At 68.7% G+C, this 112,322-nt stretch carries 109 protein-coding genes and 4 tRNA genes (1 of these 113 running past the window's edge); 36 read left to right on the top strand and 77 right to left on the bottom strand.

Annotated features, from left to right (window positions below):
• The 3 genes from ABTW65_RS20265 to ABTW65_RS20255 form a co-directional block, all read right to left on the bottom strand.
• On the bottom strand, positions 1-205 hold the 5' end (the start) of the coding sequence (locus ABTW65_RS20265) for a glycerophosphodiester phosphodiesterase family protein (protein WP_350663368.1). It extends 863 nt beyond the left edge of the window; only the first 205 of its 1,068 coding nucleotides appear in the window; it begins with the start codon at positions 203-205; its stop codon lies beyond the left edge, outside the window.
• A 30-nt stretch (positions 206-235) separates the two neighbouring features.
• A complete protein-coding gene (locus ABTW65_RS20260; RefSeq protein ID WP_350663366.1) occupies positions 236-697 on the bottom strand; it encodes a DUF4232 domain-containing protein in 462 nt (153 codons plus the stop codon).
• Positions 698-1,001: 304 nt separating this feature from the next.
• Positions 1,002-1,388 carry a winged helix-turn-helix transcriptional regulator gene (locus tag ABTW65_RS20255; RefSeq protein WP_350663364.1) on the bottom strand — a complete coding sequence of 129 codons (387 nt, stop codon included), beginning with the start codon at positions 1,386-1,388 and terminating at the stop codon, positions 1,002-1,004.
• Positions 1,389-1,496: 108 nt separating this feature from the next.
• Between ABTW65_RS20255 and ABTW65_RS20250 the strand changes: the two genes are divergently transcribed.
• Positions 1,497-2,378 (top strand): alcohol dehydrogenase catalytic domain-containing protein, encoded by an 882-nt coding sequence (locus ABTW65_RS20250; RefSeq protein WP_350663362.1) that lies wholly within the window; start codon positions 1,497-1,499, stop codon positions 2,376-2,378.
• Positions 2,379-2,447: 69 nt separating this feature from the next.
• Here the strand turns inward: ABTW65_RS20250 and ABTW65_RS20245 are convergent, their stop codons facing one another.
• From ABTW65_RS20245 to rplJ, 15 genes are all read right to left on the bottom strand, one after another.
• Positions 2,448-6,323, bottom strand: a complete 3,876-nt coding sequence (locus ABTW65_RS20245; protein ID WP_350663359.1) for a DNA-directed RNA polymerase subunit beta' — start codon at positions 6,321-6,323, stop codon at positions 2,448-2,450.
• 89 nt (positions 6,324-6,412) lie between these two features.
• Positions 6,413-9,883 (bottom strand): DNA-directed RNA polymerase subunit beta, encoded by a 3,471-nt coding sequence (gene rpoB, locus ABTW65_RS20240; RefSeq protein WP_350663358.1) that lies wholly within the window; start codon positions 9,881-9,883, stop codon positions 6,413-6,415.
• Positions 9,884-10,232: 349 nt separating this feature from the next.
• On the bottom strand, positions 10,233-11,156 hold the full coding sequence (locus ABTW65_RS20235; protein ID WP_350663356.1) for a J domain-containing protein: 924 nt from the start codon (positions 11,154-11,156) through the stop codon (positions 10,233-10,235).
• Between the two features lie 8 nt (positions 11,157-11,164).
• On the bottom strand, positions 11,165-11,797 hold the full coding sequence (locus ABTW65_RS20230) for a hypothetical protein (protein WP_350663354.1): 633 nt from the start codon (positions 11,795-11,797) through the stop codon (positions 11,165-11,167).
• Positions 11,798-11,933: 136 nt separating this feature from the next.
• Positions 11,934-13,172, bottom strand: a complete 1,239-nt coding sequence (locus ABTW65_RS20225) for an MCE family protein (RefSeq protein WP_350663352.1) — start codon at positions 13,170-13,172, stop codon at positions 11,934-11,936.
• Positions 13,173-13,198: 26 nt separating this feature from the next.
• Entirely contained in the window at positions 13,199-14,662 is a 1,464-nt protein-coding gene (locus tag ABTW65_RS20220) for an MCE family protein (RefSeq protein WP_350663350.1), read from the bottom strand.
• Positions 14,663-14,700: 38 nt separating this feature from the next.
• Entirely contained in the window at positions 14,701-15,840 is a 1,140-nt protein-coding gene (locus ABTW65_RS20215; protein ID WP_350663348.1) for an MCE family protein, read from the bottom strand.
• Entirely contained in the window at positions 15,837-16,811 is a 975-nt protein-coding gene (locus ABTW65_RS20210) for an MCE family protein (RefSeq protein WP_350663346.1), read from the bottom strand. The genes ABTW65_RS20215 and ABTW65_RS20210 overlap by 4 nt, the downstream gene beginning before the upstream one ends.
• Entirely contained in the window at positions 16,808-17,860 is a 1,053-nt protein-coding gene (locus ABTW65_RS20205) for an MCE family protein (protein WP_350663343.1), read from the bottom strand. The genes ABTW65_RS20210 and ABTW65_RS20205 overlap by 4 nt, the downstream gene beginning before the upstream one ends.
• Positions 17,857-19,218, bottom strand: a complete 1,362-nt coding sequence (locus ABTW65_RS20200) for an MCE family protein (protein WP_350663341.1) — start codon at positions 19,216-19,218, stop codon at positions 17,857-17,859. The genes ABTW65_RS20205 and ABTW65_RS20200 overlap by 4 nt, the downstream gene beginning before the upstream one ends.
• The gene (locus ABTW65_RS20195) at positions 19,215-20,042 is read right to left on the bottom strand and encodes an MlaE family ABC transporter permease (protein ID WP_350663339.1); all 828 of its coding nucleotides are present in this window, start codon (positions 20,040-20,042) and stop codon (positions 19,215-19,217) included. The genes ABTW65_RS20200 and ABTW65_RS20195 overlap by 4 nt, the downstream gene beginning before the upstream one ends.
• Positions 20,043-20,054: 12 nt before the next feature.
• On the bottom strand, positions 20,055-20,840 hold the full coding sequence (locus tag ABTW65_RS20190; RefSeq protein WP_160025586.1) for an MlaE family ABC transporter permease: 786 nt from the start codon (positions 20,838-20,840) through the stop codon (positions 20,055-20,057).
• Positions 20,840-21,823: an ABC transporter ATP-binding protein gene (locus ABTW65_RS20185; protein WP_350663337.1), complete on the bottom strand. Its 984-nt coding sequence runs from the start codon at positions 21,821-21,823 to the stop codon at positions 20,840-20,842. Before ABTW65_RS20185 ends, ABTW65_RS20190 begins: the two co-directional genes overlap by 1 nt.
• Before the next feature lie 394 nt (positions 21,824-22,217).
• Positions 22,218-22,604 carry a 50S ribosomal protein L7/L12 gene (gene rplL, locus ABTW65_RS20180; RefSeq protein WP_141802532.1) on the bottom strand — a complete coding sequence of 129 codons (387 nt, stop codon included), beginning with the start codon at positions 22,602-22,604 and terminating at the stop codon, positions 22,218-22,220.
• A gap of 94 nt (positions 22,605-22,698) precedes the next feature.
• Positions 22,699-23,280: a 50S ribosomal protein L10 gene (gene rplJ / locus ABTW65_RS20175; RefSeq protein WP_350663335.1), complete on the bottom strand. Its 582-nt coding sequence runs from the start codon at positions 23,278-23,280 to the stop codon at positions 22,699-22,701.
• 243 nt (positions 23,281-23,523) lie between these two features.
• Between rplJ and ABTW65_RS20170 the strand changes: the two genes are divergently transcribed.
• Together ABTW65_RS20170 and ABTW65_RS20165 are read left to right on the top strand one after the other, a co-directional pair.
• Entirely contained in the window at positions 23,524-24,513 is a 990-nt protein-coding gene (locus ABTW65_RS20170; RefSeq protein WP_350663333.1) for an aldo/keto reductase, read from the top strand.
• Positions 24,514-24,664: 151 nt separating this feature from the next.
• A complete protein-coding gene (locus tag ABTW65_RS20165; protein WP_350663331.1) occupies positions 24,665-25,918 on the top strand; it encodes an MFS transporter in 1,254 nt (417 codons plus the stop codon).
• Here ABTW65_RS20165 and ABTW65_RS20160 read toward each other — a convergent pair.
• The 3 genes from ABTW65_RS20160 to ABTW65_RS20150 are packed head-to-tail and all read right to left on the bottom strand — an operon-like array spanning position 25,863 to position 28,031.
• Positions 25,863-26,573 carry a maleylpyruvate isomerase family mycothiol-dependent enzyme gene (locus tag ABTW65_RS20160; protein ID WP_350663329.1) on the bottom strand — a complete coding sequence of 237 codons (711 nt, stop codon included), beginning with the start codon at positions 26,571-26,573 and terminating at the stop codon, positions 25,863-25,865. The genes ABTW65_RS20165 and ABTW65_RS20160 overlap by 56 nt on opposite strands.
• Before the next feature lie 33 nt (positions 26,574-26,606).
• Complete coding sequence (locus ABTW65_RS20155; RefSeq protein WP_350663327.1) at positions 26,607-27,482, bottom strand: phosphotransferase family protein; 876 nt, start codon at positions 27,480-27,482, stop codon at positions 26,607-26,609.
• Between the two features lie 9 nt (positions 27,483-27,491).
• Positions 27,492-28,031: a CGNR zinc finger domain-containing protein gene (locus ABTW65_RS20150; protein ID WP_350663325.1), complete on the bottom strand. Its 540-nt coding sequence runs from the start codon at positions 28,029-28,031 to the stop codon at positions 27,492-27,494.
• A gap of 64 nt (positions 28,032-28,095) precedes the next feature.
• Between ABTW65_RS20150 and ABTW65_RS20145 the strand changes: the two genes are divergently transcribed.
• Positions 28,096-29,277 (top strand): MFS transporter, encoded by a 1,182-nt coding sequence (locus tag ABTW65_RS20145; protein ID WP_350663323.1) that lies wholly within the window; start codon positions 28,096-28,098, stop codon positions 29,275-29,277.
• A gap of 11 nt (positions 29,278-29,288) precedes the next feature.
• Here the strand turns inward: ABTW65_RS20145 and ABTW65_RS20140 are convergent, their stop codons facing one another.
• The 6 genes from ABTW65_RS20140 to rplK form a co-directional block, all read right to left on the bottom strand.
• Positions 29,289-30,056, bottom strand: a complete 768-nt coding sequence (locus ABTW65_RS20140) for an amino acid ABC transporter ATP-binding protein (protein WP_350663322.1) — start codon at positions 30,054-30,056, stop codon at positions 29,289-29,291.
• Complete coding sequence (locus ABTW65_RS20135) at positions 30,056-30,835, bottom strand: amino acid ABC transporter permease (RefSeq protein WP_350663320.1); 780 nt, start codon at positions 30,833-30,835, stop codon at positions 30,056-30,058. The genes ABTW65_RS20140 and ABTW65_RS20135 overlap by 1 nt, the downstream gene beginning before the upstream one ends.
• 29 nt (positions 30,836-30,864) lie before the next feature.
• The gene (locus tag ABTW65_RS20130) at positions 30,865-31,656 is read right to left on the bottom strand and encodes a transporter substrate-binding domain-containing protein (RefSeq protein WP_350663318.1); all 792 of its coding nucleotides are present in this window, start codon (positions 31,654-31,656) and stop codon (positions 30,865-30,867) included.
• Positions 31,657-31,735: 79 nt separating this feature from the next.
• Entirely contained in the window at positions 31,736-33,301 is a 1,566-nt protein-coding gene (locus ABTW65_RS20125; RefSeq protein WP_350663315.1) for a carboxylesterase/lipase family protein, read from the bottom strand.
• Between the two features lie 152 nt (positions 33,302-33,453).
• On the bottom strand, positions 33,454-34,170 hold the full coding sequence (rplA, locus tag ABTW65_RS20120; protein ID WP_350663313.1) for a 50S ribosomal protein L1: 717 nt from the start codon (positions 34,168-34,170) through the stop codon (positions 33,454-33,456).
• A 61-nt stretch (positions 34,171-34,231) separates the two neighbouring features.
• Complete coding sequence (gene rplK, locus ABTW65_RS20115; RefSeq protein ID WP_141802520.1) at positions 34,232-34,660, bottom strand: 50S ribosomal protein L11; 429 nt, start codon at positions 34,658-34,660, stop codon at positions 34,232-34,234.
• Between the two features lie 233 nt (positions 34,661-34,893).
• On the opposite strand from rplK, the gene ABTW65_RS20110 reads away from it, so the two are divergent.
• Positions 34,894-36,066: a lytic transglycosylase domain-containing protein gene (locus ABTW65_RS20110; protein WP_350663311.1), complete on the top strand. Its 1,173-nt coding sequence runs from the start codon at positions 34,894-34,896 to the stop codon at positions 36,064-36,066.
• 58 nt (positions 36,067-36,124) lie between these two features.
• Here ABTW65_RS20110 and ABTW65_RS20105 read toward each other — a convergent pair whose 3' ends face one another.
• The 5 genes from ABTW65_RS20105 to ABTW65_RS20085 all read right to left on the bottom strand — a co-directional run bounded on the left by ABTW65_RS20105 (position 36,125) and on the right by ABTW65_RS20085 (position 39,287).
• Positions 36,125-37,285 (bottom strand): beta propeller repeat protein, encoded by a 1,161-nt coding sequence (locus ABTW65_RS20105; RefSeq protein WP_350663309.1) that lies wholly within the window; start codon positions 37,283-37,285, stop codon positions 36,125-36,127.
• The gene (locus ABTW65_RS20100; RefSeq protein ID WP_350663306.1) at positions 37,282-37,791 is read right to left on the bottom strand and encodes a SigE family RNA polymerase sigma factor; all 510 of its coding nucleotides are present in this window, start codon (positions 37,789-37,791) and stop codon (positions 37,282-37,284) included. Before ABTW65_RS20100 ends, ABTW65_RS20105 begins: the two co-directional genes overlap by 4 nt.
• 262 nt (positions 37,792-38,053) lie before the next feature.
• Positions 38,054-38,860, bottom strand: coding sequence for a transcription termination/antitermination protein NusG (gene nusG / locus ABTW65_RS20095; protein ID WP_350663304.1), 807 nt, complete (start codon positions 38,858-38,860; stop codon positions 38,054-38,056).
• 62 nt (positions 38,861-38,922) lie between these two features.
• Positions 38,923-39,198, bottom strand: coding sequence for a preprotein translocase subunit SecE (secE, locus tag ABTW65_RS20090; RefSeq protein WP_350663303.1), 276 nt, complete (start codon positions 39,196-39,198; stop codon positions 38,923-38,925).
• Positions 39,199-39,214: 16 nt separating this feature from the next.
• Positions 39,215-39,287 (bottom strand) — tRNA-Trp (locus tag ABTW65_RS20085).
• 128 nt (positions 39,288-39,415) lie between these two features.
• On the opposite strand from ABTW65_RS20085, the gene ABTW65_RS20080 reads away from it, so the two are divergent.
• The 5 genes from ABTW65_RS20080 to rlmC are packed head-to-tail and all read left to right on the top strand — an operon-like array spanning position 39,416 to position 43,959.
• Positions 39,416-40,699 (top strand): aspartate aminotransferase type Ic, encoded by a 1,284-nt coding sequence (locus tag ABTW65_RS20080; RefSeq protein ID WP_350663301.1) that lies wholly within the window; start codon positions 39,416-39,418, stop codon positions 40,697-40,699.
• Positions 40,696-41,745, top strand: coding sequence for an adenosine deaminase (locus tag ABTW65_RS20075; protein WP_350663299.1), 1,050 nt, complete (start codon positions 40,696-40,698; stop codon positions 41,743-41,745). Before ABTW65_RS20080 ends, ABTW65_RS20075 begins: the two co-directional genes overlap by 4 nt.
• A gap of 15 nt (positions 41,746-41,760) precedes the next feature.
• Positions 41,761-42,438: a DUF4190 domain-containing protein gene (locus ABTW65_RS20070; protein ID WP_350663296.1), complete on the top strand. Its 678-nt coding sequence runs from the start codon at positions 41,761-41,763 to the stop codon at positions 42,436-42,438.
• Positions 42,439-42,441: 3 nt separating this feature from the next.
• Positions 42,442-42,843 carry a DUF4190 domain-containing protein gene (locus tag ABTW65_RS20065; protein ID WP_350663294.1) on the top strand — a complete coding sequence of 134 codons (402 nt, stop codon included), beginning with the start codon at positions 42,442-42,444 and terminating at the stop codon, positions 42,841-42,843.
• A 3-nt stretch (positions 42,844-42,846) separates the two neighbouring features.
• A complete protein-coding gene (rlmC, locus tag ABTW65_RS20060) occupies positions 42,847-43,959 on the top strand; it encodes a 23S rRNA (uracil(747)-C(5))-methyltransferase RlmC (protein WP_350663292.1) in 1,113 nt (370 codons plus the stop codon).
• On the opposite strand, the gene ABTW65_RS20055 is transcribed toward rlmC, so the two are convergent.
• Complete coding sequence (locus ABTW65_RS20055) at positions 43,956-44,315, bottom strand: DUF6223 family protein (protein ID WP_350663290.1); 360 nt, start codon at positions 44,313-44,315, stop codon at positions 43,956-43,958. The two genes, rlmC and ABTW65_RS20055, sit on opposite strands and share 4 nt — an antisense overlap.
• A gap of 172 nt (positions 44,316-44,487) precedes the next feature.
• On the opposite strand from ABTW65_RS20055, the gene ABTW65_RS20050 reads away from it, so the two are divergent.
• Entirely contained in the window at positions 44,488-45,597 is a 1,110-nt protein-coding gene (locus ABTW65_RS20050; RefSeq protein ID WP_350663288.1) for a sensor histidine kinase, read from the top strand.
• Positions 45,594-46,265, top strand: coding sequence for a response regulator (locus ABTW65_RS20045; protein WP_350663286.1), 672 nt, complete (start codon positions 45,594-45,596; stop codon positions 46,263-46,265). The genes ABTW65_RS20050 and ABTW65_RS20045 overlap by 4 nt, the downstream gene beginning before the upstream one ends.
• Here ABTW65_RS20045 and ABTW65_RS20040 read toward each other — a convergent pair.
• From ABTW65_RS20040 to ABTW65_RS19990, 11 genes are all read right to left on the bottom strand, one after another.
• Positions 46,243-47,259, bottom strand: a complete 1,017-nt coding sequence (locus ABTW65_RS20040) for a UDP-N-acetylmuramate dehydrogenase (RefSeq protein WP_350663284.1) — start codon at positions 47,257-47,259, stop codon at positions 46,243-46,245. The genes ABTW65_RS20045 and ABTW65_RS20040 overlap by 23 nt on opposite strands.
• Positions 47,252-47,650: a MaoC/PaaZ C-terminal domain-containing protein gene (locus ABTW65_RS20035; protein ID WP_350663282.1), complete on the bottom strand. Its 399-nt coding sequence runs from the start codon at positions 47,648-47,650 to the stop codon at positions 47,252-47,254. Before ABTW65_RS20035 ends, ABTW65_RS20040 begins: the two co-directional genes overlap by 8 nt.
• On the bottom strand, positions 47,650-48,057 hold the full coding sequence (locus ABTW65_RS20030; protein WP_350663280.1) for an FAS1-like dehydratase domain-containing protein: 408 nt from the start codon (positions 48,055-48,057) through the stop codon (positions 47,650-47,652). The genes ABTW65_RS20035 and ABTW65_RS20030 overlap by 1 nt, the downstream gene beginning before the upstream one ends.
• A gap of 229 nt (positions 48,058-48,286) precedes the next feature.
• Complete coding sequence (rpmG, locus tag ABTW65_RS20025) at positions 48,287-48,457, bottom strand: 50S ribosomal protein L33 (protein WP_091042824.1); 171 nt, start codon at positions 48,455-48,457, stop codon at positions 48,287-48,289.
• Positions 48,458-48,503: 46 nt separating this feature from the next.
• Positions 48,504-48,577, bottom strand: a tRNA-Met gene (locus ABTW65_RS20020).
• 68 nt (positions 48,578-48,645) lie between these two features.
• A tRNA-Thr gene (locus ABTW65_RS20015) sits at positions 48,646-48,718 on the bottom strand.
• Positions 48,719-48,792: 74 nt separating this feature from the next.
• Positions 48,793-50,223: an amidase gene (locus ABTW65_RS20010; RefSeq protein WP_350663277.1), complete on the bottom strand. Its 1,431-nt coding sequence runs from the start codon at positions 50,221-50,223 to the stop codon at positions 48,793-48,795.
• 27 nt (positions 50,224-50,250) lie between these two features.
• On the bottom strand, positions 50,251-50,928 hold the full coding sequence (locus ABTW65_RS20005) for an LrgB family protein (protein WP_350663274.1): 678 nt from the start codon (positions 50,926-50,928) through the stop codon (positions 50,251-50,253).
• Complete coding sequence (locus tag ABTW65_RS20000) at positions 50,925-51,314, bottom strand: CidA/LrgA family protein (protein ID WP_350663272.1); 390 nt, start codon at positions 51,312-51,314, stop codon at positions 50,925-50,927. The genes ABTW65_RS20005 and ABTW65_RS20000 overlap by 4 nt, the downstream gene beginning before the upstream one ends.
• Positions 51,311-52,243, bottom strand: coding sequence for an ROK family protein (locus ABTW65_RS19995; protein WP_350663270.1), 933 nt, complete (start codon positions 52,241-52,243; stop codon positions 51,311-51,313). Before ABTW65_RS19995 ends, ABTW65_RS20000 begins: the two co-directional genes overlap by 4 nt.
• A 32-nt stretch (positions 52,244-52,275) precedes the next feature.
• Positions 52,276-53,307, bottom strand: a complete 1,032-nt coding sequence (locus ABTW65_RS19990; protein WP_350663269.1) for a pirin family protein — start codon at positions 53,305-53,307, stop codon at positions 52,276-52,278.
• Positions 53,308-53,398: 91 nt separating this feature from the next.
• Between ABTW65_RS19990 and ABTW65_RS19985 the strand changes: the two genes are divergently transcribed.
• Positions 53,399-54,583, top strand: coding sequence for a glycosyltransferase (locus ABTW65_RS19985; protein WP_350663267.1), 1,185 nt, complete (start codon positions 53,399-53,401; stop codon positions 54,581-54,583).
• 174 nt (positions 54,584-54,757) lie between these two features.
• Positions 54,758-55,000, top strand: coding sequence for a hypothetical protein (locus tag ABTW65_RS19980; RefSeq protein ID WP_160025614.1), 243 nt, complete (start codon positions 54,758-54,760; stop codon positions 54,998-55,000).
• Here the strand turns inward: ABTW65_RS19980 and ABTW65_RS19975 are convergent.
• Both ABTW65_RS19975 and ABTW65_RS19970 read right to left on the bottom strand, forming a co-directional pair.
• A complete protein-coding gene (locus ABTW65_RS19975) occupies positions 54,997-55,884 on the bottom strand; it encodes a DMT family transporter (protein ID WP_350663265.1) in 888 nt (295 codons plus the stop codon). The genes ABTW65_RS19980 and ABTW65_RS19975 overlap by 4 nt on opposite strands.
• Positions 55,885-55,964: 80 nt before the next feature.
• Positions 55,965-57,668, bottom strand: a complete 1,704-nt coding sequence (locus ABTW65_RS19970; RefSeq protein WP_350663263.1) for a hypothetical protein — start codon at positions 57,666-57,668, stop codon at positions 55,965-55,967.
• Between the two features lie 297 nt (positions 57,669-57,965).
• Here ABTW65_RS19970 and ABTW65_RS19965 point away from each other — a divergent pair, with 297 nt between their 5' ends.
• Positions 57,966-58,514, top strand: a complete 549-nt coding sequence (locus tag ABTW65_RS19965) for a type III effector (protein WP_350663261.1) — start codon at positions 57,966-57,968, stop codon at positions 58,512-58,514.
• A 334-nt stretch (positions 58,515-58,848) separates the two neighbouring features.
• Entirely contained in the window at positions 58,849-59,415 is a 567-nt protein-coding gene (locus ABTW65_RS19960) for a type III effector (protein WP_350663258.1), read from the top strand.
• A gap of 116 nt (positions 59,416-59,531) precedes the next feature.
• On the opposite strand, the gene ABTW65_RS19955 is transcribed toward ABTW65_RS19960, so the two are convergent.
• A complete protein-coding gene (locus ABTW65_RS19955; protein ID WP_350663256.1) occupies positions 59,532-60,698 on the bottom strand; it encodes a Fic family protein in 1,167 nt (388 codons plus the stop codon).
• 111 nt (positions 60,699-60,809) lie between these two features.
• Between ABTW65_RS19955 and ABTW65_RS19950 the strand changes: the two genes are divergently transcribed.
• Together ABTW65_RS19950 and ABTW65_RS19945 are read left to right on the top strand one after the other, a co-directional pair.
• The gene (locus ABTW65_RS19950; RefSeq protein ID WP_350663254.1) at positions 60,810-61,760 is read left to right on the top strand and encodes a metallophosphoesterase; all 951 of its coding nucleotides are present in this window, start codon (positions 60,810-60,812) and stop codon (positions 61,758-61,760) included.
• Between the two features lie 96 nt (positions 61,761-61,856).
• Complete coding sequence (locus tag ABTW65_RS19945; RefSeq protein ID WP_350663252.1) at positions 61,857-63,104, top strand: serine hydrolase domain-containing protein; 1,248 nt, start codon at positions 61,857-61,859, stop codon at positions 63,102-63,104.
• Between the two features lie 22 nt (positions 63,105-63,126).
• Here ABTW65_RS19945 and ABTW65_RS19940 read toward each other — a convergent pair whose 3' ends face one another.
• Both ABTW65_RS19940 and ABTW65_RS19935 read right to left on the bottom strand, forming a co-directional pair.
• Positions 63,127-63,762 (bottom strand): response regulator, encoded by a 636-nt coding sequence (locus ABTW65_RS19940; RefSeq protein WP_350663251.1) that lies wholly within the window; start codon positions 63,760-63,762, stop codon positions 63,127-63,129.
• Positions 63,755-64,987: a sensor histidine kinase gene (locus ABTW65_RS19935; protein WP_350663249.1), complete on the bottom strand. Its 1,233-nt coding sequence runs from the start codon at positions 64,985-64,987 to the stop codon at positions 63,755-63,757. The genes ABTW65_RS19940 and ABTW65_RS19935 overlap by 8 nt, the downstream gene beginning before the upstream one ends.
• Before the next feature lie 176 nt (positions 64,988-65,163).
• Here ABTW65_RS19935 and ABTW65_RS19930 point away from each other — a divergent pair, with 176 nt between their 5' ends.
• Both ABTW65_RS19930 and ABTW65_RS19925 read left to right on the top strand, forming a co-directional pair.
• Entirely contained in the window at positions 65,164-66,159 is a 996-nt protein-coding gene (locus ABTW65_RS19930) for an SMP-30/gluconolactonase/LRE family protein (RefSeq protein ID WP_350663247.1), read from the top strand.
• Positions 66,156-67,454: an ankyrin repeat domain-containing protein gene (locus tag ABTW65_RS19925; RefSeq protein WP_350663245.1), complete on the top strand. Its 1,299-nt coding sequence runs from the start codon at positions 66,156-66,158 to the stop codon at positions 67,452-67,454. Before ABTW65_RS19930 ends, ABTW65_RS19925 begins: the two co-directional genes overlap by 4 nt.
• A 12-nt stretch (positions 67,455-67,466) precedes the next feature.
• Here ABTW65_RS19925 and ABTW65_RS19920 read toward each other — a convergent pair whose 3' ends face one another.
• A complete protein-coding gene (locus tag ABTW65_RS19920; RefSeq protein WP_350663243.1) occupies positions 67,467-68,261 on the bottom strand; it encodes a MerR family transcriptional regulator in 795 nt (264 codons plus the stop codon).
• Positions 68,262-68,339: 78 nt separating this feature from the next.
• Between ABTW65_RS19920 and ABTW65_RS19915 the strand changes: the two genes are divergently transcribed.
• Positions 68,340-68,702: a nuclear transport factor 2 family protein gene (locus ABTW65_RS19915; protein ID WP_350663241.1), complete on the top strand. Its 363-nt coding sequence runs from the start codon at positions 68,340-68,342 to the stop codon at positions 68,700-68,702.
• Between the two features lie 36 nt (positions 68,703-68,738).
• Positions 68,739-69,524, top strand: a complete 786-nt coding sequence (locus ABTW65_RS19910; protein ID WP_350663239.1) for an SDR family oxidoreductase — start codon at positions 68,739-68,741, stop codon at positions 69,522-69,524.
• 2 nt (positions 69,525-69,526) lie between these two features.
• Here the strand turns inward: ABTW65_RS19910 and ABTW65_RS19905 are convergent, their stop codons facing one another.
• From ABTW65_RS19905 to ABTW65_RS19860, 10 genes are all read right to left on the bottom strand, one after another.
• Positions 69,527-70,798 carry a class I SAM-dependent methyltransferase gene (locus ABTW65_RS19905; RefSeq protein ID WP_350663237.1) on the bottom strand — a complete coding sequence of 424 codons (1,272 nt, stop codon included), beginning with the start codon at positions 70,796-70,798 and terminating at the stop codon, positions 69,527-69,529.
• Positions 70,795-72,798 (bottom strand): FAD-dependent oxidoreductase, encoded by a 2,004-nt coding sequence (locus ABTW65_RS19900; RefSeq protein ID WP_350663235.1) that lies wholly within the window; start codon positions 72,796-72,798, stop codon positions 70,795-70,797. Before ABTW65_RS19900 ends, ABTW65_RS19905 begins: the two co-directional genes overlap by 4 nt.
• 87 nt (positions 72,799-72,885) lie before the next feature.
• The gene (locus ABTW65_RS19895) at positions 72,886-73,620 is read right to left on the bottom strand and encodes an SDR family oxidoreductase (RefSeq protein WP_350663233.1); all 735 of its coding nucleotides are present in this window, start codon (positions 73,618-73,620) and stop codon (positions 72,886-72,888) included.
• Positions 73,620-74,468, bottom strand: coding sequence for a bifunctional allantoicase/(S)-ureidoglycine aminohydrolase (locus ABTW65_RS19890; RefSeq protein WP_350663231.1), 849 nt, complete (start codon positions 74,466-74,468; stop codon positions 73,620-73,622). The genes ABTW65_RS19895 and ABTW65_RS19890 overlap by 1 nt, the downstream gene beginning before the upstream one ends.
• Positions 74,465-75,823, bottom strand: a complete 1,359-nt coding sequence (gene allB / locus ABTW65_RS19885) for an allantoinase AllB (protein ID WP_350663229.1) — start codon at positions 75,821-75,823, stop codon at positions 74,465-74,467. The genes ABTW65_RS19890 and allB overlap by 4 nt, the downstream gene beginning before the upstream one ends.
• The gene (locus tag ABTW65_RS19880; RefSeq protein WP_350663227.1) at positions 75,820-76,692 is read right to left on the bottom strand and encodes a fumarylacetoacetate hydrolase family protein; all 873 of its coding nucleotides are present in this window, start codon (positions 76,690-76,692) and stop codon (positions 75,820-75,822) included. Before ABTW65_RS19880 ends, allB begins: the two co-directional genes overlap by 4 nt.
• Before the next feature lie 118 nt (positions 76,693-76,810).
• A complete protein-coding gene (locus ABTW65_RS19875) occupies positions 76,811-77,941 on the bottom strand; it encodes a glycerate kinase (RefSeq protein WP_350663225.1) in 1,131 nt (376 codons plus the stop codon).
• Positions 77,942-77,948: 7 nt separating this feature from the next.
• Entirely contained in the window at positions 77,949-79,724 is a 1,776-nt protein-coding gene (gcl, locus tag ABTW65_RS19870; RefSeq protein WP_350663224.1) for a glyoxylate carboligase, read from the bottom strand.
• A 1-nt stretch (position 79,725) separates the two neighbouring features.
• On the bottom strand, positions 79,726-80,634 hold the full coding sequence (locus ABTW65_RS19865) for a 2-hydroxy-3-oxopropionate reductase (RefSeq protein WP_350663222.1): 909 nt from the start codon (positions 80,632-80,634) through the stop codon (positions 79,726-79,728).
• A 22-nt stretch (positions 80,635-80,656) separates the two neighbouring features.
• Positions 80,657-81,478, bottom strand: a complete 822-nt coding sequence (locus ABTW65_RS19860) for a hydroxypyruvate isomerase family protein (protein WP_350663220.1) — start codon at positions 81,476-81,478, stop codon at positions 80,657-80,659.
• Between the two features lie 199 nt (positions 81,479-81,677).
• On the opposite strand from ABTW65_RS19860, the gene ABTW65_RS19855 reads away from it, so the two are divergent.
• The 6 genes from ABTW65_RS19855 to ABTW65_RS19830 all read left to right on the top strand — a co-directional run bounded on the left by ABTW65_RS19855 (position 81,678) and on the right by ABTW65_RS19830 (position 91,365).
• The gene (locus tag ABTW65_RS19855) at positions 81,678-83,210 is read left to right on the top strand and encodes a PucR family transcriptional regulator (RefSeq protein ID WP_350663218.1); all 1,533 of its coding nucleotides are present in this window, start codon (positions 81,678-81,680) and stop codon (positions 83,208-83,210) included.
• 207 nt (positions 83,211-83,417) lie between these two features.
• Positions 83,418-85,373 (top strand): 2-oxo-4-hydroxy-4-carboxy-5-ureidoimidazoline decarboxylase, encoded by a 1,956-nt coding sequence (gene uraD, locus ABTW65_RS19850; RefSeq protein WP_350663216.1) that lies wholly within the window; start codon positions 83,418-83,420, stop codon positions 85,371-85,373.
• A complete protein-coding gene (locus tag ABTW65_RS19845; RefSeq protein WP_350663214.1) occupies positions 85,370-86,827 on the top strand; it encodes a xanthine dehydrogenase small subunit in 1,458 nt (485 codons plus the stop codon). Before uraD (ABTW65_RS19850) ends, ABTW65_RS19845 begins: the two co-directional genes overlap by 4 nt.
• Positions 86,824-89,211, top strand: a complete 2,388-nt coding sequence (gene xdhB, locus ABTW65_RS19840) for a xanthine dehydrogenase molybdopterin binding subunit (protein WP_350663213.1) — start codon at positions 86,824-86,826, stop codon at positions 89,209-89,211. The genes ABTW65_RS19845 and xdhB overlap by 4 nt, the downstream gene beginning before the upstream one ends.
• 1 nt (position 89,212) lies before the next feature.
• The gene (gene xdhC / locus ABTW65_RS19835; protein ID WP_350663211.1) at positions 89,213-90,040 is read left to right on the top strand and encodes a xanthine dehydrogenase accessory protein XdhC; all 828 of its coding nucleotides are present in this window, start codon (positions 89,213-89,215) and stop codon (positions 90,038-90,040) included.
• Between the two features lie 8 nt (positions 90,041-90,048).
• A complete protein-coding gene (locus ABTW65_RS19830; RefSeq protein ID WP_350663210.1) occupies positions 90,049-91,365 on the top strand; it encodes a guanine deaminase in 1,317 nt (438 codons plus the stop codon).
• 226 nt (positions 91,366-91,591) lie between these two features.
• On the opposite strand, the gene ABTW65_RS19825 is transcribed toward ABTW65_RS19830, so the two are convergent.
• From ABTW65_RS19825 to aceB, 7 genes are all read right to left on the bottom strand, one after another.
• Positions 91,592-93,004: a nucleobase:cation symporter-2 family protein gene (locus tag ABTW65_RS19825; protein ID WP_350663208.1), complete on the bottom strand. Its 1,413-nt coding sequence runs from the start codon at positions 93,002-93,004 to the stop codon at positions 91,592-91,594.
• An 8-nt stretch (positions 93,005-93,012) separates the two neighbouring features.
• The gene (gene pucL, locus ABTW65_RS19820) at positions 93,013-93,918 is read right to left on the bottom strand and encodes a factor-independent urate hydroxylase (RefSeq protein WP_350663206.1); all 906 of its coding nucleotides are present in this window, start codon (positions 93,916-93,918) and stop codon (positions 93,013-93,015) included.
• Between the two features lies 1 nt (position 93,919).
• The gene (uraH, locus tag ABTW65_RS19815; RefSeq protein ID WP_350663203.1) at positions 93,920-94,252 is read right to left on the bottom strand and encodes a hydroxyisourate hydrolase; all 333 of its coding nucleotides are present in this window, start codon (positions 94,250-94,252) and stop codon (positions 93,920-93,922) included.
• Positions 94,249-94,755 (bottom strand): 2-oxo-4-hydroxy-4-carboxy-5-ureidoimidazoline decarboxylase, encoded by a 507-nt coding sequence (uraD, locus tag ABTW65_RS19810; protein ID WP_350663202.1) that lies wholly within the window; start codon positions 94,753-94,755, stop codon positions 94,249-94,251. Before uraD (ABTW65_RS19810) ends, uraH begins: the two co-directional genes overlap by 4 nt.
• A 100-nt stretch (positions 94,756-94,855) precedes the next feature.
• Positions 94,856-95,323: a helix-turn-helix domain-containing protein gene (locus ABTW65_RS19805; RefSeq protein ID WP_350663200.1), complete on the bottom strand. Its 468-nt coding sequence runs from the start codon at positions 95,321-95,323 to the stop codon at positions 94,856-94,858.
• Between the two features lie 41 nt (positions 95,324-95,364).
• Entirely contained in the window at positions 95,365-96,621 is a 1,257-nt protein-coding gene (locus ABTW65_RS19800; protein ID WP_350663198.1) for a DUF6986 family protein, read from the bottom strand.
• The gene (gene aceB, locus ABTW65_RS19795; RefSeq protein ID WP_350663196.1) at positions 96,618-98,207 is read right to left on the bottom strand and encodes a malate synthase A; all 1,590 of its coding nucleotides are present in this window, start codon (positions 98,205-98,207) and stop codon (positions 96,618-96,620) included. Before aceB ends, ABTW65_RS19800 begins: the two co-directional genes overlap by 4 nt.
• A gap of 164 nt (positions 98,208-98,371) precedes the next feature.
• On the opposite strand from aceB, the gene ABTW65_RS19790 reads away from it, so the two are divergent.
• On the top strand, positions 98,372-99,139 hold the full coding sequence (locus ABTW65_RS19790) for an IclR family transcriptional regulator (RefSeq protein ID WP_160025653.1): 768 nt from the start codon (positions 98,372-98,374) through the stop codon (positions 99,137-99,139).
• A gap of 13 nt (positions 99,140-99,152) precedes the next feature.
• Here ABTW65_RS19790 and ABTW65_RS19785 read toward each other — a convergent pair whose 3' ends face one another.
• Positions 99,153-99,527, bottom strand: a complete 375-nt coding sequence (locus tag ABTW65_RS19785) for a VOC family protein (RefSeq protein WP_350663194.1) — start codon at positions 99,525-99,527, stop codon at positions 99,153-99,155.
• Between the two features lie 120 nt (positions 99,528-99,647).
• Here ABTW65_RS19785 and ABTW65_RS19780 point away from each other — a divergent pair, with 120 nt between their 5' ends.
• The 3 genes from ABTW65_RS19780 to ABTW65_RS19770 all read left to right on the top strand — a co-directional run bounded on the left by ABTW65_RS19780 (position 99,648) and on the right by ABTW65_RS19770 (position 102,329).
• Positions 99,648-100,412 carry a carbonic anhydrase family protein gene (locus ABTW65_RS19780; RefSeq protein WP_350663192.1) on the top strand — a complete coding sequence of 255 codons (765 nt, stop codon included), beginning with the start codon at positions 99,648-99,650 and terminating at the stop codon, positions 100,410-100,412.
• 110 nt (positions 100,413-100,522) lie between these two features.
• Positions 100,523-101,518, top strand: coding sequence for a type IV toxin-antitoxin system AbiEi family antitoxin (locus tag ABTW65_RS19775; protein WP_350663189.1), 996 nt, complete (start codon positions 100,523-100,525; stop codon positions 101,516-101,518).
• Entirely contained in the window at positions 101,493-102,329 is an 837-nt protein-coding gene (locus ABTW65_RS19770; protein ID WP_350663187.1) for a hypothetical protein, read from the top strand. Before ABTW65_RS19775 ends, ABTW65_RS19770 begins: the two co-directional genes overlap by 26 nt.
• A 51-nt stretch (positions 102,330-102,380) precedes the next feature.
• On the opposite strand, the gene ABTW65_RS19765 is transcribed toward ABTW65_RS19770, so the two are convergent.
• The 3 genes from ABTW65_RS19765 to ABTW65_RS19755 are packed head-to-tail and all read right to left on the bottom strand — an operon-like array spanning position 102,381 to position 103,996.
• On the bottom strand, positions 102,381-102,794 hold the full coding sequence (locus ABTW65_RS19765; RefSeq protein WP_350663185.1) for a TIGR03618 family F420-dependent PPOX class oxidoreductase: 414 nt from the start codon (positions 102,792-102,794) through the stop codon (positions 102,381-102,383).
• Between the two features lie 50 nt (positions 102,795-102,844).
• Entirely contained in the window at positions 102,845-103,174 is a 330-nt protein-coding gene (locus ABTW65_RS19760) for a nucleoside triphosphate pyrophosphohydrolase family protein (RefSeq protein WP_350663183.1), read from the bottom strand.
• A 39-nt stretch (positions 103,175-103,213) separates the two neighbouring features.
• On the bottom strand, positions 103,214-103,996 hold the full coding sequence (locus ABTW65_RS19755; protein WP_350663181.1) for an MBL fold metallo-hydrolase: 783 nt from the start codon (positions 103,994-103,996) through the stop codon (positions 103,214-103,216).
• 460 nt (positions 103,997-104,456) lie between these two features.
• Between ABTW65_RS19755 and ABTW65_RS19750 the strand changes: the two genes are divergently transcribed.
• Positions 104,457-105,998 (top strand): hypothetical protein, encoded by a 1,542-nt coding sequence (locus ABTW65_RS19750; RefSeq protein ID WP_350663179.1) that lies wholly within the window; start codon positions 104,457-104,459, stop codon positions 105,996-105,998.
• Positions 105,999-106,249: 251 nt separating this feature from the next.
• On the opposite strand, the gene ABTW65_RS19745 is transcribed toward ABTW65_RS19750, so the two are convergent.
• Positions 106,250-106,331 (bottom strand) — tRNA-Tyr (locus tag ABTW65_RS19745).
• A 136-nt stretch (positions 106,332-106,467) separates the two neighbouring features.
• On the opposite strand from ABTW65_RS19745, the gene ABTW65_RS19740 reads away from it, so the two are divergent.
• Genes ABTW65_RS19740 through ABTW65_RS19730 form a run of 3 tightly spaced genes read left to right on the top strand, consistent with a single transcriptional unit; the run spans position 106,468 to position 107,956 of the window.
• On the top strand, positions 106,468-106,959 hold the full coding sequence (locus ABTW65_RS19740) for a YajQ family cyclic di-GMP-binding protein (protein WP_141802451.1): 492 nt from the start codon (positions 106,468-106,470) through the stop codon (positions 106,957-106,959).
• A gap of 4 nt (positions 106,960-106,963) precedes the next feature.
• The gene (locus tag ABTW65_RS19735; protein WP_350663178.1) at positions 106,964-107,458 is read left to right on the top strand and encodes an SRPBCC family protein; all 495 of its coding nucleotides are present in this window, start codon (positions 106,964-106,966) and stop codon (positions 107,456-107,458) included.
• Between the two features lie 39 nt (positions 107,459-107,497).
• Positions 107,498-107,956 (top strand): RrF2 family transcriptional regulator, encoded by a 459-nt coding sequence (locus ABTW65_RS19730; protein ID WP_091044275.1) that lies wholly within the window; start codon positions 107,498-107,500, stop codon positions 107,954-107,956.
• Between the two features lie 72 nt (positions 107,957-108,028).
• Here the strand turns inward: ABTW65_RS19730 and ABTW65_RS19725 are convergent, their stop codons facing one another.
• The 5 genes from ABTW65_RS19725 to ABTW65_RS19705 all read right to left on the bottom strand — a co-directional run.
• Positions 108,029-109,030 carry a sulfate/molybdate ABC transporter ATP-binding protein gene (locus ABTW65_RS19725; RefSeq protein WP_350663175.1) on the bottom strand — a complete coding sequence of 334 codons (1,002 nt, stop codon included), beginning with the start codon at positions 109,028-109,030 and terminating at the stop codon, positions 108,029-108,031.
• Between the two features lie 16 nt (positions 109,031-109,046).
• Positions 109,047-109,889 (bottom strand): sulfate ABC transporter permease, encoded by an 843-nt coding sequence (locus ABTW65_RS19720; RefSeq protein ID WP_350663173.1) that lies wholly within the window; start codon positions 109,887-109,889, stop codon positions 109,047-109,049.
• Complete coding sequence (gene cysT / locus ABTW65_RS19715; RefSeq protein ID WP_350663171.1) at positions 109,882-110,733, bottom strand: sulfate ABC transporter permease subunit CysT; 852 nt, start codon at positions 110,731-110,733, stop codon at positions 109,882-109,884. Before cysT ends, ABTW65_RS19720 begins: the two co-directional genes overlap by 8 nt.
• A gap of 7 nt (positions 110,734-110,740) precedes the next feature.
• Entirely contained in the window at positions 110,741-111,817 is a 1,077-nt protein-coding gene (locus tag ABTW65_RS19710; RefSeq protein WP_350663169.1) for a sulfate ABC transporter substrate-binding protein, read from the bottom strand.
• 176 nt (positions 111,818-111,993) lie between these two features.
• The coding region (locus ABTW65_RS19705; protein ID WP_502890620.1) for an ACP S-malonyltransferase at positions 111,994-112,322 on the bottom strand (329 nt) is incomplete at its 5' end.

Here is a 112,322-nt window from a genome sequence, read left to right as displayed (position 1 = left end):
TCTGCACATCGAGCTCGAGGGTGCTCACGCCCAGCTGGAGCGCCCGCTCGAAGGCCGGCAGCGTGTTCTCGACCGTCAGCGCGATGCCGCCGCGGTGCGCCTGGAGGTCGAACGTACGCGGATCGTTGCCGGCGTGAGCCGGGGTGATGGCGGAGCTCGCCAGGAGCGCCGCGGACACGAGGAGGCCTGCTCGGACACGTCTCATGCCCGACAGGATCCCGCGGGCGGATGGCCGCTAGTGGAACGCGTGATGAGACAGGAGCGACACGTTCTTGTCCGCACACCCGGTCGTCTCGTGACGGACGAACTGCGAGTCGTAGGAGTCCGGCACGTAGACCCGGAACCCGTCCACCTTGGCCGGCTTGCAGGCCGAGGCCGGATAGTTCTCGGCCGTCGACTCGGCGACCTCGCTCACCGCCACCTGCCCCGGCTTCATGATGACCTTGCGCCACTTGCCCTCACGCGCCGCCGGCGCGCCGATCTGGGTGCCATCGCCACCCCCGACGTACGACAGCCCGCCGAAACCACCAAGAGCACAGGCTTGATCGGAGACGTTGGTCAGCGTGATCTCGCCGAACCGCGATCCCGCGCCCGCGTCGGTCGCGCGATAGCCGGCCTTCAGATCGGCATTGGTGCACTTCGGCGTCTCCGCATCCGTCGGCGCAGGGTCAGAGGGAGCAGAGGACTCAGTCCTCACCGGCGAACCCCCCGTGGCCGCCGGTGAGGACTGAGTCGGGGACGATGGTGCGCTGCCTGACTGGGTGGGATCCGCGGTCCCGGAGGCAGATGGTGACGAGTCGACCGCCCCGTCCTTCGTCGACCCACAACCTCCCGCCGCGAGCACGCCGAGGATCCCGACTCCGACCACCATCAGTCGTAGGTGCCGCATCTCCGCTCCTCGAGTAGCAGATGTCAGCCAGATGACCCAGCCAGTTGACTCTTCGTCCCAATCCTGAGACGCGCGGACCGTTCGCTTCGTTGCGTCGGATCTCGAGAAAATCTCAGACCCTGCTGTCGTACGCCGTCCTGGCCGCGTCCACCTCCGGCATGTGCTCCTCGGCCCAGGCCTTGAGGTGGCCGATGACCGGCAGCAGCGTCTGCCCGAGCGGAGTGAGCTCATAGTCGGTCCGCATCGGCACCGACGGCGTCACCGTGCGGGTCAGCAGACCGTCGCGCTCCATCCTCCGCAGCGACTGGGTCAGCATCTTCTGGCTCACCCCCTCGATCTGCGAGGCCAGTTCTGAATACCTCAGCGGTCCACGCAGACCGATCGCCACGATCGCCAGGCTCACCCACTTGTCACCGATCGTGTCCAGGAGCCGCCGGCTCGGACACAGCGCCGAGAATGCGTCGAATCCGCTCGGCCGCTCGGCCGTTGTCGTCCCCATGGCGAACCTCCAGGTGCCTACACCACTTCAAAGTGCCTTCTTCCCAAAGGAGAGTAGGGCACCGAAAGTAGTACATGCAACCAATCGACCACAAAAAGGACGAACACCATGTACGCACTCATCTCCCGCGCTGGCGACCCGACCCCGCGCCTCGAGGAGCTCCCGGCGCAGCAGCTCGGCGGTGACGACATCCGGGTAGAGGTGGCCGCCGCCGGCTTCACCCTCTTCGACGCCTTCGTCGCCAGCGACCACGCAGCCATCGGCCTCCCCGATGTGATCGGCCTCGGCTTCGACTTCAGTGGCGTGGTCACCGAGGTCGGCGAGGCGGTCTCCGGATTCGCCGTCGGCGACCGCGTCGCCGGCCTCCACGGCGACCCGGCCGCAGGCGCCCGTGCCCACGCGACCGAGATCGTGCTCGCCGCCGCCGACGCGGCGGCCGTACCCGACGGCCTCACTCTCGAGGCGGCGGCCGCGGCTCCGCTCAACGCGCTCACCGCCCGCCAAGCCCTCGACCTCCTCGGCCCCGAACGCGGCAGCCTCCTCGTCACCGGTGCCGCCGGCGGCGTCGGCCTGTGGGCGCTGGGGCTGGCGAAAGCCGACGGTTGGACGGTCGACGCCCTGGTACGCCCCGGCACCGAGCACCTCGCCACCGGCGCCGACCGCGCCGTCACCGAGATCGAGCCGCACGCGCACGACGCCGTCCTCGACCTGGCGGCGCTCAACGAGCCGGCCCGGGCAGGCGTACGCGACGGCGGCCGCTACATCAGCGTCAAGCCCGGCCGGGCACCGGCGCCCGAGCGCGGCATCGAGGTGTCGACCGCGCTGAACCATCCCGACGGGGCGGTGCTCGCCGACCTCCTCCGGTTCGCCGCCGACGGCTCGGTGCCGACCCGGATCGCCGCGACCCGCCCGCTGAGCAAGGCCGCCGAGGCCTACCAGGAGGCCCTAGCGGCGCCGGGCTCGGACGGACGCTGGCTCCTCGTGCCTTGACAGAGCCCTGGCAAAAGGGCGAAGGCCCCGCCTCCCGAGGGAGGCGGGGCCTTCTAGACCACTCGATGATCAGCTCTGGTACGAACCGAAGTCGAAGTCGTCCAGCGCGACGGCCTGGCCGCCGGTGTTGCCGAACTCGTAGTCGTAGTTGTCGTAACCGGTCACGGAGTACGCCGCGGCGCGAGCCTCATCGGTCGGCTCGACCTTGATGTTCCGGTAGCGCTCCAGGCCGGTGCCGGCCGGGATGAGCTTACCGATGATGACGTTCTCCTTCAGACCGCGCAGCGAGTCCGAGCGGCCGTTGATGGCAGCGTCGGTGAGGACGCGGGTGGTCTCCTGGAAGGAGGCCGCCGACAGCCAGGACTCGGTGGCCAGCGAGGCCTTGGTGATGCCCATCAGCTCCGGACGACCCGAGGCCGGCTTGCCGCCCTCGGAGACCACGCGCCGGTTCTCCGACTCGAAGTCGATGCGGTCGGCCAGGTCGGACGGCAGCAGGTTGGTGTCACCCGACTCGAGCACCGTGATCCGGCGCAGCATCTGCCGCACGATGATCTCGATGTGCTTGTCGTGGATGGACACACCCTGCGACCGGTAGACCTGCTGAACCTCGTCGACGAGGTGCTGCTGGGTCTTGCGGACACCGAGGATACGGAGGACCTCCTTGGGGTCCGGCGTACCGATGGTCAGCGGCGCGCCGACCTCGATGTGGTCGCCGTCGCCGACGCGCAGACGCGAGCGGCGCGACACCACGTACTCCTTGACCTCGGAACCGTCGTCCGGGGTGACCAGGACCTTGCGGGCCTTGTCGGTCTCCTCGATCTCGATGCGACCGGCGACCTCGGAGATCGGCGTGACACCCTTCGGCGTACGCGCCTCGAAGAGCTCGACGACACGCGGCAGACCCTGCGTGATGTCGTCGGCCGAGGCCACACCACCGGTGTGGAACGTACGCATGGTCAGCTGGGTGCCGGGCTCACCGATGGACTGGGCGGCGATGATGCCGACCGCCTCACCGATGTCGACGAGCTTGCCGGTGGCCAGCGAGCGGCCGTAGCACTTGGCACACGTACCCGTGCGGGCCTCACAGGTGAGGACCGAACGGACCTTGACCTCGGTGATGCCGGCGCGAACCAGCTCCTCGATCTTGACGTCGCCCAGGTCCTCGCCGGCGACGGCGAGAACCTCGCCGGTCGACGGGTGCTCGATGTCGACAGCAGCCGTGCGAGCGTACGCAGCGGTCTCGGCGTTGTCGTCCTTGACGACGACGCCGGCCGCCTCGACTCCGATGACCTTGGGCAGACCACGCTCGGTGCCACAGTCGTCCTCACGGATGATGACGTCCTGCGAAACGTCCACCAGACGACGGGTCAGGTAACCCGAGTCGGCGGTACGCAGCGCGGTGTCGGCCAGACCCTTACGAGCACCGTGGGTGGAGATGAAGTACTCCAGGACGGAGAGACCCTCGCGGAAGTTCGACTTGATCGGCCGCGGGATGATCTCGCCCTTCGGGTTCGCCACCAGGCCTCGCATGGCGCCGACCTGGCGGATCTGGTTGAAGTTACCCGAAGCACCCGAGGTGACCTGCATGAAGATCGGGTTCTTCTTGTCGAACGCCGCCTCCATGGCAGCACCGACGACCTTGGCAGCCTCGGTCCAGATCTCGACGAGCTCCTGACGGCGCTCCTCGTCGGTAACCAGACCACGCTCGAACTGCTTCTGCACCTTGGCAGCCTGCGCCTCGAACGTCTCCAGGATCTCGGCCTTGTTCGGCGGCGTGGTGACGTCGTCGATGGAGACCGTGACACCCGAACGGGTGGCCCAGTGGAAGCCGTTGTCCTTGAGCGCGTCCAGCGACGCCGCGACCTCGACCTTGGTGTAGCGCTCGGCCAGGTCGTTGATGATCGCGCCGAGCTGCTTCTTACCGACCTCGTAGTTCACGAAGGGGTAGTCGGCGGGGAGGGTGTCGTTGAAGATCACCCGGCCCAGCGTGGTCTCGAGCACGAGCGGGTTGCCTTCGGTCCAGCCCTCCGGCACGTCGTAGCCGATCGGCGGGACGATGTCGTCGAGGCGGATCTTGACCTTCGACTGCAGCGTGATCTCGAGGTGGTCGAAGGCCATGATGGCCTCGGCCGGGGACGAGAACGCACGGCCCTCGCCGGTCTCACCCTCGCGGTCGGAGGTGATGAAGTAGAGACCGATGATCATGTCCTGGGTCGGCATGGTGACCGGACGACCGTCGGACGGCTTGAGGATGTTGTTGGTCGAGAGCATCAGGATGCGAGCCTCGGCCTGGGCCTCTGCCGACAGCGGCAGGTGGACAGCCATCTGGTCACCGTCGAAGTCCGCGTTGAACGCGGTGCAGACGAGCGGGTGCAGCTGGATGGCCTTACCCTCGATCAGTTGCGGCTCGAAGGCCTGGATGCCGAGGCGGTGCAGGGTGGGCGCACGGTTCAGCAGAACCGGGTGCTCGGTGATGACCTCTTCGAGGACGTCCCACACGACCGGGCGAGCACGCTCGACCATCCGCTTGGCGGACTTGATGTTCTGAGCGTGGCTCAGGTCCACCAGGCGCTTCATCACGAACGGCTTGAACAGCTCCAGGGCCATCTGCTTCGGCAGACCGCACTGGTGCAGCTTGAGCTGCGGACCCGACACGATGACCGAACGGCCGGAGTAGTCGACGCGCTTACCGAGCAGGTTCTGACGGAAGCGACCCTGCTTGCCCTTGAGCATGTCGGAGAGCGACTTCAGCGGGCGGTTGCCCGGCCCGGTGACCGGGCGGCCACGACGACCGTTGTCGAACAGTGAGTCGACGGCCTCCTGCAGCATCCGCTTCTCGTTGTTCACGATGATCTCGGGGGCACCGAGGTCAAGGAGACGCTTGAGGCGGTTGTTGCGGTTGATCACACGACGGTAGAGGTCGTTGAGGTCGGAGGTCGCGAAGCGGCCACCGTCGAGCTGCACCATCGGGCGCAGGTCCGGCGGGATGACCGGGACGGCGTCGAGCACCATGCCGGTCGGCTTGTTGCCGGTCTTGCGGAAGGCGTCGACGACCTTGAGGCGCTTGAGCGCGCGGACCTTGCGCTGACCCTTGCCGGTGGCGATGGTCTCGCGCAGGTTCTCGACCTCGGCCTCGATGTCGAAGTTCTCGAGGCGCTTCTGGATCGCCGTGGCGCCCATGTGGCCCTCGAAGTACTTCCCGAACCAGGTCTTCATCTCGCGGTAGAGCAGCTCGTCGCCCATGAGGTCCTGGACCTTCAGGTTCTTGAAGGTGTCCCAGACCTCGTCGAGACGGTTGACCTCACGCTCGGTGCGGTCGCGCAGCTGCTTCATCTCGCGCTCGGCGCCGTCCTTGACCTTGCGCTTGGCGTCGGACTTGGCGCCCTCGGCCTCGAGCGCGGCCAGGTCGGTCTCGAGCTTCTTGGCGCGGTCGTTGATCGCCACGTCGAGCCGGCCGGTCAGCATCTTGCGCTGCTGGTCGACCTTGGCCTCGAGCGAGGACAGGTCGCGGTGACGCGAGTCCTCGTCGACCGAGGTGATCATGTACGCAGCGAAGTAGATGACCTTCTCCAGGTCCTTCGGAGCGAGGTCGAGCAGGTAGCCCAGCCGCGACGGAACGCCCTTGAAGTACCAGATGTGGGTCACCGGGGCGGCGAGCTCGATGTGGCCCATCCGCTCGCGGCGTACCTTCGAGCGGGTGACCTCGACGCCACAGCGCTCACAGATGATGCCCTTGAAGCGCACGCGCTTGTACTTGCCGCAGTAGCACTCCCAGTCCCGGGTGGGACCGAAGATCTTTTCGCAGAAGAGGCCGTCACGCTCGGGCTTGAGCGTGCGGTAGTTGATGGTCTCAGGCTTCTTGACCTCGCCGTGGCTCCACGCGCGGATCTCGTCCGCGGTGGCCAGGCCGATCTTGAGCTGATCGAAGAAGTTGACGTCGAGCACGGTGGCTTCCAGTTCCTTCGTTAGTTCTTGGAAAGTTCAAAGGGGACTGAGGGAGGGGAGGTACGCCCGGGGGGCGTACCTCCCGCTCGTCAGACTTCCTCTACGGAAGAGGGCTCGCGACGGGAGAGGTCGATGCCGAGCTCCTCGGCGGCGCGGAAGACGTCTTCCTCCGCGTCACGAAGCTCGATCGCCGAACCGTCCTGGCTCAGCACCTCGACGTTCAGGCACAGCGACTGCATCTCCTTGACGAGAACCTTGAACGACTCCGGGATACCCGAGTCGGGGATGTTCTCGCCCTTGACGATCGCCTCGTACACCTTCACGCGGCCGGGCACGTCGTCCGACTTGATGGTCAGGAGCTCCTGCAGGGCGTAGGCGGCGCCGTACGCCTCCATCGCCCAGACCTCCATCTCACCGAAGCGCTGGCCACCGAACTGGGCCTTACCGCCGAGCGGCTGCTGAGTGATCATCGAGTACGGACCGGTCGAACGCGCGTGGATCTTGTCGTCGACCAGGTGGTGCAGCTTCAGGATGTACATGTAGCCCACGGCCACCGGCTCCGGGAACGGCTCGCCGGAGCGACCGTCGAAGAGGCGGGCCTTGCCGTCGGTGCCGACCACACGCCGCCCGTCCCGGTTGGGGAGGGTCGCGCTGAGCAGGCCGGTGATCTCGTCCTCACGCGCACCGTCGAAGACCGGGGTGGCCACCTTGGTGCCCGGGTCGGCCTTGTCGGCGTGGATCTTGATGAGGCGCTGCTTCCAGGCGCTGTCCTCGGGGTCCTCGGAGAGGTTGAGGTCCCAGCCCTGCTTGGCGAGCCAGCCGAGGTGGAGCTCCAGGACCTGTCCGATGTTCATACGACGCGGAACACCGAGCGGGTTGAGCAGAACGTCGACCGGGGTGCCGTCCTCCATGAACGGCATGTCCTCGACCGGCAGGATCTTCGCGATGACGCCCTTGTTGCCGTGACGGCCGGCGAGCTTGTCACCCACGGAGATCTTGCGCTTCTGCGCCACGTAGACCCGAACCAGCTGGTTCACGCCCGGGGGCAGCTCGTCGCCCTCCTCACGGTCGAAGACGCGGACACCGATGACGGTGCCCTCCTCGCCGTGCGGAACCTTCATCGAGGTGTCGCGGACCTCGCGCGCCTTCTCACCGAAGATCGCGCGGAGCAGGCGCTCCTCCGGGGTCAGCTCGGTCTCGCCCTTCGGGGTGACCTTGCCGACCAGGATGTCACCGGTGGTGACCTCGGCGCCGATGCGGATGATGCCGCGCTCGTCGAGGTCGGCCAGCATCTCCTCGGAGACGTTCGGGATGTCCCGGGTGATCTCCTCCGGACCCAGCTTGGTGTCGCGGGCGTCGACCTCGTGCTCCTCGATGTGGATCGAGGTGAGGTAGTCCTGCTGCACCAGACGCTGGGAGAGGATGATCGCGTCCTCGTAGTTGTGGCCCTGCCACGACTGGAAGGCGACCAGGAGGTTGGCACCCAGCGCCATCTCGGCACCCTGGGTCGCCGGACCGTCGGCCAGCGGGGAGCCGACCTCGACCCGGGCGCCCTCGTCGACCAGCGGCTGCTGGTTGACGCAGTTGCCCTGGTTGGAGCGCTCGAACTTCGCGAGCTTGTACGACGTGTAGGTGCCGTCGTCGTTGAGGGTCTCGATCAGGTCGGAGGAGACCTCCTTGACCACACCGGCCTTCTTCGCGACGAGCACATCACCGGCGTCGACAGCCGCGCGGTACTCGATGCCCGTGCCGACCAGCGGCGAGTCGCTGCGGACCAGCGGCACCGCCTGACGCTGCATGTTGGCGCCCATGAGCGCACGGTTGGCGTCGTCGTGCTCGAGGAACGGGATCAGCGCGGTCGCGACCGACACCATCTGGCGCGGCGAGACGTCGATGTAGTCGACCTCGTCGGCCAGGAGCTCGGAGACCTCACCGTCGCGCTGGCGGACCAGCACGCGCTCGGTCGCGAACTTCATGTTCTCGTCGACAGCCGCGTTGGCCTGCGCGATGACGTAGCGGTCCTCGTCGTCGGCGGTCAGGTAGTCGATCTTGTCGGTGACGACACCGTTCTCCACCTTGCGGTAGGGCGTCTCGACGAAACCGAACGGGTTGATCCGGCCGAAGGAGGCCAGCGAACCGATCAGACCGATGTTGGGACCTTCAGGGGTCTCGATCGGACACATCCGGCCGTAGTGCGACGGGTGGACGTCTCGGACCTCCATGCCGGCGCGGTCACGGGAGAGACCACCCGGACCGAGAGCCGACAGACGCCGCTTGTGCGTCAGGCCCGCGAGCGGGTTGTTCTGGTCCATGAACTGCGACAGCTGCGAGGTGCCGAAGAACTCCTTCAGCGCAGCGACCACGGGACGGATGTTGATCAGGGACTGCGGCGTGATCGCCTCGACGTCCTGGGTCGTCATCCGCTCGCGCACCACGCGCTCCATACGAGCAAGGCCCGTACGCAGCTGGTTCTGGATCAGCTCGCCGACCGTACGCATCCGGCGGTTGCCGAAGTGGTCGATGTCGTCAGCAGCGATGTCGATCGTGCCCTGCGGCATGTCGAGCTGCGCACGCCCGTCGTGCAGCGCCACGACGTACTTGATCGTCGCGACGATGTCGTCGACGGTCAGGGTCTGCTGGTCGAAGGCCTCGGTCAGACCGAGCTTCTTGTTGACCTTGTAGCGACCGACCTTGGCGGTGTCGTAGCGCTTCGGGTTGAAGTAGTAGTTGTTCAGCAGCGTCTGCGCGGCCTCACGCGTCGGGGGCTCGCCCGGGCGCAGCTTGCGGTAGATGTCGAGCAGCGCGTCGTCCTGAGCGGTGGTGCTGTCCTTCTCGAGGGTCAGCATCATCGACTCGTACTCGCCGAACTCCTCGCGGATCTGCTCGTTGGTCCAGCCGAGGGCCTTGAGCAGCACGGTGACGTTCTGCTTGCGCTTGCGGTCGAGGCGGACGCCGACCAGGTCGCGCTTGTCGATCTCGAACTCGAGCCAGGCGCCGCGGCTCGGGATCAGCTTGGCGGTGTAGATGTCCTTGTCGGACGTCTTGTCGGCGGTGCGCTCGAAGTAGACGCCCGGGGACCGGACGAGCTGCGAGACGACAACACGCTCGGTGCCGTTGATGACGAAGGTGCCCTGTTCGGTCATGAGCGGGAAGTCGCCCATGAAGACCGTCTGGCCCTTGATCTCACCGGTGTCGTTGTTGGTGAACTCCGCCGAGACATAGAGAGGCGCGGAGTAGGTGAAGTCCTTCTCCTTGCACTCCTCGACGGTGTACTTGGGGTCGTAGAAGACAGGGCTCTCGAACGAGAGGGACATCGTCTCCGAGAAGTCCTCGATCGGGGAGATCTCCTCAAAGATCTCCTGTAGACCGGACTTGTGAGACACGTCCTCGCCCGCTGCTTCGCGGGCGGCGACCTGCTCCTGCCAGCGCTCGTTACCGATCAGCCAGTCGAAGCTGTCGGTCTGGAGGGCGAGGAGCTTGGGAAGCTCGAGAGGCTCTGAGATCTTAGCGAAAGAGATGCGGCGAGGGGTGGAGTCACCCGACGAGGTGCGCGCGGCCAAGAGGAATCCTTCGACAAGGTTCGCAGGTGGATTCGCGCTGCCGACCACCGAACAGCCACCGGGCAGGCTGAGGGGCATATGAAGGCATGCGCAAAGCGCCATAGTACGGCACAAAAGCGCACTTCACAACACCGGGCCCAATTAAAAGTCCGGCGTACCTTCATTCACACCTGCGGCGCTCGAACCTCGGCGTTGTCGGTGCAGTGCCATTGTCGAGCATCGCGGATGATCATGCGCCCCATCGGCACCCCGGGTCAAGCATCCGCGCCAATCGGTCCGACCCACGGAAAAGTTATTCCAATCACTTGACAGGTAGCGCAAAAGCCTGGAAGGCCAGGTCAGCTCGGGCCTAGTCCTGGCTCGGCTGCGTCTCGACCTTGTCCACCAGCCACTCGTCGCCGACCTTGGCCATCGTGAGCATCGCGTACTCCTGGTAGCCGATCGGGGTGCTCCGCTGGGCGTTGGTGACCTGGCGGTCGACCAGCACGAGGATCTGCACGGTGTCCTCGGCGACCCGGATGACGCCGGCGTCGACCGGGGCGAGCGTCTTCACCACGGTCTTCGTCTCGGGGACGTTGTCAACGAGCACCGCGAAGAGCCGGTCGTAGTCCTCCCGGTAGTCCTTCGTCATCACGTCGTGAGCCTTGCTCTTCGACTCGTCCATCTTGCTGTAGTCGTAGGAGAGCAGCGGGACGGCTGCCTTCTTCGCAGCCTCGAGCGCCTCGCCGCCCTGCTCCTCGACGAGGAGCTTGTGGTTGCGGGTGATCTGCTTGCCCACAGCGCCCTCGACGGTGCTGGTCGTGACGTTGTTGTTGGAGACGGTGGCGACCTTCTCCTGCCCGAAGAAAACCACACCAGCAGCGACGACCGCGGCCAGGGCGAGGGCGCCGGCGGCGATCAGCGCCCACGTCGGCAGCAGCGGGAGCGTACGGCCGGCGGCCGGGCTCTCCTCGGCTTCGGGTTCCTCGTCGGCAGGCTCGTCGTCGTCAGACGCGACGACTGCTGCCTCGTCCTCGACGTCAGCGGTCTCGTCGTCGGCCTCAGCGTCCTCGTCCTCGTCCTCGACCGCAGCCTCCTCGAGAGCGGCCAGCTCCGCGTCGTACGCAGCCCGCTTCTTCTCGTCCAGCAGGACCGCGGCGGCTTCGTTGAGGGTGCGGAAGCGGCGGTCGGTGGGGTCCAGGTCGGCGATCGCGGACTTCCACGCCGCGCGGATGTCGTCGGTGGCGGCATCGGGCTCGACGTCGAGCAGGTCGTACCAGGTCGGACTAGTCATCGTGGAACTCATGGTGTCACCCCTTCGCTGCGATCCGTTGTAGGAGCTTCCTCGGCGGGGTACCAGTCGTCGACCAGCCACTTCCCGTTCTGCTTCACCAGCTCCACCTCCGTCCGCGAGAGCTGGCGGGCGGCCTCGACGCGCTCCTCGGAGCCCTCGGCCTTCGGGTAGCTGATCGCGAGCTCGGCGACGACGAGCACGGTCGCGCTGTCCTCGTCGAGGCCGGCGACGCCCGTGCTGTGCACGCTCGTGGTGCGACCGACGCCCTGCTGGACGACGGTGGCCTCGGCGAAGGCGACGTTGCCCAGGAAGCTCTTCTCGAACTTCGGGGTCAGCAGCTCCCCCACCCGCTCGCGGTACTTCGGCATCGTCTTCTTGTCGCTGCCGACGTCCTCGGGACCGTAGGTGTTGACCCGGCCGACGAACTTGTCAGCGGCCGACATCACCTGCTCGCGCTGGCTCACCACCGACTCATCGGCGCCGCGGGTCAGCTGCCAGCCGACGTAGCCGACGGCAGCCAGGATCACGGCGATCAGCAGGGCCAGGACGCCCCAGCGGAGCAGTGCGCCCCGCCTGGCGGTCGCCTGGTCGTTCTCTGAGCCGGTCTCCGTATCGGGGCCGGGGTCGGTCGTGGTGCTCAAAACGGATCACTCTCTGTGGTCAGCGGCTCCAGGAGCCATTTCCAAGCATCAACACCGTACGCCGCGGGCGAATCGGTCGATGCGGCAGCGCTCCGGGCCCCGACCCCGGTCGGCTGCTTGGTGGTCAGGGGTCCGGCTACTCGGTCTCCATCGGCTGCAGGTAGAGCCACTTCCAGGCGTCGTCGCCGTAGGCGGACGGAGCGGCGGTCGACACGGTGATGTCCTCGGCCTCGCCCCAGGTGAGCTCGCCGGTGTCCGGGTCGAAGCTGGCGATCGAGTCGGTGCCACCGACGGCGGCACGCGGAACCTGGCTGGAGCCGCGCGGGTTCGACTTGCTCGGGGCCTCGGTGCAGGAGACCTCGGTGTTGAACGGACGGCTCTGCAGGTCCAGCGGGCTGCGCTTCTTCGTGCTCTCGTAGCCCTGCTTGCACGGCGCCTGGCTGGTCAGGGCCAACCCGAAGTGGGCCTGCGCCAGGCCGGGGTGGCCGACGTCGACGACCGCGAAGCTGCCCTCGACGACGACCGGGAAGATGGAGAGCAGGTGCTTGACGCCGGGCAGGTTCTTCCGGACGACCTTGCCGGTCACCAGCACCTCGTTGAGGAGCTCGCCGATCTCCACGCCGTTCTGCTCCAGGAACTGGCGCAGCTCGACCGAGCTGGCCGAGCCGCTCTCGATCAGCCTGATCAGGTCCTTGTTGGAGCCGGCCAGGGTGCCGGTGAACAGCTCCAGGTCGGTCGCGAACGACTTGATCGCCGAGCTGCTGTCCAGCTGGCCCTGGAGGACGGTGTTGCTGTCCCGGATCAGCTGGGTGGTGAGGGCGAAGTTCTGGTCGGCGGTCTCCACGAAGGCGGTGCCGGTGTCGATGATGGTCTGCAGGTCCTGACCGGTGCCGGCGAAGCCCTTGCCGAGCTCGTCGATGGTCGTCGTGAGCGCCTTCTGGTCAACCGAGTTCACCGTCGTGGTGACGTCCTCGAGGAGCTTCTCGGTCGGCAGCGGCGTGGTCGTCGCGGCGCGAGCGATCTCGGAGCCGTCCTCGAGGTAGGGCCCGCCCTTCGACTGCGGCTGCAGCTCGACGTACTGCTCACCGACGGCGGAGCGGTTGCCGACCACGGCGAGGCTGTCGGCCGGGATCTTCTCCTGCCAGTCCTTGTCGATCTTCAGGGTCACGTCGACACCGCTGCGGTTGAGCACCAGCTCACCGACCTGGCCGATCTTGACGCCTCGGTAGTCGACCTCGGCATCCTCGTAGATGCCGCCGGACTGCTCGAAGTGGGCCATCACGACGTAGTGGTCCTTGACGAACAGCGACCCCAGACGGGCGTAGCGCGCGCCGACGAAGCTGACCCCGACGAGGGTGATCAGCAAGAAGATCATCAGTTGCATCTTCGTACGGCGGGTGATCATGAGACGCCCTCCTGGTGAGTGTTGCTTGAGGTGCTCAGCGCCGGGATCATCAGCGAGGTCAGCCCGGGGTCGAGCTCCTTGCTCAGCTCGTCGTACGTCACCGCATGCGTCCCTGGCGTCGCGCCAGCACGACAGAACAGGATCAGCACGCACCCGGAGCCGTCGTCGGTGGTGCTCCCGCCGTTGGACGAGGGCGCCCCGATCCCGAGCAGACCGTCGAGGGTCTTCCCGATCGAACCCAGCACGCCCGTCACACACGCCTGGGGCGCCGAGGAGGACTGCCCCGTCAGCACCTCCTGGCAGGTGTCGATGGCGCTGGCCAGGCCGCCGTCCTTGCAGACGTTCGTGAGGTTGTTGAGCCAGTCGAGAGCCGTCTCCTCGTCGGGATACGTCTTCAGCTTTCGGTTGATCTCCTCGAGACCCCAGCAGACGGTGTCGCCGACCCGCGGCGCGTTCTGGAGCAGCGTGTCGAGGTTGAGGTCGACGGTGACGTCGAGGTTGACGAAGTCACCCATGTGCAGATTGCGCGCGGCCTGCGGCGAACCACCGACCGCCGCGTCGACGAACGGGTAGGTCAGGATCGTGTTCATCGCCCTGACGAAGTCGTCACCGGAGTCGGCCAGGTTCGACAGGAGCGGCCTGAGATCCTTGATGATCCCGATCGTGTTGTCCTTGGACGCCCGGATGACGCGTACGCCGGTGTCTCCGAGCCGCTCCAGGGCCTTGAGCATCTTGACCAGGTCGGCGCGCTGCTTGTCGAGGCTGGAGAGCGCCGAGGGCAGCTCGTCGAGGGCGGCGTCGATGGAACCCATCTGCGCGTTGGTGGCCTTCGCCAGCGCATCGAGCGCCTCGATGGCCGCGACGATCTTCTCCTTGTTGTTGTCGAGGTCGCGCGCCAGCTTCTCCACCTGGTGGAGTACGGAGCGGGCGGAGTCCTCGCGGCCGGCGAGCGCCTTGTTGAGCTCGGTCGAGATCGTCTTCAGCTGGGCGACGCCACCACCGTTGAGCAGCAGGCTCAGCGCACTGAAGACTTCTTCGATCTCCGGGTTGCGGCCGGTCTGCGACAGCGGGATCGTCGAGCCATCGGTGAGCTTGGCCGAATCGGGCTCGGCCGGCCGCTCCAGCGAGACGAACTTCTCTCCCAGCAGGGAGGTCTGCTGGATCGACGCGCGGGCGTTGCTCGGAAGGCTGACATCCTTCTTCAGCAGCATCTCGACCGTGGCGACGCCGTCGTCGAGCCAGATCTTGTTGATCTTGCCGACGTCGATGTCCTCGAGCTTGACGGTCGACTGGGGCACCAGGTCGAGAGTGTCCTGGAACTGCGCCGTGACAGATATCGCGTCGTCACCGGCGTCCACCCCGCCCGGGAGCGGCAGGTCGTAGACGGAGAAGGTGCCGCAGCCGGTCAGCATCAGGGCGCCGGCGATCACGCCGACGAACGCCTGGAGGGCGCGCTTCATCGTGGTCGGCTTATTTGGCTTCGGGCTCCGCTTCAGCATTACTTCACCTCCACGAGGCCGCCGAGCGACATGTCATAGGGCACCCCGTAGGACGAACCGGTGCCGAGACCGATCGCCGCGGAGCGGTTCAGCCCCGGCATCTGCCGGATCTGCGAGCAGATCTCGGCGCTGCTGCCGTTGGTCGCCTGGTCCACGAGGCTGCACAGGAACGAAGCAGGGTTCTCGATGATCTCGTCGAGGATCATGGTGATGTTGGCATTGGTGTCGAGCGTGGCGGTCTCCGGGTTGTAGGCCAGGCCCAGGTTGTTGAGCGCCAGCGGAGCGGTCCGGAGGCTCTCGTCGAGAGCCTTGCGCTGCTTCACCAGGACCTTGCCGATCCGGTTGAGGCCCTGGATGTCCTCGCGCAGGATCGACTTGTTGTCCCGGACGAACTGGGTCACCTTGCTCAGCGCGATCGAGAGGTTCTTCATCGACGCGGCGAGCTCTTCGCGCTCGCCCTCGAGCATAGAAGAGACCTCGGCGAGCGCCTGGGCGAAGTCGCGTACGGTCTTGTCGTTCTCGGCGAGCGTGCCGATGAAGCCTTCGAGCTGCTCGGCGGAGTCGAAGAACTGCTCGTCGCGGTTGTCGAGCACCTTGGTCAGCTTGCCGAGGTCGCCGATGGTCGAGTTGATCTTGTCGCCCTGGCCGCCGAGGTTCTTCGCGGTCTGCTGCAGCAGGTCGGTGAGGGCGCCGTTCTTGTTGGCGCCGTCGGGACCGATCGCGACCACGAGGTCGTCGACGCTGGAGTAGATCTGGTCGAGCTCGACCGGGACCGAGGTCTTGTCGGTGCTCAACACCGCACCGTCGGCCAGCTTCTTGCCGCCGTCGTAGGCGGGCGTGACCTGGACGTAGCGGTCGCCGACGATCGACGGCGAGATGATCACGGCCTTGGCGTCCGCGGGCAGGTCGACGTCGCTCTTGTATTCCAGGGTGACCTTCACGTCGGTGCCGTTCGGCTCGACCGCGGTCACCTTACCGACGGCGACGCCGAGCACGCGCAGGTCGCTTCCCTCGTAGAGCGAGACCGTGCGCGGGAAGTGCGCCACGAGCGTCTTCTCACCGGTGTCGCGGACCAGGGCCCAAGCCCCGACTCCGAGGATGAGAGCACCGATGATGATCGGAACGATCAGCTTGTTCACGGGGTCCTCCCAGTGAGAGCCGGGACGGGAGGCATGTTCTGGATGTAGGTGTCCCACCAGGGACCGTTGCCCAGGGTGTTGTTGAAGACCTTGTAGAAGGGCGCCATCAGCCGCAGCGACTTCTCGAGGTTCTCCTCGTTCTTCGTGAAGACGTCGAGGATCACGTCGAGGCTCTCCAGCGCCGGCTTGAGGTCGGCACGGCTGTCGTCGACCAGCTGGGAGAGCTCCTTGGAGAGCTGCTGGGTCGAGATGAGCAGGTTGTGGACCGCCTCGCGCCGCTCGACCAGCGCCGCGAAGAGCTGGTTGGCGTCGTTCATCAGCGTGATCAGGTCCTCGTCGCGCTCGTCGAGCACCTTCGTCACCCGGTCGAGCTGGGTGAGCAGCGACTCGATGCGCTCGTCCTTGGCTGCCAGATTGCGGGAGAGGTCGGAGACGCCGGTGAGCGCGGCCTGGAACTCCTCCGGCGTCGACCGGGTCAGGTCGGCGAGCGTGGTGAGCGCCGCGGCGAGCTGGTCCTTGTCGATGTTGGCGGAGGTGTCGGCCAGGCCCTCGAAGGCCTCGACCACGTCGTAGGGAGACTCCGTGCGGTCCACCGGGATGGTGGCTCCCGCCTTCATCTGGCCCTCTCCGGCCGGCTGCAGCTCGAGGAACATGTCGCCGAGCAGCGTCTTCACGCGCACGCCGGCTCCGGAGTTCTCCCCGAAGTTGACCTTCTCGCGGATCTTGAAGCCGACCTTGACCTGGTTGCCGTCGAGCTCGATCGAGTTGACCTTGCCGACCCGAACACCGGCCACTCGGACCTCGTCACCGGTCTTCAGGCCACCGGCCTCGGAGAAGTTGGCGTAGTAGGTGGTGCCACCACCGATCAGCGGCAGGCTGTCGGCCTTGAACGCCATCACCATCAGCATGAGGAGGACGGCGATCGAGACGATGCCGATCTTGACTGGGTTACGTTCGCGGAAGGGAATCATCCGAGGTTGCACCTCGCTTGACCGGGCTCGTAGAGCGGAATCTCGAGGTCCTTGCCCTCAGGGTCGCGGATCGTGCCCCGCAGACCGCACAGGTAGAAGTTGAACCAACCGCCGTAGCTGGCCGTCGCGCCGATCTTGTCCAGCTTGATCGGCTGGAGCTCGAGGGCGTCGTCGAGCTGGCGCTTGTCCTTGGCCACCTCGTCGGAGAACCTCCGGGCCTGGCGCAGGTCCTCCAGGAGCGGGTCCTTCGCCTCGTGCACCAGGCCGGCGGTCTCCACGGAGAGCGCCGAGATCTGGTCCAGGGAGCCGAGGATCGCCTCGCGGTCGTTGTTGAGACCGCCGACGAAGTCACGGAAGGTCACGATCAGGCTGGAAAGCTCCTTCTCGCGATCACCCACGTGCTCGAGCACCTCGGTGAGGTTGTCGATCAGGGCGTTGATGACCTGGTCCTTCTCGGCCAGTGTCGAGGTCAGCGAGGCCGTGTGGGAGAGCAGGCTCTCCAGCGTGCCGCCCTCGCCCTGGAAGACCTGGACGATCTCGTACGACAGGGTGTTGACGTCGTTGGGCGACAGCGCCTGGAAGAGCGGCTTGAACCCGTTGAAGAGCACCGTCAGGTCGAGCGCCGGGTGGGTCCGCCCGACCGGGATGGTCTGACCCTCCTGCATCGCGGAGGCGTCGCCGACCAGCTGGTTGGTCAGCGCGAGGTAGCGCTGGCCGATCAGGTTGCGGTACTTGATCGTCGCCTCGGTCGTGGTCGCGATCTGCTGCGCGCTGTCGACCGTGAAGGTGACCACCGCGCTGCGCGCGTCGTCCGAGATCTCGATGCCCTTGACCGAGCCGACCTTGACGCCGGAGATGCGTACGTCGTCGCCCTTGTTCACACCGGTGACGTCGGTGAAGACCGCCTTGTATTCATCGGTCTGACCGAACGTGACGTTGCCGATGGTGATGGCGAGCAGGGCGGTGGCCAGCGTCGTGACGATCACGAAGATGACCAGCTTCCAGAAGTCCTGGAAGGTCTTGGCGTCGAAGAGCTTCACTGCGCTCATTCGTAGCTCACCTCCGCTCCACGCGCGGCCGGACCGAGCATCAGCGCACCGAGGTCGGGGACCTCGTCGGCGCTCATGCCCATGCCCGGGGCGAACAGCTCGTTGATCACATCGGCCTCGGCCGACGTACCGACATAGGACAGGGCCGAGTAATCGGTCGTGCCTGTGGCGGAGCGCATGACGCCCTTTCCGGTGGGCTCGTCGACGCCGTCGTTCTTGTTGGGGAATGGCGCGAACGGCTTCTTCTGGCTCCAGGACGCGTTCGGCATCTCACCGCAGTAGGGCCCGCTGTCCTCGCCGTAGCGCGGCTTGTCCTTGGTCGAGTACGGACGCGACTGGTGCGGCAGCGTCTCCAGCGTGATGTGGACGGTGTTGTTGCGGAACACTTCGGTGAACTCGTCGGTCAGGATGTCCATGCCGCCGATGAGGCAGGGAAGCATCGGGGCGTAACGGGCCAGCGCCTGGGTGACCGGCCGGCCGACCTCGCCGACCTGGATCAGCGTGTCGCCGTTGTCGTCGAGGAACTGGTCGGCCGTGTTGGAGAACGCGGTGACGTCGGTCAGCATCTTCTTGAGCTCCACCTCGCGGTCCTCGAGCGTGGTCGCGGTGACGATGGTGTTGCGCAGGATCTGACCGATCTCCGGGAGCACGGCCTGGTAGGTGCCGGAGACCTCGGTGGCGAGCTCGAGGTCCTCGATCAGCGCCGGGATCTCGGGGTTCAGCCGCTTCAGGTAGGAGTCGAGGGTGTCGAGCGACTCCCCCAGCTTGTCGCCGCGACCCTCGAGTGCGGTGGCGAGCGCGTTGAGCGTGTTGTTGAGGTCGGCCGGCTGGATCGTCCGCAGCAGCGGGTAGAGGTCACGCAGCACGGCCTGGACCTCGGTGGCCATCTTGGTCTTCTCGATGACGGCACCGGCCTTGATCGGCTCGGTGAAGTCGGTGTTGGGCGGGACCAGCGAGACGTACTTCTGGCCGAAGAGGGTCTTGGGGAGGATCGCGCCGGTTACGTCCGGGTGGACCTTGCTGATCTCCTCGGGGAACAGCCCCAGGGTCAGCTCGGCGCCCTCGTCGGTCGCCTTCATCTCGAGGACCTCGCCCACGATCAGGCCACGGACCTTGACGTCGGCACGGTCGGGGAGCTGCAGACCGATGCGGTCGGCCTTGAGCGTGATCTCCTCGAAGTTCCCGAACTTGTTGGTGAACTGCGCCCAGGTCAGCCCGAGCGCGGCCAGGACCAGCGCGATGAAGACGATCCCGAGGATCTTGCCCTTCTGCCTGCCCCAGGCCAGCGCCGCAGCGCTCCTCTTGTGGGGCGTCGGCAGATGGTGCTGGGTCTCGTCAGGTGCGAGTGTCTGAGTCATCCCGCCAACCTCACTGTCGTCGTGCTGCCCCAGATCGCCATCGAGAGCATCAGGTCGAGCACGGAGACGGCGACGATGCTCGTACGCACCGCCTTGCCGACCGCGACGCCGACCCCTGCGGGACCGCCGGAGGCGTTGTAGCCGTGGTAGCAGTGGATCAGGATCACCACGACCGCGAAGATCAGCACCTTGCCGAAGGACCACAGCACGTCGATGGGCGGCAGGAACGTGTTGAAGTAGTGGTCGTACGTGCCAGCGCTCTGGCCGTAGAAGAGGATCACCGTGAACCGGGTGGCGACGTAGGAGGAGAGCAGGCCGACCACGTAGAGCGGCACGATCGCGATCAGGCCGCCGATCATCCGGGTGGTGACGAGGAACGGCAGCGACGGGATCGCCATGACCTCGAGGGCATCCACCTCTTCGGAGATGCGCATCGCGCCGAGCTGGGCCGTGAAGCCGCACCCGACCGTCGCCGCGAGCGCGATGCCCGCAACCAGCGGCGCGATCTCACGGGTGTTGAAGTAGGCCGACACGAAGCCGGAGAACGCCGAGGTGCCGAGCTGGTCGAGCGCGGTGTAGCCCGAGAGGCCGACTTGGGCGCCGGTGAAGAAGGTCATCGCCAGGATCACGCCGACGGTGCCGCCGATGACGGCCAGCGCCCCCGACCCGAGGGTGACCTCGGCGAGGATCCGGAGGATCTCCTTCTTGTAGCGCCTCAGTGTGCGCGGAAACCACGAGATCGCGCGCAGGTAGAAGCCGAGCTCGTCACCGAGGTGGTCGAGGCTCTTGGCAGGCTTCTCGTAGATCGCCTTGATGTTCGCCATCCGTCTCGCCTCCTATCCGGACTTGCTCGGGATGATCTGCAGGAAGATCGCAGACATCACGAAGTTGACGATGAACAGCAGCAGGAACGTGATGACGACCGACTGGTTGACGGCGTCGCCGACGCCCTTCGGGCCACCGCCGGCGTTCATGCCCATGTACGAAGCCACGATCGCCGCGATCAGACCGAACACCAGCGCCTTCGCGAGGCCCTGCCACAGGTCGGCCATCTGCGCGAGCGCGGTGAAGCTGGCCAGGTAGGCACCCGGGGTGCCGCCCTGGATGATGACGTTGAAGACGTACCCGCCCATGACGCCGACGATCGAGACCAAGCCGTTGAGGAAGACCGCGATCATCATGCAGGCGAGAACACGCGGGACCACCAGCCGCTGGATCGGGTCGATGCCCAGAACCATCATCGCGTCGAGCTCTTCGCGGATCTTCCGAGCGCCCAGGTCGGCGGCGATCGCCGAGCCACCGGCACCGGCGACCAGCAGCGCGGTCGCGATCGGGGCAGCCTGCTGGACGACCGCGAGGACCGCGGCCGAGCCGACGAAGGACTGCGCACCGAACTGAGCCACCAAGCCACCCACCTGCAGCGCGATGACCGCGCCGAAGGGGATCGCGACCAGCGCGGTCGGGACGATCGTCACCGACGCGATGAACCACGCCTGCTGGATGAACTCTCGGAACTGGAAGGGGCGCCGAAACACGGCTCGCCCCACGTCCAGACCGAACGCGAAGAGTGAGCCAGCGGTCCCGATCGGTTTCAGGACCCTGGCGGCGGTCAGGGATGACATCAGTAAGGAGCCTCTGTGGGGTCTGCTTTCACGCCGCCGGGGGCCATTGCCGCGTCTGCCCGGAAGGAGCCCGGGGGCGGGGTGACACCGTTCTCGCGGCACCAGGCGCCCGGCGGCCGCTGGTACTTGCGCGGGATGCCGTTGGACGGCTCGAGCTGCATCGGGATCGGCGGCAGCGGCGGCAGACCCATGTCCTTCTCCGCGGCCAGCTCGTCGGCGTCCTTCTCCTCGGACATGCCGATCGGGCCGATCGTCTGGGCGTTGAGGAACTGCCGCACCACGGGCTCCTCGGAGCTCAGCAGCATCTCGCGGGGCCCGTACATGGCCAGGTGCTTGTGGTAAAGCAGGCCAATGTTGTCCGGGACCGTACGCGTCGAGTTGATGTCGTGGGTCACGATCAGGAACGTCGCGTCGATCTGCGCGTTCAGGTCGATGAAGAGCTGGTTGATGAACGCCGTACGCACCGGGTCCAGACCCGAGTCGGGCTCGTCGATCAGCAGGATCTCGGGGTCGAGGACCAGCGCACGCGCCAGGCCGGCACGCTTGCGCATACCACCGGAGATCTCGCCGGGAAGCTTGTTCTCGGCACCGATGAGACCGACCAGGTCCATCTTCTCCATGACGATGTTGCGGATCTCGGACTCGCTCTTTTTCGTGTGCTCACGAAGCGGGAACGCGACATTGTCGAAGAGATCCATCGAACCGAACATGGCGCCGTCCTGGAACAGCACGCCGAACAGCTTGCGAACCTCGTAGAGGTCACGCTCCGAGCAGCTGGCGATGTCGACACCCTCGATGACCACAGAGCCCGTGTCGGGCTTGATCAGACCGATCAAGGTCTTGAGGAGCACCGACTTACCCGTGCCGGACGGACCCAGCATCACGCTGATCTCGCCCGCAGGCAGCGTCAGCGTGACATCCTTCCAGATGAGCTGCTTACCAAAGCTCTTGGTCAGCCCTTCGATCTTTACGTCTACACCCATCCGGGCCGGCTCCCTTCCTGTTCGCGGGGTTCTCCCTCAAGTCCCCCACTGCCCGACTAACGGCAGAGTGTGACGGAGGTTACGCACTTCCTGCGACACGCGTCACACTTTTGTAAACCATGGCGGCCTGCGAACGATGACGGTGATCACCACCCGAGACGAACTCCCCCAGCCAACACGTCGACGGTCGGATTGCGACCCTTCGCGCTCGGTGTGTGTTCAAGATAACGAAACAAACCGCGAGAGGCTACTCAGGAGTAGCAACCCGCGGTTTGAACGATCGCAGCGTTACGCTGCGATCTGACCGATCTGTTGCGGAACTGTGTCCGCGATGTGGAAAGCCCGGGCCCGGCGGAATCCGCCGAACCCGGGCTCAAGGGCCGAAGCCCTCAGATCACTTGACGGTGACCGTGGCGCCGGCGGCCTCGAGGGCCTCCTTCGCCTTGTCAGCGGTCTCCTTGTTGGCGGCCTCGAGGACAGCCTTGGGGGCGCCCTCGACGAGCTCCTTGGCCTCCTTCAGACCGAGGGAGGTCAGAGCGCGCACCTCCTTGATGACGTTGATCTTCTTGTCGCCAGCGGCCTCGAGGATGACGTCGAACTCGTCCTTGGCCTCCTCAGCGGCAGCGGCGGGGGCGCCCGGGGCGCCAGCGGCGGCAACGGCGACCGGAGCGGCAGCGGTGACACCGAAGGTGTCCTCGAAGGCCTTGACGAACTCGGAGAGCTCGATGAGGGTGAGCTCCTTGAAAGCGTCGAGCAGCTCGTCGGTGGAGAGCTTCGCCATGATGGCAGTTCCTTTCGTGGTGGCCCTGTGCGTTTTTCTGTGAGTACGCAGCGGGGCCGGGGTTACAGGTGGTGGTTAGTTACGACCGGGGCGATCACGCCTCGGCCGGAGCCTCCTCGGCGGCAGCCGGCTCAGCGGCACCACCTGCGAGGATCGAGGGGTCCTCCGCGGCCTTGGCCTCGAGAGCGGCAGCGAGCTGCGCGGTCTTCGAGGGCAGAGCGTTGAAGGCGTACAGAGCCTGCGAAAGCGACGCGGTCATCGCGCCGGCAAGCTTGGCGAGCAGGACGTCGCGCGACTCGAGGTCGGCAAGCTTGCCAACCTCAGCAGCGTCGATGGCCTTGCCGTCCAGGTACCCGCCCTTGATGACAAGGTTGGGGTTGGCCTTGGCAAAGTCACGCAGGCCCTTGGCCGCCTCGACGACGTCACCCTTGATGAAGGCGATCGCGGTCGGGCCGGTCAGCAGGTCGTCGAAACCTTCGATGCCGCTCTGCTTGGCGGCGATCTTGGTCAGCGTGTTCTTGACCACGCCATAGTTGGCGTTCTCACCGAGCGAGCGGCGAAGAGTCTTCAGCTCGCCGACGGTGAGACCACGGTACTCGGTGAGCAGGGCACCGCTAGAGGCGCTGAACTTCTCAGCGATCTCCGCGACAGCAGCCTGCCTTTCAGCCCGCGCCATGGGTCTCCTTCTTCCGGGAATCGATTCCACCGGTGAGGGCCCTGCATGACAAACGCCCCGAGCGCAGGCTCAGGGCGTGACGTAAGTTCTCGTCTTGCTCTTCACCTACGCTGGCCGTCCGCATCCTGCGGAACCTTCGATCGAGTGCATGCGCACCTGACAACCGGCGGTCTCTGGTTTCAGACAACAATTATGCGTACGCCGCGGGGTGCGGCCAAATCGGCGGGCAGTACGTTTGCCCGCATGGAGAGCCACACCTTCGGAAGGATCGGTCGCTCGGCGTCGGTCATCGGTCTCGGCACCTGGCAGCTCGGTGCCGACTGGGGCGAGGTCAGCGAGTCGGATGCGCTGGCGGTGCTCGAGGCCGCGGTGGGCGACGGGGTGACCTTCCTCGACACCGCCGACGTCTACGGGGACGGCCGGAGCGAGGAGGTGATCGGGCGGTTCCTGCGGTCGCACGAAGGGATCTTCGTCGCGACGAAGATGGGGCGCCGGGTCGACCAGGTGCCCTCGAACTACACGCTCGCCGCCTTCCGCGAGTGGCTGGACCGCTCGCGCACCAACCTCGGCGTCGACACGATCGACCTGGTGCAGTTGCACTGCCCGCCGTCGGAGACGATCGAGTCCTCGGCGACCTACGACGCGCTGGACACCCTGGTCTCGGAGGGGGTGATCGCTGCGTACGGCGTGAGCGTGGAGACGTGCGACCAGGCTCTGGCCGCGATCGCGAGGCCAAACGTGGCCTCCATCCAGATCATCCTGAACGCGTTCCGGCTCAAGCCTCTGGACCGCGTGCTTCCGGCTGCCGCGGAGGCAGGTGTCGGGATCATCGCGCGGGTGCCGTTGGCCTCCGGACTGCTGTCGGGTCGCTACTCGGAGTCGACGACGTTCGCTGCCGACGACCACCGCACCTACAACCGCCACGGCGAGGCCTTCGACGTCGGCGAGACCTTCTCCGGCGTCGACTTCGCCACCGGGGTCAAGGCCGCGCAGGAGTTCTCCGCTCTGGTCTCCGAGCACGGTCCCGAGGGCGCCACGCCCGCGCAGGTCGCGCTCGCCTGGGTCGCGCAGCAGCCCGGCGTCACCACCGTCATCCCCGGCGCCCGCAACACCTCCCAGGCCCACGCCAACTCCGCCGCCGGCTCGCTGCCGACACTCTCCGAGGCGCTGCTCTCCGGCGTACGTCGGATCTATGACACCCACTTCCGCGAGGCCGTCCACTCTCGCTGGTGACGATCCTCCGCCGAGGCGTCGCTCGCGTCGGCCGAGTGGGCACCGCGTTGCCGTCTCGGCCGACCTGAATGACGTCTCGGCCGACGGGGCTGACGTCTCGCCGGGTGAAAAAAATAGTGAGCATCGGTAATGAATCGGGCAGAGTAAAGGGGTGACGACGGAGACGACGACCGAGGAGTTCCGGTTCCGAGACATCGCGCTGGTGGCGTACGCGCCCTCGATCGTCAGCTCCATGGGGCACGGGGCGGTGATGCCGGTGCTGGCGCTTCGGGCCTCCGACCTGGGCGCGGACGCATCGATGGCTGCGTTCGTGGTCGCGCTGCTGGGGATCGGGTCGCTGGCCACCTCGTTGCCCGCGGGGTCGCTGGTGGCGCGGATCGGCGAGCGGCGGACGCTGATGGGCGCCGGGGCGCTCGACGCGGTCGCGATGACCGTGGCGTTCCTCAGCAGCTCGGTCGCGGTGCTCGCCATCGCCGTGTTCGTAAGCGGGATGAGCTGGACGGCGTTCCTGATCGCGCGGCAGGGCTTCCTCATCGACGCGACCCCGCTCTCCCACCGGGCCCGGGCGATGTCGCTGCTGGGCGGGTCGTTCCGGCTCGGCGTCTTCGTCGGGCCGCTGCTCGGCGCCGGGCTCATCCACCTCTTCGGTCTCCCCGCGGTCTTCCTGTTCGCGGCAGCGATGTCGCTGTGCTCGGCGGTGATCGGCGGCTGGATGCCCGAGCTCGGCCGAACCCGCTCGCGTGAGCAGGGGCATCTGAGCGTACGCAGCGTGCTGTGGACCCATCGCCGGACCTTCGCCACGCTCGGGGTGGCGGTGGTGATCATCGGGATCTCGCGGTCCGTACGCACCGGCCTGCTCCCGCTCTGGGCCGACCACATCCACCTCGAGGCCTCGGTCGTGTCCCTGCTCTTCGCCGGGGCCGCGCTGGTCGACATCGCCCTCACCCTCCCGGGCGGCTGGCTGCTCGACCACCGCGGGCGTCAGGTCGTGGCGATCCCGGTGGTGCTCGCCGTCGGCCTCGGCTGCCTGTTGCTCCCCCTCACCCACGACGCGCTCAGCCTGGGCGCGGTGATGGCGCTGATCGCCATCGGCAACGGCCTCGGCTCTGGGATCGTGATGACGCTCGGCGCCGATGCCGCACCTGACGACGGACGCGCTCAGTTCCTAGGCGGCTGGCGGCTGTGCGGCGACCTCGGCGGCACCGGCGGACCGCTCCTGGTCTCCGCGCTGGCTGCGGTCTTCTCGATCGCCGCCGCTCCGGTCGCGCTCGGTCTCTTCTCGCTCGCCGGAGCGGTCTGGGTCGGCTACTGGACCGGCCACGCCGACCGTGCCCGACTTCAAGGCTTAGCTAGGGAACGAGAGCGCGTGAGAGTGCCTCGGCCAGGGCGGCTTCGTCACCGGTGACGGTCAGGTCGGCGGACCGTGGCGTCGTACGACCCCAGAGGAGCAGCGCCAGGTCACGAGCGGATCCGGTCACGGACACCTTCTGCACCGCGTTCGGAGCCCCGATCGCCCAGGTCTGGTCGATGTCGGTCGCGGTCAGCTCGATGCGGGTGACGACCTTGCGCGTGCGCTTCAGCGCGATCTGACGCGGGTACATCACGGTCAGCACCTCGTCGACCGTCTCGGCCCAGAGCTCCGGGGTCGCCTCGGGTGCGGCGAGCCCGAGCGCGCACCGGATGTCCCAGAGGTGGACCAGGGTCTCATGCACCTGACGCCGGAACCAGAACACGACCGGCCCGCGGCCGTCCTCGGTCAGCCCGTTGAGGATCCGGCCGGTCGCCTCCGGCCCCAGCGCCGAGAGCGTCTCGCGCAGCTCGGCGGCCTGCGCCTCATAGGCCGCGACCAGGTCCAACGGAACCGGCAGCGACTCTTCGTCCTCGTCGCGCGCCATCGCCGCGGCCCAGTGGTGCACCCCGGCCAGATGATCGGCCAGGTCTCCGATCGACCAGTCGTCGCAGGACGGAACCGGCACGTCCGGATCGGCCTGCTTCAGCGCGGCCGCGAACTCGGCCTGCAGCTCAGCGAGAGTCACGTAGTAGTCGTCAGGCGTTGGCACGTCGCAGACACTATCGACCGCGAGGGGTCGGCCTCAGCAGTATCTCGTCATGACCGCAGCCAGCCGCCCTTCCAGGCGCACCAGGTCGGCGGGGTCGGTGATGAACGACGTCTTGCCGGGCGGCGGGAGGAAGCCGACGACGTCCATCACGTCGAAGTACGGCTGCGGCGGACGGCCGGTCTTCGCGGCGTACGCATCGGCGAACCGGTCCGCGACCTCGGTCCCGTGAATGATCGCGAGATTGGTCGCGCAGTGGGCCACATCCAGCCAGGCCGGCCCGATCGACGTCTCGACCCAGTCGACGACACCGCTGACCTCGCCGCGATTCCACAGCACGTTGCGCGGCTGGAAGTCACGGTGGATGAAGCAGGGATCGTACGCCGGTGGTTCGCTGCGCAGCAGCGCAAAGGCGTCCTCCCACAGTCTTGCGTCCACGGCCCACACCGGGACGACGAACTTCGCCTCCCACGCCCACGACTGGTAGCTGCGTACGTCGATCGTCGGCTCGACCGCGTGAATGCTCGCCAGCAGCTCAGCGAGCCGCAGGAGCGAGGCGTCGTCGCTCCGCTGCGGCTCGATCGCCCCCGGAAGCAGCGTCATCAGGTGTGCCGGGTGTCCGCACCGCTCACCCGTGGCGTCGACCGCGAGCGACCGCGGCGCAGGAACCTCGGTGGACGCGAGCATCCGCTGGATCTCGCTCTCCCGGGTGGTGAGCGGCTCACCGTGCGTACGCCACGGCTCGTTGGTCATCAGCCGGAGCACGACCGCCTCGTGCAGCCTCGGGGTGATCGCCAGCATGGTCGACGTCCAGCCGCCAGAGAGGCGTCGCACCTCACCGACCTGTTCCCCCAGCACTTCCTCGACCCACTCGAGCGCGGCAGAGCAGTCAACAGCGGGATCGCTTCGCATGCGGCACATCTACTTCTGGCGGGCGCGGTGCGCGGCGGCCTTGACCCGGCTCTGGCAGCGGGTGGAGCAGAAGCGGCGGCCGGCGTTCTTGGAGGTGTCCACGAAGACGCGGTCGCACGGGTCGGCCTGGCAGACACCGAGGCGGCCGGCCAGGTCCGAGCCGATCGCCAGCGCGAGGCCGGCGGCGATGCCCGCACCCCAGCCGATGACGAGGCCGGGGTCGCGGCCGTGGAAGTGCAGCGTCCAGCCTCCTCCTCGAGCCCGGTCGAGCTGCGGGACCGAGCCCATCTCGCGCATGAGGGCATTGACCGCCGAGGCGGCTGTGTCGAGGTCGCCGCCGGCCGCTGCCTCGAACACGACTCGCAGCGACTCGGCGAGCGCGACCATCCCGTCGGCGTCGCCTTCCTCGACCTGGGGCTGGTAGTCGGGACGGGCCAGCAGCTCGCTGACGACCTGTGCTCGCCGGCCGGAGGGAGGCGGCTGCACTGGACGGGTGCCGTCATGCCCTGGGGTCAGGGCGTTGACGAGCTTGCAGGCCTGCTCGGTCACCGTATGCACGTGACTGTCGAAATGTATTTGACCAGTCACGAGTTCGGGTCCTACCGTCTCCTCCATGACCGTCATTCAACCATTGACCAGTCACCGAGGCACGCGGTGGCCGCGATCCCTCGTCGTGCTGGTCATCGCCCGAGCGGTCAACCGGTTGGGTTCGTTCGCCATGGCCTTCATGGCGGTCGCCCTGGTCGAGGTGCACGGCGCCTCCCTCGCCACGGCCGGCGCTGTCGTGACGGCCTTCGGGATCGCCACCATCCCCTCGCGGCTCCTCGGCGGCTGGATGGCCGACACGGTGGGCCGCCGGCCGACCATCGTCGTGGGACTCGTCGCGTGCGCGGTGGCCCAGCTGGTCATCGCCACATCTGCCGGGATCGCCGGCGCGCTGATCGGCGCGACGCTGCTCGGGTTGGCGTACGAGATCTACGAGCCCGCCTCCCAGGCGCTGATCGCGGAGTCGGTGGAGATGGAGCGGCGGCCACAGGCGTACGGGCTCTATGGCGCCGCGATGGCCGTCGCCGGTGTGGCGGCAGGTGCCCTGGCCGCACTCGTGGGCGGTATCGACCTGCGCCTGCTCTTCGTCGCCGACGCGGTCACCTGTCTGTGCGCTGCGGTTCTCGTCCTCGCACTCGTCCGCGACACCACGGCTCGGAGTCGCCGCCGGCAGCGGTCCGGTCCGAGCCCGTGGCATGACCGCCGGCTCCTGACGATGCTCGCGCTCGGCACCGGGTTCGCCACCGCATGGATCCTGAGCACGATCGCTCTCCCCCTCACCGTCTCCGCCCGCGGGCACGACGCCGCGGCCACCGGCTGGCTGCTCGTGGTCGCCGCGCTGACCACGATCGCCGGGCAGCGCCTGCTCCGCGGCGCCGCCGCTCGGCCCTTCACGCTCATCCGCGCGGGCCTGGTCCTGATGGCCGTCGGCTTCGCCGTCATCGCGTACGCAGCACCGCTGCCGCTCCTCGCGGTCGGCTCAGCGATCGTGGCCCTCGGCGAGCTGCTTCTCCTGGGCCCACCGATCGCGCTCGTGGCCGGCCTAGCGGCGACCGACGGCTCGCGGGCGGGCTACCTGGCGGCGTACGGGACCTGCTGGGGGATCGCGCAGACGATCGGGCCGATGCTTGCGACGAGCCTGCTGTCGCACGGAGTTCCGACGGTCTGGCTCGTCGGCGCGGGCCTCTGCCTCGGCCTTGCAGCCACCACCGCCAACTGCGGCCGGATGCTCACCGAGGTACCTCGGTGAGCATCCGCGCCTCAGAGCACCCGGGCGAGGAACGCCTGGGTGCGTTCGTGTTGGGGGTTGCCGAGGACATCGGCGGGGATGCCCTCCTCGACGATCACGCCACCGTCCATGAAGACGACCTTGTCGGCGACCTCGCGGGCGAAGCTCATCTCGTGGGTCACCACCATCATGGTCATGCCCTCGGCAGCCAGGTCCTTCATGACCGCCAGAACGTCCCCGACGAGCTCGGGGTCCAGCGCGGAGGTCGGCTCGTCGAAGAGCATCATGTCGGGGTTCATCGACAGCGCCCGCGCGATGGCGACGCGCTGCTGCTGGCCACCGGAGAGGTGAGCCGGGTAGGCGTCGGCCTTGTCCGAGAGCCCGACCTTCTCCAGGTTGGCCCGAGCGATCTTGGTGGCCTCGGCCCGGCCCCGCTTGAGCACCTTCTCCTGGGCGACCGTCAGGTTGCGCAGAGCGGTCATGTGCGGGAACAGGTTGAACTGCTGGAAGACCATCCCGATCCGCGCTCGCAGCGCGTCCACGTCGGCGTCCGGATCGGTGATCTCATCACCGTCGACCAGGATCGTGCCGCTGGTCGGCTCCTCGAGGAGGTTCACGCAGCGCAGCAGCGTCGACTTCCCGGAGCCCGAGGGCCCGATCACGCAGACGACCTCTCCGCGCGCGATGTGGAAGTCGATGCCCTTGAGCACCTCGTTGTCACCGAAGTACTTGTGCAGGTTCTGTACGTCGATCACTGCCGCGCTGCGGTCGGCAGCCGGTGTCGTCTCGGTCTGGGTCATCAGCGGGCCTTCCCGGACTTGGCTTCCATGCGGCGTACGACGATCGAGAGCGGCACCGTGATCAGCAGGTAGCACAGCGCGATCGTGACCATCGGGGTCAGGTTGGCGAAGGCGTTCATGTTCTCCCGGCCGAACGCGGTCAGCTCGTACTCGTCCAGGGACAGACCGAGGATGTAGACCAGCGAGGAGTCCTTGGTGAGCAGGATCAGCTCGTTGGTCAACGGCGGCAGGATGATGCGGAACGCCTGCGGGATCACGATCGTGACCATCGCGCGCGTGTGGGTCATCCCCAGCGTGCGGGCCGCTTCGTACTGCCCCTTCGGCACCGCCTGGATGCCCGCGCGGATCGTCTCGGCCATGTAGGCGCCGCCGACCAGACCGAGCGCCAGCGTCACCGTGACGATGTTGCCGAGGTTCAGACCGAAGGCGATTGGCAAGCCGAGGCCGAGCACCAGGAAGACGACCAACGCCGGCAACCCGCGGAAGAGCTCGATGATGCCGGTGGAGATCCACCGGTACGGACCCACGCTGGAGAGCCGCATCAGCGCCAAGACCAGACCCAGCGCCAGCCCGAAGGCGAAGCCACAGGCGGTGTAGATGATCGTGTTCTTGAGCGCGATCAGGATGACATCGGGAAACAGCTGCGAGGCGATGTCGATGTCAAGGAACGCGCGCCTGATCTCAACCCAGTCGGCGATCAGGGCAAGGACCACGACCAGCAGCACCAAGATGGCGTACTGGATGTAACGGACGAGCGCCGCGCGTTTGCGCGGCGACATCCGTTTCTTGGGAACTACGGCCGCGCTACTCACTGCGCGGCAGCCTCCCCGAACCACTTGTTGTAGACCTTGTCATAGGCGGCCTTGTCGTTGATGCCCTTGTTGAGCACCTCGAGCAGCTTGTCGTTGCCGCCCTTCTTGACCGTGAAGCCGTACGCCTCACCAGTCTGGAACTCGCTGGTGATCTCCATGTCGGTGTTGTCCTTGACGAAGTCGTAGAGCAGACCGTTGTCGTTGACGCCGGCGTCTGCCTTGCCGGACTTGACCGCCTGCATCATCAGCGCGGAGTCCTCGAGCGTGATGATCTTGGTGTCCTCGGGGGCGTTCTCCTTGACGTAGTCGGCGCCGGTGGTCGCCTCCTGGACCGCGATGGTCTTGCCGCCGAGGTCGTCGAGCGACGCGTAGCCCGCGCCCTTCTTGGTCATCAGGGCCTGGGTCGCCTCGAAGTAGGGCTCGGTGAAGTCCATGACCTTCTCGCGCTCCTCGGTGATCGTCATCGCGCCGGCGGCGACGTCACACTTGCCGGAGTTGAGGGCCTCACCGGAGACGATGGTCTCCCAGCCGATGTTGACGACCTCGGTCTCGAGCTCCTCGGCATCGGCCGCGATCTTGAGCACGTCGATGTCGAAGCCGACGACCTCGCCGCCCTCGTTGAACTCGAACGGCTTGTAGGGAAGGTGCGTGCAGATGGTCAGGGTGTCGGCCTTGACCAGCTTCGCACCCGACGGGGAGGTGCCACCCTCGTCGCCGCCACCGCAGGCGGCGAGCGCCAGGCCGAGGACGGGAACGGTCAGGGCAGCAGCGAGCTTCCGCAGATTCATGCGTGGCACTCTACGTGTCTTTGGACACCGATGGCCCGCTGCCCCTTGAGGTGGCGGGCCATCGTTGTGAGATCGTGCATCAACCGAGAACGGTGGCCCAGAACTCACAGTTGCTCGTCGCGGCCGTGTCCACCGGGTGAACCCCGGCCTCGCCAGGAGCCAGCTGAAGTACGTCGCCAGAGTCCCGGAAGGTCGGCCAACGAGGCGCAGCGGGTGCGACCGGGCGACCGTGATGGGCGAACGAGGTCCAGTAGGCGACCATCGTGTCCGACAGCTTCTGTTGTCCTTCGTCGAGCTCACCGAGGAGCCCCGGGAACAGGAACGTCAGCTCGGTGGCGTGTTCCGCGCCCTCCTCGTAGCCGGGCATGTCGATCAGCGGCGGTGCGCCCCGGTCGGCGAACTGATAGGCGAAGACCGACACCCCGGCGGCCTCGAGCTTCGCGAACGCCTCCTGATGGGCACAGGTGGAGAGTGCACCCGCCGAGTCGGTACGGATCGCGGCCAGGGCGTGCCGCGGCTCGTCGTAGGCGCTCGCCGGGTAGAGCCCGAGGACGGCATCCGCGGCGGGGCCGTAGGTGCTGCGTACGACCTGCTCGTACTTCGCCACCGTGATCGACTGCGGATATTCGAGCCCGACGTAGAGCCGCATTTCGTCCAGGGTCGAGCCGTGCATCACCGGCACCCGGTTGAACCTTCCGGAGTCGATGGCATCGGGGTAGGTCCGCGGCAGCACCCGCGGGTCGCCGACGACCGGTCCGGCGTTGAGCCCGGCGGCACCGAAGGCCTCGATCAACTTCTTCACGGGGGTGGCCCGCAGGCAGGCGGCCACATCAGCCGCGTCGCCGCAGCCCACCGCGGCGGCGAGCCGCTGACCCTCGGCATCGGCACCCGCATCGCTGCGAGCTCCGGCCGCACAGCTCCCGCTCTGCGGGATCGCCTTGTGGAACAGTCCAGCGGCGGCAGGCGAGGCGATCTGGGCGCAGGTGTCGATCGACCCGGCCGACTCACCGAAGATCGTCACGTTGCCCCGGTTGCCACCGAAGGCGGCGGCGTTGCGCTGCACCCAGCGCAGCGCAGCCTGCTGGTCGAGCAGGCCGTAGTTGCCGGACTCGTACGCCCCATCCAACCCGGGATGCGCCAGCCAGCCGATCGCGCCGAGGCGGTAGTTGACCGTCACGACCACCACGTCACCCTCGACGGCGAGCTTGCTCGCGTCGTAACCGGAGCTGGAGCCGGTGGTGTTTCCGCCGCCGTGGAACCACACCATCACTGGCAGCTTCCGCTTCGCCGGGCGGTCCGGGGCGAACACGTTGAGGAACAGGCAGTCCTCCTCATAGGTCGTCGCACCTCCGTACGCCGGGGCCTGCTGCGCACACTGGCTACCCGGTTCGGTGGCGTCCCGCACCCCGGTCCACGAAGCGGCCGGCGCCGGGGCGCGCCAGCGGAGCCGGCCGACCGGCGGGGCGGCGTACGGGATTCCCTGGAAGGTCCGGAAACCGCCGTGGGCAACACCGCGGACCGCTCCCTTGTCGGTCCGTACCACCGGTTCGGACGGTTCGGGCGGATCTGCCGCGGCGGCGGTGACGCCCGCCGTCGCTGCCAGGACTAGGGCAAGGACCGGGACGAGAGCACGAAGTCTGAGCACCGATTTTCCTTTCGTCGACCGTCCGAACCTAGGGCCCCGACGCGGTCCACGGGCAGTGACGGAAGGACCGAAACAGGCCGTACGCAGCGCCCAAATGCGACGAGCGCCGCTGCCCGAAACCGGGCAGCGGCGCTCGTGTGGTCGGTCGAGGCTCAGGCCTCGTCCTCACCCGCCACGTTCTTGACGCGGTTGGGGTCGACCTGGACACCGGGGCCCATGGTGGTCGAGAGGGTGACCTTCTTCAGGTAGCGGCCCTTGGAGGAGGACGGCTTCAGACGAAGCACCTCCTCGAGAGCAGCGGCGTAGTTCTCAGCGAGCTGAGCCTCGGAGAAGGAGGCCTTGCCGATGATGAAGTGAAGGTTGGCGTGACGGTCGACCCGGAAGTCGATCTTGCCGCCCTTGATGTCGGACACGGCCTTGCCGGGGTCCGGGGTGACGGTGCCGGTCTTCGGGTTCGGCATGAGGCCACGCGGGCCGAGCACGCGGCCGAGGCGGCCGACCTTGCCCATCATGTCGGGGGTCGCGACGACGGCGTCGAAGTCGAGCCAGCCACCGGAGACCTTCTCGATGAGGTCATCGCCACCGACGACGTCCGCGCCGGCCTCGCGAGCGGCCTCGGCCTTGTCCGGAGCAGCGGCGAAGACGATGACGCGCATCGTCTTACCGGTGCCGTGGGGCAGGCTGACGGTGCCGCGCACCATCTGGTCGGCCTTGCGGGGGTCGACGCCGAGACGCATGACGACGTCAACGGTCTCGTCGAACTTCTTCTTGCTGGAGGTCTTGGCGATCTTGATCGCGGCCAGCGGGGCGTAGAGCTCGTTCTTGTCGAACGTCTCTTCCGCCGCGCGGTAGGTCTTGCTGCGCTGCATGGTGATTCCTTCGGTAGTTAAGAGGAGATGTGGTTAGCGAGCCAGCGCGGCTCTCCCACGGTCAGTCGGTGGTGACGCCCATGGAGCGGGCGGTGCCCTCGACGATCTTCATCGCGGCGTCGATGTCCTCCGCGTTGAGGTCGGGCAGCTTGGTGGTCGCGATCTCGCGCACCTGGTCCTTGGTCAGCTTGCCGACCTTGTCCTTGTGCGGGACGGACGAGCCCTTCTTGAGGCCGGCGGCCTTCTTGATCAGCTCAGCGGCCGGCGGGGTCTTGGTGATGAAGGTGAAGCTGCGGTCCTCGTAGATGGTGATCTCGACGGGGATCACGTTGCCGCGCATGGCTTCGGTCTGGGCGTTGTACGCCTTGCAGAACTCCATGATGTTGACGCCGTGCGGACCGAGCGCGGTACCGACGGGCGGGGCCGGAGTCGCGGCACCGGCCTGAAGCTGCACCTTGACGAGCGCTGCGATCTTCTTCTTCGGAGGCATTCTTGAGATCTCTTCCTTCTCGTGGTCATGACGAAGCCGCTTGTACGTTTCGGCCTCTGCCACCTGCGGTGTTGCTCTCGCAACTGGTCAATTGTCCGTGATCCGTCCGGGTTCACGAAATCAGCGAGGGCGGCCCACTCAGTGGGACCCCCTGAGTGACGGCCACCACTGCCCTTGGCATACTCCCCCGGGGATTTACAAAGGGAGCTGAATTGTTCAATCGACGTCTGTCCATGTTCGCCGCACTCGTGCCGCTGGCCGCGCTCTCGGCCGCGTGGACCGCAACCGCCACCGGCGCCGGGTTCGACCCTGTCGAACCGGTGACGCTGCCCGGCGGCGAGACCCTGGTGACGTCGGTGATCGATCAGCCCGCGAGCGTCACCAAGCCCGCGCCTGCGCAAGGGGCTCGCAAGGGCGCGCGTACCGGCACGATCGCCGTTGCGATGGCACAGGGAAGCGACATCCCGATGTCGGCGCTGGCCGCCTATCAGCGTGCGGCCGCCGTCGTCACCACCGCCGACCGGGGCTGTGCCCTCGACTGGACGCTGCTCGCCGCCGTCGGAATGGTCGAGTCCGACCACGGGCGCCTGAAGAGCAGCCGGCTCGACGACTCGGGCAAGGCCACGCCTCCGATCTACGGTCCCGCACTGACCGCTCCTGCCGGCGACCCCGCACCCGACACCGACGCCGGTGCTGTCGACAAGCTCACCAGCGGCGACCGGGCCGTCGGGCCGATGCAGTTCATCCCCTCCACCTGGCCTTTGGTCGCCGTCGATGGAGACGGCGACGGCGTACGCAACCCGCAGGACATCGACGACGCCGCTCTCGCTGCCGCCGTCTACCTCTGCTCCGGCGACGAGGACGTCTCCACCGATAAGGGGAAGAAGGCCGCGCTCACCCGCTACAACCGCAGCGAGGCGTACGTCTCCACCGTCCTGAAGATCGCCAAGGGCTACTCCGACAGCCCCTACGGCGGCGACGACATCGAGCTCGCCGCCGCGCCCGCGCACGCCGAGCCGAACCCCGGCCGCCCGGGGCAGAACGCCTCGAAGAGGGCCGACAAGAAGCCCGCGAAGAAGAAGCCCGGCACCACCGCGCCGAAGCCGAGCTCCGGCACCCGGCCCTCGAACGAGCCGAGCCCGACCCCCTCGACGGCCCCCAGCCCCAGCCCCACCCCGTCCGACGACGGCAGCTGGGCCTCGATCTCCGAGCGCCGCGGCATCTGTGCCGCCGAGCTGTCCTCCCGCTTCCCCGACCTCGCCGACGGCTGGGACACCAACCGAGCCGTGGACTCGTGCAGCATCAGGCTGGTCGGCAAGACCGTCACCCAGGCCAACGCCGTCGTTCCCGGAGTCGTCACTGACATCACCGGGTACGTCGAGTGGTTGATCAAGACGCTGCCGTGATCGCGTCACCAATAACTGCTCCCCATATCCATCAGCTCGAGGACCTGGGCACGGGCTGCTACTGCTGAACTGACGGCTCCCACGTGCGGCCGCCGTCGGTGGAGGCCAGCACGTCCCCACCTGGGGCGAGATAGAGCGTGTCTCCGACCCGGGCGGCGTCCCAGACCGTTGCATCCTTGCTGAGACCGGTTTCGATCTGCTGTGCGCCGGTCTCGGTGAGCAGGGTCTCGCGCTCGCCACGCAGCAGGATCGCGTCGTCGGTGAGGGCCACCCGATCATTCAGGTGACCCTGCGAGCCGCCGAACTCCTGCCACGTGATCAGGTCGGTCGATCGGTACACGGTCGTAGCGGCCTCGCCTGCTTGGCAGAGCGAGAAGATCGCGGTCCGGGCAGGGATCAGTCGGGTCTCGCCACTGCACGGGAACGGCAGCTCGGACCAAGTCCGGCCGCCGTCGTGGGTGACCCGCGGCACCGAGGTCACGTTGCCCTCATCCTCGGCCTTCGGCGTGACAACGAGCGCGTCGCCGACCTGGATCAGATCCTGGGCAGCGCCGATCTCGTCGTATGACACCGATTCGAAGCGGTCGCCGTCGAACCGCCACATCGTGCCGGTCGTCGCATCGACCGCCCACACCGGCCACACCGGGTCGCCGGTGGCGGCCAGCAGGTAGCTGTGGTCGCCCGGGTCCTCACTCCTCATGACGGCCTGCTCCCAGGTCCCGCCGCCGTCATCGGTGGTCCAGATTCTCCCGCCGGGCGCCGCGGCCCAGCCGCTCCGGCCGTCGGGTGCCATGGCGAGCCGTTCGACGTACTCCTCGGTGAAATCGTGTAGCCGCTCCCAGGTCTCACCGTCGTATCGCCACAACACGCTGCATCCACAGTCCTCCTCGTTGGACGTCACGAACACCCGGTCCAGAGCGGCCTCGATGGTGAGGGCGTGCGTCGGACGCACCGGGTCGCCTGTCGCCGAGGAGGACTCCGTCGGTGACGGGGCCGGTGGTGCCGGTTCGGGTGCGGAGTCGTCGCGAGTGCTGAGCAGCGAGCCGCCGACGGCGACCCCGGCGACCAGCACGGCAGCCGCGCTGATCACCCCCGCAGTCCGGCGGACCCGGCGTCGCTGCGCCCCGCGTCGTACCTTTGCCAGCATCTGTTGAGCCGGCTGTTCCGCGGCGATGTCGCGGTCGATCGCGTGGCGGACCTGGTCTTCAAACTGAGTCATCGCTCTTCCTCCCGGTCGGCGAAGGCGGCTTGTTGCGCGCGGAGCGTGGTCATCGCCCGGTGGGCCTGGCTCTTGACCGTGCCCACCGAGCAGCCCAGCACCTCCGCAACCTGTGCCTCCGTGAGATCTTCGTAGTAGCGCAGCGCGATCACGGCACGCTGCCTCGGTGGCAGCCGTTTGACCGCCGCCAGCAACTCGTGGTCGGCCGGCCGATCGGTGCCGACCGGCTCGCGCAGCTCCGCGAGCGGCCGTTCCCGGTGCAGCTTGCGCCACACCGACACGCTGCGGTTGGCCATGGTGCGCCGTACGAACGCCTCGGGGTCATGCACTTTCGACCAGTTCAAGAGGGTTCGCTCCAGCGCGTCCTGGACTAGGTCGGCCCCACGCTGGTCGTCGCCGGCCAGGACCCGCCCGAGCTTGAGCAGATGCGACAGCCGGGCGGTCACGAACTCGGTGAACGCTGCATCGTCTCGCACGCTCGCGCCGGACGCCCGGGGTCGGGTCATCGCGCCCCCACCGGGTATATGACTTCGCTCCATGACTTGGTGACGCACCAGCCACGCCGATGGTTGTACGAGGCGAGAATCGCGAGGGCGAGCATGTGTCGCGAAATCGCGGAACGCCCGGGCGTTGTGCCCGGGCGTTCGGCGTACTGAGGCTTCTCAGGTGGGTCTCGACCCGCTTCGCGGGTTCGCTTCGCTCACCCGCTGCGCTCGCTCGACCTCTTCGCGTTGCGACCCTGCTCGCTTCGCTCGCAGGGTCGCAGGCTCAGACCTTTTCGATCTGGTTGAACGAAAGCTCCACGGGAGTCTCGCGGCCGAAGATCTCGACGAGCGCCTTGACGCGCTGGGACTCGGCGTTGAGCTCGGTGATGGTCGCGTGGAGGGTGGCGAAGGGGCCGTCGACGACGGTGACCGAGTCGCCCTCGGCGAAGTCGACGACCTCGACGGGCTTCTTGGCGGTGCCGGTGGCGCCGGAGCTGGCGGACGCGGCGTCACCGGCGGCGGCAGCCTCGGCCTCGGCCTGGGCGACGACGGCGGGGGCGAGCATGTTCTCGACCTCGGTCATCGACAGCGGCACCGGCTGGTGGCTGTGACCGACGAAACCGGTGACCGACGGGGTGTGGCGTACGGCCGCCCAGGACTCGTCGGTGAGGTCCATCCGGACCAGCACGTAACCCGGGAGAACGGTGCGCTTGACCATCTTGCGCTGGCCGTTCTTGATCTCCGGGACCTCTTCGGTGGGGACCACGATCTCGTGGATGTAGTCCTCCATGTTGAGGGAGACGATGCGGTTCTCCAGGTTGGACTTCACCCGATTCTCCATGCCGGAGTAGGTGTGGATCACGAACCAGTCGCCCGGCTTGGCCCACAGCTCACGGCGGAACGCCTCGAGCGGGTCGTCGTCAGCGGCCTCGGGGGTCTCGCCCTCGACGATCTCGTCGAAGGACGACTCGGCCTCGCCGGCGTCGCCGGACTCGTCAGCCTCGTCGAACTCGGCCTCTGCAGGCACGTCGGAGGCGGCCTCGGCCGTCTCGAGGACCTCGGTCTCCTCGGTGTAGTCCTGCTCAGACACGTCCTGCTCCAAACCGTTGATTGTGTGTATCGGGTGTGTTCCGCGGGCCGGGGCCCACGCGATCACGCGTCGCGGCCGCCGAACACCCAGAACATCAACTTGCCGAACCCGAGGTCAAGGCCCGCGGTGATCGCCATCATGACCAGGACGAAGACCAGGACCACGATGAAGTACGTCGTGAGCTGCTGCTGCGTCGGCCAGACGACCTTGCGGAGCTCGGCCACGACCTGACGGTAGAACGTCGGGAGACTGGTGCGCTTCTCCGTCTTCTTGTCGTTCGGAGTCGGGACTGCCTTGCTGTCCGTCACGCCGCCACCTTCTCTCGAAAACGTTTCCATCGCTGGTCCGGCTTTGCAGGGCACGAGGGACTTGAACCCCCAACCTTCGGTTTTGGAGACCGATGCTCTGCCAGTTGAGCTAGTGCCCTACGGAGGTCTGCATCAGAGACGCGGTTGAGGGCGCAACTGACCATGTGGGAAGACCACCAGCGGTGAGTCTACGCACTCGGGTTAACGCGTTCCAAACTGGGCCCTCATGACCCATAGGATTGCGGGCATGACCTCAGATCCCCGTCCCCTCGCCGAGCTCTCGCGCGAGGAACTCGAAGCGTTCGCAACGGAGCAGCGCACGGCGTACGACAACTTGGTGGCCAAGGGCCTGAAGCTGGACCTGACCCGGGGGAAGCCCTCCGCGGACCAGCTCAACCTCTCCGACGGCCTGCTCCATCTCCCCAAGACGACGACCGCCCCGGACGGCACCGACACCCGCAACTACGGCGGCCTGGCGGGCGGCATCGAGATCCGCGAGATCTACGCCGAGCTGCTCGGCCTGGACACCGATCAGCTCATCGCCGGCGGCAACTCGAGCCTCACGATGATGCGCGACACGCTGATGTACCTGTGGCTTCACGGTGCCGTCGACAGCGAGCGCCCGTGGGGGCAGGAGGAGACGGTCAAGTTCGTCTGCCCGGTGCCGGGCTACGACCGTCACTTCACGCTCCTGGAGTGGTTCGGGATCGAGATGGTGACCGTGCCGATGCACGCCGACGGTCCCGACGCCGGCGCCATCGCCGCCCTGGTCAAGGACGACCCCACGATCAAGGGCATGTGGCTGGTCCCGACCTACGCCAACCCGACCGGTGACACCACCTCCCAGGAGATCGCCGAGCGGCTCACCTCGATGCCGACCGCGGCCCCCGACTTCAAGATCTTCTGGGACAACGCCTACGCGCTGCACCACCTGACTCCGGCCGAGACCAAGACCGCCGATGTCGTCTCGCTGGCCAACGCGGCCGGCAACCCCCACCGTCCGCTGGTCTTCGCCTCGACCTCCAAGGTCACCTATGCGGGTGCGGGCGTCGGCTTCTTCGGCGGGTCGAAGGAGAACGTCGCCTGGTGGCTCCACCACCTCGGCCACGGCGCGATCGGCCCCGACAAGGTCAACCACCTGCGGCACGCGGAGTTCTTCGGCTCGGCGGCCGGCGTACGCGAGCACATGGCCGAGCACCGCGAGCTGCTCGCGCCGCGGTTCGCGGCCGTCGAGGATGCGCTCACCGCTGAGCTCGGTGCGCTCGGCGTGGCGACCTGGACCAAGCCCGCCGGCGGCTACTTCGTCAGCCTCGACGTGCTCCCGGGCACCGCGACCCGGGTGATCGAGCTGGCCAAGGGTGCCGGCGTCGCGCTGACCCCGGCCGGCTCGGCGTTCCCCGGCAAGGTCGACCCGGAGGACACCAACATCCGGCTGGCGCCGTCGTTCCCGCCGTTGGAGCAGGTCAGCGGTGCCATGGAGGTCGTCACGGTGTGCGTGAAGCTGGCCGCTGCGGAGAAGCTGCTCGCGTGACCGAGGACCGACGCGACCTACGTACGCTCCCGAAGGCGCATCTGCACCTGCACTTCACGGGTGCGATGCGCCACGAGACCCTGCTCGAGCTGGCCACCCGCGACGGGATCCGGCTGCCCGACCAGCTGGTCTCGGAGTGGCCGCCGGCGCTGAGCGCGGCCGACGAGAAGGGCTGGTTCAGGTTCCAGCGCCTCTACGACGTGGCGCGCTCGGTGCTGCGCACCGAGGCGGACATCCGGCGCCTCGTCATGGAGGTCGCCGAGGACGACGTACGCGACGGCGGCAGGTGGCTCGAGATCCAGGTCGACCCGTCGGGCTATGCGGCGAAGTTCGGCGGGATCACGGCCTTCACCGACCTGGTGCTCTCGGCCGTCCGCGACGCGGAGCGGGCGACTGGGCTCGGGATCGCGGTGATCATCGCCTCCAACCGCACCCGGCACCCGATGGACGCGCGCACGCTGGCGCGCCTGGCCGGACAGTACGTCGACCAGGGTGTGGTCGGCTTCGGGCTCTCCAACGACGAGCGGCGTGGGCGGACCGAGGAGTTCGACCACGCCTTCCAGATCGCCGAGCGGGCCGGCCTGCGGCTGATGCCGCACGGCGGTGAGCTGCGCGGGCCCGAGCACATCCGCACCGTGCTGAGGTCGCTGCACGCGACCCGGCTGGGTCACGGCGTACGCGCTGCGGAGGATCCGGCGCTGCTCGAGGAGATCGTGCGGGCGGGCGTCGCGCTGGAGGTCTGCCCGACCTCCAACGTGTCGCTCGGGGTCTACTCCGACCTGACCTCGGTGCCGCTTCCGCAGCTGCTCGACGCGGGCGCGACCGTGGCGCTGGGGGCCGACGACCCGCTGCTGTTCGGGTCCCGGCTGGCGGCGCAGTACGCCACCATGCGGGCCGCTCACGAGCTGTCCGACGAGACCCTCGCCGACCTGGCGCGGATGTCGATCAACGCCTCGACCGCACCCGAGTCGACCAAGAAGGGTCTGCTCGCCGAGATCGACGATTGGCTCAACACGCCCTCGCAACCCACGGATCCGGCAAGTTAAGACAGAATGTCGGCCATGACGAACCCGTCCGACGATCAGTCCGACCCCAACAAGCCGGCCGACGCCTCCACCCCGCCTCCGCCGACCCCGTCCGAGCCGGCCGACTCCGACGCGACCCAGGTGGCGACTCCGCCTGCGTCGACGCCGCCTGCGCCCACCCAGCCGATGTACGGCCAGACCTATGGTGAGCAGCCGTCGAACCCCTACGGCGGGGCGACGTTCGACCAGAAGCCGCCGGTTCCGCCGGCTCCGGCCGCGGGCTACGGCACACCTCCGCCTGCCTACGGCGGTCAGCCGAACTACGGTGGTCAGCCGGGCTACGGCCAGGCGCCCTACGGTGCTCCGGCTGCGTACGCCGGTCCGGTCGGTACCCCGGACTCTGGGGCGACCACGGCGATGGTCCTCGGCATCGTCGGGCTGGTGGGGTCGTTCCTCTGTGGTCTCCCCATCGTCCTCTCGCCGTTCGCGCTGTTCATGGGTCTCTCCGCCAAGAAGCGGATCGACGCGTCGGCCGGTGCCCTGACCGGCCGCGGCAACGCGCAGGCGGGCTTCATCCTCGGCATCATCGGCACCGTCCTGCTGGCGCTGAGCATCCTTCTGATCGTCGTCGTCATCATCATCGGAGTCAGCGGCGGGTTCGACGACCCGTCGGGCTACGACAGCGGCTACGAGACCTACGACAGCGAGTTCTGAGAGATGACGGACACGCCACCGCCCTACCAGCCCGCACCGGCGCCCTACGGCTTCCCGCAGGCCCCTCCGCATCCCGAGGCCAACTCGGCGATGGTCCTCGGGATCGTCGGGCTCTGCCTCTCGGTCATGTGCGGCGGGATCGGCGTCTTCGTCGCGCCGTTCGGATGGGTCAAGGGCAAGCGGGTGATGGCCGAGATCGACGCCAACCCGGCTGCCTACGGCGGTCGCGGCAACGCTCAGGCCGGTTTCATCACCGGCCTCATCGGGACGATCTTCGGGGCGCTCTACATGCTCTTCTGGATCGCCTACATCATCTTCATCATCGTGATGATCGTTGTCGCCTCCAACGAGACCGACAGCACGACGTTCGACAGCATCAACGCGATGCTGAGCAGCCGAATCTGACGGATGGACTGCGGCTACTTCACCTCCGGCGCCTGCCGCTCCTGCCGCTGGCTGGAGATGGCGTACGCCGACCAGCTCGCGCAGAAGCAGGAGCGGGTCGCCGCGGCTCTCGGTGACGTACGTTGGGAGAAACCGGTCTCCAGCCCGGAGGCCGGTTTCCGCAACAAGGCGAAGATGGTCGTCGCCGGCTCGGTGGAGGCGCCGACGCTGGGGATCCTGTCGCACGACGGTCTCGGGGTGGACCTGCTCGCCTGCGGGCTGCACACCCCGGGGCTGCAGGCCGCGCTGCCCGTCCTGTCCCGGTTCGTCACGACCGCGCGGCTGACCCCCTACTCGGTGCCGGAGCGGCGCGGCGAGCTCAAGCACGTGATCGTCACCGAGGCGCCCAGCGGGGAGCTGATGGTCCGCTGGGTACTGCGGTCCACCGAGGCGCTGGCCCGGCTGCGCAAGCACCTTCCGGCGCTGCTGGATGACCTCCCGATCGGCGTCGCCTCGGTCAACATCCAGCCGGAGCACAAGGCCGTCATCGAGGGCCCCGAGGAGATCTTCCTGACCGCCCGCGAGGCGCTCACGATGGAGGTCAACGGGATTGGCCTGCGGCTGCGTCCCCACTCGTTCTTCCAGACCAACACCGATGTCGCGGCCGCGCTCTACCGCCACGCCCGCGACCTGGTCTCCGCGGCGTCGCCGAGATCGGTGTGGGACCTCTACTGCGGCGTCGGCGGCTTCGGGCTGCACGTCGCCGCCCTCGGGCGGGAGGTGCTCGGCGTCGAGTCCAGCGAGCAGGCCATCGAAGCCGCCGCCTCGACCGCCGCTGAGCTGGGGCTGCCGGGCACCAGCTGGGTGGCCGGGGATGCGGCGGCGTACGCCCTCTCCGCCGGCTCCGCGCCCGACCTGGTCATCGTCAACCCGCCGCGGCGCGGGATCGGCTCCTCGCTCGCCGGGTGGCTGGAGCAGTCGGGGGTCGAGCACGTCGTCTACTCCTCGTGCAACGTCGACACCCTCGCCCGCGACCTGCGCGACATGCCCTCGATGCGACCGGTGTCGGCGCGACTGCTCGACATGTTCCCGAACACCGACCACCACGAGGTTCTTCTCCTCCTCGAGCGGAGCTAGGCCGCTTGGCGAGCCCGCCTCAGCGCGAGAGCGCCGAGGACGAGGCCGGCGAGGCCGAGGACGATCGCCATGCCGCCGCCGACCACACCGTTGCCGGTGCCGGGTCCGCCGTCGGCCACGAACAGGTTGACGACGCCAACGACCAGGGCGATCGCGCCACAGCCGAGCGCCACGACGGCGCCGTTGCGGCCACGGTTGCCGATGCCGCGTACGGCACGGGCCAGCGCCGCTGCGCCGGCCACCGCTCCGGCCAGGCCGACGAACGCGGCGAGCGTCGCCCACAGTCGGCCGGTGGTGAGTGTGTAGGCGCCGACGTCAGGGTCGGCGGCGCTGATGAGCACGTCATTGAGAGACATTGGGGACTCCTTGGTTCGAGTTCGATCTGATGACTCGATCGTCCTGCCGGCGCACGTTGGAGTCGTCCTGCCTGCGTGGACTCTTCGGGGCCGTCGCTACTGCGTTCGTGGTAGCCGGAAGTCCTACGCCAGAGGGACTCGCGGGCGGCGTTGCCGGGCATATCCTGCTCGCATGGCCAGGCAGCGGATCACGGTCGGGGACTGGGTCATCGCCGCTGGTGTGGCCGTGGCCCAGCTGGCTGCTGCGCTGAGCGGCGATCGACCCGGCTCCGGCTACGAGCTCCTCGGCTACGCCGCGCTGGTCGCGAGCGGTCTGGTCCTGGTCCTCCGGCGCCGGGCGCCGGTGGTCGTGCTGGTCGCCTGCGGCGCGTGCGGGCTGGCCTTCCAGGCGCTCGGGTTCGACGTCGCGGTGATCGCGTTCCTGGTCGCCGTCTACGCAGCGGTGCGGGAGGGGCACCGGCTGGTCACCGTGCTGGCCGCTGTGGTGATGCAGAGCGGGCTGTTCCTGGTGGCGTACGCCTCCGTGGGTGACCTCGGCGCCGCCTCCGAGCAGGCGCGTGGAGCCCTGGAGATCGCCTGGCTGATCGCGGCGGGCGCCGCCGGCGAGGCGCTCCGGCAGGCCGAGCGGCGCGCCGACGAGGCCGAGCGCACCCGGGAGGCCGCGGCCCAGCGCCGGGCCGACGACGAGCGTCTGCACATCGCCCGCGAGCTGCACGACTCGCTCACCCACCAGATCTCGGTCATCAAGGTCCAGTCCGAGGCCGCGGTCCACGTGGCCCAACGGCGTGGCGAAGAGGTCCCCGAGTCGCTGCTGGCGATCCGGGAGGCCGGGCGCGAGGCGGCCCGCGAGCTGCGGGCGACGCTGACGGCGCTGCGTGACGACGATCCGAACCCGCCGCGGGGGCTCGAGGACGTACGCGACCTCGTGGGATCCGCCGGGTCCACCGGCCTGGACGTCACCCTGACCGTCGACGGGCAGCCCGGCACGGTGCCGGTCGCAGTGGGCCGGACGGCCTACCGGATCGTCCAGGAGGCGTTGACCAATGTGACCCGCCACGCCGCGGCCACCACCGCGTCGGTCCACATCGACCACCGGCCCGACTCTCTCGGGATCCGGGTCGAGGACAACGGCACCGGCGCACCGGCGACGACCGTGCCGGGCATCGGGCTGCTCGGGATGCGGGAGCGGGTCTCCGCCCTCGGAGGTCAGCTGCGGGCACAGCCCCGCGAGGAGGGCGGTTTCATGGTCGAGGCGCGGCTGCCGGTGGAGCGTACGTCGTGATCCGGGTGCTCCTGGTCGACGACCAGCCACTCATCCGCAGCGGCTTCCGGGCCCTCCTCGACATCGAGGACGACATCGAGGTGGTCGCCGAGGCGGCCGACGGCGTCGAGGCGGTCGCTCTCGCGCGCAAGCATCTGCCGGACGTGGCGATGGTCGACATCCAGATGCCTGTGGCCGACGGTCTCGAGGCGACCCGGCGGATCGCCGCCGACCCGGCGCTGGCTGGCGTACACGTCGTGATCCTTACTAACTACGGCATGGACGAGTACGTCCTCGAAGCCCTGCGCGCCGGGGCTGCCGGGTTCCTCGTCAAGGACGTCCAGCCGGAGGACTTCGTGCACGCGGTGCGGGTCGCGGCGCGAGGCGATGCCCTGCTCGCGCCGTCGGTCACCCGCGCGCTGATCGACCACTACGTCAGCCAGCCCTCCCCTGCCGACGCTCCCGTCGGGCTCACCGAGCTCACCAACCGGGAGCGCGAGGCGGTCGCCCTGGTCGCCCGCGGCATGACCAACGACCAGGTCGCCGAGGCCATGGTGATCAGCGTGCTGACCGCCAAGACCCACATCAACCGGGCGATGACCAAGCTGCACGCGCGCGACCGCGCACAGCTCGTCGTCGTCGCGTACGAGTCGGGGTTGGTCGCTCCTAGAGCGCCACGCCGAGCATGACGGGCTCGTTGACGAGCACGATCCCGTACGCCGCCTCGACCCCGTCGCGTACCTCTCTCGCCAGGGCGAGCAGGTCCTCGGTCGTGCCCTCGCCGCGGTTGGTGAGAGCGAGGGTGTGCTTCGTGGAGAGGGACACGCATCGGTTCCCGTGGCCCTTCTTGAACCCGGCGTGGTCGATGAGCCAGGCGGCGGAGGTCTTCACCGTGCCGTCGGGCTGCGGGTAGGCCGGAGCGCCCTCGGGCACGTCCTCGGGGGCGACCACGGGGTTGGTGAAGAAGGAGCCCGCCGACCAGGTGTCGTGGTCGGCCTCGTCGATGACCATGCCCTTGCTGCGGCGCAGGGACAGGACGGCCTCACGGATCTGCTTGGACGGCACCCGGGTGCCCTGCTCGACACCGAGGGCGCCGGCGAGCTGCGCGTACGCGATCGGGGAGCCGGTCTCCCCGTCGGTGCCGAGCCGGAAGGTGACCTCGAGGACCACGTAGCGGCCGAGCTCCGCCTTGAACCGCGACCAGCGGTAGCCGAACCCGCACTCCTCGGCGGTGAAGCTCTGCACCTCGCGAAGCTCGCGGTCGAACACCTTGACCGAGGTGATGGTCTGGGAGACGTCCTGGCCGTACGCCCCGACGTTCTGGATGGGAGTCGCGCCGACGCTGCCGGGGATGCCGGAGAGCGCCTCGACGCCGCTCCAGCCCTTGTCGACGGCGGTCGTCACGAAGTCGTCCCAGGTCTCGCCGGCAGCCACCGTGACGCGTACGCCACCCTCGACCGTCTCCGCCGCGACACCGGTGGTCGCCAGCTTGATGACGGTGCCGGGGAAGCCGGCGTCGGCGACGACCAGGTTGCTGCCGCCGCCGAGGACGAGCAAGTCCTTCCGGGCCGCATCGGCCGCGGTCACGGCCTCGATGATCTCGGCATCGGTGGTCGCGGTGACGAACTCCGCCGCCGGGCCGCCGAGATGGAAGGTGGTGTGGCGAGATAGAAGCTCAGACACGTACGGAGACCTTCGGCATGCCGAGGACCTTCTGGTCGCCGGAGAGGACGGTCAGGGCGATCGTCGCCAGCCCGTCCTCGACCGACTTCACGGTGCCGCTGATGGTCACCGAGGTGCCCTCGTCGTCATCGGGCACGACGACCGGGTTGGTGAACTTGGCGCCGAAGTCGACGACCTCGGCGCCGTCGGTCCACTCCGAGACCGCGCGAGCGACCAGAGCCATGGTGAACATGCCGTGGGCGATCACGCCGGGGAGGCCGACGGCGGTGGCGATCCGGTCGGACCAGTGGATCGGGTTGAAGTCGCCGCTCGCACCGGCGTAGCGCACCAGCGACGCCCGGGTCACGGGGTAGGTCTTCGCGGCCAGCTCGGCGCCTGCTTCGAGTGCCATCACGCGACCTCCGCCGCTCGGTGGACCAGGGTGGCCGAGGTGGTGCACACGACCGCCCCGGAGTCGTCGGTGATCTCCGAGACCGTACCGATGATGTCGTTGCCGCCGATCTGTCGCAGCGAGGCGACGCTCAGGGTCGCGACCAGCACGTCCCCCGGCGCGATCGGCCGGTCGTACGAGAACTTCTGCTCACCGTGCACGATCCGCGACAGCTCGACCTGGACGTCGTCCAGGAAGGCGTTCATCGCGTCGAAGGCGAGCACGATCGGGAACGTCGCCGGAACCGGGTCCCCGCTCTCCCAACTCACACCGGCAGCGGCAGCGAACTCCCGCACCTTCTCGTCGGTGACCCGATAGGGCCTGGTCGGAGGAAACGCGCGCCCTACGAGCGACCCATCAACTGCCATGCGGGCAACTCTAGTGGCCAGCCGAGAAGTCACCCACGTCGGCCGAAGCGTCAGGCGCGCTGGCCGAGTTGGCAGGCCAGTGCCAACTCGGCCGACCGGAGCGACTACTCGGCCGACGGGGCTGACGTCTCGGCAAATGACGAACGCCCCGCCTCCCGGCCATCTGGAATTCAGTGGCGGGGGCGGGGCGTTCGGAGCGCCGATCAGCGTGGCGCTCTACTGAGAGGATTCAGCGGGTCTCGCGGTGCGCGGTGTGCTTGCGGCAACGCGGGCAGTACTTGTTGAGCTCGATACGGTCGGGGTCGTTCCGACGGTTCTTCTTGGAGATGTAGTTCCGCTCCTTGCACTCGGTGCAAGCGAGGGTGATCTTCGGGCGAACGTCGCTGCTCTTGCTGGCCACAGGAGTTTCCTTACGGTGCTGATCGAGGTGATGCGGTCTTTGGCGGTAGCGGGGGCGGGGATCGAACCCGCGACCTCACGATTATGAGTCGTGCGCTCTAACCGCCTGAGCTACCCCGCCTCAACAGGAATCAGGCCCGCAGTATTCCTACTGCGGGACCTTCAACCCAAGAATCCTAATGGACTCAGAGCCCCTTTACGGAATCGAACCGTAGACCTTCTCCTTACCATGGAGACGCTCTGCCGACTGAGCTAAAGGGGCGTTGCGTGAGAGAACATTACGGTAGGGGCGCCATGCTCAACAAATCGACACGGCCCTTCCCTCCGCCCACCGCATCATCGCAGGTCAGCGGGGTCCTCGGCACCTCGATCGGGCTCCCAGATGCGCTCGAAACCCATCGCCTCCTCGAGCTCGTATGACAGCTCGAGGAGCATTCGCTCCCGCCCCGGCGCCGCCCCGAACATCATCCCCTGGGGAAGCCCGGCGAGGGTCTGCTGAACCGGCAGCGACACCGCCGGCCCGCCGGTGACGTTCTGCCACGGCGTGAACGCGACCCAGTCCATCAGCCCCTTCATGACCAGCTCGTAGATCTGGCTCGGCGCCAGCCGGCCGATCTCCGGGGTCTCGTGGGCGACCGTGGGCGTCAGGACGACGTCGTACGCCGCATGGAACCCCTCCGCGATCGCCTGCGCCTTGCGCAGCCGGACGATGGCGGCGGGGACGTACTTGGCGTTCTTGATCGTGTGCTGAGCCAGGCCGACCGTGAGGTTGTCGAGCCGGCTGCGGTCCCAGGTCTTGCCACGGAGCGGGCCGGCGTTGACCAGGGCGACCGCCAACGTCCCCCAGTAGAGGACGAAGTCGTCGGCGAACGTCTCGGGCACCGGCGGCGGCACCGCCTCGACGGTGTGTCCGAGCTCCTCCAGCACGGCCGCGGTCTTCAGCGTCAGCTCGGCGACCTCGGGGCTGGCGTCGCGACCGAGCGCGCCGGTGAAGACGGCGCAGCGCAGCCGCTTCGACCCGGGGCCGGTGACGTCCCCGATCGGCGGCAGCGAGGTGTGGTGCGCCTTCTCCGCCTCCCGGAAGAAGGCCGCGGTGTCGCGTACCGAGCGGGTCAGCACACCGTCGGTGACGATCTTGAGCGGCAGCAGGCCGTAGAGCGGGTCCTGGGGCAGCCGGTCACGGGTCGGCTTGAGCCCGACCAGCCCGCAGGCTCCGGCCGGGATCCGGATCGAGCCGCCGCCGTCGTTGCCGTGGGCGATCGGTACGGCCCCGGCGGCCACCAGCGCACCCGAACCCGCCGAGGACGCGCCGGCCACCCGGCCGGTGTCCCACGGGTTGCGCACCGCGCCGAGCCGAGCGTGCTCGGCGGTGCCCGAGAACCCGAACTCCGATAGCTGGGTCTTCCCCAGCGACAGCAGTCCGAGCTTGAAGAGCAGCTTGGTCATCTCGCCGTTGCGTGAGGCCGGCGGCATGACGTACGAATCGGTGCCGTTCCTGGTGGGCACGCCGGCGACGTCGGTGTTGTCCTTGATCAGGGTGGGGACGCCGGCGAAGAAGCCGGCCCGGGGAGCGCGTGCCTGGATCCGGGCCCGGTCGAAGGTGCGGTAGGCCATCGCGCCGAGCGTGGCGTCGACCGCCTCGATCCGGGCGATGGACGCCTCGACCGCCTCGAGAGTGCTGAAGTCACCGCGCCGCAGGGCCTCGGCGACCCCGACCGCGTCGAGAGTGCCGAGTACGTCGTCGGTGAAGGCGTGCACACGGACCATGAGACCAACGTTAGGCCGCGGGGAGGCTCAGAGGAGGAAGTACGCCACCAGCGGAACCAGGAGACATGTCACAACCGCGGTGAGCCCCATCGCCAGTCCGGAGAAGGCGCCCTCGACCCGGCTCTCCTCGAGCATCCGGGCGGTGCCGATGCCGTGGGAGACCGCGCCGACGGCGATGCCGCGGGCTCGCGGGTCTCGGATACGGAGCAGGGTGAGGACCCGCGGGGCGACCATCGCGGCGAAGGTGCCGATCACGATCGCGAAGCACGCCGACAGCTCCGGATAGCCGCCCAGCCGCTCGGCCAGCGCGATCGTCACCGGAGCGGTGACGGCCTTCGTGGCCATCGTCCGCTCCAGCACGTCGCCGCCACCGAGCCAGCGCACCAGCAGGATGCCGCTGACCATCGACACGACCGCGCCGGCGGTCAGCGCGACCAGGACGGGCACGACCATCCCCTTGAGCCGAGCGACCTGGTGATAGAGCGGGATTGCCAGCGCCACGGTCGCCGGGCCGAGCAGAAAGCTGATCAGCGTGGTGGCGTCGGCGTAGTCGTCGTAGGTCGTGCCGCTGACCGCGAGCAGGGTGCCGACGATGACGATCGCCACCGCCACCGGCTGGGCGAGCGGCGAATGGGTCCTCTTGCGCAGCCACCGCCCGAGCTCGTACGCCGCCACCGTCACGAACAGCCACAGGATGACGCTCACTCGATCTCCTCCCCCGGCGCGCCTTCGGTGCCCGCGACCTCGGGTACGCGGCGCAGGAACAGGCTGAGCACCCAGCCGACGGTGGCCAGACCGAGGAACCAGGAGCCGAGCAGGGCGACGACGATCGGCACCGCCGCGTCGCGAATGACCGCGAGGTAGGCGATCACACCGACACCGGCCGGGATGAAGAAGAGCTGCAGGTGGGACAGGAAGTAGTCGCCGACCTGGATGACCGGGTCGTCCTCGCCGTCACGGCGCCGCAGGACCAGGACGACGAAGAGCAGCAGCATCCCGACGACGGGTCCGGGCAGCGGGATCCCGGTCAGCTCGACGATCGCGGTTCCGGCCAGCTGGCATCCGAGCAGCCAGAGCAGGCCGCCGATCACGGGGTCAAAGACTCGATCGCCATCGCGGCGCAGCCGACCAGTCCCGAGGAGTCACCGTGGAGCTGGGCCATGAAGGTGAGCTCGCGGGTGGCGATCGGGTTGGAGCGGGCGTAGACGCTCTCGCGCACCCCGGCGGTGTAGAGATCGAAGGCACCGGCCATGTCGCCGCCGATGACGACGACCTCCGGGTTGAGCAGGTTGACGGCCGTGGCGACGACCTCGCCGAGCTGTCGTCCGCCCTCGCGCAGCAGCCCGCGCGCGACGGCGTCGCCGGCGAGCGCGGCGGCCACCAGGTCGCGTACGTGGCCGGCGGGGACGCCGGAGTCGGTCAGCCGCTGGGCGAGCGCCCAGCCGGACGCGACCGTCTCCAGGCAGCCGGTCGAGCCACAGCGGCAGGGCCGGTCGCCGGCCGCGTCGATGCGGGTGTGGCCGATCTCGCCGGCCGCCCCGAGGGCACCGGTGACGACCTTGCCGTCGACGATGATGCCCATGCCGAGACCGGTCGAGGCCTTGACGACCAGGGCGTTGCGTACGGGATGGTCGGAGTTGAAGAGCTCCGAGCGCGCCAGGGCGTGGGCGTCGTGGGCGAGGATCAGCGGCGCGTCGGTCAGCGCGGTGAAGTAGGGGGCCAGCTGGACGCCGTCCCAGCCGCCCATCGCCGGGGTGTCGATGCTCATCCCGAGATCGGGGTTGACCACCCCGGGCAGGCTCATCCCTATCGCCAGCACCGGCAGGTCGATCGAGGTCACCATCTTGGTCATCCGCTCGACGACCTCGGGCATCAGCACCTCGGCGGAGATGCCGACCTCGTGGTCACGGGTGTCGCCGGCCAGCTCGCGCCCGGCGAGGTCGAAGACCGCCGCCTGGCTACGGCTGCGGCCCACCGCCACAGCCAGCACGACCCCTGGGTCTGAGGATTCGTCACTCACGACTGCAGTCTAAGCACGAGCACTGACGCGACCTAAGACCGCGAGCGGAGCCGGGCGTTGGGAAGCGGGGGTGCCGGGATCGGGGGCTGGTGGTTGCCCTCGACCACACCGAAACGGCCCTCGGCAAGGTCCTGGGAGTCCTCGACCAACTCGCCGCCGCCGCGGGTGACCTGGCTCTGCCACTCCTCGCGGTAGCCGACGACCTCCTCGTGGGTGCGCCCGACGAAGTTCCACCACATGATGATCGACTCACCGAACGGCGTACCGCCGAGGAGGAGAAGCCGGGTCCAGGCCTCACCGGCCTGCAGGATCAGCGTGGTGGCGCCCGGAGGGGCGTAGGCGAGCGAGTCCTTCTCCACGTCGGCCGAGGCCGGGCCGGACGCACCCAGGCCGGTCATCGACACCTCGCCGGTGTCCACGAGTACGCCGTGCTCGAACCGCTCGTCGACCGGGATCTCGAGCCGGGTGCCGGGCTCGAGCAGGATCTCGGCACCGAGGATCTCGGAGTGGGTCCGCACCGGCGAGGTGACGCCGAGGAGCGATCCCATGAAGACCCGCACGGTCGCTCCGTCGCGCTCGATCGGCGTGGGCGCATGGTTCTGGAAGGCCGGCTCGACGTCGCGGAACTCGTCCGGCAGCGCGACCCACAGCTGCGCTCCGTGCAGGACGGTGGTCTCGGCGGTGGAGTTCTCCGAGTGGGAGATCCCTCGTCCTGCGGTCATCAGGTTGACCTCGCCGGGGCGCACCATCGCCACCGTGCCGACCGAGTCGCGGTGCTCGATCTCTCCGGTGAACAGCCAGGAGACCGTCGCCAGCCCGGTGTGCGGGTGGGGCGGCACCTCCATCCCGCCGGAGACCACGACATCGTCGGGACCGTAGTGGTCCAGGAAGCACCACGCGCCGATCAGCGAGCGGGCGCGAGCCGGCAGGGTGCGGCGTACGTTCATCGCTCGCGGACCGCCCAGCGGGACGTCTCGCGGAGTGATGATCTGGATCTCGACGCCTTCGTCCCCGGTCCCACCGACACACTCGACGGGGGTGGGGTGCGCGTCCAGGTTTGTCATGCCCCAACGCTACTCCGGTCGAAGTGCCCCTGAACCAATACGCCGCCTCGCCATGCCGACGTCACATCGAGGTCGCCGGTGGGCTACCTCGATGCCACACGATGTGGCCGTGCTCATCGCTCAGCTCGCGAACTTCGTCGGCCCCACCTCCGGTGGGATGAAGACGGCTCTGGAGGCCCTCGCCCGTGGCTATCTCGAGGCGGGCCACGACCGGCTTCTGGTCGTCCCCGGCCCGTACGACTCGGTCACCTCGACCGACCTCGGCGAGGTGGTGCAGCTGAGAGCGCCGCGCGTGGGCGGCGGCTACCGGCTGATCATCGAGCCGTGGCGGGTGACCGACGTGCTGACCCGCTTCAACCCGACGAGCCTCGAGGTCAGCGACAAGTTCACGATGCTGCCCGTCTCCCGCTGGGCCCGGCGCCAGGGCATCGGGACGGTGCTCTTCTCCCACGAGCGGCTCGACGAGTACATGCCCACCTACACCGGCATGGACACCACCTCGAAGGTCTCCACCGCCCTGCTCAACCGGATGCTGTTGCGCTCCTTCGACCAGGTGCTGGTGACCTCCGACTACGCCCGGCACGAGTTCGAGCCGCTGGCCGGGACCGTCGGCTGCCCGATCGCTCAGGTGCCGCTGGGTGTCGACCTCGACTTCTTCCAGCCCTCGCTCGGGCACCGCGACGACACCCTGAGGCTCATCCACGTCGGCCGCCTCTCCCGCGAGAAGTCCCCTGACCTCGCCGTCGCCACCGCCGTCGAGCTGCATCGCCGCGGGTTCGACGTACGCATGGACGTCTACGGCGACGGGCCGCACCGGGCCGAGATCGAGGCCCTCGCCGCCGGAGCGCCGGTCGTCTTCCACGGGCACGTCTCCGACCGCCACCGGATCGCCCGGGCGCTGGCCGAGGCCGACGTGGCCCTCTCCGTCTGCCCCCGCGAGACCTTCGGGCTGGCCGTCCTGGAGGCTCTCGCCAGCGGTACGCCGGTGGTGACCGCCGACCGCGGCGGCGCCCGCGAGCTCATCGACCCCCGGTGCGGAGCCTGGGCATCGGCACATCCGGGAGCGCTGGCCGATGCGGTCATCGACGTCGCCGAGCGACCGGTGGTGGCCACCCGCCACGCGGCCCGCGAGCGGGCCGAGCAGTTCCCCTGGTCGCGCACGATCGAGGACATGCTGGAACTTCACGAGAGCCTCGCGCAGGAGACCGCACCGACCTATCTCCTCGCGCGCTCGCGGCAGCGGCAGGCAGCCCGTCGGGCTCGGCGCTACGCGTGACCCTCGCCGAGCGAGGTCGCCAGAGTGTCGGGGCCGCGTTTTCTTTGTGGGGATAACGTTACTCTGCCGTGGTCGTTATCCGTCCGGGGCCGCTTCTTTGGCCACGTTCAAACACGAAGACGTAGGTCTCGTCGCCATCCTGGTATTCCATGCCAATGACCATATGAGGGGCATATGAGCGAGTTGACCACCCAGGCCGCGGTGAAGCCGGTGACGCCGGAGCAGACACACTTCGCCGACTCCTTCGGTCCGGTGTGTCGGGCGTACGGAGAAGATCCGCTGACCTCCTACGACTATCGAGACGTCACCTGTGGTGAATGCCGGCATGCCGCGCCCTACATCAGCGCGCTGCCCGAGCACCTCAAGCCCAGGTCGACCAGGCGGCGCTCGTGGCCGCGATCGATGCAGGACCGCTAGGACACCCGGATCTCGGTTCGGTCGTGCTGGGCGGGCGTCCACTTCCCCGCCGACCGTGACCGGGCGAGCCCGACGATCCCAGTGACCAGCAACGCCCCGGCGCTCACCGCGACCCACAGCGTGGGCGCGGAGGCTCCGAAGGCGACCACCGCGGCGACGTACGAGACAGTGGGGTTGGTGATCGTCATGGCCGCCATCGCCCAGGGCAGCGGGCCGGCGGCGAGGGCCGCCTGGGTGAGCACGATCCCGAGGCCGCAGGTGCACAGCAGCCCGTAGAACGCGGGCAACGTAAGCAGCCCGAGGAAACCGTCGGCGGCGGCCCGGTCGGCGGTGATCTTCAGCAGCACCGAGGTGGTCGCGAACGAGCAGCCGGCAGCGACCGCCGTGGTCGCCGCCGCGATCGGCGGCGGGAACCGGTGCGCCACAAGCAGGAGTACGCAGATCACGACCGCCACACACCCGGCGAAGAGGGCGACCCGGCCGACGTCGGCATAGGTGCCGCCGCGATGGTCGTCGGTGACCAGCAGGATCACGCCGCCACAGATCGCGGCCCCGCTGACCCAGTCTGCGACCGTCGGCCAGTGGCGGGCGGCGATGGAGGCGAAGACGAGCGCGAAGAGCAGCTGCGTCGGCATCACCGACTGCACCACCGAGACCGACCCCAGGTGGAGCGCGACCGCCTGCACGCCGAAGCCGATCGCGTTGATCACCGCGCCGGTGACCCACAGCGGGTTGCGCACCAGCGCCAGCATCAGCTGCTCGACGCCGGCGATCCCGCCGCTGCGGCCGGGCGCGAGCGCGCTGGCGCGCTGCTGGACCGCAGCGGAGAGCGAGAAGAGGACGCATGCGCCGATGGCCAGGCTCACGGCCGCAGCATGATCCATGCTTCGACGCTAGGCCCCGAGAGGAACGCCCATCCGCCGCTCACGCGAGCATCGTGCGATCAGCGGATGAACCCTGAGGGTCAGATCTTCACCTTCTCGCCCAGGATCTCGCCGTACTCGACCCCGAGGACCGACGGGTCGCCGTCCTTCGGCACCAGCACCGCGACCATCACCGCTGTTCGGATCGACAGGTTCTCGCCGGCCTGGCTGCGGAACTCGTCGAAGGGCGGGTTCCACTCCCACTCGGTGCCCTGGCCACCGACGATGCTGTCGACGGTGAACTCCAGCATCGCGAACACGCCCTCGCGCGTCTGCACCATCCGGGGTCCGGTCTCATCGAATGGCTCCACAGTCGTCTTGACCGTGTCCACACCCATCTCCGCGACGTACGCGTCCATCTCCCGCCGCGGTGCCCGGAGCTTCTTGAGCCCGGCGAGACCCCCGGCTCTCTTGGGCTTGCCGAGGTACGCGTCGATCTTGTCGGCGACGTCCTGGACCCGCTTCGCATCCGCGGCGGAGACCGGCGCGGCGCCCTCGACCTCGGTGGGGATGTCGCTCGCCTTGACCTTGACCTCGACACGATGCTTCCAGGGCGAGAGTGCGTCCTGCTGCTCGTAGACCGCCAGCGCGGGCCTCCTGCCGCCGCCCTCGATCTCCACGATGGCCCACATCGGATACTCGCCCCGCTGCACCGACCAGACCCGGCCCGGGTCCAGGTTCAAGGTGCGCGGACGCTGCTTGAAGTCGGTGGCTTTGGCCGCGACCGTCACGGCCTGGAACATCGCAAGCACGGGACCAGTGGCGGCCTGGTCCCACGCCTCGACCTTCCACTTCCCGCGCCCGTTGGCCCTGATGGCCTCGTTGTTGCGCGCGTTCCAGTCCCGCATCACGACACCGACGTCATCGGTCCGCAACGAGACCTTGCTCGGCTGCTCGAGCTCGACGGACGCGGGCATCGAGCACCCGGTGAGCGAGAAGGCCACTACGCCGATCCCGGCCGCCATGGCCAGGCGGCGGTAGAGCCCGCCGGTCGGCGGGCGCGGCATGGCTGGGCGAGTCGGCGCCGGCCCCATCGGCCCCGTCAGGACCGGACGGGCCGGCTGGGTCGGGTAGGTCGGCTGGGCAGGGTGGGGCGGTTGGGCGTACGAAACCGGCGGCCGCGGCGGCTGCCACTCGTCCGGGCGCTCACGTTTCCTGGTCACCAGCAGGACGACGGCGCCGACCAGCAGCAGCGCACCGACACCCGCGATGCCCAGCGAGACCGCGAAGATCCCATCGATCCGATATCCGAAGGCGAGCTTGATCGGCGCACCGTCCCGGCTCGCGGCCAGGAACGAGACCGGCTCGCCGGTGAGCGTCACGTTCAGCTCCTGGGTCCCGGAGCCCGAGACCTTCTCGTGCCACCACGGCGCCTGCGAGGCATCCGGCACCTCCTTCCCTGAGCCGGCCGCGTCGCTGACCCTGGTCAGCGGGGTCTTGGCGATCTCGACGGCCTTGGTGCCCTTGACGACATCGAGGACGTCGACCGGGTTGCCGACACCGACGTACGCCTCCCCCATCGCCTCCACGCGTACGGTGACCGGGAGCCGGTCGAAGGCGAACGCCTCCGGCGTGGAGTACGCCGCACCCTGCGCGATCGGGGTCTCCTTGCCCATCACCACATCGTCGGGCCCGGCCGCGATGGCCAGACCCGCTCCGACGAGAAGGAGTGGGGCGCCGAGCAGTCCGAGGAGCACCGACAGGACGATCCTGCCGCCCTTCCTCTGCCGACCGGAATCAGCCATCACAGGTGCGTACGTTGCCGAGCTCATCGAGGCCTTCTAAGTGGGGGTCCCGAGAAGAGGACGCGGCAATCTAGCGTGATCAGCACGCTGCGAGAAGCGATTAACCCAGCCCCGCACGGTATTACCAGGCAGTATGGAACGTTTACGTTGACTTGGTAATCGCCATGCCGTGTCGCTCGGACCTCATATCGCTGAGTGTCCTTAGCGTCGTGGAGCGCACGTGGACGTGTCGACTCGAACGTTGCCGACATATAGACCGCGTTGCGCTCAATTCGAATTGACGACGAAAGGTATGAAATGAGCAAGAAGACAGGGCTGCTTTGCCGCGCCGCGGCCGTCGCCGCCTTCTCGGGTGTCGCCTTCGCGCTGACCAACGGAGCGGCCGTGGCCGCCCCGGCCGACGTCGAGGTGCCGGCCGCCACCAGCGTGACGCCCTCCGACCTCTCCCCCTCGTCGCAGAAGGCCTGGGAGGACTTCATCCTCGGCGGTTCCTACGTGACCGAGGGCGCTTCCCAGATGGTCAGCGGTGCCTGGGTCGGCGCCCCCGGCCTGCTCCTCGCCGGCGCCACCGGCGCCCCGCTGACCCCGGAGCAGCTGGCGGCGTGGGAGAACTGGGACGAAGGTGGGCGCAAGATCGGCGAGGGTGCCGCCATGATGGTCGCCGGCGCCTATGTCGGTGCCCCGGGCATCATTCTCGACCAGATCGCGGGCGGGGCGACCCCGAGCGACCTGTCGCCGGCCGAGCTCGAGCAGGTCACCTTCCTCATCCCGCAGGACAGCGCGGCGCTCGACGGTGTTCCCACCGAGCAGATCCCGAACCCGATGGTTCCCCTCGGGTCCTTCTGAGCGGCGACATGACTGCTGCCGACCGGGCGTAGCTCCCACCACGATCCGATCGGCGCCGTCCCCCAGATGGCCCCGGCCGTGCACTCGTGCACGACCGGGCCATCTGCGCATTTACGCGCGTTCAGACAAGAACGTTGCAGGTTGGCGAAAATTACGTCATTACATTTCATTCGTCACTAGTTGACATGAAAACAGCCGTGTCGACTTGGCATGACGGCCGTTGATCCTCTTAGCATCATTTCCCGGATGCGAACGTATCGATGCACTTGTTATCGATCCGGGGGCGCGTCCGTGCGTGATGTTTCAATTCGAATTGATCGATGAAAGGTACGAAATGAACAAGATGACAGGGCTGCTCCGCCGCACCGCGGCCGTCGCCGCCTTCTCGGGTGTCGCCATCGCACTGACCGCCGGCACCGCCACGGCGGCTCCGGGCGACGAGCACCACAAGCGCACCGAGGCCGAGTGCATCAAGGAGAACTCCGCCGGTGCCTCGGACCTCTCGCCCTCGAGCCAGAAGGCCTGGGCCGGCTTCATCTGCGGCGCTGGTCAGGCGACCGGCGGCGCGGCCCGCATGGTCTCCGGCGCCTGGGTCGGCGCCCCGGGCCTGATCCTGATGGGTGCCACCGGCTCTGACCTGAGCCCGGCGCAGAAGAAGGCCTGGGTGAACTGGGACGGTGGCGCGCACCAGGTCGGCAACGGTGCCGCCATGGTCGTCTCCGGCGCCTACGTCGGTGCGCCCGGCATCGTGATGGACAAGATCATGGGCGGCGCCATGCCGTCCGAGCTGTCCGACAGCGAGATGGACCAGGTCTCCTTCCTGCTCCCGATGGAGAACCCGGCTCTCGACGGCCTCCCGGTCGACCAGGTCCCGAACCCGCTGGCGCTCGGCACCTTCTGAGAAACATGACCATGGCCGAGTGATCACCCCCTACCGACTGCTCGGCAACGTCACACAGGTGGCCCTGGGCGTGCACACGTGCACAGCCGGGGCCACCTGCACGTTTTCAGCCGGATTCAGTCGTACGCCAGCGGCTCCTCGATCACGTTCATCACAGCCCTGGCGATCCAGTAGTGCCGGCCGCCGCGGCCCGAGCGGCCGGCGGCCCCGATCCACCCGCGCCGCTCGGCGTCCTGGATCAGGTTGCGCGCACCCTGGTTGGTCAGGCCGGTCGCGTCCTCGACACGCTTGACGGTCAGGTAGGGGTTGGCGAACAGCAGCGTGACCAGCCCGGACAGGTTGGCGCGCGAGGTGGCGGCCTCGTCGAGATAGCTCTCCCGGAGCGCGACCAGTCGCTCAGACCTGGTCGACGCGTCCTCGGCCGAGCGTCGCACCGCGGTGAGGAAGAACTGCAGCCACTCCTGCATCTCGCCGCGCTCCCGGACGCTCTGCAGCCGCTGGTAGTAGGTCTGGCGGTGGGCCTCGATGTAGCCCGAGAGATAGAGCAACGGCGTGGTCATCCGCCCCTCCTCCATCAGCATCAGGTTGATCAGCAGCCGCCCGATGCGCCCGTTACCGTCGAGGAACGGGTGGATCGTCTCGAACTGGTAGTGCATCAGCGCGCACCGCACCAGCGTCGGGCTGAGGTCGGGGACGTTGACGTACGCCTCCCAGTCGGCGATCAACTCGGGCAGGTCGGGCGGGAGGGGTGGGACGTACGCGGCTGTGGTGGGGTTGTCGGTCGGCGAGCCGACCCAGACCGGAGTCCGCCGGAACTCACCGGGATGGCGCTCCTGGCCCCGGACACCGGTGAGGAGGGTCTTGTGGAGCTCGAGGACGAGCCGCTGGCTGAGCGGCCAGCTCTTGATGAGCTCGAAGCCCTGGCGGGTCGCGGCGAGGTACGCCTTGACCTCGGCGACGTCCTCGCTCCTGGTCGCCTGGCCGCTGACCTCGTCCTGGAGGACCTCCTCCAGAGAGGTCTGTGTGCCCTCGATCCGAGAGGAGGCGACCGCCTCCTGGGTCAGGTAGGGCCCGATCAGCAGCTCGGGATCCTGGATCAGCGCACTCACGCCCTGAAGGCGCCCCAACGCAGCGTCGGCGTCCGAGAGCGCCTTGACGGTGAGCGGCTGTAACGGCAGGTCACGCGGGATGTGGGCGGGTCGGTAGTACCAGTAGGCCCACTTGTTCCCCGGCTCGCGCGTCGCCCTGCCGAACTGCGGAGCGTCGTATCTCTCCGGATCCATGACCGGCAAACTTACCACTCAGGGGTGGTTTGAGTTGGAAGTTGACGGGAACTTCCAAGGCCCGGTTGGGAGTTCCTTGCCAACTTCCAAGTCGGTCCTACGCTGGGGACCGTGCAGTTCGGCCAGTATCCCTCTCCACGTCATACGATCGCCCACCTCTCCGACCCCCACCTCTACGCCGGGGACCGGCGGATCTTCGGCAAGGTCGACCCGAACCCCGGGTTCGAGCGTGCGCTGGATCGGCTGCGGGGGATGACGATCCCACCGCAGGCGATCGTCTTCACCGGCGACCTCGCCGACCTGGGTGAGCGCGACGCCTACGTACGTCTCCGGAAGCAGGTCGAGCCGGTCGCCGCGGACCTCGGCGCCGAGATCATCTGGGTGATGGGCAACCACGACGAGCGCGAGGTCTACTCCGAGGTGCTCTTCGGGGAGGCCTCGGACGCGCCGCAGGACCGGGTCTACGACATCGACGGGCTGCGGATCATCGCCCTGGACACCACCGTTCCCGGCTGGCACCACGGCGACATCACCGAGCCGCAACTGGACTGGCTGGCCGAGGTGCTCGCCGAGCCGGCGCCGCACGGCACCCTGCTCACGATGCATCACCCGCCGGTCCCGCTCCCCCTCAACGAGGCCAGCGTGATCATCGAGCTCGACGGCCAGGACCGGCTCGCTCAGGTGCTGGCGGGGACCGACGTACGCGCTGTTCTCGCAGGTCACCTGCACTACTCGACCTTCACCACCTTCGCCGGTATCCCGGTCTCGGTCGCCTCCGCGAGCTGCTACACCTCGGCGCCGGCGACCCTCGACCGCTACTCCGCCTCCGTCGACGGCCACCAGGCGATCTCGCTGGTCCACCTCTACGACGAGGGCGTCGGCGGCGTGCCGGGCGCCCCGGTCGTCCACACCACCGTGCCGATCGGCGAGGCCCCCGAGGTCGCCGGCTTCCCCTCAGCGGTCCTCGAGAAGCTCGCCCCGATGACCCCAGCCGAGCGCCGCGACCTCTTCTCGCGCAAGGGCAAGGCCGCTCGCGCCCTGCGGCGTCAGCTTCGAGACTGACCAAGGAACGCCTCGATCTCCGACTCGAGGCTGATGCGGGCGTACGTCCGGGCCCGGAACGATTGCTGCGAAACGTCAACGACGACAGGAGCAGCCATGTCTCGGACCATCGTCCGCACGGGCACCGCAGCGATCGCCGCGGTGCTCCTCCCTCTGACGGCCGTGCCGGCCGCGTACGCCGAGCCTGATCCCGGGCCCGCGGCGGTCGCGCCGGACCCGACCGCACTGACCCGCGAGGCGACCGCGATCGCCGAGCGGGCCGCCGGCGAGCGGCATGGTCTCCGGGCCCGGTCGGCGAATCCCACCGCCGCCGACCTCGACCGAGCCGTCGACGCGTTCATCGACGATGGTGCCGTGGGCGTGACCGCCCGGGTCGAGACGCCCGGTCTGGAGTGGTCGGGGGCGGGTGGCGTACGCGAGGTCGGGAAGAAGAAGCCGGTCAGGCCCGGCGACCGGTTCCACGTCGCCAGCAACACCAAGACCCTGATCGCGACCCTGGTGATGCAGGAGGTCGAACGCGGCGGCTGGACCCTGGACACGCCCGCCAACGACCTGCTCCCGGGCACGTTCCCCGACGGCGTCACGATCAAGCACCTGCTCAACCACACCTCCGGCGCTCCGCGCGGGCCCGAGGAGATCCTCTTCGACCGCGTCGAGGACCCGACCTCGTGGGACCAGCTGATCGACGCGCTCGGCCAGTACTACTCCGAGGCCGAGCACCTCGCCTTCATGCGCGGCGCCGGCTGGCTCTTCGAGCCCGGCACCGACTTCTCCTACTCAAACTACGGCTACGTCGCGCTCGGGGTCATGCTCGAGAAGGAGACCGGGGAGCGGATCGAGGATCTCGTACGCGACCGGGTGCTCGAACCCGCAGGCATGAGTCAGAGCGCCTACCCGACCGATGCCCGCAACCGCGGCCCGTTCCTCGAGGACGCCGGCCACTACGAGGGCCGCTGGCGGCCGATGACCGACCTGCACCCGAGCATCTTCCACGCCGCCGGTGCTGCGACGAGCACCACCGAGGACCTCGCCGACCTCAACGAGTCGCTCCTCACCGGCCAACTGGTCAGTCCGGCCTCGGTCGAGAAGATGCTGCCGCCGATCTCGGGCAGCGCCGACCCGGAGTACGGGTTCGGGATCTACCGGGTTGCCGACCCGTGCAACCCCGGCGAGTACCTCTACGGCCACGACGGCGCCCACATGGGTGCGCAGTCGATCAGCTGGGGCTCACCGGACGGCACCCGCCAGATCACGCTCGGCTGGACCGGTCGCAACTGGGACAGCACCGACCCGATCTACGACCTGGGTCTGCTTCTCGAGCCGATGCTGCTGGCGACCTGCTGATGCTGGGTGCCGTCGCCCGGCGTCAGGGCCGCAGGATGCGGCGCTCGATGGCCGTGGCGACGGCACCGGCTCGGGTGTCGACGCCGAGCTTGGTGTAGATGTGGGAGAGGTGGGACTTGACCGTCGCCTCGCTGACCAGGAGCTCGCGGGCCATCTCCTTGTTGCCCAGGCCCCGGGCGAGCAGCCGCAGGATCTCGACCTCCCGCGGGCTCACCTTCGGCACCGGCGAGGCGGCCCGTTGCAGCAGCCGGGTCGCGACCGACGGGGCCAGCACGGTCTCGCCTCGTGCGGTGCCGCGGATGGCCCGGAACAGCTCGTCGGGCGGCGCGTCCTTCAACAGGTAGCCCGCCGCGCCGGCGTCCACGGCCTCGAGGACGTCGGCCTCGGTGTCATAGGTCGTCAGCACCAGCACGTGCGGCGGCGACGGCAGCTCGCGGACCAGCCGGGTGGTCTCCGCGCCGCCCGGTCCGTCGCCGAGGCTGAGGTCCATCAGCACGACGTCCGGTTGGGTCTCGCCGACTACCGCGACGGCCTGGGCCGAGTCGGCCGCCTCGCCGACCACGTCCAGGTCGTCCTGGGCGTCCACCAGGGCGCGTACGCCTGCCCGGACCACCGGATGGTCGTCCACCAGCACCACCCGGATGCGTTGCTCAGCCACGACGTTCCTCCCCCTGAGATGCTGTCTGTCCGGCCGCGAACGAGGCCGCGACCACCGTGCCCTCGCCCGGGGCGCTCTCGATGACCAAGTCTCCACCCAGCAGGCGGGCGCGAGCCCGCATTCCGGCCAGGCCGTGTCCGCGCAGCCCGTCGGGCTCCTTCAGCTGGGTCGGTTCGAACCCGGCTCCGTCGTCGCGTACGTCCAGAGCGACCCCGCCCTCGTGGAAGGTGAGGGAGACGACCGCCGTGGTCGCGCCGGCGTGCTCGGCGACGTTGGCGAGGGCGCCCCGCAGGGTGCGTACGACGGCCGTCGCCACCCGCCCGCCGACCTCGTGCGGATCACCGTGGACGTGGACCGGGACGCTGAGCCCGGTGGTGGCGGCGACGTCGTCGGCGACCTGGCGTACGGCAGTGGCCAGCGCCGACCCTCCGGTCAGCTCGGTGGGGGCGAGGTCGCGTACGACCCGTCGCGCCTCGTCGAGCGAGGAGCGGGCCATGGTGGCCGCCTGGTCGACGTGGTCGCGGGCGTCGGCCGGGCGCGACTCCCACTCCTGATCGGCCGCCTGGAGCAGCAGGTTGATGCTGGTCAGCCCCTGGGCGACGCTGTCGTGGATCTCCCGGCTCAGCCGCGCGCGCTCGGCCACGACACCGGCTCGGCGCTCGGCGTCGGCGACCTCGTCCTGGACCGCCTCGAGGTCTGCGAGGAGCGCGCGCCGGGTGACCGCGTCGCGCTCGAGAGCACGGTAGGCGGTCACCGCGAGCACCGCGACGCAGACCGGGCCGAGCAGCACTGTCGGGTCGGCCAGGCCGGTCATCCGGCTCCAGGCGACCGCGACGACCGCGACGAGGAAGACCGTGGCGGCCACGGCCCAGCGGAACGGCAGCACCCGCAGCGCCAGGAAGACCAGCGGCACCGCCGCCCACGAGAACGACGGCGCGATCAGCGCCAGCACCGTCCAGCAGGCGACCACCGCTGCCAGCCAGACGACCGCGGCCGTGCCGGCGAGACGGCGGCCCGCGGCGTACGCGATCAGGAGTACGGCAGCACCGGGCAGGACCACCTCCGCCTGGTCGCCGAGGCCGTGGCCCTGCAGGTAGCGCGCGACCGAGGCGATGACGAGCACCACCAGCGAGATGTTCAGCCAGCGGTCCAACATCGTCTGGCCGGCCAGGATCCCGCCGGCGACGGGCCTCGGGGTCGGTGTTGGCACGGCGTCGGTCGACATGGTGGCTCCAGGCTAGGCGTCGATGGGGCCGGCCGGCATCATCCGATCGGCTATCCGGGGTGTCGCCGAACGGCTATCCAGACGTCGCCGGTCACCCGATGTCCGGCCCCCTCTCCGACGGCGATGGTTGATGCATCAGCTCGACCAACAGCACCGAACACCGGAGGAGCACCACCATGCGTACGTCCCGAATCGCCGCCCTCGCCGGCTTGGCCGGCATCGCCGCCTCGGCCACCCTGTCCTTCACCGCCCTCGGCATGGGCACCGCGGCCAACGCCGCCGAGGGCAACGGCCGCCCCGCGAGCTACCTGCTCGAGGGCGACCCGTCCGCCCAGGGCGGCTCGAAGTTCGAGGGCATCGGCGTGGACCAGGAGTCCGGGAGGTTCTACGTCAGCGAGGTCACCGGCGGCGAGATCCAACGCGGCTCCGCCGACCGCGCCCAGGCCGAGGAGTGGCTGGCCGGTGACGGCACCGACGGCCGCTACACCGCTCGCGGCATCACCGTCGACGACGAGGGCCGCGTCTACATCGCCGGTGGCCCGAACGGCACCGGCAACGACCGCCCCGACCTGTGGGTCTACAGCCCCGAGGGCGAGCTGCTCGCCGCTCTCCGCGTCCCCGACAACAACGCGTTCCTCAACGATGTCGCGATCGGGCCGGACGGGACGGCGTACTTCACCAACTCCAACGACCCGACGATCATCCGCGTCGCCGAGGGTGCCAACGGCTGGCAGGCCACCGAGTGGGCCGACGGCAGCTCGCTGATCACCACGGTCGAGGGCTTCAACCTCGGTGGCATCGTGCTGAGCCAGGACCGCTCCGCCTTCGTGGTCGCCCAGGGCACCACCGGGCAGCTGTGGCGCTTCTCGATCGCCACCGGCGAGGTCAGCGAGATCGACACCGACGGCGCCGACCTGCGCAACGCCGACGGCCTGATCGCCCAGGGCCGCGACCTCGCCGTGGTCCGCAACTTCGACAAGCAGCTCGTCCACCTCGAGCTGAACCCGTCGGCCACCTCCGCGGAGCTGGTCTCCTCGCGCGCCACCGACTCGGACCGGGTCTTCACCACCGGCAAGCTGCTCGACGGCCGGCTGCTGCTGGTCGACAGCCACTTCGACGAGCAGACCGCGCAGGGACCGTACGAGATCGTCACCACCCGGATGCCGCGATGACCACCACTCCGCTGCGGCGGTCGGTGGCGGCCTCCGTCACGGCGTCCGCGGCGCTGGCCGTGCTTCTGGCAGGCTGCGCCGGGGCGCCGGAGGAGGCGGCCCAGCCGTCCCCTTCCCCGTCCACATCGTCCGCGTCCTCCGCCGGCACCGAGCCGGCGCGGGACACCCCTGACCCCGAGGAGCGACAGCGCATGAACGAGGAGCTGATCAAGGCCGCCTGGGACAACGACGTGGCTCGTGCCCGTCAGCTGGTCCAGGCCGGGGCGGACGTGAACTACGAAGACGACACCCAGCAGAGCGCCTACCTGATTGCCGCGAGCGAGGGCTACGTCGATCTGCTCGACCTGACCCTCCGCAACGGCGCCGAGATCAACGCCAAGGACTCTTACAACGGCACCGCGCTGATCCGGGCCGCCGAGCGTGGGCATGCCGACATCGTCGGGCGTCTGGTGCGGGCCGGGATCGACCTCGACCACGTCAACAACCTGGGCTGGACCGCCCTGCACGAGGCGATCGTCCTGGGCGACGACGGCCCGGATGCGGCCGACACCGTGCGGGTGCTCGTCGCGGCCGGCGTGGACCTCTCGATCGAGGCGGGCCGGGACGGGAAGACCGCCCTGGAGCACGCCGAGGAGCGCGGTTTCGACGCGATCGTCTCGACGCTGCGTACGGCCTCTGCCGAGGTCTCCGACGGTGACCAGCAGCTTCTACGAGCGGCGGCGTCGGGCGACAGCGACTCCGCCGCGGCAGCGCTCCGTGGCGGCGCCGATCTGGAGGCCAGGGACACCAACCGGCGTACGCCGCTCCTGCTCGCGGTCACCGACGACCACCTCGACACGGCCCGTCTGCTGGTGCACCTGGGTGCCGATCCCGATGCCCTCGACGGCCAGCACGACACCCCCTGGCTGGTCACGGGTGTCACCGGGAGCGTCCCGATGGCCGAGCTGCTGCTCAGCGTCGACCCGGACCTGACCGTACGCAACCGCTACGGCGGCCTGTCGATCATCCCCGCCAGCGAGCGCGGCCACGCGGACTACGTGGAGCGGGTCGCTCGCACCGAGATCGACGTCGACCACGTCAACGACCTCGGCTGGACCGCCCTTCTGGAGGCCGTGATCCTGGGCGAGGGTTCCGAGCGCTGGCAGCGGGTCGTACGCAGCCTGCTCGAGAACGGCGCCGACCCGGGCATCGCCGACCGCGACGGCGTGACCCCGCTCGAGCACGCCCGCAACCGCGGCTTCACCGAGATCGCCCAAATCATCGAACAGCACAGTATTGAGCAGCACGGCGGCTGATCGGCCGCCGCCTCAGGTGACACGAAAGACCGGCCAGCCGATCTCGGTGCGCCACGCAGCGGGATCGCTTGTGTCACGAGGGCCGACGACGTAGACCTCCCGCACCGGCCCGGCCACCGACATCGCGTTCTCCACCACCCACGTCCCGAGTTCGCCGTACGTGACCTCGACGCCGTCGTGCTCGCCGACGTGGGTGGTGACCGCCAGTTCCGCGGCCGGCAGGATCGCGGGGTGCACACGGCCGGTGCGAGGTGGCGCAGCGGTCGGCAGATAGACGAGCGCGCGACCACGCTCCTGCTCGAAGAGGGCGTTGTCGTAGCTGCCGCCCGGCGGTCCGGTCACGGCGGTGCCGACGGCCGCCTCCAGCTCGGCCATCGCGCCTGCGTACCAGCTCTCGACGTCGCGATGACCGACGACGGCCTCCACCGCGGCGACCGTCCGGGCGGGCTCCGCGCGCAGCTCGACGTCGATCGGCGCGGGGTCTGGCCGGAGCAGGCGGCGCAGTGACACGACTGCGGCGCGGGTGCGGTCGAGCACGTCCTCGAGGCGTTGCAGGTGGTCCGCGACCAGGGCCGCCCGGACACCGGGGTCGGGGGCCCGCAGGATCCGTTGCACATCGCTCAGGGGGACGTCGAGCTCGCGGAGTCGGTGGATGACCTGCGCGGTCGGGATCTGGTCGACGCCGTAGTAGCGGTAACCGGTGGTCTCGTCCACCACGACGGGTTCCAGCAGGGCCGCCTCGTGATAGCGACGCAGGGTCCGCACGCTCAAGTGGGTCAACCGCGAGAACTCCCCGATGGTCAGCACCCCCTCATTGTGAACGCTCCCCCTGGGGGAGAGTCCACCGCTTGACCCTCCCACGCCGAGAGGCCAGATGGTGGGCTCATGACACAGCACACCGATCTTCCGTCCGACCTGCTCCCGACCACCGTGCGCGAGTTCCTCGCCGCCCACGTCGCCCACGACGCCGACATCGCCTCGTCGTTCCTCGTCGAGGATGTGGTGATCGTCGACCAGGACGAGACCTTCCGGGGCCGAGAGGAAGCCCACGCGTTCCTGCGGGACGCCGGATCCGAGTTCGAGTACACGACCGAGCAGATCGGCGCTCGCCGCGTCGATGACGCCCACTGGGTGGTCACCGTGCGGCTCGAGGGCACCTTCCCGGGTGGCATCGCCGAGCTCGACTACCGGTTCGCGCTGCGGGATGGCCTCGTCGCCGAACTCGTCATCGCCAACCACCCAGCCTGACCGACTCCGCACCACCTCGATCTTCAAAGGAGAGAAATGTCCATCTCAGATCGCGATCGTCTCGACGGTCGCCGGGCGTTGGTCACGGGCGGCTCGAAGGGCTCGGGCAAGGCCGTCGTGGAGAGACTGCGAGAGATGGGTGCCGACGTGTACGTGACGGCGCGCACCATGCCTGAGGGGTACGAGCACCCCGACCGATTCATCGAAGCGGACATCCTGACGGCAGAAGGCACCGACGCGGTGGCCGCTCGCATCGCAGAGGCCGGCGCACTCGACATCCTGGTCCACGTCGTCGGAGGGGCGTCCACGCCGTCCGGTGGATTCGCGGTCATCACCGACGACCAGTGGCTCACCGAGCTGAACCTCAACCTCCTCGGTGCGGTGCGGCTGGATCGAGCCCTTCTGCCGGCGATGATCGAGTCCGGGTCGGGCGTAGTGCTGCACTTCACCTCGATCCAGCGTGAGCTGCCCCAATTCGACGCGTCCTTGCCGTACGCAGCAGCGAAGGCTGCGCTGCGCACGTACAGCAAGGGGCTTGCCAACGAGCTCGCGCCGCGTGGCGTACGGGTCAACGCGATCAGCCCCGGCGGAATCGAGACCGAAGCGTACGAACGATTCGTGGACCGGATCGCCGAGGGCAACGGACTCACCCGTGAGGCAGCCAAGCAGACGATCTACGACTCCCTCGGAGGAGTACCCCTGGGACGGTTCGCGAACACCGAGGAGATCGCGGACCTGGTCGGATTCCTCGTCTCGGACCGCGCCTCGGCGATCGTAGGCGCCGAGTACGTGATCGACGGCGGCACCGTCCCGACCGTCTGACCCTACCGCTCAAGGCCCTGACCGGCTCCCCCGTCGGCCGGGGCCTCGTCCCGGGTGAAGGTGAGCTGCTGGACGTCGATGTAGTCGGCAGCGAACCCGGCCCGGGTGTACTCCAGGTAGAAGTGCCACATCCGCAAGAAGGTCTCGTCGAACCCGAGCCCCCGGACCTCGTCGGCGTGGTCACGCAGCGAGGCGTCCCACCGTCGCAGGGTCTCCGCGTAGTGGGCGCCGAACGAGAGCCGGCTCCGCAGCCGGAGCCGGGTGTGGGCCTCGGTGACGTCGGTGATCGCCTCGGTCGAGGGGAGCAGACCGCCGGGGAAGATGTACTTGGTGATCCAGGTCTCGGTGCTCCGGGTGGCGATCATCCGTTCGTGCGGCATGGTGATCGCCTGGATCACCGCGGTGCCGCCCGGCGCCAGGACCTCGTCGATCTTCGCGAAGTAAACCGGCCAGAACCGTTCGCCGACCGCCTCGATCATCTCGACCGAGACCACTGCGTCGTACGTCCCGTCCACGGCCCGGTAGTCGCGCAGCTCGACGTCCACCCGATGGTCGAGACCGGCCGCGCCGATCCGGCGCCGGGCCAGCGCGGCCTGCTCGACGGAGAGGGTCACCGAGGTGACCTGGGCACCACGGGCGGCGGCCCGCAGGGCCAGCTCTCCCCAGCCGGTCCCGATCTCGAGCAGACGGGTGCCAGGTCCGACTCCCGCCTCGTCGAGGATCCGGTCGATCTTGCGGTGCTGGGCGAGCGCCAAGTCTTCGGTCGAGGGCAGGGAGGAGAAGAGGCCCGCCGAGTAGCTCATCGTCGGGTCCAGGAAGAGCGCGAAGAACTCGTTCGACAGGTCGTAGTGGTGCCCGATGTGCTCACGCGCGTTCTCCGGGGTGTTCAGGTCCTTCGCACCACGGCGCCGCTCGTAGACACCACGCAGCCGCTGGGCCCACCCGGGCAGGAGACCGTCGAGATCCCGGCACAGCACGGTCAGGGTCTCCCCCAGCTCCGCGGCGTCCCAGGCACCGGTCATGTACGCCTCACCAAAGCCGATCAGCCCGTGCCGGCTGAGCCTGGCGTAGAACTCCTCAGGCCGGTGCAGCACGATGTCGGCCGGGCTGCCGTCCTCGCTCACGCTGATCCCGAGCCGTTTCGTAGCAGCCCCGAAGACGGTCGCGGCAGCAGCCGCGGTGCCTTGGGTCATAAGGCCGCTGGGCGCTTCCTGCAGCATCGGCCAGCGCTCAGCCACCGGGGTCTGGGCGATGGGGGCTTCGATGGTCTTCATCGGACTCCTTCTTGGTGATGCAGTGGCCTTCTCTGGACCGGTAGGCGTCGTAGCCACAGCGCTACGCCGTGGAGGCGGATCCAGCCCGCGCCGAGAAGCGCGGCTGGAGCAGAGCGGAGCGTGACCCCGAACCGCCCTTCGACCCGGGAGCCGCGGACGGAGGCGTCGAAGACGGTCCCGTCCTCGGTGGTCAGCCGGACGGCGACCCGGAGTCGCCCGTCGGGTGGCGGCACGGTCAGCTCGTAGTGGCCGTCGACGCCATGGAACGGCGAGACGTACATCGCCTTCGCGACCTGCGCCCGATGCCGCTCGTCGGGGTGGACGAGGTAGGCGTGCCGGTCGCCGTAGGTGTTGTGCACCTCCACGACGGTGGCCAGTGGCTCCCCGGAGGCAGCCGTGCACCAGTAGACGCTGATCGGGTTGAAGCTGAACCCGAAGGCCCTCGGCTGGGCCGCCATCAGCACCCGCGCATCGCCAAGGTCGATGTCGTGGAGCTTCAGGAACGCGGCGAGGTTCTCCCGGATCGAGAGCTCGGGGTCGCCCAGATGGTCACGTGCCTCGAAGCGGCCGAGGGGCCCGCGATCGGGCAGCCGGTCCAGATCGACCACCTGCCAGTGGGAGCGGTGCACGAACCGGTTTCGCAGCGGTCCGCGCCGGGTGTGGCTGATCGTGGTGCGATACACGCCTGTCGCATCGCCGGGCCGCTCCGCGGGCGTCGTCCACGACAGCCCCAGCCGCTCGGCAGCCCGGGCCCCGGAGCGGGCGCCGTCCTCGTGGAAACCCCAGCCACGCCAGGCGCCGGCGAAGACCAGCGCGTCGGAGTCGAGCTCGTCGGCCCGCTGTTGGGCCGCCACTGACTCCGGGGTGTAGAGCGGGTGCTCGTACTCCATGGTGGCGATGACCTTCTCCGGATCGATCAGGTCGGCCCCACCGAGCGTGACGAGGTGACGTACGCCTCCGGGAGCCGGCAGCCGCATCAACCTGGTGAGGTCGTAGGTGACCGTGACCTGCCCACGGCCCGGGCGCTCCAGGTAGTTCCACGAGGCCCGGACGTGCTCGCTGTCCGGCAGCAGGCTGGTGTCGGTGTGCAGCTGAGCCTGGTTGGCGGAGTACGGGAACCCACCCAGGATCTCCCGCTGGGCCGCCGTCGGCTCGCCGAGCATCGCCAGCGACTGTCCCGGATGGGTCGCCAGCACGACCGCGTCGAAGATCTCGGTGCGCCCGTTGCCGTCGGTGATCTCGACACCCGCGTTGGTCTCGACCACGTTCACGACCTTCGTCGAGGTCAGCACGCGGCCGCCGCGGGCGCGGATCGCGGCGGCGACCCTCTCGACGTACGTCGCCGACCCGCCGGTGACCGTGCGCCAGCGCGGCGAGCCGAAGACCTGCAGCATCCCGTGGTGGCTGAGGAACTCGAAGAGGTAGCGAGCCGGGTAGCTCAGCGCCGTGGCCGGATCGCAGGACCACACTGCAGCGACCAACGGGGCCATGAAGTGGCGACGGAAGTGCGCGGTGAACCCGTGCTCGTCCAGGAACGCCTCGAGGGTGCGATCGTCGGGCTCACCACCGGCGAGCAGCGCCCGGGCGGCCCGGTGGAACCGCGGGATCTCGGTGAGCATCCGCAGGTGCGCCGGGCGGAGCGCACGGCGGTCGGGCAGCACCCCGCGCAGCCCGCGCGCACCTGCGTACTCCACGTCGGCACTCTCCGACCGCACCGACATCGACATCTCGGAGACCTGCGTCGGCACGTCGAGCTCGGCGAAGAGCCGGAGCAGAGTCGGATACGTACGCCGGTTGTGCACGATGAACCCCGTGTCGATCGCCAGCTCGGTCCCGTCCGGGGCGGTTACGCGGTGGGTGTCGGCATGGCCGCCCAGCCGGTCATCGGCCTCGAAGAGCGTCACCGTGCTGTCGCCGGAGGCGACGTAGGCCGCGGTCAGGCCGGCCACTCCGCTGCCCACCACCGCCACCCGACGGCGTTCGTGGTCGGGACTGCTCATCAGGCTCCTCGGTGTCGAAGTGGGCGATCAGCGCAGAGGCGCTGTCACCCGGTCTTCGGTCACCGGGGCGAATCGGATTGGTCCGTGTCAGCCGCGACCGGCGTACGGCATTCCCGTCGCGAGGATGGTCATCGTGGGGACGCTGACGCCGAGCGGCAGCTGGGCCATGGCGACGACCGCGTCGGCGACGTGCTGCGGGTCGAAGGTCGGCTCGGGGCGTACGGTGCCGTCGGCCTGGCGGGCGCCGACAGCGATGCCGGCGGTCATCTCGGTGGCCGCGTTGCCGATGTCGATCTGGCCGACGGCGATGTCGTGGGCGCGACCGTCGAGGGCCAGGGCGCGGGTGAGGCCGGTGATCGCGTGCTTGGAGGTGGTGTAGGCGGCGCTACCCGGTCGCGGGACGTGTGCGGAGATCGAGCCGTTGTTGATGATCCGTCCGCCCCGCGGGTCCTGTCGCTTCATTTGGGCGAAGGCCTCGCGGGCGCAGAGGAAGGAGCCGGTGACGTTGACTGCCAGCGTCGCGGCGAACTCCTCGGGCGGGACCTCGTCGACCTCCCCGCTCGGACCGAACGTGCCGGCGTTGTTGACCAGCAGGTCCAACCGGCCCCACACCCCGACGACGGCGGCGAACGCCGCTTCCACCTCAGCGGCAGAAGCGACGTCCGTGGGCAGTACGAGGGACCGCGCCATCACCGACGCGGTCTCCTCGAGCGAGGCCTGCGTACGTCCGAGCAGGGCGACCTGGAAGCCGGCGCCGTCCAGCGCCTGCGCGATCACCCTCCCCAGTCCGGAGCCTGCTCCGGTGACGACCGCGACCGGCATCAGGTGAACTGCCGGCTCAGCTGGGCGTGCCGGTTGACGTCCTTGTAGAGCAGGTAGCGGAACCGGTCGGGACCACCGGCGTAGCAGGCCTGCGGACAGAAGGCCCGCAGCCACATGAAGTCGCCCTCCTGCACCTCGACCCAGTCCTTGTTGAGCAGGTAGACGGCCTTGCCCTCGAGGACATAGAGCCCGTGCTCCATCACGTGCGTCTCCGGGAACGGGATCGCGCCGCCCGGCTCGAAGCTGACGATGTTGACGTGCATGTCGTGGCGTACGTCATCGGGGTCGACGAAGCGCTGGGTCTTCCAGGCGCCGTTGGTGCCCGGCATCTCGCCGCCGGGCACGTCGACCTCGTTGGTGACGAACGGCTCCGGCACGTCGATGCCCTCGACCCGCTGGTAGGCCTTGCGGATCCAGTGGAAGCGGGCGACCTGGTCGCTGGTGTTGTGCAGCGTCCAGGTGGAGCCGGGCGGGAGGAAGGCGTAGCCGCCGGGGGTGAGGCCGTGCTTCTCGCCCTCGACCGAGAGCGTCAGCGCGCCCTCGACGACGAAGAGGACACCCTCCGCGCCCGCGTCGAGCTCGGGCTTGTCGCTGCCGCCGCCGGGCGAGACCTCGACGATGTACTGCGAGAAGGTCTCGGCGAAGCCCGAGAGCGGGCGGGCGATCACCCACAGCCGGGTGCCCTCCCAGAACGGGAGCTTGCTGGTGACGATGTCGCGCATGGTGCCACGGGGGAGCACGGCGTACGCCTCGGTGAAGACAGCCCGGTCGGTGGTCAGCTCACGCTGCGACGGGTGGCCGCCGGTCGGGGCGTAGTAGCGGCCAGGAGGGTTGTGTGCTGCGCTCATGGTCGGGCTCCTTCTCGGGTGACTCGGGTGAGCAGCCGGCCCTGGGGCGCGGCCTCGATGTCGATCTTCTCGCCACGCAGCCAGGTCTCACGGACGACGCCCGCGAGGGTGCGACCGTGGTAGGGCGTGACGGCGTTCTTGTGATGGAGCTTCGCGGCATCGACCACGTAGGAGTCGTCGGGGGCGAGTACGCAGAAGTCGGCGTCGTGGCCGACCTCGATCCGGCCCTTGCGTTCGAGTCCGGCATGGTGAGCGGGTGCCTGGGACATCCAGCGGGCGATGTCGGCGAGGGTGAAGCCGCGGCTCCTTGCCTCGGTCCAAACTGCCGACAGCCCGAGCTGGAGCGAGGAGATTCCGCCCCAGGCGACGCCGAAGTCGCCGGTGTCGAGGGCCTTGAGGTCGGGTGTCGAGGGCGAGTGGTCGGTGACGACCATGTCGATGACGCCTTCACGCAGACCGTTCCATAGCAGCTCGCGGTTGGCCGCCTCCCGGATCGGCGGGCAGCACTTGTACTGCGTCGCGCCGTCAGGGATCTCCTCAGCGGCGAAGGTCAGGTAGTGGGGGCAGGTCTCCGCCGTGATCGGGACGCCGTCGCGGCGGGCCGAGGCCAGCATCGCCAGCACGTCCGAGCTGGAGACGTGCAGGATGTGGACGCGGCAGCCGGTCCATCGGGCCAGCTCGATCACCTGGGCGATGGCGAGATTCTCCGCGCCGCGCGGGCGGCTGTGCAGGAAGCGTTCGTACGCCCCGCCACCCGCCGCGGGGGCGTGCTCGATCGCGTGGGCGTCCTCGGCGTGCACGATCAGCAGACCGTCGAAGGAGCGGATCTCGCGCATCGCCTGCTCGAGCTGCTCGGCGTCAAGCGACGGGAACTCGTCGACCCCTGAGTGCAGCAGGAAGCACTTGAAGCCGGAGACCCCGGCCTCGTGCAACGTACGCAGCTCCGCGACGTTGCCCGGGATGGCCCCGCCCCAGAAGCCGACGTCGACGAAGGCCTGGCTCGCGGCCGTCTTGCGCTTGAGGTCGAGCGCCGGGAGGTCGCAGGTGGGCGGGATGCTGTTGAGCGGCATGTCCACGATCGTGGTGACCCCGCCGGCGGCCGCGGCGCGGGTCGCCGAGGCGAAGCCCTCCCACTCGGTCCGGCCCGGGTCGTTGACGTGTACGTGGGCGTCGACGACGCCGGGCATCAGCACCACGTCGTCGGCGAGCTCAACCACCCGGGGCGCGGTCAGGTCCTCCCCGATCGGCGCTACCGCGACGATCTCGCCGTCGCGAACTCCAACGGCTCCCGCTCGCTCGCCCTCGGGGGTCACCATCCGTGCCGCTCGGATGACGACATCGAGATCTCGACTCACACCCTCACCTCCGCCTCATCGACTGCCACCACCCGCGTCCGCTGGCGCCCGAGGCCGGTCACCTCGGCCTCGACCACGTGCCCCTCCCGCAGGAAGGGCCGGGGCTCGGGCCGCAACGCTGCGACCCCGCCAGGTGTCCCGGTCAGCACCAGATCGCCGGGCTCGAGTGTCATCAGCGTACTGAGGAACGCGAGGAGCTCACCGACGCCGTAGGCCATCCGGGCCGTCGTCCCTCGCTGTCGCCGCTCGCCGTCGACCCACAGCTCCAGGCCGAGGGCCTGCGGGTCGCCGACCGCGTCGGGCGTGACCAGCCACGGGCCGATAGGCGTGAAGGTGTCAGCACACTTCCCCTTCGCCCACGTCGGCCCGGCCGCGATCCTCGCTCGCTCGCTGACGTCGTCGGCGGTGAGGTAGCCGCCGACCGCGGCCAGGGCCTGCTGCGAGTCGGCACACCGGGTCAGCCGGCGGCCGATCACCACGCCAACCTCGACCTCGTAGTCGGTCATCGTCGACCCCGGCGGCAGCTCGATCGCGTCGTGGGGTCCCACGACCGAGGTCGAGGGCTTGAGGAAGACGACCGGCTCGTCCGGGATCGCGACGCCGGCCTCCTCGGCGTGGTCCTCGTAGTTGAGCCCGATCCCGACGACCTTGCCCGGCCGGGCCACCGGCGGCCCGATCCGGGTCCCGTCGGCGACGACGGGGAGGCTGCCCGAGGCGATCAAGTCCTGGATCAACCTGAGCCGCACCGGGTCGCCGAGCAGGTCGCCGTCGATCGCCGGCACGACGGCCGACAGATCGCGCAGTACGTCCTGGTCATCCAGGGCCGCGGGGCGCTCTTGGCCCGGCAGGCCCACACTCAGCAGTCTCATGGCGCGGCCTCCTCGGATGCTGACCGAGTTACCTCGGTCTCGTTGCAGTTCCCTCGTGGAACTCCACGAAGGAAGTGGGCGCTCACCGAGTTACCTCGGTGAACATTCCGCCGCTCGCTCATGCGTCCTCCTTGATGAGATGGTCGGCAGCGATCCGCTCGGCGATCTGCTCGAGCAGGGCGGCGCCCTCGGTCAGGCAGCGTTGCCGGTCGGGTTCGATGTCCGTCAGGGCGTACGCAGCGCCGATCCCGGCCGCCTGCAGCCGGTCGTGGTCGAGGTGGTTGACCCCGCAGACCGCCACGACTGGGACGCCGGCGCGTGCGGCCGCGGCGGCGACGCCGGCCGGGGCCTTGCCGTTCAGGGTCTGCTCGTCGAGCGCGCCCTCGCCGGTGACGACGAGGTGCGCGCCGTCCAGCCCGGCGGCGAAGTCGACCAGCTCGAGCACGAGCTCGATGCCCGATCGCAGCTCCGCGCCCAGCAGGGCGAGTGCGGCGAAGCCGACACCGCCGGCCGCTCCGGCGCCGGGGTGGCCACGGAGATCGGTCCCGGTGAACGACGCCACCAGAGATGCCCAGCGACCGAGCGCGGCGTCCAGCCGTCGTACGTGGTCCGCATCGGCGCCCTTCTGCGGGCCATAGACCGCGGCCGCACCGGTGGGACCGGTGAGCGGGTTGTCGACGTCGCACGCGACGGTGACCGAGACCCCTTCGAGGCGCCGCCGCAGCTCGTCGACCTCTATCCGGGCGACCTCCTCGAGCCCGGCTCCGCCCGGGCCCACCGGGTCCCCGGCAACGGTGAACAGCCTGGCGCCGAGCCCGCAGACCAGGCCCGCTCCGCCGTCGGTGCTGGCGCTACCTCCGATCCCGAGGACGATCCGGCGACAGCCCGCGTCGATCGCGGCCGCCATCGCCTGCCCGACCCCGAGGCTGGAGGCGCGCATCGGATCCGGCACACCCGGCAACCGCGCCAACCCGGAAGCGTCGGCGAGCTCGACGACCGCGACGTCGTCCCGCCGGGCGTACGCGGTCTCGACCGGCTCTCCCGTCGGACCGGCCACGCGGACCGGCACGAGGACGAACCCGGCGGACTCGGCCGCCGCCAGGGTGCCGTCGCCACCGTCGGCGACCGGGATCGCGTCGACGACCACGCCGGGACTCCCCCGGCGGATCCCGGCGCTCACCGCCGCCGCGACCTCGGCAGCGGTGAGCGATCCCTTGAACTTGTCGGAGGCGACCAGCACGCGGACCATGGGGCGATCAGTCCAGCGGGACGAGCGCGGTCGGGGCGTGCTCCCCACGCTCGGCCAGCTCCTCGAACTCGACGACGCCGTCGATCTCGACGCCCATCGAGACGTTGGTGACGCGCTCGAGGATGACCTCGACCAGCACCGGCACGCGGTATTCGGCCATCAGCGCCTTGGCCTTCTCGAAGGCGGCGCCGAGATCGGCGGGGTCGGTGACGCGTACGGCCTTGCAGCCCAGGCCTTCGGCGACCTTGAGGTGGTCGACGCCGTAGCCGTCGAGCTCGGGGCTGTTGACGTTGTCGAAGGCGAGCTCCACGCAGTAGTCCATCTCGAACCCGCGCTGGGCCTGGCGGATCAGGCCGAGGTAGGAGTTGTTCACGACGACGTGGATGTAGGGGATGTTGAACTGGGCGCCGACCGCCAGTTCCTCGATCAGGAACTGGAAGTCGTAGTCGCCCGACAGCGCGACGACCTGGCCGTCGGGGGCGGCGGTCGCGACCCCCAGAGCGGCCGGCAGGGTCCAGCCGAGCGGGCCGGCCTGGCCGGCGTTGATCCAGTGCCGCGGCTTGTAGACGTGCAGCAGCTGGGCCGCCTGGATCTGGGACAGACCGATCGTGGTGACGTAGCGGGTGCCGGACCCGAAGGCCCGGTTCATCTCCTCGTAGACCCGCTGCGGCTTGATCGGGACGTTGTCGAAGTGGGTCTTGCGCTGCAGGGTCCGCTTGCGCTCGGCGCACTCCTCGGTCCAGGCGGTCCGGTCAGCGGTGCGGCCGCTCGTAGCCCACTCCTTCGCAACCTCGATGAGCACCTCGAGCGCCGCGCGGGCGTCGGAGACGATCGAGTAGTCCGGCGCGAAGACCCGGCCGATCTGGGTCGGCTCGATGTCGATGTGCACGAACGTACGTCCGCGGGTGTAGGTCTCGACCGAGCCGGTGTGGCGGTTGGCCCACCGGTTGCCGATGCCGAACACGAAGTCGCTCGCCAGCATGGTCGCGTTGCCGTAGCGGTGGGAGGTCTGCAGCCCGACCATGCCGGCGTTGAGCCGGTGGTCGTCCGCGATGCTGCCCCAGCCCATCAGCGTCGGGACGACCGGAACCCCGGTGACCTCGGCGAGCTCGACGAGCAGGTCGGAGGCGTCGGCGTTGATCACGCCACCGCCCGCGACGATCAGCGGGCGCTCCGCCTCGAGCATCATCGCCAGCGCCTTCTCCGCCTGGGCACGGCTGGCCGCCGGCCTGGCGATCGGCAAGGGCTCGTACGTCTCGATGTCGAAGTCGATCTCCGCCTGTTGGACGTCGAGCGGCAGGTCGATCAGGACCGGGCCGGGACGCCCCTCGCGCATCAGCCGGAAGGCCTTCTGGAAGGTGCCCGGGACCTGGGCGGGCTCCATCACGGTGACCGCCATCTTGGTGAGCGATCCGGCGATGGAGGCGATGTCGACCGCCTGGAAGTCCTCCTTGTGGAGCTTCGCGACCGGAGCCTGGCCGGTGATGCACAGGATCGGGATCGAGTCGGCGGAGGCCGAGTAGAGCCCGGTGATCATGTCGGTGCCGGCCGGGCCGGAGGTGCCGATGCAGACGCCGATGTTGCCGGCCTTCGCCCGGGTGTAGCCCTCGGCCATGTGCGAGGCCGCCTCGACGTGGCGGGCGAGCACGTGCTGGAGTCCGCCGTGCTTGCGCATCGCGCTGTAGAACGGGTTGATCGCGGCACCCGGGAGGCCGAACAGCTGGGTCGCGCCCTCCTTCTCCAGGATCAGGACGGCGGCGTCGACCGCGCGCATGCGTGCCATGTCAGTTCTCCTTGGAATCGGTGGTCGAGCCTGTCGAGACCCCGCTGAAGCGCTCGACGCCACGCAGCAGGGCGGAGTGGTCCAGGCCGCCGTCGCCGTTGGCCCGCGCGCTCGCCATCAACTGGGCGACCAGCGAGCCGAGAGGGACCACGACGCCGGCCTCGCGGGCGGCCGCGGTGACGATCCCCATGTCCTTGTGGTGCAGGTCGATCCGGAAGCCGGGCTGGAAGGAGCGGGTCAGCATGTTCTCCTTCTTCTGGTTGAGCACGCTCGACCCGGCGAGCCCGCCACCGAGCACCTCGAGGGCGGCCTTCGTGTCCACGCCGTACGCCTCGAGGAAGACGACCGCCTCCGAGAGCGCCTGGATGTTGGCGGCGACGATGAGCTGGTTGGCCGCCTTGACCGTCTGGCCGGCGCCGCTCGGTCCGACGTGGACGATGGTCTTGCCCACGATGTCGAAGAGCGGCTTCGCGGTGGCGAAGTCGTCGGCCGCGCCGCCGACCATGATCGAGAGGGCCGCGTTCTTCGCACCGGCCTCGCCACCGGAGACCGGGGCGTCGAGGATGCGGAAGCCACGGGCCGTGGCCTGCTCGGCGAGCGCGGCGCTCACGTCGGGGCGGATGCTGGAGAAATCGATGATCAGCGCGCCGGCGGGGGCGGTCTCGAAGACCCCACCCTCAGCGGCGAGGACCTCCTCGACCTGGGGCGAGTCCGGGACCATGACGCAGACGACGTCGGCGTCGCGGCAGGCGTCGGCGGTCGAGGTGGCCGCGCGGCCGCCCGCCGTGGCCAGGGCCCGGGTGCGCTCGGGGCTGTGGTCGAAGCCGGCGACGGTGTGACCGGCGTCGACGAGGTGGGCGGCCATCGGGCTGCCCATGATGCCGAGGCCGATGAAGGCGATGTTGGTCATGATGTTCCCTCCTACGGGGTGGTCAGTGGGTGGCGGTGGCGGCGCTGCGGCGCTCGCGCGGCAGCCAGTCGAAGCTCTCGGCCGAGGTCGTGGCGGGCTTGTACTCCAGCCCGACCCAGCCGGCGTACCCAGCCGTCTCGAGCGCGGCGAGCTGTCGCTCGAGCGGGAGCTCGCCGGTGCCGGGCTCGTTGCGGCCCGGGGCGTCGGCGATCTGGACGTGGGCGATGCGAGCGGCGTACGCAGCGATCACCGCGTCGACGTCGTCGCCGTTCACGGCGAGGTGGTAGAGGTCGGCGAGCAGGCCGATGTTGGCCTCGCCGGCACGGTCGGTCGCGGCGATCGCGTCGGCTGCGGTGAGCAGCGGATAGCGGTCGGCGCCACTGACCGGCTCGACCAGCACGGTGCCGCCGATGCGGGCTGCCGCGCGGGCGGCCAGCGCGAGGTTCTCGGCGCCGAGCTCGTCCTGCGCCTCGGGGGCGACGCCGTCGACGCGGTTGCCGTAGAGCGCGTTGAACGCTGTGCAGCCGAGCCGCTCACCGATGCCGATCGTGGCGTCGATGTTGTCGCGGAACTCCGCCGACCGGGCCGGCCACGAGACCAGGCCGCGGTCGCCGCCTGGCATGTCGCCGGCGAAGAAGTTGAGGCCGACCAGGTGCACCCCGGCGTCCTTCACGGCGGCGACGAAGGCGTCCACGTCCTTGTCGGACGGCACCGCCTCGGCGAACGGCCACCAGAACTCCACCGCGTCGAAGCCGGCGGCCTTCACCGCCGCGGGGCGCTCGAGCAGCGGGAGCTCGGTGAACAGGATCGAGCAGTTCACCTCGTACCGGAGCTGGTGGTTCATCACACCGTTCCTTCCGTATTGCGGAATTTGATTTCTGACATTCGAAATATAAGGATGTGAGCGGAGTCACGTCAACCCCGAGCAGAACTCGGCCGCAAAGTGGTGAAGAAACGACAACGGGCCTCCCGCGTGTATGCGCGGGCGTTGTACGTTCCTCCAAGACGCGGCCGATATGGACCGGCGGACCGGTGGAGGCACCGTGCAACTTGCAGAGCTGTTGGAGACGCCCAGCCTGGGCCTGCGACTCCTGCACGCGCCCGAGGGCTCGCTCGAGCGTCCGGTGGGGCGCACGATCACGATCGACCTGCTCGAGCCGGGCCGCTACCTGAACGGCGGCGAGCTCGTGCTCACCGGACTCGTCTGGCGCCGCAGACCGGAGGACAGCGAGACGTTCGTGTCCTCGATCGCGGACGGTGGCGCAACCTGTCTGCTGGCCGGAGCGGCCCTGCTCGGCGCGGTCCCCGACGACCTCATCGACGCCTGCCACCGCCATCAGGTCGCCCTGGTGGAGGTTCCCGGCGACGTCGCGTTCGCCGACGTCACCGAGTACGTCGCGGCCGCAGGCGCCGCCGGCGAGAGCGCCCGGATGTCGGCCAGCCTGGCCCGCCAGCGCCAGCTCCTCTCCGCCATCGCCTCGGGCCGCAGCCTCGACGAGCTGGCCGCCCGGGTGGCCTCCGAGATCGGTCACGCGTGCCGAGTGCTCACCGCGAGCGGACGCCATGTCGTACCAGGCCCCGGAGAGCTCGATCCGGAGACGGTCGACGCGCTGACCCGTCGCTTCCTGACGGCCGACCTGCTGCCCGCCGTGGCCGAGGTGGCCGACCGCAGCTACTCCCTGTTCCCCATCGGATCGGGCCTGGCCGACCGCCTCACCGGATGGACCGTGGCAGTCGAGGGCGACCACACCACCTGGCCGCGGGAGGACCTCGACATGGTCCACGAGTTCGGTGCCATCACGGCACTGGACCGCTCCCGGCGCGACGAGGGATTTCGCGTCCGGCGACCACTCGCGGCGGCGACCCTCGCCCACCTGGAGGCGGGTGCCTCACCTGCGGAGATCGCGACCGGGTTACGCCAGTCCGGGCTCGATCCGGAGCGTCCGCTCGTGCTCGCCGTGGCCGAGCTCGGGCCAGGCGGCCCGCCGGACGCGGTGGCCGCGGTGCTCGAGGATGTGGCCCTCGGCTTGGGGCCGTCCGTGGTCGCGAGCGCGCGGGACGGCTGCGCGGTCGCCTTCCTCCCGTCCCGCCCGGACCTCACCGACCAGCTGCGCCGCTCGCTCACCCGGCTGGCGCCGGCCCTGGTCCGAGGCTCGCTGTCGGTGGGACTGAGCGGCGAGAGCGGCGTCGACGCGCTGGCCGGGGCGCTCGAGGAGGCCCGGTTCGCGCATCGGGTCGCCCGCTCCGGTGGCGGCGCGGTGGCGCTGTCCAGCTCGGAGGAGGTCACCTCGCACGTACTGCTGCTCGCCACGGTCCCCGACGACATCCGCCGCACCTACGCGCAGCGCGTCCTCGGCCCCGTCCTCGAGCACGACCAGCGCACCGGCAGCGATCTGGTGCCGACGCTCGACCGGTTCCTGACGTACGCCGGGTCGTGGACGCGTACGGCGGAGTCCCTCCATCTCCACGTCAACAGCGTGCGCTACCGGATCTCCCGGGTCGAGGAGCTGACCGGACGTGACCTGACCACGATGGAGGACCGGGTCGACGTCTTCCTCGCCCTCAGATCGCTGTGACGGGCCTCGAAAAGCAGCCTTCGAAACCGCTACGAAACCGCTCTGCAACCGGCCGCACGTCATTCTGGAGCATCACACAAAGGCCGTATCCGCGACGACCCCATCTTCGGATGATCGGCGGGTGCCGCTCGGGGCGCGAAAGTACCAGGCTGTGGTGTTAGTCACAGCTCACCTGCCCACCAGGGCTCCCCCGAGAAAGGTGTGAGGATGAACGCGAGAGCAGTCCTGAGGTCGATGAGGCCCCAGAAGAAGGACGGTGGCCGCCCCACCCACCCCGTCGACGAGGTTCTCCCGGCGGGCAAGCTCGCCGTCTACGGCCTCCAGCACGTGCTCGCGTTCTACGCCGGGGCGGTGATCGTCCCGATCCTGCTCGCCAACTCGATCGGGTTGAGCCAGCAGGAGCTGATCCACCTGATCAACGCCGACCTGTTCACCTGCGGCATCGCCTCGATCATCCAGTCGGTCGGCTTCTGGAAGGTCGGCGTACGCCTGCCGCTGCTGCAGGGTGTGACCTTCACCGCCGTCTCGCCGATGATCGCGATCGGTCTCGCGGCCGGCGGCGGCACCGACGGGCTGCTCGTCATCTACGGCGCGGTGATCGTCGCCGGTCTGGCGACCTTCTTCATCGCCCCCTACTTCAGCCGGCTGATCCGGTTCTTCCCGCCGGTCGTGACCGGCTCGGTGATCACCATCATCGGCATCGCCCTGCTCCCCGTCGCCGCCGCGGACGCCACTGGCGGCGCCGGTCCGACCTCGGACCCCACCAGCGGCCGCAACCTGGCGTACGCCCTGGGCACCCTGGCCCTGATCGTGGTCATCCAGCGGGTGTTCAAGGGCTTCATGGCCACCGTCGCCGTGCTCGTCGGCCTGGTCGTCGGCACCCTGGTCGCCTGGGCCCTCGGGGATGCCCACTTCGACGCGGTCGCCGGCTCCGACTGGGTCGGAGTGACCACTCCGTTCCACTTCGGCTGGCCACAGTTCTCCGCCGCGGCGATCGTGTCGATGATCGTCGTCATGCTGATCACCGCCGTCGAAACCACCGGTGACGTCTTCGCGACCGGCGAGATCGTGGAGAAGCGGATCGGACGCAGGGACATCGCCCGCGCCCTGCGCGCCGACGGCCTGGCCACCACCATCGGCGGCGTCTTCAACTCCTTCCCCTACACCTGCTTCGCCGAGAACGTCGGCCTCGTCCGGCTGACCCGGGTCAAGAGCCGCTGGGTCGTCGCCGCCGCAGGCCTGATCATGGTCCTGATCGGGCTGCTCCCCAAGGTCGGCGCGATCGTCGCCGGCATCCCGCACCCGGTCCTCGGCGGCGCCGCCCTGGCGATGTTCGCGACCGTCGCGGTGGTCGGCTTCCAAACGCTCAGCAAGGTCGACTTCCACGACCATCGCAACGTGGTGATCGTGGCGACCAGCGTCGGCCTGGCGATGTACGTCACCGCGCAGCCCGAGGTCGCCCAGGCCGTCCCGGGCTGGGCCGAGATCATCTTCGGCAGCGGCATCACCCTCGGCAGCCTCACCGCAATCCTGCTCAACATCCTCTTCCACCACGTCGGCCCCGACTACGGCCCCGCCGTCGCCGGCCAGCCCGGCGAGGGCGTCCGGCTCGACCAGGTCAACCAGATGGGGCGTACGGAGTTCGTGGAGACGTTCGACGGTCTCTTCCAGGGGCCGCGGTGGATGGTGGAGCGGGCCTGGGAGCAGCGGCCGTTCGCCGACACGCACGCCCTGCGCCGCGCCTTCCAGGACGCCCTCTTCAGCGGCTCCGTCGAGGAGCAGCGCGAGCTGATCGAGGCCTACCCCGAGCTCGGTTCGCGCCTGGTCTCGGACGGGATGGTCGGCGAGGAGTCGCTGCGCGACCAGTCCTCGCGCGGCCTGACCCACCTGGCCGAGCCGGACCAAGAGACGCTGGCCTCGCTCACCGACGCCTACCACGAGCGGTTCGGCTTCCCGCTGGTCATCTCCGTACGCGACTCCGACTCGCTCGACCGGATCCTCGCTGAGGGCCGGTCGCGGCTCGGCAACTGCGAACGGCAGGAGCACGCCGCCGCGCTGATCGAGATCGCCAAGATCGCCGGCCACCGCTTCGACGACTTCCTGCGCGATGCCAACCCGATCCACAGCGCCCGCACCCGCAACCCGATCCGGAGTCAGTCATGACCACACCCAGCGCCCCCTGTGTCACGGTCAACGGGGACCAGGTGCCCCTGACCGGGGTCGCCACTCACACCACCACCCTCGACTGGCTGCGCGGCCGCGGCCTCACCGGTGCCAAGGAGGGCTGCGCCGAGGGCGAGTGCGGCGCCTGCTCGGTGCTGGTCGCCCGCCCCGGCACCGACACCGCGACCGAGTGGACCGCCGTCAACGCCTGCCTGGTCCCGGTCGCCGCGCTCGACGGCCAGGAGCTGGTCACCAGCGAGGGCCTCGGCAGCAGCAGCGACCTCCACCCGGTCCAGCAGGAGATCGCCGTACGCGGCGGGTCGCAGTGCGGCTACTGCACTCCCGGGTTCGTCTGCAGCCTGGCCGCGGAGTTCTACCGCCCGGGCCGGACCGCCGATGCCGAGGCAGGGTCGTGCGACCACGAGCACGGCCCGAACGGGGTCGACCTGCACGCGCTGAGCGGCAACCTGTGCCGCTGCACCGGCTACCGCCCGATCCGTGACGCTGCGTACGCCCTGGGAGCACCTTCCGAGGACGACACACTGGCGGCCCGGCGCCAGGCACCGCCGCCCGAGCCGCGCCCGACCCGGATCGCCGTCGACGGCGCCGAGTTCGTACGTCCCGAGACCCTCGCCGAGACCCTCGCGCTGCTCACCGAGCGGCCGGAGGCGCAGGTGGTCGCCGGCTCGACCGACTGGGGTGTGGAGGTCAACATCCGCGGTCGCCGCGCGCCGCTGGTCGTGGCGGTGGACCGGCTGCCCGAGCTCCGCTCGCTCACGGTCGGCGACGACGTGATCGAGATCGGCGCCGCGCTCACCCTGACCGAGATCGAGCGTCGCCTCGACGGTCGGGTCCCGCTCCTGGCCGAGCTCTTCCCGCAGTTCGCCTCACGCCTGATCCGCAACGGCGCGACGATCGGCGGCAACATCGGCACCGCCTCTCCCATCGGCGATGCCCCGCCGGCGCTGCTCGCGCTCGACGCCGACGTCGTCCTGGCCTCGCCGCGCGGCGAGCGGGTCGTCCCGCTGGCCGACTACTTCACCGGCTACCGCGAGACGGTCCGGGCCGCCGACGAGCTGATCCGCAGCGTACGGCTCCCGCTGCCGCTGGCCCCGCTCGTCGGCTTCCACAAGATCGCCAAGCGCCGCTTCGACGACATCTCCAGCGTGGCCGTCGGCTACGCGCTCGAGATCGCCGACGGAGCCGTGGTCCGCCTCCGGATCGGCCTGGGCGGCGTTGCGGCCACCCCGATCCGTGCCGTTGCAACCGAGGACGCCCTGGTCGGCCGGCCCTGGACCGAGGAGACCGTACGCCGCGCCGCGGCCGTCCTCGCGAGCGAGGGCACACCGATGGACGACCACCGCGCCAGCGCGTCCTACCGCTCGGCGATGCTGGGCCAGTCCCTGCTGCGCCTGTTCCACACTCACACCCACCGCGAGGAGGTGCCGGCATGAGCGCCCTGTCCGAACGCCCCGAGAACCCGATCGTCGGGATCCCGCTGCCCCACGAAAGCGCCGCGCTGCACGTCACCGGCGAGGCGCTCTACACCGACGACCTGGTCGGGCGGATCGCCGGAACGCTGCACGCCTGGCCGGTCCAGGCCCCGCACACGCACGCCTTGATCACCGCGATGCGGACCGAACCGGCGTACGCGGTCCCGGGGGTCGTCCGTGTGCTGACCGCCGACGACGTACCCGGCGTCAACGACGCGGGCGTCAAGCACGACGAGCCGCTCTTCCCAACCGAGGTGATGTTCCACGGCCACGCGGTGTGCTGGGTGCTCGGCGAGACCCAGGAGGCGGCCCGGCTGGGCGCGGCCGCGGTCGAGGTCGACTACGAGCCGCTGCCGTCGCTGGTCACCGTGACCGAGGCGATCGCGGCGGAGAGCTTCCAGGGCACCCCGCGCAACCTCGCGCGCGGCGACGCCTCGGCTGCTCTCGAGAACGCCGCACACGTCTTCGAGGGCGAGTTCGAGTTCGCCGGCCAGGAGCACTTCTACCTCGAGACCCACGTGTCACTGGCCCTGGTCGACGAGGGTGGCCAGGTGCTGGTGCACAGCAGCACCCAGCACCCCTCCGAGACCCAGGAGATCGTCGCCCACGTGCTCGGCGTCCCGAGCCACGAGGTCACCGTCCAGTGCCTACGGATGGGCGGCGCGTTCGGCGGCAAGGAGATGCAGCCGCACGGCTACGCGGCCATCGCCGCGCTGGGCGCCACGCTCACCGGACGGCCGGTGCGACTGCGCCTCAACCGCACCCAGGACATCACCATGTCCGGCAAGCGCCACGGCTTCCACAGCACCTGGCGCGTCGGGTTCGACGACGAGGGCCACATCCTCGCCCTCGAGGCCACGCTCACCGCCGACGGCGGCTGGAGCCTCGACCTCTCCGAGCCGGTGCTGGCCCGCGCGCTGTGCCACATCGACAACGCCTACTGGGTGCCCGACATCCGTGTCGACGGTCGGGTGGCGCGCACCAACAAGACCTCGCAGACCGCCTTCCGCGGCTTCGGCGGACCGCAGGGCATGCTCGTCATGGAGGACCTGCTCGGCCGGTGCGCACCGCTGCTCGGGATCGACCCGCTCGAGCTGCGCCGCCGCAACTTCTACCAGCAGGACCAGACCACCCCCTACGGCCAGCCCGTACGCCAGGCCGACCGGCTGGCGGCCTGCTGGGACCAGGTCGCTTCGTCCGGCGAGGTCGCTCGCCGAAGGTCCGAGATCGAGGAGTTCAACCGCCGCCATCCGCACACCAAGCGGGGCCTGGCGATGACGCCGGTGAAGTTCGGCATCTCGTTCAACCTCACCGCCTTCAACCAGGCCGGCGCCCTCGTCCACGTCTACAAGGACGGCTCGGTGCTGATCAACCACGGCGGCACCGAGATGGGCCAGGGCCTGCACACCAAAATGCTGCAGGTGGCGGCCACCGCACTCGGCCTGCCGCTTTCCCAGGTCCGGTTGGCACCGACGCGCACCGACAAGGTCCCGAACACCTCGGCGACCGCGGCCAGCTCCGGCGCCGACCTCAACGGGGCCGCGATCAAGAACGCCTGCGAGCAGATCCGTGAGCGGCTCGCCCAGGTCGCCGGCGGTCGTCTGGCGATCAGCCCCAGCGACGTACGTTTCGACGACGGCGTCGTCCACGGCCTCTCCCCCGCTTCCGGCGAGATCGGCTGGAACGAGCTGGTCAACGTCGCCTACCACCAGCGGGTGCAGCTCTGGGCGGCCGGCTTCTACCGCACCGAGGGCCTGCACTGGGACCCCAACGTGATGCAGGGCGAGCCGTTCAAGTACTTCGCCAACGGGGTCGCCGCGTCCGAGGTCGAGGTCGACGGCTTCACCGGTGCCTACACGCTGCGGCGCGTCGACATCGTCCACGACGTCGGCGACAGCCTGAGCCCGCTGATCGACATCGGCCAGATCGAGGGCGGCTTCGTGCAGGGCGCCGGCTGGCTGACCCTGGAAGACCTGCGCTGGGACACCTCCGACGGACCCAACCGTGGCCGGCTGGCGACGCAGGCGGCGAGCACCTACAAGCTGCCGAGCTTCTCCGAGATGCCCGAGGACTTCCGCGTGAAGCTGCTCGATAAGGCCCACGAGGAGGGCGCCGTCTACGGCTCCAAGGCCGTCGGCGAGCCCCCGCTGATGCTCGCCTTCTCCGTACGCGAGGCGCTGCGCGAGGCGGCCGCCGCCTTCGGCCCGGCCGGTACCAGCGTCGACCTCGGCTGCCCCGCGACCCCGGAGGCCGTCTATTGGGCCCTCGACGGGGCTCGTACCCCGCAGGCTCCCGAGACCACGCCCGCCGGCGCCGAGCCGGTCCTGGCCGGAGGGAAGGGATGACATGGAGTGGCTGAAGGCCGTCCAGCGGCTGCGCGAGCTGCGGGTTCCCGGCGTACTGGTGACCCTGACGTCGGTGCGCGGTCATTCGCCGCGCGAGGCCGGGGCGAAGATGGTCGTCTCGGAGGACCGCACGTGGGCCACCATCGGGGGCGGCAACCTCGAGGCGGTTGCGATCGAGCGCGCCCGCTCGATGATCGGCGACGGTCTCGCCACACCGGAGACCCTGAAGGTGTCGCTCTCCGACAAGGCGCCCTACCAGCACGGCGTCCAGTGCTGTGGCGGCGAGGTCGAGCTGCTGCTCGAGCCGCTGCCCGTCGTACCGTCCGTAGCCATCTTCGGGATGGGCCACGTCGGGCTCGAGCTGGCGCGCATCCTCGCCCGCCACGATCTCGAGCTGCACCTGGTCGACTCCCGCACCGCCCAGCTCGAGCCTGAGCAGCTGCGGGGGCTGGACGACGCCGTCGCCGGCATCCACGTCCACCAGGTGCCGGTGCTGCCCGAGCTCGTCATCGGCGAGCTGCCCGAGGGCACCCACGTCCTGGTCATGACCCACGACCATGCCGAGGACGCCGCCCTGTGCGACGCGGCTCTCCGCGCCGGGCAGCTGGCGTCGATCGGGCTGATCGGCTCGAGCGCCAAGTGGAGCCGGTTCCGGGCCAAGCTCGCCGACGAGGGCCACGCCCCCGAGGCGATCGCCCGCATCACCACACCCATCGGACTTCCCGATCTCGGCGGCAAGGAGCCGGCCACGATCGCGGTCAGCGTCGCGGCCCGGCTGCTCCAGATCTTCGCGGGCGAGCCCGCGTCAACCGAACAACAACCAAGGTGAACCCCACGATGACGCTCTTCCGAGGAACCTTCCTCGACACTCCCGACGACCCCTTCACCGGCGGTCGGCTCCGCACGGAGCAGGACGGCGCGCTGCTCGTACGCGACGGCGTGATCCGCGCCCGCGGCAGCTACGCCGACCTGCACCGTCAGCACCCGCAGGAGGAGGTCGTCGACCTCTCCGGCGGCTTCGTGCTGCCCGGATTCGTCGACACCCACGTGCACTTCCCGCAGGTACGCGTCATCGGCGGCCTCGGCCTGCCGCTGCTCGACTGGCTCGACCAGTGCGCACTCCCCGAGGAGGCGCGCCTGGCCGACCCGGCCTACGCCGAGGGCGTGGCCAGCGACTTCGTACGCGGCCTGGTCGGCGCCGGCACCACCACCGCACTGGTCTTCGGCAGCCACTTCGCGCCCGCCGTCGACACGGTCTTCGCCGAGGCCGCCCGCGTCGGGCTGCGGATCACCAGCGGCCTCGTGGTCAGCGACCGGCTCATCCGCGAGGACCTGTTCACCGACCCGGACCGGGCCCGCGAGGAGTCTCTTGCGCTCGCTGCCCGGTGGCACGGGGTCGGACGGGCCCGCTACGCCGTGACGCCGCGCTTCTCGCTGTCGTGCTCGGACCCGCTGCTCGCGGCCTGCGCCGACGTCCTGCGTGCCGTACCGGGGGCGATGCTGACCTCCCACGTCAACGAGAACACCCGCGAGATCGAGACCGTCGAGGCGCTCTTCGGCTGCGACTACGTGACCTCCTACGACCGGCACGGCCTGGTCGGTCCCGGCACCGTCCTGGCGCACAACGTGCACCCGACCGACTCCGAGCTCGCTCTGTTGGCCGCCCGCGGTGCCGCCGTCGCCCACTGCCCCTCCAGCAACGCCGCCCTCGGCAGCGGCCTCTTCCCGCTCGCCCGCCACCGCGCCCACGGCGTACGGGTCGCGATGGGCTCCGACGTCGGCGCCGGCACCGGATTCTCCCTGCTCAAGGAGGGCCTGGGCGCGTACGTCGCCCAGCAGCTCCTCGGCGAGGCCGGTCACCCCTTGACCCCCACCCACCTCCTCCACCTGGCCACCCGCGCGGGCGCAGAAGCCCTCGGCCTGGGGGCTGCGGTCGGCGACTTCTGCGTCGGCCGCCGCTTCGACGCCCAGTGGATCAAGCCCGCCGCGAGCACACCCCTCGACGTCGGCCTCACCCACGCCACGGACGCCGGCGACGCCCTGGCCAAGATGTTCGCCCTCGGCACCCCCGCCGACGTACGCAGCGTGTGGATCGAGGGCGAGCTCGTCAACGCCCCCGACCCGGGCGAGGCGCTCAGGGTCCTCGTCGGCTGACCTGCCGAGACGTCAGCTACGTCGGCCGAGGCGTCAGGTACGTCGGCCGAGTGGTCGGTTTCGTGCCAACTCGGCCGACGGGAGTGACGTCTCGGCCTGGCCCAGGGTCCGACCCCGGCGGGTTCAGGTCCCGAGTCGGCGCATCCTGACGCGAAATCACGCCGAGTCGGCTCGTCATGACGAGCCGACTCGGCGGGTTTTCAGGTGAGGACGAGCCGACTCGGCATCACGACCGGTCGATGTCGTCGTCGAGCCGGTCCCCGAAGCCCTCACGAGAATCCTGCGAGGCGGCGAAGACGGAGGCACCGGCGCGGTTGCCGACGGTGATCTCGTTGAACAGCAGGTTGAGCACGACGGCGACCAGGGCGGTGGCGCTGATGCCGGAGTGCATGATGACCCCGAGCCACTCCGGAAACGCGTCCCAGAAGGTCGGCGCCGCGATCGGCAGGATCCCGACGGCGATCGCCACGGAGACGATCACCATGTTGAGGTTGTCCTCGTAGTCGACGCGCGAGAGCGTACGGATCCCGCTGGCCGCTACCGAGCCGAACAGCACGATGCCGGCACCGCCGAGCACGGGGTACGGGATCGCGGCCACAACCGCTCCGACGACCGGCAGCAGCCCGAGGAGCAACAGCACGAGACCGCCGGTCGCCACGACGTACCGACTCCTGATGCCCGTCAAAGCCACCAGCCCGACGTTCTGCGCAAAGGCGCTGCACGGGAACGTACCGAACAGCGGGGCGACCGTCGTGGCGGCCATGTCGGCGCGGAGGCCGCGGGCGACGCGCTTGGTGTCCACGTCGGTCTCCACGATCTCGCCGATCGCCAGGATGTCTGCGGTCGTCTCGGTCATGATCACCAGCACCACGATCGTCATGGAGACGATCGCGCCGACCTCGAAGGTCGGGCCACCGAAGTGCAGGACAGGCGGGAGCGCGACCAGATCGGATTCGCCCACCGAGGAGAAGTCGGCCCGGCCGGCAACCGTCGCGATCACCGTCCCGACCACGATTCCGATGAGGATCGAGAGCCGGGAGATCGCGCCCTGGAACACCCGGCTGATCACCAGGATGATGAGCAGGGTCAGCCCGGCGTACGCGATGTTGCTCATCGACCCGTAGTCCGGCGCGGTGGCGTCGTTGCCCATCGCCCAGCGGAACGCCACCGGCATCAGCGAGAGGCCGACGACCGTGATGATCGTGCCGGTGACGACCGCCGGGAAGAGCCTGACCAGCTGGGCGAAGAACGAGGAGAGCACCAGTCCGATCAGACCGGCGACGATGATCGCGCCGAAGACGGGCCGCAGCCCGTCCTCGCTGGCGATGGTGACCATCGTCGACACGCTGGCGAACGAGATGCCCTGCACGATCGGCAGCCGGCTGCCGAAGGGTCCGAGGCCGAGCGTCTGCAGCAGCGTCGCGAGGCCAGATACGAAGAGCCCTGCGGTCACCAGCAGCGCCAGGTCCGTGCCCGACAGGCCCGCGGCACCCCCGACGATGAGCGGCGGCGCGATCACGCCGCCGTACATCGTCAGGATGTGCTGCGTGCCGTAGGCGAGGAGCTGGCCCGGCGGATGCCGTTCGTCCTCCGGGCGAGTCGAGACGGTTGCGGTTGCCTGTCTCCTACGACCGAGCATGGCCGGCCTCAGCAGAATCCGGGGATGGCGTGCCAGGCGTTGCCGGCATCGGGGGCCTCGTCGCGTACGACCGAGGCTTCGATCAGGCCGTAGGGCCGGTCCGCGGCGAAGAAGACCTCGCCGGGGTTGTCCAGGCCGAAGGGCGAGAGGTCGGAGAGGAAGTGGTGCTTGTTGGGCGCGGAGAACTTGATCTCGGCGACGTCACCGTGCTGCTCGAGCACCGAGGTGCCCATCCCATGCAGGGTTTGCTGCAGCGCGAGGCTGTGGATCTCCGCGAACCGCTGCAGCAGCAGGGCCCGGATGGAGTCGTACGCCTTGTCCCAGTCCACTTGGGTGCCGTCATAGCGCCACCGGGCGACGAGCGAGGTCGCCAGGATCCGGTCGGTGGTCTCCCGCAGGGTCGTGTACTCGTCCTTGAGGAAGCCGTGGAACTCCGAGCCGGTCGACTTGAGCACGACGAGGTCCTTGATGCCGGACACCACATGGGCGACCCGGTCCTCACCGCGGCCGTCGACATTGACCACGGTGGTCCGTACGCCGCCACCCGAGCGGACGAAGGAGTGGTCGTGCCCCGCCCCGTCGACCTGAATCCGGTCCCAGGCGTACTCATCGACCTCGACCCGCGCCCCCTCGGCGGCCGGGCAGGCCTCGAGGTAGCGGTCGGCGAGCGCCAGCGCGAACTCCTCGACCGAGGCGACGCCGATCTCCTTCGCGTAGGCGAAGACGGTGTTCTTCTGGGTGTCGGTCGGCAGCACATCCTGCTGGTCGCCGCTGGTGTGGGCGTCGTCGAAGCTGCCGCGCAGCGCTGTGGAGACGTTGAGGTCCCGGATCTGGTGGCGAGGAGTGTCGCGGTAGATGCGTACGACGCGGTTCTCGGCCTTGCCGTACTGGTTTGGTCCAAGGTGAATGGGCATGTCAGCTCCCTCGGTAGGTGGAGTAGGCGAACGGGCTCAGCAGAAGTGGCACGTGGTGGTGCCGCCGGTCGGTGACCGCGAAGGTGACGGAGACCTGCGGGTAGAAGCACTCCTGACCGGTCGCCGCGTAGTAGGCGGCGGTGCCGAACCGGAGCTGATAGGTGCCGGCGGGGACCTGATCGGGTCCCAGGTCGGCCACCCGGCCGTCGTCGTCGGTGACGGCGTCGGCGAGGACATGGTCTGAACCGTCGATCCGGCTGAGCCGGACCGGGACACCGGCGGCCGGGCGGCCGAGCGCGGTGTCGAGTACGTGGGTGGTGATGGCGCTGGTCATGCCGAGACCTCGGCGGCCAGGACGCGCTCGAGCCGGAGCAGCGCGATCTTGCGCAGCTCGTCGGCGACCACGGCCGCCTCCTCGTCGTGCTCGTGGCCGAGCCGGTCGCGGAGGGCGGCGAGCACCTGGTCGGCCGAGAGACCCGAGGCGCAGATCAGGAAGACCCGGCCGAAGCGCTCCTCGTAGGCCCGGTTGCCCTCGGCGAGGGCTTGTGCCGTGGCCTGGTCGGTGCCGACCGCGGCCTGCTCGCGCCGCGACCAGGCGGCCTCGGCGTGCTCGCCCTCGGCGCGCTCCCCGATCCGCGGGTGCGCGGCCAGCGCCTGGTCGACGTCGGCCGCGGTGAACCGTCGGGCCGCCTCGTCGGCGGCCCGGACGACATCGGCCTCGTCGGTGTAGGGGCGCCCGGCCAGGACCGCGGCGACCCAGCTCGGAGCGTCGCAGCAGGCCTGCAGCACGGGCCGTACGACGTCCGCCGGTGAGGTGTTGAAGCTCTGGAGATCCATGCACCGTTCTCTCTCGCTATGCGGAAACTAATTTCCGTACAGCAACAACGATTGCATGTGTCGCTCATCACAGTCAACAGTTTGTTGAAAAGTCTGGGAGCTACTCCCGCTCACGGTTCAGGTAGTTGTAGACCGTGAACCGAGTGACCCCGAGCGCCGCGGCCACGATCTCGGCGCTCTTGCGGTAGTCGAAGGCGCCGCGCTCCTCCAGCAGCCGCACGGCACGCTGTTTCCCCTGGCGGTCCAATGCCGCCAGGTCGCCACCGAGGATCTCCGCGACCTCGGCGAGCAGCGCATCCAACCCGCCGGCCGTACGCCGCGGCGCACTGTGTCCTTCGACCCGGACCTGGAAGGTGATCTGGTCGGCGCCATGGTCCAGACCCGCGGCCACCACCTCGGCCAGCGTGGCCAGGACGGCGTCCCGCTCACCACGCATCGACGTCCCCAACGGCCCGAAGTCGCACTCCAGACCGGCCTCGCGGGCGGCAGCGAGCGCCGCCGTCGCATGCTCGGGAGGCTCACCCTCGCCACGGAACGGTTCGGTGGTGAACTCGGCTTCGACGCGCATGGCGGCAGGCTACCCAGCCTGCCGCCATGCGATCGGGATGCTCAGGCGGTGATCCGCCGACGAGCGAGCTCGGCCAGCTTGCCCTGGTCGATCCCGGCGAGCGTCTCGACCTCGTCGGCCGCGACGGCACCGCACTCCACCCCACGCAGCACGAACGCGGCGAGCGCGGCCGCGGTGGCGGGCTCGTCGAGATAGCTGGAGTCACCGCCGTGGACGTACGCCCGCAGGCGGGCCGAAGCGACGTCGAGCCCGTCCCGGAAGAACGCGTACGTCGCGATGTAGCGGCTGGGCAGCTGAGCCGGATGCAGGTCCCAGCCCTGGTAGATCCCGCGGGCCAGCGACCGGCTCACCAGGCGTGAGTGGAGCCGCCACGCCGCGCGCACCGCATCGGTGTCCCCGACCGGAAGCACGTTGGTCGAGCCGTCCGAGACGAAGACGCCGGTGCCGGCGGCGGCCACCTGCATCACGTCCTTGGCATGGTCGGCGACCGGGTGCTCCATGCTCTGGTGGGCGGCCGCCACCCCGAGCGAGGCGGAGTAGTCGTAGGTCCCGTAGTGCAGACCGGTGACCCGGCCCGCGCCGGCGGCGATCATCCGCGCGATCAGCGCCGTGCCGTCGGAGCCGAGGATCGCCTGCGGCGTCTCGACCTGGATCTCGAAACGCAGGCTCCCGGCCGCGATGCCATGAACCGCCTCGAGCGCGTCCAGCGCGGTGACCATCGCGGTGACCTGCTCGACGGAGGTCACCTTAGGCAGCGTGATGACGAAGCCGTCACCGAGCCCGCCCTCGCGGACGAGCTCGCCGAGGAAGAGGTCCAGCGTACGCAGCCCGCGGTGTCGCGTCGGAGCCTCGAACGACTTGATCCGGATGCCGTGGAACGGCGCCGCGGAGCCGTCACGGACGGTGGCCGCGAGCGCCCGGGCGGCCGCCACCACCGCGGCATCCTCGTCCTCGTCGGGCCGGGCTCCGTAGCCGTCCTCGAAGTCGATCCGCAGGTCCTCGATCGGCTCGGCGGCCAGCTTGGCCGCCACCCGGTCGTAGATCTCGTCCGCCAATCCGGGCGCCAGGTCAAAGGAGTCCGCGACCTCGGCAACCGAACCCGCATGCTCAGCCAGCACCCGACCGGACCCAGCCGACCACTCCGAGACCGTCTTCTCGTCGTAGCGGTCGCCCGGGACGTAGACCGTGTGCACCGGCTGCCGTACGCCACGATCCCCCGGATAGTCAGCGGCCAGCGCCGCATCAGCGCCGGCGAGCGCGCGGTCGAGCCGGCCGATCAGGTCCTCGAGGTGGCTCATGAACCGACCACCTGCTCGTAGGCCGGCAGGGTCAGGAAGTCGACGTAGTCGTCGGCGAGCGCGACCTCCTCGAAGATCGTGCGGGCCTGCTTGAGGTGATGCTCGATCCCCTCGGCCGCCGCGAGCAGCTTCACCATCTCCTCGTCCAGGACCCGGCGTACGAGCTCCGCGGTCACCTGCGTCCCGTCGTCGAGCTTCGACCCGTTGTGCACCCACTGCCAGATCTGCGAGCGGGAGATCTCGACAGTGGCGGCGTCCTCCATCAGGTTGTGGATCGCGACGGCGCCGGCGCCTTGGATCCAGGCGTCGAGGTAGACCAGCGAGACCTCGACGTTGTCGCGCAGCCCCGCGAGGGTAATCGCGCCACCGGCGGAGGCGACATCGAGCAGGTCCTCGGCACGCACCTCGACGTCATCGCGCTGCCGGTCGACCTGGTTGGGCCGGTCGCCGAGAACAGAGTCGAAGATCTCGCTACAGATCGGGACCAGGTCGGGGTGGGCCACCCAGGAGCCGTCAAAGCCGTCGCCGGCCTCGCGCTCCTTGTCCTCACGGACCTTGGCGAAGGCGGTGGCGTTGACCTCCTGGTCCCGGCGGCTCGGGATGAAGGCAGCCATGCCGCCGATGGCGTGGGCGTTGCGGCGGTGGCAGGTCTTCACCAGCAGCTGGGCGTACGCACGCATGAACGGCGAATTCATCCCGACCGTGGCGCGGTCGGGCAGCACGAAGGAGGGTCCGGCATCACGGAAGTACTTGATCTGGCTGAACAGGTAGTCCCACCGGCCGGCGTTGAGCCCAGCGGCGTGGTCGCGCAGCTCGTAGAGGATCTCGTCCATCTCGAACGCGGCCGGGATCGTCTCGATCAGGACGGTCGCGCGCACGGTGCCGTGCGGGATCCCGAGCTCCGCCTGGGCGAAGGTGAACACGTCGTTCCACAGCCGCGCCTCGAGGTGGCTCTCCATCTTGGGAAGATAGAAGTACGGCCCGCTCCCGCGCTCCACGAGCTCGCGGGCGTTGTGGAAGAAGTAGAGCCCGAAGTCGACCAGGGCGCCGACGACCGGCTTGCCGTCGACCAGGACGTGCAGGTCGTCGAAGTGCCAGCCGCGCGGGCGCATCACGATCGTGGCCAGCCGCTGCTCCTGCTTGAGCTCGTAGAGCTTGCCCTGCGGGGACATCGCCGAGATCTGCCGCCGCACGGCGTCGTACAGGTTCACCTGGCCGCCGACCACGTTGCTCCAGTGCGGAGTGCTGGCATCCTCCATGTCGGCCAGCCAGACCCGCGCCCCGGAGTTGAGGGCGTTGATCGTCATCTTCCGGTCCGTCGGACCGGTGATCTCGACGCGGCGGTCCTGGAGGTCCTCGGGCACCGCCGCCACGGTCCAGTCGCCGGCGCGTACGTCGGCCGTCTCGGGCAGGAAGTCGAGCCGGCCGGTGCGCGCGACCTCTTCGCGGCGCACTCGGCGGGCGGCCATGAGCTCGTCACGGCGGGCACCGAACCGTCGCTGCAGATCCGCGACGAAGTCGAGGGCCTCGGGCGTGAGGATCTCGGCTCCTCGCTCGACGTCGCCACCGGTGATCTGAATGTTCACGAGCTCCACCCTTCCAGGGCTACAGTTTTCCTTTGAATGGATTTCTCTTTCCGCATTGCGGATATTAATCCGGCCAGACAAGGGACGCAACCGGCTGGATTTCCTCTACACGACGCTAGACTTCCGTCATCCGGAAGACAGTACCCATAGATCGGGGAGCTCAGGTGAGCGAGAACGAGAAGGCGCCGAAGGCACGCACCGGGGCCGTGCAGTCGATCGAGCGTGCCTTCGCACTGCTGGAGACGATGGCCGACGCCGGCGGGACCATGGGGCTCTCCCAGCTCGCCGCCGCCTCCGGCCTGCCGCTGCCGACCATCCACCGGCTGGTGCGCACCCTCGTCGACCTGGGCTACCTCCGCCAGGAGGCCAACCGGCAGTACGTCCTCGGCCCCAAGCTGATCCGGCTCGGCGAGAGCTCCTCGCGCATGCTCAGCACCTGGGCCCGCCCGCACCTCACCCGACTCGTCGACGAGGTCGGCGAGTCGGCCAATTTGGCGATGCTCGACGGCGACCAGATCGTCTACGTCGCCCACACCGAGTCGCGCCAGTCGATGCGTATGTTCACCGAGGTCGGCCGACGGGTGTCCCCGCACTGCACCGCCGTCGGCAAGGCCATCCTCGCCGACATGGCTCCTGACCAGGTCCGCGACATTCTCCGGCGCACCGACATGGTCCCCTACACCTCCACCACGATCACCTCGCGCGACGACTACCTCGACCAGCTCGAGCAGGTCCGTGAGCGCCGCTACGCCATCGACGAGGGCGAGCAGGAGGCAGGCGTACGCTGCGTCGCCGTCGCCGTCCCCGACTACGCCCCGCGTCTGGCGATGTCGATCAGCGGACCCACCGGCCGGATGAGCGACGAGCTCATCGAACGCGCCGTCCCGCTGCTCACCGAGGCCGGCAAGCAGCTCGCCGCCGACCTGGCCTGACCTGCGTAAACGGTCAGCCGCCGTACGGCACCGTGATGATCTCGAGGTTGTGTCCGTCGGGACTCTCCCAGTAGACGCCGCGACCGCCGTCGTTGTGGTTGATCTGGCCTTCCCGCCGGTGGAAGGGGTCGGCCCAGTAGGTGATGCCGCGCTCCTCGATCCGCCCGAAGATCTCATCGAACTCGGTCTCGGACACCTTGAACGCGTAGTGCTGCGGCTGGAAGTCTTGGGCCTCCGCCACGTCGAGGCTGACCTGGTTGGTGAGCTCGACGACCCGGAACGGGCCGAAGAGCTGAGCCTCCGGAAGCCCGAGGATCTCGGTCAGATGGGTCGCCATCGCGTCCCGGTCGGAGGCGTGGACGATCGTGTGGTTCAGCTGGACGCTCATCGGATTCTCCTCTCGCGTCATTACGACTCTAGGTCGCGGACACGACACTGCCGACCGCATTTCGTGGTACGTATTGCGGTCCACGGGTCACATCGGCCCGGTAGATCTCGGGAGATCTCCATGTTGCGCACCAACGTCGGGCTGAACCGTCGCGCCCTGCTCCAGGGAGCCGCCGCCGTCGCGGGGCTCACCGCTCTGTCCTCGTCGGCGGCCGCAACCGCGACCTCCACCGCCCCACCGCACCAGAGCCCCATCCGCATCTATCGCGGCGGCACCCAGCAGGCGCACCTGCCCACCCTGCACGTCCACTATCCCCACGACGCGACCGTCACGATGAAGTACATCCGCGAGGACGCCGACGAGCCCGACGGCTGCACCGTCCGCGGCGACGAGGAGACCGTACGCGCCGAGCTCCCGCCCGGCGTCGGGTCGCTCGAGATGGGCGGCGTGACGTACGGCCTGGTGCAGTTCCACTGGCACACCCCGAGCGAGCACCTGCTCTCCGCCCGGGACTACCCGATCGAGATGCACTTCGTGCACCAGGACGCCTCCGGCCACACCCTCGTCGTCGGCGTCTGGGTCCGTCCGGGCCGCACCAACCCGACCCTCGGCAGCCTCTACGACCACCTGGTCTCCGAGTGCTCGACCGCCGACCACGTCGGCCACATCGACGTCGGCGCCCTCCTGCCGCGCCGGCACACGTCCTACCGCTACGACGGCTCGTTGACGACCGCGCCGTACACCGAGCACGTCCAATGGGTCATGCTCACCGACCCCATCACGGCTTCACCCCGACAGATCGACCGGTTCCGCACCATGTTCCCGACCGGCAACCGGCGCGACGTCCAGGACATCACGGACCGCGTCGTCCTCACCGACCGCTAGGCACGTCAAAGCCGACGGATTTACAGTCCGTCTCCCGCCCGCATGCATTCAGTATTCAGTGTCGTTCAGTTATACTGAATGCGACTGAATACTGAATTGAGGGAGAGGCGATGGACGACCTGATCACGAGCGTTCGTGACCAACTCCAGAAGCTCGGGGTGACTCCTACGATCCGCCACCGCGCCGCCAAGCCACCGGTCCGCGATGACCCGACTCCGGTCGAGATCTTTGAGGTCGACCTTCGCAGGGGCCCCGCCCAGGGCGCTTACACAGTCCTGTGCGGCCGAAGGATTCGGCCCCGCGACACCACGCTGCTGCACTACGAAGGTCGAAGCGACGCCCTGGTGTGGACGGACCACATCTCTCCCCAGACGGCGGAGAACTTCCGCGATCTTGGCGTGCAGTTCGTCGACTCGACAGGGAACGCATGGCTGGAGTTCGGCAACGCCATCATCGACGTTCGAGGTCAGCGACCTGCCAAACAGAGCACGCCGTCGACACCCGCCACCTCGAATCTCTTCAGCCCGAACCGGTCGCGCGTGATCTTCGCACTCCTTGCTTGGCCGCGCCTCCAGGGCGCCACCCAGCAGGAGATCTCCAAGGCCGCGAAGGTCTCGGTCGGGCTCACCAACGGCACCTTGAAGATGCTCCGCCAGGAAGGCTACGACGGTAGCGCGCCGAGCAGGAGAAGGCTCGTCGACCGCTGGGCCGACGCGTATCCCCTTGGGCTCGGAAAGAGCCTCGAACTCGGCAGGTTTCGGTCCGAGGCGGCTAGCCCCCACCTGGATGTGCGGGTCAAGAGCCCAGCCTTCCTCAGTGGCGAGAGCGCGGTCGATGACCTCCTCAAGCCGATCACTCTGACGCTCTACGTGGCTGACCTGGAGAAGTCCCTGATAGGTCTCAACCGGTGGCGCACCGACCGCACACCAAATGTCTTCGTCCGACGTCAGTTCTGGGAGACCCCCGTGGCTCTCGGACTCGACCACGGACTCCATGTCGCTCCGTGGCCGTTGGTGTACGCCGACCTCCTGACCAGCGATGACCCTCGAGTCAGAGGCGCAGCCAAGGAGTGGAGGGCCCGTGCTGAACCTGCAGCGAGTATCTGAGGCCTACCTGGAGCCCGTCACGCGCGTCGTATCGGAGATCCTTCGCCACGACGTCGATCTGGCACCCAGTGGAATCATGATCGTCGGCGCGTTCTGCCGCGACATTCATCACGAGGCCCTCGGACACCGCACACACCTCAGACCGACCAATGACCTCGACGTCGCTCTCGCGATCACCGGATGGGACGTCTACACCAACGTCACCGGGCACTTCCGCAAAGTGCCGAGTGCATCCAACGACATCCGCTACAGCATCGCCGGCGAGCCGGTCGACCTACTCGCCTTCGGCGATGTCGAGAATCCAACGGGCTCGGTCACTCCACCACCGCGGAAGGAGCCGCTGAGCGTGTGGGGGTTCGAGGAGATTCATCGGGCTTCACTGGATCTCTCGCTCAAACCCACGATGACCATCCGCCTACCGTCGGTACCCGGATACACCGCGGCGAAACTGATGGCCTGGCTGGACCGTTCGGAGTACGGCGAGGTCAAGGATGCCCAGGACCTGGCGTTGACCACGTACTGGTACGCCGAGTCCCGCGAGATCGAGGAACGCCTGTGGGCGAATGAGGGGGCCGAGGCGGAAAAAGAAGGGTTCGATGTAACGCTGGCGGCCGCGCGACTCCTCGGGCAGGACGTTGCCACGCTGATCGGGGAAGAGCGGCTAGCTGAACTGCAGGATCGGTGGCCAGGAGATGAGCGTCTCCTGACCAAGGCCTTCAAACCCGTTGAAACCATTCCGTGGACGACAGACGCAGGGCGTACGCAAGAGATCATCAGAGCCTTGACTCGCGGCCTCACCGAGTTCAATTAGCCGCACCTCGACAGCGTGCTGATAGCCCAGGAAGCGCATCGCCAGAGCAGCTCACCAGCCCGAAGGACGTACGTTTCCGAGCACCCGGGTCACGGTGATCTCGATGACCACACGCTCGGGGTTGGGTCGGGGCTGCCGGTAGCGCTCGGCGTACCGCCGCTCGGCCTCAGCCACGGACTCCGCGTCGTCCTTGACCACCGCGGTGCCCTCCAGCGTGCACCACCGACGCCCGTCCACCTGGCTGACCGCTGCCTGCGCACCGGCCACGGCCGCGCGTACGTTCCGGACCTTCTTGCTGCCCGCGCTGCTGATGACGCGCGCGACGCCGGCCACCGGATCGAAGGTCACCCCGACGGGTACGAGATGCGGGCTCCCATCCGGCCGGCTCGTGGTCAGGAAACAGACCCGCCGCTCTCGCCAGAACTCATCGTTCTCGGCGGCGGACGGAGATGCATCGACTGTCATGGTGCTCCTTCTTGGATCGGGACCATGGCTGCCACGGTCCCAACGGTGGGTCAGCGATCGTCGCCGCTTCCACCGATTGCGCCACGCTGCTGACGATCGGCGAGCTTCTTGATGTTGAGCTCGGCAACGTCCGCGAGCGGAAGCCCGAAGTGGTCAGCGAGGACCGCTACGTACCAAAGTGTGTCGCCGAGCTCCTTGGCGAGATCATCCAGGTCCCACTGGCCGAAGTCGCCGTCATGGTCACGCACGATCTTCTTCGCCTTCTCAGCGATCTCGCCCGTCTCCCCGACCAGCCCCAGCAGCAGGTGGAACACCTCGTTGGGTCTGTCCTTCGGCGCGGCAGCGCGCAGCGCTGCCTGCTGGTAGGCGTTCAGATCCATGACCGGAACATATCGCGCCTCATGGCACCGCTCCGCTGCTCAAGACTCTGCTGTCACCTGGGCGGCACGCCGACCGACGTACTCGTCAATGATCTGTCGCATTCGATCGCCGTCGAATGCGTCGCCGTGACCCGGGTAGACGATCTTCACAGGGAGAGCGCGGAGGCGGAGCATGCTGCTGACGTAGTCCGCGATATCCGACTCGGGAAGCTCATCCAGAAGATCGTCGTCGTAGATGACATCACCGCTGAACAATGAACCATCGGCCTCGTTGAACAGGCACACGCTTCCCGGAGTATGGCCCGGCATGTGCAGGACACGCAGTGTCATGTCGCCAAGGTCGATGGTGTCGCCATCTTCGAGGGCAACAGTGGCTGGCGCTGGTGAGATCGCATAACGACGCGGTTCGAAGCCGTCGAAGGGTAGGGCGCGGATGAGCCATTCAGGAAGCACTGCTCCTGGAAGATCCAGGCCAAGCAATCGTGCCAGTTCCGGTCCGTTCAGACTCGCCGCCGTGTTCTCGTCAACGAGCGATGTGCGGTGCATGCGACGGTCGTCGAACTCATGAGCTGAGCCGACGTGGTCCAGATGCGCGTGCGTGACCACGAGAACAGGATCTCTCTCGAAGACGACCGGTAGGGAGTTGCGCAAGGACGCGACACCCAAACCGGCATCTACGACCAGATCGCGGCTGGCTCCTCGTACATGCCAGATGTTGGCGCACAACAGGTCGTGGACGTAGGGCTCGTCGATCATCGTGACGGACCCCGTGACGGGACGGACCCGATACCACTCCGCCGCTACCGACAGCGCGGGCTTCATCGGGCAGGTCCCGTCGGGCGTTCTGTCAAACGAGGGACAGCACGAGTGGCAGCCATGCCCCTCACTGTGGCCCGGACCGACCATTGGGGTCCAACCCATTAGGCAGGATGACCAAGCGCTCCGGGGCATGACTGTAAGCGCCGGGTGAGGGCAGCCGGAGAGAAGCGAAACACCCCGGCGGCCAACGTTTCCGCTGGTCACCGGGGTGTTCTCCCAGGCGTGGCAGATGAAGGATTCGAACCTAATAGGGGACGGCTCGGCGTCCCCGATCTCGGGTACCACCTCGTCGCGCGCCTTCGCGCAAGGCTCCATCACATGACTATGGGCGCCATGACCCCTATGCACCCGGGTCGAACAGGATTGACATTGCCCCATCTTCACCTGCGCTTGCTTTATGCCTTGAGCTCCTTTCCGGGTCCAGATGCAGGAGCAGGCTTCGGGGCCAGACGTAGGAGCAGATATGCGGAGGTCTGTGCTCACCGCGGTGAGCGTGCTCTCACTGATGTTCAGCCTCGCTGTCCTGCAGGCGCCACCGGCTACTGCGGCGGTCTCGATATCGGTCACCGCGTCGGCCTCCACCGTGAGCGAGGGCTCGGCTGTCCGGATCAGTGGCACGGCGTGGGGTGCGAGGCTCGGCAGCGTCGTCGACCTGCAGCGCTGGTACGACGGCGCCTGGCGGCGGGTCGCTCGCAAGACCCTCGTCGACACCCGCCGCTTCTCCTTCCGCATCACGCCGCCGCGGGGCGTACAGCGCTACCGCGTACGCAAGCCCGCGCAACTCGGACAGGCTGCTGCTACGTCGCGGACGATCACCCTCACCGTCACCTGGCGCCCGAATGTGACGGCCTCGACCTCGGTGTTCCTGCGCTCGGACCGAATGTGGGTCACGCGAGTGACGGGCAGCGCTCCGGCCAACACCCTCGTCAATGTGCAGCACTGGGACTCGGTAACCAGTGGGTGGATGACGACCGGACCTGGCGCGGTCTCCGATTCGGCGGGGCGCTACCGCGTCGATGTTGATGGCCGCCCGACCGGCTGGCGCTTCCGCATGATGAGCGCGCCATCCGGGCCACGGTTGAGCGGCTACTCCGCCACCCTCAGCGCAGTACAGCGGCCAGTCCCGTTGGCGATGAACCAGGAGACGCATATCCGCGCTCTCGTCGCCGACCCGTCCCCTGGCCGTGCCTCGCTCTCGTTGCCTGCGACCGCCGGCGACCTTGTGTCCGTCGCCATTGACTACGCCCGTGTATCGACGGTCGATGTCGCGCTCAACGGCACTCCGATCGCCACGATGGCACCGCCCTACCAACATCGCGTCACCACGTTCCGCGCGCCGGCGACCGGCACCTACCTTCTGACCTCCCACGTCTACGACGGCGTGTCCGAACCGGTCACGATCTGGACCTCGACCGCTAAGACGATCCCGTATGGCCAGATCTGCTGCGACGCCGACCAGGACCGTCCTGGTCAGATCGTGGATGTCTCCACCCCGGCATCTCCTGACGATATGTACGTCCTGACCGTGCCGGAATATGAGCAGTGGCCCACACACACGCGCTCGTTTCTTGACCCGCATGGTCTCCCAATTGAGTCGCTCTACTCCATGCGGACCGCCTACGGCATCGGCCAGGTGTTCCGGCTGACAGAGGCCGGCACGCACACGCTCCGCTATATCGCGCACGAGGTCGAACCGCTTGTCGTGAGGGACACGCTGGACCCGATCGCCACCACAGACGCGACGTTGGACGGCGGCCCGGTCCAGGGCGGTGCGAACTCAACGAGCAGCGCCGGCCGGTTCCGATTCGTCGTGCCGGCCGGAACGACCTTCATCGTCAGCTCCCGAGAAGACGGCCAGCTCCTCACACCGTCCGGGGAGAGAATCGGCCATCGCGCTGACGAGACCTGTGTCGAGAACGCCACGGGAGGGCAGTACGACCTGATCGTGTGGCGCACCCTCGCATACTTCTCCGTCCGGACAGCAAGACGCTGCCCGAAGCCCTGACCCCACCAGCCGCGCGCGGGTCACACGGGGGTGATCGTCTCGTGAAGCTCCAGCGCTCGACGGAGCTTGGCAAGACCCACCCCCCGATCTGAACGTCAGTCCGAACCATCCGCAACGTGCCGAGGCGTACTCATTGACGTTCCGTGGACGTGAATGCATGGAGATGGCGAGACTGGGCCGGACACGGCCAGACAAACGAAGCACCCCGGTGGCCAACGTTTCCGCTGGTCACCGGGGTGTTCTCCCAGGCGTGGCAGATGAAGGATTCGAACCTTCGAAGGCAAAGCCGACGGATTTACAGTCCGCTCCCATTGGCCGCTCGGGCAATCTGCCTGGGTTGTGCGCGCGCCCCGGTTAAGGGGATCGCGACAGCAATAAACAATAGCGCAGGGGCTGGCGGCGTACGAAAACGGCACGAGGTCCTAGGGTGAGACACCACAGACTTGGTCAGAATCTAGAGGAGAGAGTCATGGCGGACTCGTCGTTCGACATCGTGAGCAAGATCGACCGCCAGGAGGTCGACAACGCGCTGAGCCAGACCGCGCGGGAGGTCTCGACGCGGTTCGACTTCAAGGGCACCAACGCGACCATCGAGTGGAGCGGCGAGCAGGGGATCGAGATCTCGGCCTCGGCCGACGACCGCGCCAGCGCGGTGCTCTCGGTCTTCCAGGACAAGCTGATCAAGCGCAAGCAGTCGCTGAAGATCCTCGACGCGAGCGAGCCGCGCCAGTCGGGGCAGCAGTCCAAGATCTCGATCACCCTCAAGGAGGGCATCTCCTCCGAGGACGCGAAGAAGATCTCCAAGCTGATCCGCGACGAGGGGCCCAAGGGCGTCAAGGCGCAGATCCAGGGCGACGAGCTCCGCGTCTCCTCCAAGAAGCGCGACGACCTGCAGACCGTGATCTCGCTGGTCAAGGGCCAGGACTACGACTTCGCGGTGCAGTTCATCAACTACCGCTGAGCTCGTGGCCTACGAGCACCCGAGAGCCTCGGTCGAGATCGACGCTCCGATCGAGATGGCGTGGCGGGTGATGGTCGAGACCGAGTCGTACGCCGCATGGAACCCGTTCGTCGTCTGGGCCGAGACCGCGCAGCCGGCGGCGGTCGGCAACCCGATCGTGCTGCATGTGACCTGGGCGAACGGCGGCCGCGCGCGCTCGCCGGAGCGGATCTCGGCGCTCGAGCCACCGGTGGTCGGCGAGTGCGGGGTCGAGGCTGCGTACCTGGCCTATGTCTATGAGGGCTGGCCGGCGCGGCTCCGCCTGGTGCGGGGCGTACGTCACCAGCGGCTGACCCAGCGACCCGGCGGGCCGACGCGCTACGAGACGGTCGAGGAGTTCTCCGGCCCGCTGGTCGGGCTGGCCGGACCCGAGCGAGTTGCGGACGGGTTCCGGCGGCATGCAGCGGCTCTCAAGGCGCGGGCCGAGGCGCTCGTGAATCAAAGTGGACTTGACCACTAGATTGAGCGAAATTCTGCATTCATCTGCAAGAATGTGGCCGTGCGAGTATCTGCCAAGTCCGACTACGCCCTCCGCGCCCTCATCGAAATGGCCGCGCGTGAGGACGGAAAAGCTGTCAGCGCCGAGGAGCTCGGCCGCGCCCAGGAGATCCCTCACGGGTTCCTGCAGGCGATCCTCGCCGACCTCCGCAAGGCCGGCGTCGTCATCTCACAGCGCGGCCAGTCAGGCGGTTGGCGCCTGGCCCGCAAGGCGTCGGACGTCTCCGTCGCCGATGTGATCCGCGCCGTCGACGGCCCGCTGGTCTCGGTCTACGGACTGCGCCCCGAAGGGGTCACCTACAACGAGCGCGCCGACGTCCTCCAGCACGTATGGATCGCCGCCCGCGACTCGCTGCGCGAGGTCTTCGAGAAGGTCTCGATCGCCGAGCTCGCCTCGCGCGAGCTGCCCGACGAGGTCACCACCCGCACCGCTCGCGACGAGGCCTGGCTGCCTCACTGAGCCGTTGGGATACCCGGTTAACCGGGTATCCCTGCACTTCTCAGGCATTGCAACACCTGAGAAGTGCCAGTTTTACCGGTTAACCGGGTATTCCGCCCGCCCCAACGCCGCCGGCGCCGGCATCGTGTAGGCCCCGGGCGACGGGGTGACGAAGACGTTGACGCCCTCCTCGAGCTGCAGAGCCCGGGCATGCGTACGCGTCAGCTCGGCGGTCACGACCTCGCCGTCGTCGGTGAGAACCGTGAGGCGCACCTCGAACCCGATCCGCAGGACTCGCGAGACGGTGCCCTCGAGCGAGTGCTCCGAGATCGGCGTCGGGGTGACCTCGACATCGTGGGGCCGGATCAAGGAACCGCCCAGGGTGGTCACGTCCCCGAGGAACGACATCACGAAGTCGTTGGCGGGCTCGTCGTAGAGCTGCTCGGGGGTGCCGATCTGCTCGATGCCGCCCTGGTTGACGACCACGATCTCGTCGGCGACCTCGAGGGCCTCCTCCTGGTCATGGGTCACGAAGACGGTGGTCACGTGCACCTCGTCATGGAGGCGTCGCAGCCAGTCGCGCAGCTCCTTGCGTACCTTCGCGTCCAGGGCCCCGAAGGGCTCGTCGAGCAACAGCACGGACGGCTCGATGGCCAGGGCCCGCGCCAGCGCCATCCGCTGCCGCTGGCCGCCGGAGAGCTGGGAGGGCAGTCGGTTGGCGAACTGCGAGAGATGGACGAGCTCCAGCAGCTCCTCGACCTTCTTCGCAACCTCCGCCTTGGGGCGCTTGCGGATCTCCAGCCCGAAGGCGACGTTCTTGGCTACCGAGAGGTGCTTGAACGCGGCGTAGTGCTGGAACACGAAGCCCACGTTGCGCTTCTGGACCGGTAGCGAGGTCGCCTCGACGCCCTCGATCTTGATCGTGCCGGTGTCGGGCGTCTCCAGCCCGGCGATGACCCGCAGCAGCGTGGTCTTGCCGCCGCCGGAGGGCCCGAGCAGGGCGGTCAGCTGCCCGGTCGGGATGGTCAGATTGATGTCCTCCAGCGCGACGAAGTCGCCGTAACGCTTGTTGACACCACTTACTTCGATGCTCATGGGATGTGTGGTCCTTTCACCGCACGCGCGCACCGCGGGCGCGCAGCACGAAGACGATGAGGATGCAGATGACCGAGACGCTGGCGAGGAGGAAGGCGACGGCGTACGCGCCCTGCTGGTCGAAGTTGAGGTACTTCTCCTCGACGGCGAGGGTGGCGGTGCGGGTCTGGCCGAGCACGTTGCCGGAGACGACCTTGACCGCGCCGAACTCGCCCAGCGACCGGGCCAGGGTGAGCACGACACCGTAGATGACGGCCCACTTGATGCCCGGGAGCGTGATCCGCCAGAACGTCTGCCAGCTGCTCGCGCCGAGCGACGCGGCGGCCTGCTCCTGCTCGGTGCCGATCTCCTCGAGCACCGGGATGACCTCGCGGATCACCAGCGGCAGCGACACGAACGCGGTCGCCATGATGATGCCGGGCGTCGAGAAGATGATCTGGATTCCGGCCGACTCGAGCGTCGGCCCGAACCAGCCGTCACGGCCGCCGTAGACCAGCACGAGCGCCAGGCCCACCACGATCGGCGAGACCGACAATGGCAGGTCGATCATCGCGCTCAGGAGGCGCTTGCCAGGAAATTCCGTACGCACCAGCAGCAGCGAGATCGAGACGCCGAAGAGCAGGTTGATCAGCGTCGCGACCACCGCGGCCACGCAGGTCAGCTTGATCGCGTGCATCATCTGCGGGTCGTTGAAGATCGCGGTGAACGCCTCGGTCGTGAACCCGACGTCGGGCACGTGGAAGGCGTTCCATGCGACCAGGACCACCGGCCAGGCCACTAGGAGCCCGAGGTAGGCGATGACGATGACGCGGAGGACGTACGTCAGCGGGGTGCGCGGAGCACGACGGGTCTCAGCCACGGCGGACCATCCTCCTCTGGACCAGGTCGAGGACGACGATGACGAGGAGAGAGACACCCAGGAGCATCGCCGCGATCGCCGCCGCGCCCTCCGGGTTGTCGTTCTCGATCGCGGACAGGATCCGCACCGAGGCGACCTCGGACTTGAACGGCAGGTTGCCCGAGAGCAGGACCAGGGAGCCGTACTCCCCCATCCCGCGCGCGAAGGAGAGCGCCGCGCCCGCCGCGATGGCCGGGGCCAGTGAGGGCAGGATGATCCGCCAGAACGTGGTGAACCGGGAGGCACCCAGGGAGGCCGCGGCCTCCTCCACGTCGGTGTCCAGCTCCTCGAGGACGGGCTGCACCATGCGTACGACGAAGGGCAGCGTCACGAAGGCGAGGGCGAGGTAGACCGAGGTCGACGTGTTCGCCCAGTGCAGGCCGAGGGGTGATTCGGCGCCGTAGAGGGAGAGCAGCACGAGGCCGGCGACGATCGTCGGGAGCGCGAACGGGATGTCGATGATCACCTCGAGCAGGCCCTTGCCCCAGAACTTGTCGCGGACCAGGACCCAGGCGATGACGGTGCCGACGACGACGTTGATCAGGGTGACCACGATCGCCGCACGGATCGTCAGCAGGATCGCCGACGCGGTCTGCTCGTTGGTGAGCTGGTTCGCGAACGCGGACCAGCCGCCGCTGGAGGCGGTGATGATCACCGCCACCAGCGGGATGAGGACGAGCAGGCTGAACCAGAGCATCGTGATGCCGAGCCCGATGCCGCTGGTCCTTGTCAGAGTGTTGCCCGGCCGACTGCGACGTGCTGAACGTGGTGCAGCCGGCCGGGCCGTAGGGATGGTTGAGGTCATGACCGGACTACTGCGAGGCCTTGCCGGACTTGGCGATGGAGTCGGTCACGATGCCGAGGTCCTCGCCGTCCTCACCGGTGCCGAAGAGCTTCTCCTTGACGCCCGACCAGTCGCGGCCGCCGAAGTCGTTCTCCAGGGTGAGCAGCTGCTTCGGAGCCGGGAACGGGTCGGCCGGGTCCTTGGCGCCCTCGATGTCCTCCGGCTTGAGACCGATCGCGTCCCAGTCGACGACGCCGGGCTCGGCGGTGTTGACCGGGCGGAAGCCGGTCAGCGCGAACTGCTTCTGACCGCCCTGCGGGTCGAGGACGAAGTCGAGCCAGGCCTGAGACGGCTTGGAGGAGTCCTTGAGGATGGCGCCGGGGTTCTCGATCAGGACGGTGGAGTCCGGGATGATGTACTCGAAGCCCTCACCCTGCTGGGCCGCCAGGATGGCCTCGTTCTCGTAGGCGAGCAGCACATCACCGGTGCCGCCGAGGAAGGCGGTGGTGGCGTCCCGGCCGGAGTTGGTCAGGGTGACGACGTTCTTGAAGAGCTTGTCGAGGTACGCCTTGCCCTCCTCCTCGGTGCCACCGTGCTTCACCACAGAGCCCCACGCGGCCAGGGCGTTCCAGCGGGCGGCGCCGGACGAGGCCGGGTTGGCGGTGACCACGCCGACGCCGGGCTTGACGAGGTCCTCCCAGCCCTGGATGTTCTTCGGGTTGCCCTCACGGACGCCGAGCACGACGACCGAGCTGGACACGATGCCCTTGTTGTCGCCGTCGTCCCACGACGCGTCGACGAGGCCGGCTTTCTCCAAGCGCTGTACGTCGGTGCCGACGGACAGGTGGACATAGTCGGCCTTCAGGCCGGACTCGACCGCACGGCTTTGGTCGCCCGAGGCGCCGTACGAAGTCTGGAAGGTGACGCCCTCGCCATCGGGGGTCTTGTTGAACTCCTTGGCGATCGCCTTGTTGGCCGTCTCGGGGACGGCGAAGCCGACGATGGAGATCGACTCCGCGTCGCTGTCGCCGCCAGAGCCACCGCACGCGGTCAAGGTCAGGATGCTCGCAGCGGCCAATGCCACTGCAACCTTGATCTTCTTCATCTGGTTCCTCACTTCTGCCCTGCCGAGTCAAGGTCGATCGGGTTACGAATGTCGAGGAGAATACTCGAATTAGTCGAGTGAATGTGAAAACACACGATCGGTCCGCGCCTTGGACGGCAACCAGCCGCCGAGACGTCACCTAGGTCGGTCGAGAAGCACCTGTAACTAAAGCACTTTTATTCATGATTATTCCATCCTTTCACATCTTCGAGTGTTTGAATTGAAGTGATTTTTACATCTCGATTTATTTTTTTGATAAGCCCAGATAATACTTTTCCCGGTCCAATTTCAATAAAGTGATCGACACCTTGATTAATCAACCACTTCGTTGATTGAATAAATTGAACAGGTGAATATAATTGTTTAACCATATTGCGTTTAATTACTTCAGCATCGGTTTCTCCCTTTGCATTAACATTCTGAACAACTGGATAATTAGCATTATGCCATTCAAATTGATTAATGAAATTAGCAAAATCCTCTTCAATAACTTTCAACATTGAAG

The sequence above is a fragment of the Nocardioides sp. NPDC127503 genome, assembly GCF_040302165.1.
GTDB lineage: Bacteria > Actinomycetota > Actinomycetes > Propionibacteriales > Nocardioidaceae > Nocardioides.
The sequence above is the reverse complement of the archived record's forward strand: the minus strand, read 5'-3'. Positions and strand labels throughout refer to the sequence as shown.

Bases quoted from the DNA above. Each gene is read 5' to 3' on its own strand.
- ABTW65_RS20255 (WP_350663364.1), bottom strand. From the start codon at position 1,388: ATGGGGACGACAACGGCCGAGCGGCCGAGCGGATTCGACGCATTCTCG.
- ABTW65_RS20250 (WP_350663362.1), top strand. From the start codon at position 1,497: ATGTACGCACTCATCTCCCGCGCTGGCGACCCGACCCCGCGCCTCGAG.
- ABTW65_RS20235 (WP_350663356.1), bottom strand. From the start codon at position 11,156: ATGACTAGTCCGACCTGGTACGACCTGCTCGACGTCGAGCCCGATGCC.
- ABTW65_RS20225 (WP_350663352.1), bottom strand. From the start codon at position 13,172: ATGATCTTCTTGCTGATCACCCTCGTCGGGGTCAGCTTCGTCGGCGCG.
- ABTW65_RS20220 (WP_350663350.1), bottom strand. From the start codon at position 14,662: ATGAAGCGCGCCCTCCAGGCGTTCGTCGGCGTGATCGCCGGCGCCCTG.
- ABTW65_RS20210 (WP_350663346.1), bottom strand. From the start codon at position 16,811: ATGATTCCCTTCCGCGAACGTAACCCAGTCAAGATCGGCATCGTCTCG.
- ABTW65_RS20205 (WP_350663343.1), bottom strand. From the start codon at position 17,860: ATGAGCGCAGTGAAGCTCTTCGACGCCAAGACCTTCCAGGACTTCTGG.
- ABTW65_RS20200 (WP_350663341.1), bottom strand. From the start codon at position 19,218: ATGACTCAGACACTCGCACCTGACGAGACCCAGCACCATCTGCCGACG.
- ABTW65_RS20195 (WP_350663339.1), bottom strand. From the start codon at position 20,042: ATGGCGAACATCAAGGCGATCTACGAGAAGCCTGCCAAGAGCCTCGAC.
- ABTW65_RS20190 (WP_160025586.1), bottom strand. From the start codon at position 20,840: ATGTCATCCCTGACCGCCGCCAGGGTCCTGAAACCGATCGGGACCGCT.
- ABTW65_RS20185 (WP_350663337.1), bottom strand. From the start codon at position 21,823: ATGGGTGTAGACGTAAAGATCGAAGGGCTGACCAAGAGCTTTGGTAAG.
- rplL (WP_141802532.1), bottom strand. From the start codon at position 22,604: ATGGCGAAGCTCTCCACCGACGAGCTGCTCGACGCTTTCAAGGAGCTC.
- rplJ (WP_350663335.1), bottom strand. From the start codon at position 23,280: ATGGCGCGGGCTGAAAGGCAGGCTGCTGTCGCGGAGATCGCTGAGAAG.
- ABTW65_RS20170 (WP_350663333.1), top strand. From the start codon at position 23,524: ATGGAGAGCCACACCTTCGGAAGGATCGGTCGCTCGGCGTCGGTCATC.
- ABTW65_RS20155 (WP_350663327.1), bottom strand. From the start codon at position 27,482: ATGCGAAGCGATCCCGCTGTTGACTGCTCTGCCGCGCTCGAGTGGGTC.
- ABTW65_RS20145 (WP_350663323.1), top strand. From the start codon at position 28,096: ATGACCGTCATTCAACCATTGACCAGTCACCGAGGCACGCGGTGGCCG.
- ABTW65_RS20140 (WP_350663322.1), bottom strand. From the start codon at position 30,056: ATGACCCAGACCGAGACGACACCGGCTGCCGACCGCAGCGCGGCAGTG.
- ABTW65_RS20135 (WP_350663320.1), bottom strand. From the start codon at position 30,835: ATGTCGCCGCGCAAACGCGCGGCGCTCGTCCGTTACATCCAGTACGCC.
- ABTW65_RS20130 (WP_350663318.1), bottom strand. From the start codon at position 31,656: ATGAATCTGCGGAAGCTCGCTGCTGCCCTGACCGTTCCCGTCCTCGGC.
- rplA (WP_350663313.1), bottom strand. From the start codon at position 34,170: ATGCAGCGCAGCAAGACCTACCGCGCGGCGGAAGAGACGTTCGACAAG.
- rplK (WP_141802520.1), bottom strand. From the start codon at position 34,660: ATGCCTCCGAAGAAGAAGATCGCAGCGCTCGTCAAGGTGCAGCTTCAG.
- ABTW65_RS20110 (WP_350663311.1), top strand. From the start codon at position 34,894: ATGTTCGCCGCACTCGTGCCGCTGGCCGCGCTCTCGGCCGCGTGGACC.
- ABTW65_RS20105 (WP_350663309.1), bottom strand. From the start codon at position 37,285: ATGACTCAGTTTGAAGACCAGGTCCGCCACGCGATCGACCGCGACATC.
- ABTW65_RS20100 (WP_350663306.1), bottom strand. From the start codon at position 37,791: ATGACCCGACCCCGGGCGTCCGGCGCGAGCGTGCGAGACGATGCAGCG.
- secE (WP_350663303.1), bottom strand. From the start codon at position 39,198: ATGGAAACGTTTTCGAGAGAAGGTGGCGGCGTGACGGACAGCAAGGCA.
- ABTW65_RS20080 (WP_350663301.1), top strand. From the start codon at position 39,416: ATGACCTCAGATCCCCGTCCCCTCGCCGAGCTCTCGCGCGAGGAACTC.
- ABTW65_RS20070 (WP_350663296.1), top strand. From the start codon at position 41,761: ATGACGAACCCGTCCGACGATCAGTCCGACCCCAACAAGCCGGCCGAC.
- ABTW65_RS20065 (WP_350663294.1), top strand. From the start codon at position 42,442: ATGACGGACACGCCACCGCCCTACCAGCCCGCACCGGCGCCCTACGGC.
- rlmC (WP_350663292.1), top strand. From the start codon at position 42,847: ATGGACTGCGGCTACTTCACCTCCGGCGCCTGCCGCTCCTGCCGCTGG.
- ABTW65_RS20055 (WP_350663290.1), bottom strand. From the start codon at position 44,315: ATGTCTCTCAATGACGTGCTCATCAGCGCCGCCGACCCTGACGTCGGC.
- ABTW65_RS20050 (WP_350663288.1), top strand. From the start codon at position 44,488: ATGGCCAGGCAGCGGATCACGGTCGGGGACTGGGTCATCGCCGCTGGT.
- ABTW65_RS20035 (WP_350663282.1), bottom strand. From the start codon at position 47,650: ATGGCACTCGAAGCAGGCGCCGAGCTGGCCGCGAAGACCTACCCCGTG.
- ABTW65_RS20030 (WP_350663280.1), bottom strand. From the start codon at position 48,057: ATGGCAGTTGATGGGTCGCTCGTAGGGCGCGCGTTTCCTCCGACCAGG.
- ABTW65_RS20010 (WP_350663277.1), bottom strand. From the start codon at position 50,223: ATGGTCCGTGTGCACGCCTTCACCGACGACGTACTCGGCACTCTCGAC.
- ABTW65_RS19990 (WP_350663269.1), bottom strand. From the start codon at position 53,307: ATGACAAACCTGGACGCGCACCCCACCCCCGTCGAGTGTGTCGGTGGG.
- ABTW65_RS19985 (WP_350663267.1), top strand. From the start codon at position 53,399: ATGCCACACGATGTGGCCGTGCTCATCGCTCAGCTCGCGAACTTCGTC.
- ABTW65_RS19980 (WP_160025614.1), top strand. From the start codon at position 54,758: ATGAGCGAGTTGACCACCCAGGCCGCGGTGAAGCCGGTGACGCCGGAG.
- ABTW65_RS19975 (WP_350663265.1), bottom strand. From the start codon at position 55,884: ATGGATCATGCTGCGGCCGTGAGCCTGGCCATCGGCGCATGCGTCCTC.
- ABTW65_RS19970 (WP_350663263.1), bottom strand. From the start codon at position 57,668: ATGGCTGATTCCGGTCGGCAGAGGAAGGGCGGCAGGATCGTCCTGTCG.
- ABTW65_RS19965 (WP_350663261.1), top strand. From the start codon at position 57,966: ATGAGCAAGAAGACAGGGCTGCTTTGCCGCGCCGCGGCCGTCGCCGCC.
- ABTW65_RS19960 (WP_350663258.1), top strand. From the start codon at position 58,849: ATGAACAAGATGACAGGGCTGCTCCGCCGCACCGCGGCCGTCGCCGCC.
- ABTW65_RS19955 (WP_350663256.1), bottom strand. From the start codon at position 60,698: ATGGATCCGGAGAGATACGACGCTCCGCAGTTCGGCAGGGCGACGCGC.
- ABTW65_RS19945 (WP_350663252.1), top strand. From the start codon at position 61,857: ATGTCTCGGACCATCGTCCGCACGGGCACCGCAGCGATCGCCGCGGTG.
- ABTW65_RS19935 (WP_350663249.1), bottom strand. From the start codon at position 64,987: ATGTCGACCGACGCCGTGCCAACACCGACCCCGAGGCCCGTCGCCGGC.
- ABTW65_RS19930 (WP_350663247.1), top strand. From the start codon at position 65,164: ATGCGTACGTCCCGAATCGCCGCCCTCGCCGGCTTGGCCGGCATCGCC.
- ABTW65_RS19925 (WP_350663245.1), top strand. From the start codon at position 66,156: ATGACCACCACTCCGCTGCGGCGGTCGGTGGCGGCCTCCGTCACGGCG.
- ABTW65_RS19915 (WP_350663241.1), top strand. From the start codon at position 68,340: ATGACACAGCACACCGATCTTCCGTCCGACCTGCTCCCGACCACCGTG.
- ABTW65_RS19910 (WP_350663239.1), top strand. From the start codon at position 68,739: ATGTCCATCTCAGATCGCGATCGTCTCGACGGTCGCCGGGCGTTGGTC.
- ABTW65_RS19905 (WP_350663237.1), bottom strand. From the start codon at position 70,798: ATGAAGACCATCGAAGCCCCCATCGCCCAGACCCCGGTGGCTGAGCGC.
- ABTW65_RS19900 (WP_350663235.1), bottom strand. From the start codon at position 72,798: ATGAGCAGTCCCGACCACGAACGCCGTCGGGTGGCGGTGGTGGGCAGC.
- ABTW65_RS19895 (WP_350663233.1), bottom strand. From the start codon at position 73,620: ATGCCGGTCGCGGTCGTCACCGGAGCAGGCTCCGGACTGGGGAGGGTG.
- ABTW65_RS19890 (WP_350663231.1), bottom strand. From the start codon at position 74,468: ATGAGCGCAGCACACAACCCTCCTGGCCGCTACTACGCCCCGACCGGC.
- ABTW65_RS19880 (WP_350663227.1), bottom strand. From the start codon at position 76,692: ATGAGACTGCTGAGTGTGGGCCTGCCGGGCCAAGAGCGCCCCGCGGCC.
- ABTW65_RS19875 (WP_350663225.1), bottom strand. From the start codon at position 77,941: ATGGTCCGCGTGCTGGTCGCCTCCGACAAGTTCAAGGGATCGCTCACC.
- gcl (WP_350663224.1), bottom strand. From the start codon at position 79,724: ATGGCACGCATGCGCGCGGTCGACGCCGCCGTCCTGATCCTGGAGAAG.
- ABTW65_RS19865 (WP_350663222.1), bottom strand. From the start codon at position 80,634: ATGACCAACATCGCCTTCATCGGCCTCGGCATCATGGGCAGCCCGATG.
- ABTW65_RS19860 (WP_350663220.1), bottom strand. From the start codon at position 81,478: ATGAACCACCAGCTCCGGTACGAGGTGAACTGCTCGATCCTGTTCACC.
- uraD (WP_350663216.1), top strand. From the start codon at position 83,418: ATGAACGCGAGAGCAGTCCTGAGGTCGATGAGGCCCCAGAAGAAGGAC.
- ABTW65_RS19845 (WP_350663214.1), top strand. From the start codon at position 85,370: ATGACCACACCCAGCGCCCCCTGTGTCACGGTCAACGGGGACCAGGTG.
- xdhB (WP_350663213.1), top strand. From the start codon at position 86,824: ATGAGCGCCCTGTCCGAACGCCCCGAGAACCCGATCGTCGGGATCCCG.
- xdhC (WP_350663211.1), top strand. From the start codon at position 89,213: ATGGAGTGGCTGAAGGCCGTCCAGCGGCTGCGCGAGCTGCGGGTTCCC.
- ABTW65_RS19830 (WP_350663210.1), top strand. From the start codon at position 90,049: ATGACGCTCTTCCGAGGAACCTTCCTCGACACTCCCGACGACCCCTTC.
- ABTW65_RS19825 (WP_350663208.1), bottom strand. From the start codon at position 93,004: ATGCTCGGTCGTAGGAGACAGGCAACCGCAACCGTCTCGACTCGCCCG.
- pucL (WP_350663206.1), bottom strand. From the start codon at position 93,918: ATGCCCATTCACCTTGGACCAAACCAGTACGGCAAGGCCGAGAACCGC.
- uraH (WP_350663203.1), bottom strand. From the start codon at position 94,252: ATGACCAGCGCCATCACCACCCACGTACTCGACACCGCGCTCGGCCGC.
- uraD (WP_350663202.1), bottom strand. From the start codon at position 94,755: ATGGATCTCCAGAGCTTCAACACCTCACCGGCGGACGTCGTACGGCCC.
- ABTW65_RS19805 (WP_350663200.1), bottom strand. From the start codon at position 95,323: ATGCGCGTCGAAGCCGAGTTCACCACCGAACCGTTCCGTGGCGAGGGT.
- ABTW65_RS19800 (WP_350663198.1), bottom strand. From the start codon at position 96,621: ATGAGCCACCTCGAGGACCTGATCGGCCGGCTCGACCGCGCGCTCGCC.
- ABTW65_RS19785 (WP_350663194.1), bottom strand. From the start codon at position 99,527: ATGAGCGTCCAGCTGAACCACACGATCGTCCACGCCTCCGACCGGGAC.
- ABTW65_RS19780 (WP_350663192.1), top strand. From the start codon at position 99,648: ATGTTGCGCACCAACGTCGGGCTGAACCGTCGCGCCCTGCTCCAGGGA.
- ABTW65_RS19775 (WP_350663189.1), top strand. From the start codon at position 100,523: ATGGACGACCTGATCACGAGCGTTCGTGACCAACTCCAGAAGCTCGGG.
- ABTW65_RS19765 (WP_350663185.1), bottom strand. From the start codon at position 102,794: ATGACAGTCGATGCATCTCCGTCCGCCGCCGAGAACGATGAGTTCTGG.
- ABTW65_RS19760 (WP_350663183.1), bottom strand. From the start codon at position 103,174: ATGGATCTGAACGCCTACCAGCAGGCAGCGCTGCGCGCTGCCGCGCCG.
- ABTW65_RS19755 (WP_350663181.1), bottom strand. From the start codon at position 103,996: ATGAAGCCCGCGCTGTCGGTAGCGGCGGAGTGGTATCGGGTCCGTCCC.
- ABTW65_RS19750 (WP_350663179.1), top strand. From the start codon at position 104,457: ATGCGGAGGTCTGTGCTCACCGCGGTGAGCGTGCTCTCACTGATGTTC.
- ABTW65_RS19740 (WP_141802451.1), top strand. From the start codon at position 106,468: ATGGCGGACTCGTCGTTCGACATCGTGAGCAAGATCGACCGCCAGGAG.
- ABTW65_RS19725 (WP_350663175.1), bottom strand. From the start codon at position 109,030: ATGAGCATCGAAGTAAGTGGTGTCAACAAGCGTTACGGCGACTTCGTC.
- cysT (WP_350663171.1), bottom strand. From the start codon at position 110,733: ATGACCTCAACCATCCCTACGGCCCGGCCGGCTGCACCACGTTCAGCA.
- ABTW65_RS19710 (WP_350663169.1), bottom strand. From the start codon at position 111,817: ATGAAGAAGATCAAGGTTGCAGTGGCATTGGCCGCTGCGAGCATCCTG.